The organism is Faecalispora jeddahensis, assembly GCF_000577335.1.
Lineage (GTDB): Bacteria > Bacillota > Clostridia > Oscillospirales > Acutalibacteraceae > Faecalispora > Faecalispora jeddahensis.
On record NZ_CBYL010000002.1, the window covers coordinates 57,672 to 168,525 of the forward strand.

At 54.5% G+C, this 110,854-nt stretch carries 102 protein-coding genes (1 of these 102 running past the window's edge); 47 read left to right on the forward strand and 55 right to left on the reverse strand.

Annotation, left to right across the window (positions count from 1 at the left end):
* Positions 1–463, forward strand: the final stretch of a protein-coding gene (locus TY09_RS01080) for a FecCD family ABC transporter permease (RefSeq protein WP_411918136.1). The gene continues 515 nt to the left of window position 1, outside the view; only the last 463 of its 978 coding nucleotides appear in the window; its start codon lies off the left edge, out of view; it ends in the stop codon at positions 461–463.
* Entirely contained in the window at positions 460–1,266 is an 807-nt protein-coding gene (locus TY09_RS01085) for an ABC transporter ATP-binding protein (RefSeq protein ID WP_009062556.1), read from the forward strand. Before TY09_RS01080 ends, TY09_RS01085 begins: the two co-directional genes overlap by 4 nt.
* Positions 1,267–1,417: 151 nt before the next feature.
* On the opposite strand, the gene TY09_RS01090 is transcribed toward TY09_RS01085, so the two are convergent.
* The 13 genes from TY09_RS01090 to TY09_RS01155 form a co-directional block, all read right to left on the reverse strand.
* Positions 1,418–2,734: a pyrimidine-nucleoside phosphorylase gene (locus TY09_RS01090; RefSeq protein WP_042430249.1), complete on the reverse strand. Its 1,317-nt coding sequence runs from the start codon at positions 2,732–2,734 to the stop codon at positions 1,418–1,420.
* Positions 2,735–2,877: 143 nt separating this feature from the next.
* Positions 2,878–3,366, reverse strand: a complete 489-nt coding sequence (locus TY09_RS01095) for a cytidine deaminase (protein ID WP_275051686.1) — start codon at positions 3,364–3,366, stop codon at positions 2,878–2,880.
* A 10-nt stretch (positions 3,367–3,376) separates the two neighbouring features.
* Positions 3,377–4,045, reverse strand: a complete 669-nt coding sequence (gene deoC / locus TY09_RS01100; protein ID WP_009062605.1) for a deoxyribose-phosphate aldolase — start codon at positions 4,043–4,045, stop codon at positions 3,377–3,379.
* Between the two features lie 15 nt (positions 4,046–4,060).
* Entirely contained in the window at positions 4,061–4,987 is a 927-nt protein-coding gene (locus tag TY09_RS01105) for an ABC transporter permease (protein WP_009062736.1), read from the reverse strand.
* Complete coding sequence (locus TY09_RS01110; RefSeq protein ID WP_009062659.1) at positions 4,977–6,104, reverse strand: ABC transporter permease; 1,128 nt, start codon at positions 6,102–6,104, stop codon at positions 4,977–4,979. The genes TY09_RS01105 and TY09_RS01110 overlap by 11 nt, the downstream gene beginning before the upstream one ends.
* Positions 6,088–7,629, reverse strand: a complete 1,542-nt coding sequence (locus TY09_RS01115; protein WP_042430252.1) for an ABC transporter ATP-binding protein — start codon at positions 7,627–7,629, stop codon at positions 6,088–6,090. Before TY09_RS01115 ends, TY09_RS01110 begins: the two co-directional genes overlap by 17 nt.
* Positions 7,630–7,717: 88 nt before the next feature.
* Positions 7,718–8,788: a BMP family lipoprotein gene (locus tag TY09_RS01120; RefSeq protein WP_042430255.1), complete on the reverse strand. Its 1,071-nt coding sequence runs from the start codon at positions 8,786–8,788 to the stop codon at positions 7,718–7,720.
* Between the two features lie 145 nt (positions 8,789–8,933).
* Positions 8,934–9,644: a purine-nucleoside phosphorylase gene (gene deoD, locus TY09_RS01125; RefSeq protein ID WP_042430258.1), complete on the reverse strand. Its 711-nt coding sequence runs from the start codon at positions 9,642–9,644 to the stop codon at positions 8,934–8,936.
* A gap of 16 nt (positions 9,645–9,660) precedes the next feature.
* Complete coding sequence (locus TY09_RS01130) at positions 9,661–10,830, reverse strand: phosphopentomutase (RefSeq protein WP_042430261.1); 1,170 nt, start codon at positions 10,828–10,830, stop codon at positions 9,661–9,663.
* Between the two features lie 3 nt (positions 10,831–10,833).
* Complete coding sequence (locus TY09_RS01135) at positions 10,834–11,835, reverse strand: LacI family DNA-binding transcriptional regulator (RefSeq protein ID WP_042430264.1); 1,002 nt, start codon at positions 11,833–11,835, stop codon at positions 10,834–10,836.
* 393 nt (positions 11,836–12,228) lie between these two features.
* On the reverse strand, positions 12,229–13,065 hold the full coding sequence (locus TY09_RS01145; protein ID WP_042430270.1) for a YjjW family glycine radical enzyme activase: 837 nt from the start codon (positions 13,063–13,065) through the stop codon (positions 12,229–12,231).
* The gene (locus TY09_RS01150; protein ID WP_042430273.1) at positions 13,062–14,567 is read right to left on the reverse strand and encodes a YjjI family glycine radical enzyme; all 1,506 of its coding nucleotides are present in this window, start codon (positions 14,565–14,567) and stop codon (positions 13,062–13,064) included. The genes TY09_RS01145 and TY09_RS01150 overlap by 4 nt, the downstream gene beginning before the upstream one ends.
* A 71-nt stretch (positions 14,568–14,638) precedes the next feature.
* Positions 14,639–15,346: a Crp/Fnr family transcriptional regulator gene (locus TY09_RS01155; RefSeq protein ID WP_009062493.1), complete on the reverse strand. Its 708-nt coding sequence runs from the start codon at positions 15,344–15,346 to the stop codon at positions 14,639–14,641.
* A 361-nt stretch (positions 15,347–15,707) separates the two neighbouring features.
* On the opposite strand from TY09_RS01155, the gene TY09_RS01160 reads away from it, so the two are divergent.
* Both TY09_RS01160 and TY09_RS01165 read left to right on the forward strand, forming a co-directional pair.
* Complete coding sequence (locus tag TY09_RS01160; RefSeq protein ID WP_074432600.1) at positions 15,708–16,832, forward strand: PfkB family carbohydrate kinase; 1,125 nt, start codon at positions 15,708–15,710, stop codon at positions 16,830–16,832.
* Positions 16,833–16,954: 122 nt separating this feature from the next.
* A complete protein-coding gene (locus TY09_RS01165) occupies positions 16,955–17,881 on the forward strand; it encodes a pseudouridine-5'-phosphate glycosidase (protein ID WP_042430275.1) in 927 nt (308 codons plus the stop codon).
* 334 nt (positions 17,882–18,215) lie between these two features.
* On the opposite strand, the gene TY09_RS01170 is transcribed toward TY09_RS01165, so the two are convergent.
* Positions 18,216–18,872: an HD-GYP domain-containing protein gene (locus tag TY09_RS01170; RefSeq protein ID WP_242841414.1), complete on the reverse strand. Its 657-nt coding sequence runs from the start codon at positions 18,870–18,872 to the stop codon at positions 18,216–18,218.
* A gap of 158 nt (positions 18,873–19,030) precedes the next feature.
* On the opposite strand from TY09_RS01170, the gene TY09_RS01175 reads away from it, so the two are divergent.
* The 6 genes from TY09_RS01175 (at position 19,031) to TY09_RS01200 (ending at position 25,026) form a co-directional block, all read left to right on the forward strand.
* Positions 19,031–19,381 carry a helix-turn-helix domain-containing protein gene (locus tag TY09_RS01175; protein WP_009062816.1) on the forward strand — a complete coding sequence of 117 codons (351 nt, stop codon included), beginning with the start codon at positions 19,031–19,033 and terminating at the stop codon, positions 19,379–19,381.
* Positions 19,382–19,797: 416 nt separating this feature from the next.
* Positions 19,798–20,892, forward strand: coding sequence for a class II glutamine amidotransferase (locus TY09_RS01180; protein WP_009062441.1), 1,095 nt, complete (start codon positions 19,798–19,800; stop codon positions 20,890–20,892).
* Positions 20,892–22,400: a glutamate synthase-related protein gene (locus TY09_RS01185; RefSeq protein ID WP_042430278.1), complete on the forward strand. Its 1,509-nt coding sequence runs from the start codon at positions 20,892–20,894 to the stop codon at positions 22,398–22,400. The genes TY09_RS01180 and TY09_RS01185 overlap by 1 nt, the downstream gene beginning before the upstream one ends.
* A gap of 93 nt (positions 22,401–22,493) precedes the next feature.
* Entirely contained in the window at positions 22,494–23,225 is a 732-nt protein-coding gene (locus TY09_RS01190; RefSeq protein ID WP_035316714.1) for a GltB/FmdC/FwdC-like GXGXG domain-containing protein, read from the forward strand.
* Between the two features lie 214 nt (positions 23,226–23,439).
* Positions 23,440–24,666, forward strand: a complete 1,227-nt coding sequence (locus TY09_RS01195; protein ID WP_042430281.1) for an ammonium transporter — start codon at positions 23,440–23,442, stop codon at positions 24,664–24,666.
* A 21-nt stretch (positions 24,667–24,687) separates the two neighbouring features.
* Complete coding sequence (locus tag TY09_RS01200) at positions 24,688–25,026, forward strand: P-II family nitrogen regulator (protein WP_009062560.1); 339 nt, start codon at positions 24,688–24,690, stop codon at positions 25,024–25,026.
* A gap of 149 nt (positions 25,027–25,175) precedes the next feature.
* On the opposite strand, the gene TY09_RS01205 is transcribed toward TY09_RS01200, so the two are convergent.
* The 6 genes from TY09_RS01205 to TY09_RS01230 all read right to left on the reverse strand — a co-directional run bounded on the left by TY09_RS01205 (position 25,176) and on the right by TY09_RS01230 (position 31,089).
* Positions 25,176–25,571: a (deoxy)nucleoside triphosphate pyrophosphohydrolase gene (locus TY09_RS01205; RefSeq protein WP_042430285.1), complete on the reverse strand. Its 396-nt coding sequence runs from the start codon at positions 25,569–25,571 to the stop codon at positions 25,176–25,178.
* Between the two features lie 267 nt (positions 25,572–25,838).
* The gene (locus TY09_RS01210; protein ID WP_042430289.1) at positions 25,839–27,404 is read right to left on the reverse strand and encodes an acyl CoA:acetate/3-ketoacid CoA transferase; all 1,566 of its coding nucleotides are present in this window, start codon (positions 27,402–27,404) and stop codon (positions 25,839–25,841) included.
* A gap of 12 nt (positions 27,405–27,416) precedes the next feature.
* Positions 27,417–28,538 (reverse strand): 2-hydroxyacyl-CoA dehydratase subunit D, encoded by a 1,122-nt coding sequence (locus TY09_RS01215; RefSeq protein WP_009062431.1) that lies wholly within the window; start codon positions 28,536–28,538, stop codon positions 27,417–27,419.
* Between the two features lie 17 nt (positions 28,539–28,555).
* Complete coding sequence (locus TY09_RS01220; RefSeq protein ID WP_009062724.1) at positions 28,556–29,836, reverse strand: 2-hydroxyacyl-CoA dehydratase subunit D; 1,281 nt, start codon at positions 29,834–29,836, stop codon at positions 28,556–28,558.
* Entirely contained in the window at positions 29,833–30,624 is a 792-nt protein-coding gene (locus TY09_RS01225; protein WP_009062472.1) for an acyl-CoA dehydratase activase, read from the reverse strand. Before TY09_RS01225 ends, TY09_RS01220 begins: the two co-directional genes overlap by 4 nt.
* A gap of 33 nt (positions 30,625–30,657) precedes the next feature.
* The gene (locus tag TY09_RS01230; RefSeq protein WP_009062713.1) at positions 30,658–31,089 is read right to left on the reverse strand and encodes a VOC family protein; all 432 of its coding nucleotides are present in this window, start codon (positions 31,087–31,089) and stop codon (positions 30,658–30,660) included.
* A 179-nt stretch (positions 31,090–31,268) separates the two neighbouring features.
* Between TY09_RS01230 and TY09_RS01235 the strand changes: the two genes are divergently transcribed.
* A complete protein-coding gene (locus TY09_RS01235) occupies positions 31,269–32,711 on the forward strand; it encodes a hypothetical protein (RefSeq protein WP_009062704.1) in 1,443 nt (480 codons plus the stop codon).
* A 304-nt stretch (positions 32,712–33,015) separates the two neighbouring features.
* A complete protein-coding gene (locus TY09_RS01240) occupies positions 33,016–33,492 on the forward strand; it encodes an SAM-dependent methyltransferase (protein WP_009062515.1) in 477 nt (158 codons plus the stop codon).
* 122 nt (positions 33,493–33,614) lie between these two features.
* Here the strand turns inward: TY09_RS01240 and TY09_RS01245 are convergent, their stop codons facing one another.
* The 14 genes from TY09_RS01245 to TY09_RS01310 form a co-directional block, all read right to left on the reverse strand.
* Complete coding sequence (locus tag TY09_RS01245; RefSeq protein WP_052335533.1) at positions 33,615–34,889, reverse strand: hypothetical protein; 1,275 nt, start codon at positions 34,887–34,889, stop codon at positions 33,615–33,617.
* A 91-nt stretch (positions 34,890–34,980) separates the two neighbouring features.
* A complete protein-coding gene (locus TY09_RS01250) occupies positions 34,981–35,205 on the reverse strand; it encodes an acyl-CoA carboxylase biotin carboxyl carrier protein subunit (RefSeq protein WP_009062785.1) in 225 nt (74 codons plus the stop codon).
* Between the two features lie 46 nt (positions 35,206–35,251).
* Entirely contained in the window at positions 35,252–36,031 is a 780-nt protein-coding gene (locus TY09_RS01255) for a putative hydro-lyase (RefSeq protein WP_009062453.1), read from the reverse strand.
* Positions 36,032–36,113: 82 nt separating this feature from the next.
* The gene (gene accC / locus TY09_RS01260) at positions 36,114–37,475 is read right to left on the reverse strand and encodes an acetyl-CoA carboxylase biotin carboxylase subunit (RefSeq protein WP_042430297.1); all 1,362 of its coding nucleotides are present in this window, start codon (positions 37,473–37,475) and stop codon (positions 36,114–36,116) included.
* Positions 37,476–37,508: 33 nt separating this feature from the next.
* Positions 37,509–38,876, reverse strand: a complete 1,368-nt coding sequence (locus tag TY09_RS01265; RefSeq protein ID WP_074432601.1) for a 5-oxoprolinase/urea amidolyase family protein — start codon at positions 38,874–38,876, stop codon at positions 37,509–37,511.
* A gap of 36 nt (positions 38,877–38,912) precedes the next feature.
* Positions 38,913–39,866, reverse strand: a complete 954-nt coding sequence (locus TY09_RS01270) for a 5-oxoprolinase subunit C family protein (RefSeq protein ID WP_042430299.1) — start codon at positions 39,864–39,866, stop codon at positions 38,913–38,915.
* A complete protein-coding gene (gene pxpB / locus TY09_RS01275) occupies positions 39,863–40,603 on the reverse strand; it encodes a 5-oxoprolinase subunit PxpB (RefSeq protein WP_009062543.1) in 741 nt (246 codons plus the stop codon). The genes TY09_RS01270 and pxpB overlap by 4 nt, the downstream gene beginning before the upstream one ends.
* Before the next feature lie 17 nt (positions 40,604–40,620).
* Positions 40,621–41,820, reverse strand: coding sequence for an NRAMP family divalent metal transporter (locus TY09_RS01280; protein WP_009062758.1), 1,200 nt, complete (start codon positions 41,818–41,820; stop codon positions 40,621–40,623).
* A 25-nt stretch (positions 41,821–41,845) separates the two neighbouring features.
* The gene (locus TY09_RS01285; protein ID WP_042430303.1) at positions 41,846–42,616 is read right to left on the reverse strand and encodes a LamB/YcsF family protein; all 771 of its coding nucleotides are present in this window, start codon (positions 42,614–42,616) and stop codon (positions 41,846–41,848) included.
* Positions 42,617–43,028: 412 nt separating this feature from the next.
* On the reverse strand, positions 43,029–44,390 hold the full coding sequence (locus TY09_RS01290; RefSeq protein ID WP_009062689.1) for a sigma-54-dependent transcriptional regulator: 1,362 nt from the start codon (positions 44,388–44,390) through the stop codon (positions 43,029–43,031).
* Between the two features lie 30 nt (positions 44,391–44,420).
* Positions 44,421–46,037 carry a sensor histidine kinase gene (locus tag TY09_RS01295; RefSeq protein WP_042430307.1) on the reverse strand — a complete coding sequence of 539 codons (1,617 nt, stop codon included), beginning with the start codon at positions 46,035–46,037 and terminating at the stop codon, positions 44,421–44,423.
* A complete protein-coding gene (locus tag TY09_RS01300) occupies positions 46,015–47,499 on the reverse strand; it encodes a sodium:solute symporter family protein (RefSeq protein ID WP_042430310.1) in 1,485 nt (494 codons plus the stop codon). The genes TY09_RS01295 and TY09_RS01300 overlap by 23 nt, the downstream gene beginning before the upstream one ends.
* Before the next feature lie 169 nt (positions 47,500–47,668).
* On the reverse strand, positions 47,669–48,583 hold the full coding sequence (locus TY09_RS01305) for an AEC family transporter (protein ID WP_042430313.1): 915 nt from the start codon (positions 48,581–48,583) through the stop codon (positions 47,669–47,671).
* Positions 48,584–48,635: 52 nt separating this feature from the next.
* The gene (locus tag TY09_RS01310; protein ID WP_009062462.1) at positions 48,636–48,818 is read right to left on the reverse strand and encodes a hypothetical protein; all 183 of its coding nucleotides are present in this window, start codon (positions 48,816–48,818) and stop codon (positions 48,636–48,638) included.
* Between the two features lie 214 nt (positions 48,819–49,032).
* Here TY09_RS01310 and TY09_RS01315 point away from each other — a divergent pair, with 214 nt between their 5' ends.
* Entirely contained in the window at positions 49,033–49,956 is a 924-nt protein-coding gene (locus TY09_RS01315) for a LysR family transcriptional regulator (protein ID WP_042430316.1), read from the forward strand.
* Positions 49,957–50,935: 979 nt separating this feature from the next.
* Here the strand turns inward: TY09_RS01315 and TY09_RS01320 are convergent.
* Positions 50,936–51,874, reverse strand: a complete 939-nt coding sequence (locus TY09_RS01320; RefSeq protein ID WP_042430319.1) for a LysR family transcriptional regulator — start codon at positions 51,872–51,874, stop codon at positions 50,936–50,938.
* Positions 51,875–52,008: 134 nt separating this feature from the next.
* Between TY09_RS01320 and TY09_RS01325 the strand changes: the two genes are divergently transcribed.
* The 10 genes from TY09_RS01325 (at position 52,009) to rpoN (ending at position 64,250) form a co-directional block, all read left to right on the forward strand.
* Complete coding sequence (locus TY09_RS01325) at positions 52,009–53,046, forward strand: uroporphyrinogen decarboxylase family protein (protein ID WP_042430322.1); 1,038 nt, start codon at positions 52,009–52,011, stop codon at positions 53,044–53,046.
* 40 nt (positions 53,047–53,086) lie between these two features.
* Entirely contained in the window at positions 53,087–54,274 is a 1,188-nt protein-coding gene (locus tag TY09_RS01330) for an amidohydrolase family protein (protein ID WP_042430325.1), read from the forward strand.
* A 40-nt stretch (positions 54,275–54,314) separates the two neighbouring features.
* Positions 54,315–55,466 carry a M20 family metallopeptidase gene (locus TY09_RS01335; protein ID WP_042430327.1) on the forward strand — a complete coding sequence of 384 codons (1,152 nt, stop codon included), beginning with the start codon at positions 54,315–54,317 and terminating at the stop codon, positions 55,464–55,466.
* Between the two features lie 84 nt (positions 55,467–55,550).
* Entirely contained in the window at positions 55,551–57,098 is a 1,548-nt protein-coding gene (locus TY09_RS01340) for an ABC transporter substrate-binding protein (protein ID WP_009062656.1), read from the forward strand.
* Positions 57,099–57,437: 339 nt separating this feature from the next.
* Positions 57,438–58,364: a nickel ABC transporter permease gene (gene nikB, locus TY09_RS01345; protein WP_009062541.1), complete on the forward strand. Its 927-nt coding sequence runs from the start codon at positions 57,438–57,440 to the stop codon at positions 58,362–58,364.
* A gap of 14 nt (positions 58,365–58,378) precedes the next feature.
* On the forward strand, positions 58,379–59,281 hold the full coding sequence (locus TY09_RS01350) for an ABC transporter permease (RefSeq protein WP_081759575.1): 903 nt from the start codon (positions 58,379–58,381) through the stop codon (positions 59,279–59,281).
* 12 nt (positions 59,282–59,293) lie between these two features.
* Positions 59,294–60,271 carry an ABC transporter ATP-binding protein gene (locus TY09_RS01355; RefSeq protein WP_042430329.1) on the forward strand — a complete coding sequence of 326 codons (978 nt, stop codon included), beginning with the start codon at positions 59,294–59,296 and terminating at the stop codon, positions 60,269–60,271.
* A 3-nt stretch (positions 60,272–60,274) separates the two neighbouring features.
* Positions 60,275–61,234, forward strand: coding sequence for an ABC transporter ATP-binding protein (locus TY09_RS01360; protein WP_009062748.1), 960 nt, complete (start codon positions 60,275–60,277; stop codon positions 61,232–61,234).
* A gap of 30 nt (positions 61,235–61,264) precedes the next feature.
* Positions 61,265–62,542: an L-cysteine desulfidase family protein gene (locus tag TY09_RS01365; RefSeq protein WP_042430332.1), complete on the forward strand. Its 1,278-nt coding sequence runs from the start codon at positions 61,265–61,267 to the stop codon at positions 62,540–62,542.
* 361 nt (positions 62,543–62,903) lie between these two features.
* Positions 62,904–64,250: an RNA polymerase factor sigma-54 gene (gene rpoN, locus TY09_RS01370; protein WP_042430334.1), complete on the forward strand. Its 1,347-nt coding sequence runs from the start codon at positions 62,904–62,906 to the stop codon at positions 64,248–64,250.
* Between the two features lie 184 nt (positions 64,251–64,434).
* On the opposite strand, the gene TY09_RS01375 is transcribed toward rpoN, so the two are convergent.
* Positions 64,435–65,769: an acetyl-CoA hydrolase/transferase family protein gene (locus tag TY09_RS01375; protein WP_042430338.1), complete on the reverse strand. Its 1,335-nt coding sequence runs from the start codon at positions 65,767–65,769 to the stop codon at positions 64,435–64,437.
* Between the two features lie 69 nt (positions 65,770–65,838).
* Complete coding sequence (locus TY09_RS01380; protein WP_042430345.1) at positions 65,839–67,038, reverse strand: MFS transporter; 1,200 nt, start codon at positions 67,036–67,038, stop codon at positions 65,839–65,841.
* Between the two features lie 340 nt (positions 67,039–67,378).
* Here TY09_RS01380 and TY09_RS01385 point away from each other — a divergent pair, with 340 nt between their 5' ends.
* Positions 67,379–68,266 carry a LysR family transcriptional regulator gene (locus tag TY09_RS01385; RefSeq protein WP_042430347.1) on the forward strand — a complete coding sequence of 296 codons (888 nt, stop codon included), beginning with the start codon at positions 67,379–67,381 and terminating at the stop codon, positions 68,264–68,266.
* Between the two features lie 281 nt (positions 68,267–68,547).
* On the opposite strand, the gene TY09_RS01390 is transcribed toward TY09_RS01385, so the two are convergent.
* A complete protein-coding gene (locus TY09_RS01390; protein ID WP_042430350.1) occupies positions 68,548–69,579 on the reverse strand; it encodes an aldo/keto reductase in 1,032 nt (343 codons plus the stop codon).
* Positions 69,580–69,905: 326 nt separating this feature from the next.
* On the opposite strand from TY09_RS01390, the gene TY09_RS01395 reads away from it, so the two are divergent.
* Complete coding sequence (locus tag TY09_RS01395) at positions 69,906–71,015, forward strand: glycerol dehydrogenase (RefSeq protein ID WP_009062610.1); 1,110 nt, start codon at positions 69,906–69,908, stop codon at positions 71,013–71,015.
* A 139-nt stretch (positions 71,016–71,154) separates the two neighbouring features.
* Entirely contained in the window at positions 71,155–71,499 is a 345-nt protein-coding gene (locus TY09_RS01400) for a DsrE family protein (RefSeq protein WP_009062467.1), read from the forward strand.
* Between the two features lie 84 nt (positions 71,500–71,583).
* On the opposite strand, the gene TY09_RS01405 is transcribed toward TY09_RS01400, so the two are convergent.
* Complete coding sequence (locus tag TY09_RS01405) at positions 71,584–72,021, reverse strand: DUF3842 family protein (RefSeq protein ID WP_194955937.1); 438 nt, start codon at positions 72,019–72,021, stop codon at positions 71,584–71,586.
* 489 nt (positions 72,022–72,510) lie between these two features.
* Here TY09_RS01405 and larB point away from each other — a divergent pair, with 489 nt between their 5' ends.
* The 6 genes from larB (at position 72,511) to TY09_RS01435 (ending at position 78,911) form a co-directional block, all read left to right on the forward strand.
* The gene (gene larB / locus TY09_RS01410) at positions 72,511–73,284 is read left to right on the forward strand and encodes a nickel pincer cofactor biosynthesis protein LarB (RefSeq protein ID WP_009062802.1); all 774 of its coding nucleotides are present in this window, start codon (positions 72,511–72,513) and stop codon (positions 73,282–73,284) included.
* A gap of 175 nt (positions 73,285–73,459) precedes the next feature.
* Positions 73,460–74,464 (forward strand): ABC transporter permease, encoded by a 1,005-nt coding sequence (locus tag TY09_RS01415; RefSeq protein ID WP_009062691.1) that lies wholly within the window; start codon positions 73,460–73,462, stop codon positions 74,462–74,464.
* Positions 74,452–75,357: an ABC transporter permease gene (locus TY09_RS01420; protein ID WP_009062779.1), complete on the forward strand. Its 906-nt coding sequence runs from the start codon at positions 74,452–74,454 to the stop codon at positions 75,355–75,357. The genes TY09_RS01415 and TY09_RS01420 overlap by 13 nt, the downstream gene beginning before the upstream one ends.
* 42 nt (positions 75,358–75,399) lie before the next feature.
* A complete protein-coding gene (locus TY09_RS01425) occupies positions 75,400–76,998 on the forward strand; it encodes an ABC transporter substrate-binding protein (protein WP_042430353.1) in 1,599 nt (532 codons plus the stop codon).
* Between the two features lie 15 nt (positions 76,999–77,013).
* On the forward strand, positions 77,014–78,030 hold the full coding sequence (locus TY09_RS01430; RefSeq protein ID WP_042430356.1) for an ABC transporter ATP-binding protein: 1,017 nt from the start codon (positions 77,014–77,016) through the stop codon (positions 78,028–78,030).
* Positions 78,027–78,911 carry an ATP-binding cassette domain-containing protein gene (locus tag TY09_RS01435; RefSeq protein WP_042430358.1) on the forward strand — a complete coding sequence of 295 codons (885 nt, stop codon included), beginning with the start codon at positions 78,027–78,029 and terminating at the stop codon, positions 78,909–78,911. The genes TY09_RS01430 and TY09_RS01435 overlap by 4 nt, the downstream gene beginning before the upstream one ends.
* Before the next feature lie 125 nt (positions 78,912–79,036).
* Here the strand turns inward: TY09_RS01435 and TY09_RS01440 are convergent, their stop codons facing one another.
* The 3 genes from TY09_RS01440 to TY09_RS01450 form a co-directional block, all read right to left on the reverse strand.
* Positions 79,037–80,416, reverse strand: coding sequence for a penicillin-binding transpeptidase domain-containing protein (locus tag TY09_RS01440; protein WP_042430360.1), 1,380 nt, complete (start codon positions 80,414–80,416; stop codon positions 79,037–79,039).
* Positions 80,413–82,101 carry an FtsW/RodA/SpoVE family cell cycle protein gene (locus tag TY09_RS01445; protein WP_042430363.1) on the reverse strand — a complete coding sequence of 563 codons (1,689 nt, stop codon included), beginning with the start codon at positions 82,099–82,101 and terminating at the stop codon, positions 80,413–80,415. The genes TY09_RS01440 and TY09_RS01445 overlap by 4 nt, the downstream gene beginning before the upstream one ends.
* Before the next feature lie 234 nt (positions 82,102–82,335).
* Entirely contained in the window at positions 82,336–82,761 is a 426-nt protein-coding gene (locus tag TY09_RS01450; RefSeq protein WP_009062479.1) for a PPC domain-containing DNA-binding protein, read from the reverse strand.
* Between the two features lie 170 nt (positions 82,762–82,931).
* Here TY09_RS01450 and TY09_RS18215 point away from each other — a divergent pair, with 170 nt between their 5' ends.
* From TY09_RS18215 to TY09_RS01500, 11 genes are all read left to right on the forward strand, one after another.
* Positions 82,932–83,090: a hypothetical protein gene (locus TY09_RS18215; protein WP_157037042.1), complete on the forward strand. Its 159-nt coding sequence runs from the start codon at positions 82,932–82,934 to the stop codon at positions 83,088–83,090.
* Positions 83,091–83,306: 216 nt separating this feature from the next.
* Complete coding sequence (locus TY09_RS01455; protein ID WP_009062772.1) at positions 83,307–84,728, forward strand: sigma-54 interaction domain-containing protein; 1,422 nt, start codon at positions 83,307–83,309, stop codon at positions 84,726–84,728.
* 482 nt (positions 84,729–85,210) lie between these two features.
* Positions 85,211–86,011, forward strand: a complete 801-nt coding sequence (locus TY09_RS01460; protein WP_009062608.1) for an N-acyl homoserine lactonase family protein — start codon at positions 85,211–85,213, stop codon at positions 86,009–86,011.
* 94 nt (positions 86,012–86,105) lie between these two features.
* Positions 86,106–87,554 carry a 4-hydroxyphenylacetate 3-hydroxylase family protein gene (locus TY09_RS01465; RefSeq protein WP_009062754.1) on the forward strand — a complete coding sequence of 483 codons (1,449 nt, stop codon included), beginning with the start codon at positions 86,106–86,108 and terminating at the stop codon, positions 87,552–87,554.
* Positions 87,555–87,642: 88 nt separating this feature from the next.
* Positions 87,643–87,957, forward strand: a complete 315-nt coding sequence (locus TY09_RS01470; protein ID WP_042430369.1) for a NifU family protein — start codon at positions 87,643–87,645, stop codon at positions 87,955–87,957.
* A gap of 1 nt (position 87,958) precedes the next feature.
* On the forward strand, positions 87,959–89,260 hold the full coding sequence (locus TY09_RS01475) for an acetyl-CoA hydrolase/transferase family protein (RefSeq protein ID WP_042430372.1): 1,302 nt from the start codon (positions 87,959–87,961) through the stop codon (positions 89,258–89,260).
* Positions 89,261–89,399: 139 nt separating this feature from the next.
* The gene (locus TY09_RS01480) at positions 89,400–89,633 is read left to right on the forward strand and encodes a hypothetical protein (protein ID WP_042430375.1); all 234 of its coding nucleotides are present in this window, start codon (positions 89,400–89,402) and stop codon (positions 89,631–89,633) included.
* Positions 89,634–89,635: 2 nt separating this feature from the next.
* Positions 89,636–91,057, forward strand: coding sequence for an AMP-binding protein (locus TY09_RS01485; RefSeq protein WP_042430378.1), 1,422 nt, complete (start codon positions 89,636–89,638; stop codon positions 91,055–91,057).
* A complete protein-coding gene (locus TY09_RS01490) occupies positions 91,054–92,136 on the forward strand; it encodes a LuxE/PaaK family acyltransferase (protein ID WP_009062449.1) in 1,083 nt (360 codons plus the stop codon). Before TY09_RS01485 ends, TY09_RS01490 begins: the two co-directional genes overlap by 4 nt.
* Positions 92,120–93,316: an acyl-CoA reductase gene (locus tag TY09_RS01495; protein ID WP_042430382.1), complete on the forward strand. Its 1,197-nt coding sequence runs from the start codon at positions 92,120–92,122 to the stop codon at positions 93,314–93,316. The genes TY09_RS01490 and TY09_RS01495 overlap by 17 nt, the downstream gene beginning before the upstream one ends.
* Before the next feature lie 21 nt (positions 93,317–93,337).
* Positions 93,338–93,733 (forward strand): MaoC family dehydratase, encoded by a 396-nt coding sequence (locus tag TY09_RS01500; protein ID WP_081759576.1) that lies wholly within the window; start codon positions 93,338–93,340, stop codon positions 93,731–93,733.
* An 83-nt stretch (positions 93,734–93,816) separates the two neighbouring features.
* Here TY09_RS01500 and TY09_RS01505 read toward each other — a convergent pair whose 3' ends face one another.
* The 5 genes from TY09_RS01505 to citD form a co-directional block, all read right to left on the reverse strand.
* Positions 93,817–94,119, reverse strand: coding sequence for a DUF6506 family protein (locus TY09_RS01505; protein ID WP_042430388.1), 303 nt, complete (start codon positions 94,117–94,119; stop codon positions 93,817–93,819).
* A 69-nt stretch (positions 94,120–94,188) separates the two neighbouring features.
* Positions 94,189–95,184: an aromatic acid exporter family protein gene (locus TY09_RS01510; RefSeq protein ID WP_052335534.1), complete on the reverse strand. Its 996-nt coding sequence runs from the start codon at positions 95,182–95,184 to the stop codon at positions 94,189–94,191.
* A 417-nt stretch (positions 95,185–95,601) separates the two neighbouring features.
* Positions 95,602–97,164, reverse strand: a complete 1,563-nt coding sequence (gene citF, locus TY09_RS01515) for a citrate lyase subunit alpha (RefSeq protein WP_042430393.1) — start codon at positions 97,162–97,164, stop codon at positions 95,602–95,604.
* A 25-nt stretch (positions 97,165–97,189) separates the two neighbouring features.
* Positions 97,190–98,101 carry an aldolase/citrate lyase family protein gene (locus TY09_RS01520; RefSeq protein WP_042430396.1) on the reverse strand — a complete coding sequence of 304 codons (912 nt, stop codon included), beginning with the start codon at positions 98,099–98,101 and terminating at the stop codon, positions 97,190–97,192.
* Entirely contained in the window at positions 98,098–98,400 is a 303-nt protein-coding gene (citD, locus tag TY09_RS01525; protein ID WP_042430399.1) for a citrate lyase acyl carrier protein, read from the reverse strand. The genes TY09_RS01520 and citD overlap by 4 nt, the downstream gene beginning before the upstream one ends.
* Before the next feature lie 336 nt (positions 98,401–98,736).
* Here citD and TY09_RS01530 point away from each other — a divergent pair, with 336 nt between their 5' ends.
* The 3 genes from TY09_RS01530 to citX are packed head-to-tail and all read left to right on the forward strand — an operon-like array spanning position 98,737 to position 101,188.
* The gene (locus tag TY09_RS01530; protein ID WP_042430402.1) at positions 98,737–99,594 is read left to right on the forward strand and encodes a LysR family transcriptional regulator; all 858 of its coding nucleotides are present in this window, start codon (positions 98,737–98,739) and stop codon (positions 99,592–99,594) included.
* A gap of 7 nt (positions 99,595–99,601) precedes the next feature.
* Positions 99,602–100,651 (forward strand): [citrate (pro-3S)-lyase] ligase, encoded by a 1,050-nt coding sequence (gene citC, locus TY09_RS01535; protein WP_042430405.1) that lies wholly within the window; start codon positions 99,602–99,604, stop codon positions 100,649–100,651.
* Between the two features lie 24 nt (positions 100,652–100,675).
* Positions 100,676–101,188 carry a citrate lyase holo-[acyl-carrier protein] synthase gene (gene citX / locus TY09_RS01540; RefSeq protein WP_042430407.1) on the forward strand — a complete coding sequence of 171 codons (513 nt, stop codon included), beginning with the start codon at positions 100,676–100,678 and terminating at the stop codon, positions 101,186–101,188.
* Positions 101,189–101,283: 95 nt separating this feature from the next.
* On the opposite strand, the gene TY09_RS01545 is transcribed toward citX, so the two are convergent.
* From TY09_RS01545 to TY09_RS01565, 5 genes are read right to left on the reverse strand one after another with little or no spacing between them, the layout of a single operon-like run.
* Positions 101,284–102,402, reverse strand: a complete 1,119-nt coding sequence (locus TY09_RS01545; RefSeq protein WP_042430410.1) for a metal ABC transporter permease — start codon at positions 102,400–102,402, stop codon at positions 101,284–101,286.
* Positions 102,386–103,309 carry a metal ABC transporter permease gene (locus TY09_RS01550; protein WP_042430413.1) on the reverse strand — a complete coding sequence of 308 codons (924 nt, stop codon included), beginning with the start codon at positions 103,307–103,309 and terminating at the stop codon, positions 102,386–102,388. The genes TY09_RS01545 and TY09_RS01550 overlap by 17 nt, the downstream gene beginning before the upstream one ends.
* A 1-nt stretch (position 103,310) precedes the next feature.
* A complete protein-coding gene (locus TY09_RS01555) occupies positions 103,311–104,063 on the reverse strand; it encodes a metal ABC transporter ATP-binding protein (protein ID WP_042430419.1) in 753 nt (250 codons plus the stop codon).
* A 14-nt stretch (positions 104,064–104,077) separates the two neighbouring features.
* Complete coding sequence (locus TY09_RS01560) at positions 104,078–105,028, reverse strand: metal ABC transporter solute-binding protein, Zn/Mn family (RefSeq protein ID WP_042430421.1); 951 nt, start codon at positions 105,026–105,028, stop codon at positions 104,078–104,080.
* Positions 105,029–105,055: 27 nt separating this feature from the next.
* The gene (locus tag TY09_RS01565; RefSeq protein WP_009062787.1) at positions 105,056–105,712 is read right to left on the reverse strand and encodes a metal-dependent transcriptional regulator; all 657 of its coding nucleotides are present in this window, start codon (positions 105,710–105,712) and stop codon (positions 105,056–105,058) included.
* 810 nt (positions 105,713–106,522) lie between these two features.
* Here TY09_RS01565 and TY09_RS01570 point away from each other — a divergent pair.
* A complete protein-coding gene (locus tag TY09_RS01570; RefSeq protein WP_042430423.1) occupies positions 106,523–107,899 on the forward strand; it encodes a PhoH family protein in 1,377 nt (458 codons plus the stop codon).
* A gap of 241 nt (positions 107,900–108,140) precedes the next feature.
* On the opposite strand, the gene TY09_RS01575 is transcribed toward TY09_RS01570, so the two are convergent.
* The 3 genes from TY09_RS01575 to TY09_RS18725 form a co-directional block, all read right to left on the reverse strand.
* The gene (locus TY09_RS01575) at positions 108,141–108,662 is read right to left on the reverse strand and encodes a chemotaxis protein CheW (protein ID WP_042430427.1); all 522 of its coding nucleotides are present in this window, start codon (positions 108,660–108,662) and stop codon (positions 108,141–108,143) included.
* Positions 108,659–110,374 carry a methyl-accepting chemotaxis protein gene (locus TY09_RS01580; RefSeq protein ID WP_042430431.1) on the reverse strand — a complete coding sequence of 572 codons (1,716 nt, stop codon included), beginning with the start codon at positions 110,372–110,374 and terminating at the stop codon, positions 108,659–108,661. Before TY09_RS01580 ends, TY09_RS01575 begins: the two co-directional genes overlap by 4 nt.
* 269 nt (positions 110,375–110,643) lie before the next feature.
* On the reverse strand, positions 110,644–110,854 hold a 211-nt coding region (locus TY09_RS18725; protein ID WP_207640405.1), incomplete at its 5' end, for a hypothetical protein.

A 110,854-nucleotide genomic window follows, 5' to 3' on the forward strand; every position in this document is an offset into this window, starting at 1 on the left:
CTACTGGCTGATGGGCAGTCTAACGGGAATCAGCTATTCCAGCCTGATGCTGGGGCTGCCGTTTATCCTTGTGGGAACGCTGGTCATCTTCTTTTTGCGCTGGCGGCTGAACATCATGGCGCTCAGCGACGACGAAGCCCGCTCTCTGGGCGTCAACGTCAAGCGAATCCGGCTGATGATCATGTTTGCCGCTACCTTTGTCACCGCGTCGTGTGTTTCCATGTGCGGGCAGGTGGGCTGGGTCGGGCTTCTTGTTCCGCACGTTGCCAGAATGCTGTTCGGCAGCAACAATAAAAATGTGGTGCCGGTCAGCATCAGCTTTGGCGCCATCTTTCTGGTGGTGATCGACACCCTGGCCCGCAGCGCCACCGCGGCCGAAATTCCGATTTCCATTTTGACCGCCGTCATCGGCGCTCCGTTCTTTATTGTTCTTTTGAGAAAGACGGGAGGAACTCAGCTATGACTTTTGAAGTAAAAAACGGCTGCTACCGTTACCCCGGTACAGAACGGCAGGTGCTGCAAAACATCTGCCTGCATGTGGAAAGCGGCAAGGTTCTGAGCATTCTCGGCTCAAACGGAGTGGGAAAAACCACTCTGCTGCGCTGCATGATGGGGATGCTGAAATGGAACAGCGGCGAGAGCCTGCTGGACGGTACCCCCCTGCGGCAAATACCGGAACGGGAGCTGTGGCAGAAAATCGCCTATGTTCCACAGGCGAAAACCTCCGTATTTTCTTACACGGCAAAAGAAATGGTCACACTGGGCCGGTCGGCCCATTTAAAAATGTTTGAGCTGCCAAGCGCAGAGGATGAAAAGCTGGCGCTCGCCTGCATGGAATCGATCGGCATTCTCGGCCTGAAAGACAAGCAGTGCAACGAAATGAGCGGCGGTGAACTGCAGATGGTGCTGATTGCCCGCGCCATGACCTCGAACCCTGCCATGCTGATTTTAGACGAGCCGGAATCGAACCTCGATTTTAAAAACCAGCTCACCGTTTTAAACTGCATTCAGGAGTTGTCGCGGCAGCGCGGGATTTCTGCCGTGATCAACACGCACTACCCCGATCACGCCCTGCAGATTGCAGACGACGCGCTGATTTTAAACCGCGACGGTACCTGCGTTTACGGGGAAAGCACCGAGGTCATCAGCGAAGAAAACCTGAACCGGGCCTTTTCGGTTCGGGTGTGCATCCGCAGCGTGGAGGTGGAGAACGAAGCCTTCCACTGTGTGATTCCCATCAGTTCAAGGTCTGCGGCCGCACAATGAAACCAAATATTCTAAACACAGCAAAAGGCTGAGAAACGAGATCTCGTTTCTCAGCCTTTTTTGCGCTGCCAGGTGCAAATGCAAATCATCTGATGATGAACTTGTCAAACACCTGCAGACCAGATTGATTTTTTACACGTGGCCGCCTCTGTTAATACCGCTCCACACCGTCGCGCGTAACGCGCGCGTAGATCAGCGGAATCTCTTCCGGCGCCCCGTCACGGATCGTGACGGCGCTTTCAAACAGACGCTCTGCCTGTGCACAGCGGGAGGGATCGGACGTGTAAAACACGGCGAGTGGCTCACCTTTTTGCACCTTGTCGCCCACCTTCTTTTTCAGGATGATTCCGGCACTGTAATCGATGGGGTCATCCTTCTTCTCGCGCCCGGCCCCAAGCTCTACAGAGGCAATTCCGCATTTCTCGGTATCCATGGCGTAGAACCAGCCGTCCTGCTGGGCGTAAACCTCGTGGCGCACCTTGGCCTGCTGGAATTTGCTGTTGTCGTCCAGAACAGCGATATCGCCGCCCTGCGCCGCCACCATCTCTTTCAGGCGCTCATAGGCCTCACCGTTATGAAGCTGCCCCTGTGCCATGCGCTTGCATTCCTCAATGCTGCCCTTGCCCGCAAGATACAGCATGTTGGCGGCCAGCTCAATGCAGATCGCCGTCAGGTCGGCGGGGCCGTGACCCTTCAGCGTATCGCACACCTCGCAGATTTCGAGCGAATTGCCGATAGCATTGCCGAGCGGGCGGCTCATGTCGGTGATCAGCGCGACCGTCCTGCGGCCGACATGCTCGCCGATGGAGACCATCGCTTCGGCCAGTCGGATGGAATCGTCCACCGTTTTCATGAACGCGCCGCTGCCCTCCTTGACATCCAGCAGGATGCAGTCGGAGCCCGCCGCAATCTTTTTGCTCATGATGCTCGAGGCGATCAGCGGGATGCTGTCTACCGTGGCGGTAACGTCGCGCAGGGCATACAGCTTTTTATCGGCGGGCACCAGATTGCCCGACTGACCGATCACGCTGACGCCGACCTTGCGGACGATATCGAAGAAGCGCTCACGGTCAAGGAAGGTCTGCATGCCGGGGATCGACTCCATTTTGTCGACCGTTCCCCCGGTATGCCCAAGGCCCCGTCCGCTCATTTTCGCAACCGGAACGCCGAGCGACGCCACGATCGGCGAGATGACCAGCGTGGTTTTATCCCCAACGCCGCCGGTGCTGTGCTTATCCACCTTGATGCCCGGGATGGAGGAGAGATCGACCGTATCGCCGGAATTCGCCATGCTCATCGTCAGCGTGGCCGTTTCCTCCTCGGTCATCCCTTTGAAATAAATAGCCATCAAAAGCGCGGAGGCCTGATAATCCGGAATATCGCCGGAAACATAGCCGCGGATGAAAAACTCGATCTCTTCCTTGGTCAGTTCCCCGCCGTCCCGCTTTTTCTCAATAATATCATACATTCTCACTGTGAGTCACCCTTTTCCAAATCGAATCGTCGGACTAATCGCTGCATCACTTTGAAAGTGGAGCAACGATATTGATGCTGATTTCTCACGAAATAGCAGAAAACACTTTTGTTTGCCTGTTTGATGGAAAATCCGTATTACCTGTCAAGGTCTTTGCCGCTGAAACCAAGCGGAAGCAGCTCTTTCAGCGTGTAAGACTGCCATTCCTCCGGGCTTTTCGCCAGAAGAATTCGGAAGGTATCCGGGTCGCAGAATTCCATCATCACCTGCCGGCATACGCCGCAGGGCGCGCAGTACTCGCTGATGGGCGCCCCGTGCTTCCCGCCGACAATCGCGATCGCAGCAAAGTCCCGCTCGCCGATGCTCACCGCCTTGAAAAAGGCCGTACGCTCCGCGCAGTTGCTGGGGGTATAGGCCGCATTTTCAATGTTACAGCCCTGGTACAGCTTCCCGTCGGCAGTCAGAAGCGCTGCGCCCACAGCAAACCCGGAGTACGGCACATAGGCCATTTCACGCGCTTCGATCGCCGCTTTCACCAGTTCTTTGTCGTTCATGTAAGGCTCCTTCTTTCTGCTGTGATGGCAAAGGGCGGATTGTGATCCGCCCTTTGCCTGCTGAAAAAACATTCAGACCGTACTAATACTGCCCGCTGGAATCTTCGTTTTTCAGGATCTGGATGATTCGGCTGGTTCCCAGTCTGGAAGCGCCGAGCGAAAGGAAGCGCTCCGCATCCTCCATGCTTGCGATTCCGCCGGCAGCCTTAATCCTGATGCCGGGGCCAACATGCTTTGCAAACAGCGCCACATCGTCAAAGGTTGCGCCGCCGGTGGAAAAACCGGTGGAGGTTTTGATAAAGTCCGCGCCGGAGCGTGTGACGACCTCGCACATCCGGATTTTTTCCTCCTCCGTCAGGAGGCAGGTTTCCACGATCACTTTCAGGATACGCCCGCCGCAGGCCTGTTTGATCTGTTTGATTTCTTCCGTGACCTGATCGTAAAGCCCATCCTTGACCCATCCGATATTGATGACCATATCGATTTCATCCGCACCGTTCTGAACGGCGTCCTGTGTTTCGAACACCTTTACCGCCCTGGTGGAGTAACCGTTCGGGAAGCCGATGACCGTGCAGACGCGCATAGCGTCGCCCACATATTCCTTGGCCTGTTTCACATAAGAAGCCGGAATGCAGACCGATGCCGTCTGATAATGCATCGCATCGTCGCAAAGCTCTTTGATCTGCTCCCATGTGGCCACCTGCTTGAGCAGGGTATGGTCTACCGTACCGACAATTTTAGCAAGTTCCATACGTTTCTCCTTCTGTCAGCGTTCGCCTTTTTCGTAGGGCACTCCGTCTGCCTTCGGGGCAACGGAACGACCGACGAAGAGGACCAGCACAATAATTGTTAATACATACGGCAGCATGGCCAGAATCTGGCTTGGGAGGGTCACGCTGCTGTCGCTGCCGCCAAGCACGACCGTAAGGGCCTGCGCGAGGCCGAACAGCATGCAAGCGCCGTACGCGCCATACGGTGTCCATTTGCCGAAGATCACCGCCGCCAGCGCAATAAAGCCCTGGCCACTGATGGCTGTCTGGTTAAACTGAGAGATAATCGCCAGCGTCATGGAAGCGCCGCCGAAGCCCGCCATCACGCCGGACATCAGAACGCAGAGATACCGCGTGCGGGTGACGTTGATTCCGAGGGTATCCGCCGCCGCCGGGTATTCACCGACCGAGCGGATGCGGAGACCCCATTTGGTTTTGTAAAGCACAAACCAGATGACTACCGTAGCAATCAGAGCGAGAAGAACGGTGACATCCACATTCAGGCTCTCTGCAGGTGTGCCATGAAACGCGTTTTCGCCGAACAGCTTCGGCAGCGTTTTTACGGGAGGCGTCATTGCCGCATTGTCAAACAGCAGGCGGCAGAAGAACAGCGCAAATCCAGGGCCGAGCAGGTTGATAGCAATACCGGAAATCGTCTGATCCGCATTGAAGGTAATGGACGCGATGGCGTGCAGCAGAGCAATCGCCGCGCCCGCTGCGCCTGCGGCCAGAAAGCCAAGCCAGGGGTTGCCGGTATAGTAGCTGACGGACGCCGCGGTCAGGGCACCCATCGTCATCATGCCCTCAATACCGATGTTGATCACGCCGGAACGCTCCGAAATCACGCCGCCCAGCGCGCCGAACACCAGAGGGGTGGAATACATCATCGTAATTCCAACCAAAAGCAAAATACTAGTTAGCATGTTCGGTACCCCTCTTTCCCAGTCTGTCTGCCAGAATCGGAACAATCCGAGTCAGGGCCACAAAGAATACAATCGTACCGATCATGATATTGATAATTTCGGTCGGTGCGCCAACCACCTGCTGAACGCTTTGCCCGCCATACAGCAGCCCGCCGAACAGCAAACCGGCAAACACACAGCCAACCGGAGAGGAACCGGCGATTAGGGCCACCGAAAGACCGTTGAAGCCGTTGTTTTCAAACGCAGCCAGCGTAGAGATGCCGTGCGGCGCCGTGCCCGTAATTGCAAGCGCACCCGCCAGGCCCGAAAGAGCACCGGCGATCAGCATGGCGTCGATGATGTTGCGGCTGACATTGATGCCGGAGAATTCCGCCGCGTCGCGGTTAAAGCCAACGGCGCGCAGCTCATACCCCTTTGTGGAACGGTACAGCAGAACCCAGATCACCGCGACCATCACGATCGCGATCAAAATCCCGAAATTCACGTCTGTGCGCACCAGCATATCGTACAGCCACTGGTGGGGTTTCAGCACTGCTATCCCCTCAGGGGAGGCTTTCCACTGCGGAAGCAGCATCGTGTAGCTCGACGCATTCACCGGCAGGCTGGCGGTGGAATTCGGCTTATGGTACGCCTCTGAATTCACGATAAAATTGCAAAGATACAGGCCGATCCAGTTCAGCATGATGCTGGTGATGACCTCGTGGATCCCGAACCTTGCTTTCAGCAGACCGACCATCCCGCCAAACAGAGCGCCGCCCAGCACACCGGCCAGCACAACGATCGGAATCTGGAACACCGGGGCCAGATCAAGCTTGACGCCCACAAGGACGGAAAACACGGTGCCTGCAATGTACTGCCCCTCGGCCCCAATATTGAACAGGCCCGTTTTATAGGCAAACGCCACAGAGAGGCCCGTCAGGATAATAGGCGTCGCCTTGATGATGACATTCGAAATGTACTTGGGCTTGGAGAAAATCCCGTTGAACAGGGCGCCGAACGCCTGTATGGGATTATATCCCGCCAGAATCAGAACAATCGCCGCTACCAGAAAGCCGAACAGCACGGCAATCAGCGTGGAGGTGATTGGTTTTTTCAGTATCTTAACCAGCGTTTTCATTCCGCTTGCCTCCCGCCATTAATAGTCCAACCGTGTTTTCGTCGGCTTCCTCCTGTGTAAAGGTGCCGGTAATCGCCCCGCCGTAAATCACGCAGACGGTATCGGCCACATTCAGGATTTCATCCAGCTCCAGCGAAACCAGCAGAATGCCCTTGCCCTTATCGCGCTCCTGTACCAGCATTTTGTGTACATACTCGATCGCGCCCACGTCGAGACCGCGGGTGGGCTGCACGGCGATCAGCAGATCAGGGTCGTTCGAGATTTCTCTTGCGATGATCACCTTTTGCTGGTTGCCGCCTGAAAGCCCGCGCGCCGGGTGCCCCTCGCAGTCGGCCGGGCGGATGTCGTAATCCTCCACAAGGCGCTTTGCAAAGGCTGTGATTTTATCCAGCAGCAGCATGCCGCGTCTGCTGAACTGACTGCTGCGGTATTTTTCAAGCACGGTGTTTTCCGCCACGGTGAACGGCATCACCAGTCCACGGCGCTGACGGTCTTCATGTATGGTTGAAATTTTATGTTCAATGACATTGCGCGGAGTCGTATTCTGGATTTCGGTTCCATTGATCCGAATGGTGCCGCTTTCCACCTTTGTCAGACAGGTAATTGCCTCTACCAGCTCTTTCTGACCGTTTCCGTCAACGCCGGCAATTCCGACAATCTCGCCTCTGCGCACGCGAAGCGAAAGGCTCTTGACCGCTTCGAGTCCGCGTTCGTCCTTTACTGTCAGATTTTCAATTTCAAAAACAACATCGCCAGGCTCGGCGGGTGTTTTGTCTACCACCAGCTTGACCTGGTGACCCACCATCTTTGTCGCAAGCTCTTCTTCGCTCACATCGTGAACCGGGAACGTATCAATATATTGGCCACGGCGAATGATCGTGCAGACATCGGATGATGATTGGATTTCTTTGAGCTTATGGGTAATGATGATGATGGTTTTTCCATTTTCAGCCAGACCGCGCATGATCTCGATCAGCTCGCCTATCTCCTGCGGGGTAAGAACCGCAGTCGGCTCGTCCAGAATCAGAATATCCGCGCCGCGGTACAGCGCCTTTAAAATTTCAACGCGCTGCTGCATTCCAACGGAAACATCTTCAATTTTTGCATCGGGGTCTACCTCAAGACCGTATTCCTCCACGATCTTCAGAACATCTTCGCGCGCTTTCTTCATGTCGAGAACACCGAACTGGCCGGTCACTTCTTTGCCGAGAATGATATTCTCCGTAACCGTAAAATTGTCTACCAGCATGAAATGCTGGTGCACCATTCCGATGCCGCGCGCAATGGCATCGTTCGGATTTTTGATGGCGACTTTCTCACCGTTTAAAAAGATTTCCCCGGCATCGGCCTGATACAGGCCGTAAAGCACATTCATCAGGGTACTTTTACCGGCGCCGTTCTCGCCCAAAATGGCGTGAATCGATCCTTTTTTGACATCCAGATGCACCTGATCCAAGGCGCAAAAGGAGCCGAATGTTTTCACAATACCGTGCATCTGTACTGCGTATTCCGGACTGATTTCCATAGTAAATCTCCCCTAACCTTCCGTTCCCTCTTTTACGGGGAAAGGCGCCCGAAGGCGCCCCTCCGTAAAAAAGTGCAGATGCAATCAATTATTTCAGGTTTTTAACAAAGGTATTGTAGTCTTTTTCACTTGCAGGGGGAACCAGCTTGCCGTCTTTGATCTGATCCTGCAGAGCCGCAGCGGCCTTGTAGGTCTCTTCGCCCATGAGCTTGTGCTCCTCGGGGATGCCGGCTGCTTCTTCCTTAACGCCCAGGCTGATGGTGGTGCCACCGGTTGCTTTGCCGTCCATGATCTCTTTGGAGACTTCTTCAACAGCCTTGTCAACCTTCTTCAGAGCGGAGGTCAGAACGTTGTTGGGAGCAAGGAAAGCCTGATCCTTATCAACGCCGATCGCGTATTTGTTTGCTTCCTTCGCAGCCTCGATCACGCCGGTGCCCACGTTGCCCGCGGCATGGAATACGATGTCGCATCCGCCGGAGAACATCTTGGAAGCGATGGCCTTACCCTTCGCGGAATCGACGAAGCTTTCGGCATACTGAGCAACTACCTCAACGGTTTTGCCCATCTCTTTTGCGCCGTAAGCAACGCCGGCCTTGTAGCCGTATTCAAACTGATCGATTACGTCGCTCTTTACGCCGCCCACAAAACCGACTTTATTGGTCTTGGTGGTTTTCGCCGCAATGTAGCCTACCAGGAAGGAGGGCTCCTGCGCGCGGAACACAACCGCAGTCAGGTTGGAGGGGGTCTCTTCGTATGCGTTGTCTACGATTGCAAACTGAACATCCGGGTTTGCTTTTGCCGCATTCAGGATCGCGTCGCCCATTGCAAAGCCAACGCCCCAAATCAGATTGTTTTCGTCATCGACAGCCTTATCCAGGTTTGTCGCATAGTCGGCTTCCTGCTTGGACTCTGCATAGCTGACGTCCGCGCCGTTGTCGGCCTTTAATTTCTGCAGGCCTTCCCAGGAAAGCTGGTTAAAGGACTGATCGTTGACACCGCCGGTATCTGTAACCATGGAAACCTTGAAGTCCGCTTTTGCCACGCTGGAAGTTTCGCCTGAGGACGCCGGTGCGGCGCTCGAGGTTGCTGCTCCGCTGGAGCAGGCTGTGGCAGACATCGCCATCGACGCTGCGAGTAAAAGTGCAAGAATCTTTTTCATACATTTTCCTCCTGATATTTTTTTGAATATGATATACCGCCGGAAAGCGGTATTTCTGGCTTTGAGGACGGGGAATGAGAATCTCCGGAAGCCGAACGCCGCCAAAACCGGCCGGGCGGTCAGCTTTAAAAACCAAACGGAACGATCAGGCAAGGGCGAGGGCAATCTCCATCATCTGGGTAAAGCCGGTCTGGCGCTCCTCGGCCGGTAGGGATTCCCCAGCCAACGGACGATCGGAAATGGTGAGCAGACAAAGAGCATTTTTCCCTGCGCGGGCCGCGTTCATGTAAAGCGCCGCGGCTTCCATTTCCACCGCAAGGACGCCCATTTTCTTCCATGCCGGGAGAGCATCTTCGTTGTCGTCATAGAAAGTATCGCTGGAAAGGACGTTGCCGACCTTCATCGGAATTCCCAGTTCTTCCGCCACCTTGACCGCGCGGCTCAAAAGACCGTAATCCGCAATCGGTGCATAGGTGCCGGGCAGACGGTACTGCTCTGCAAAGCTGGAATTGGTGCAGGCACCCATTCCGGCCACCACGTCGCGCAGCTGAACGGTGTCGGCCAAGCCGCCCGCCGAGCCGATGCGGATAATATTCTCTACTCCATAGAAGTTGAAAAGTTCGTAGGTGTAAATTCCAACAGAGGGCATGCCCATGCCGCCGCCCATCACAGAGACGGGGCGCCCCTTGTAGGTGCCGGTAAAACCGAGCATATTGCGAACGGTATTAAAGCAGGTGACGTTCTCCAGATAAGTTTCTGCAATAAATTTCGCGCGCAGCGGATCGCCCGGCATCAGAACCGTTTTGGCAATCTCGCCTTTCTTCGCGGCGTTATGGGGCGTTGGTACATTTGACATCTTTGTTCCCTCCGTATTAACGTAAAATTTCGTTCAGGCTGGATTTACCTGTAATACGCGGCTCTACTCCGAAATACTCCAGAATCGTCGCGCCGATATTGGCAAAGGTGGGACTGGTCCCAAGGTTTGCGCCGGCTTTGACCTGTTTGCCGGTAATCACCCACGGAATGTATTCTCTGGAATGGTCGGTCGACGGTGTGGAGGGATCACAGCCATGGTCGGCGGTGATCATCAGCAGATCATCATCGCGCAGGCCCGCCAGAAGTTCCGGCAGCTTCTCATCAAAATAGGCAAGCGCCTTTGCGTAGCCGTCCACATCGTTGCGGTGGCCGTACAGCATATCGAAATCGACCAGATTGATAAAGCACAGGCCGTTAAAGTCCTTTTGCAGGTATCCGAGCGTACGTTCAATTCCATCCGCGTTGTTTTTGGTGCCGATCGCCTCAGTAACGCCTTTCCCGACAAAAATGTCGTTGATCTTGCCCACGGCGATCACATCAAAGTCCTTCTCACTGAGCTGGTCAAGCATCGTCACGGCCGGCGGCTCCATCGAGAAATCGTGCCGGTTGGAGGTGCGCGTGAAGTTCGGGTACTCGCCGGTGAACGGGCGCGCAATCACCCTGCCCACACCGTGCTCGCCTTTGAGCATTTCCCTTGCGATTCTGCAGTAACGATACAGTTCCTCCGGCGGGACAATGGATTCGTGCGCCGCAATCTGGAACACGCTGTCTGCGGAGGTATAGACGATCAGCGCACCGGTCTCCACATGCTCTTTGCCGTAATCGCGGATGACATCCGTACCGGAATAGGCCTTGTTGCACAGTACGCGGCGGCCTGTTTTTTCCTCAAACTCACGGATGACCTCCTCCGGAAAGCCCTCCGGGTAGGTGGGCAGGGGCTTCGGGGAATAAATGCCCGAAATCTCCCAGTGGCCGATCGTGGTATCCTTACCCTTAGAAGCCTCCTGCAAGCGTCCGAAAGCGCCCGTGGGAGAGCTCTCCTTCGGCCAGCAGTCTACCCCATCGATATTAAAAAGGCCGAGCTTCTGCAGATTGGGCATATGAAAATATGGACTGGCCGCGCACGCGGCCAGCGTATTGCTGCCTTCATCGCCGTATTCCGCAGCGTCCGGCTCCTCACCGATGCCGCAGCTGTCCAGAACAATCAAAAACACCCGTTTATTCATAGGTCAAACTCCTTCTTTTCGTCTCGTTGTCTCCCGGATTTTCAAAGAAACCGGCAGCATATTTTCCCGCTGTTGGATCGTGCCATGCTCCGTCTGCTCCACGATGAGCTGTACGCACAGCCGGCCAATCTCTTCAATCGGCTGCGCCACCGTCGTCAGGGTCGGGATCATCAGGCGGCTCAAACCCACATCGTCGTAGCCCACAATCATCACGTCGTCCGGAACCTTGCGGTGCTGCTCATAAAGCACTTTATAGAGGGCGAACGCCACCAGATCGGTAGAGGCGAGAATCCCGTCCGTGTGGGGATACCGCTCGAACAGCTCCCGCGCACTTTGAACACCCTCGTCATAGCTGTATCTGCTGTTGACAAACAGCGGCTCGATCTGATGCTCCCTGCAGACATCCACATACCCCTGGTAACGCTGCTGACTGCTGGAATACTGAATCGGCCCGCGCATGAGAACCAGCTTTCTGCACCCGCAATCGATCAGGTGCTCTGTGGCGATCCGCGCACCGGTGTAATTGTCGGACTGAACGGAGGCCGCGTAAAAGGCATCCGCGCTTTTGTCCATCAGCACGATCGGGATCGGGCAGTTGCGGATTTCTTCCTCTAAATGCTCGTTGTTCGCGGTGATGATGATGCCGTCCGCATTCATGCCCATCAGCATCTTAATATACGATGCCTCTTTTTCCGGATTTTCATCCGAATTGCAGAGGATCATTTTATAGCCGCTGCGAAACGCTTCGTCTTCAATCGCCCGCCCGACCTCGCTGAGGAAAATGTTCAGAATACTCGGAACAATATAACCGATCAGCCGGGAGGATTTTTTGTAGAGAGAGCGCGCGATCTCGTTGGGATTAAACCCTGTTTTGCGGATGGCTTCTTCCACCCGCTTTGTTTTTTCCTCGCTCACTTTAGCCGTACCGTTGATCACGCGCGACACCGTTGCGTTGGAAACGCCGGCCATGCGGGCAATATCGCTGATATGAACCAAAATGCTCACCCAAAACCTTCTATGTATCAAAGTTTTGCTCCCCATACGGGAAGCGGCAGGCAATTATAAAACGCCCGCCCTGCCTGCAAAAACATGCTCGCTGGTACCACAAAGCTTGAAACCGGTTTCATTCAACGGCCTGAATGGTCTGTTTGTCTATATTATAAACCACTTCTGCCATTTCGTAAATTAATTTTATGAAATTTTATGGAAATTTTCTAAAAATGCAACTTAAAATGAAATTATGCAAAGAAAAAATTATTTTCAACGGATCGGGCCGGCCGGCCCGCCTTTTCGGGAGAACGGGCCGGGGCGCAATCGGAGGAAATTCATTTTTCGAAACGGGCCATCTGTGCCGAAGCACATTGATTTTACAGATAAGCGTAAAACAGCCACTTGCCGCTATTTTACAATGATATTGCGGAACCCGACGGAAGCGGCCAGCTCCGCGAGCTGCTTCATCCTCTCTGCAGACGGGGAGGAAAATGCCGCGAACGGGCCTTTCACGCCGTTATTCCGGAAGGAGATCAAAAGCAGGCGCGTATTGCCGGTCAGCGGGCCGAGCAGCTCCGCGGTGCCGCGAATCGCGTCCTCCGCGTCGACATGCCCCTCCACATTGACAATACGCACTTCCTCAAGCTTCCCGCAGGAGGATAGGAACAAGAGGTTTTCCTTGACGGCGGCGTTATCGCCGCCCGTGAGCGCCCGGAATACACCCGGCGACCACGCTTTTACATCCAGCATCACACCGTCGCAGACCTTCATCAGCTCCGGGTATTTCGAAAAGCGCACGGTGCCGTTGCTGTCCAGCAGGCAGGTAAGGCCCTTTGCTTTGGCCAGTATGAACAGCTCCTGCAAAAACTGGGGGTACAGCCCGCACTCACCGCCGGAAACGGTGATCCCGCGGATAAAAGGGATATTCTTTTCCACTTCCTTCATCACGGCAGGGGCATCCATCCAGCGGATTTTCGGGGATGCATGGTGTGGACACACCTCGATACACGTGTTGCAGGATACGCATTTGGATTCGTCCCACACCACGACTCCGTCCACCATAGAAAGCGCGCCCTCGGGACATCGCGGCACACAGACGCCGCAGTTGTTGCAGAGATTCTGCGTTTCGGGATTGTGGCAGTAACCGCACGCGATGTTGCATTTCTGCAAAAAGATGGAGGTGCGGCTGCCCGGGCCGTCGACTGTACTGAACGGAATGATCTGGTTGACAGGCACTTTTGTCATGCCATTCGAACCTTTCTTTCAGCAAGGTGATTTTTATCATAGTTTGGCGCGCCAAGCTGTGTGGTATTCTGCAGAACCGCTTCATGCTTTCTGTACTTTTCCATTTCGCTGCGCTTGACGAGGAATCCGGTAATGCGGATAAGATCGGTATCGGCGGAATAGAAGCTCATGTACTGAACGCCGAGGGAGAACGCGCCCTTCACCACATCCAGCAGCGCTGCCGGATTCTGGTGGACGTTGCTTGCGATCGGGAAAATATCGCCTACGCCCGCAGGGAAATAATGATGGAACTTCGAGCTGTGGCGCAGATGGTCGGCAAAGGAAACCGGCTCATCGCCGATCGGAATGCGCACACCGGACGTAATGCCCTGGTCACTGTCGAGCCCAACCTGCGCGTGCAGCAGGAACTGATCGCCGCAGACCGGAGAATACAGCGCCTTATACTGCGGTACAAGTTCGTTGATTCTGTTCATAATCCGCACGCCGAGGTCGTCGGCCTCCGGATCCTGCCCGTATTTCTTCCCCTGCTCACGCAGCAACGCGTTGACGCACTCCGCGAGACCGGTAACGCCGAACATGCCGAGGAAACGGTCTTTGGAGAGCAGCCCTTCCTTCACAAGGAAGTTTGACTCGAAGAAGCCGGATTCCTCCACAATAAAGCGGATTCGCTCGTTCATATAATCGGCAATCAGGCCAAGGCATTCCGGCAGCAGCTCATTCAGGAAATGCTCCTCGTTTTTCGCTTCCTTCACCAGCTCGGTGAGCGTGACGCGGGTGAGCGTGTATGCGCCGCCCTGCGTCGGCAGGATGTTGTAGCAGCTCGCTACGCCGTACTGGTCGCCGAATGGTACCCGGTTGGCCGCATGGTTGCAGATAGCCGGGTTCGAGCAGTCCAGCGAGCACTGGATCGCCTGCTCCATAAAGGAATCCGGCGTGATGGCCGGGTCGTATTTAATGGTAAAGTTGGGAACCGTATTTTTCAGCTCCGCTTCCACCTGCAGAATCAGGCGGCCCGCACGGGTATCCTCCGGCCCAAGATTGGCATGACAGAACGAGTCGGTGATGGTGCGGTCAAGATACGTGAGAAACAGACGCAGCTTTTCGCGAATTTCCTCATCTGTATGGCCGTCGAGGTACGGTTCCATCATCTTGTCGAGACTGCCCAGATATACTGGGAAGTTTGTAATGGACGGCACATGGCGATACAGGATCATCAGGGAGAAAATCAGTTCATCCAGCGTTTTGGGCGGACTCAGCTTTAAAAACTCGCTGCCCTGCTCAACAAATTTCTCGTAATCGGGCAGAATATAACGCGGGCGGTACGGTGCTCCCCCTTCAAACAGGTCGTTGATCGCGCCGGTTTCAAAAAAATGCTTTGTGCGCGGCGGAATGTTCAGCACATCCAGCGCATTCTCTGCACATTTGGCCAGACCCATCAGCTTCTGTTCATGGGTCAGCTCACGGGACGTAAGGGTTTGATAGGTGTTATCCAAATCAATCATGACAATTTCTCCTTTCCGATCTTCTGTGCGGAAACGGTGCGCGCAGGCGGTAGTCCGCTCTGCCGCAGGGATTATTTCAAAAGAAAAGATTCCATCTCTTTTTTCAGGGCTTCGTACTGGGCGGCGGTGATTTGCAGCTTTCCGTTTTTCACGCTCACCAGGTGCTTTGCCACCAGCCGTGAAACGGCCCGGTTCACCGTACGCACGCTGTTGCCGGTCGTTTCGGCAATCTCCATGCGCGTGTACGTCAGCCTTACGGATTCGGGCATATCCCCGCATTTTTCATACGCGCGGATCAAAAACTGGACGACCCTCCCGTCCGAATCGAGAAAATGCAGGCTGCGTTCATTGGCCGTCTGGTTGATATAGCTGTTCAGAATCCAGCGAACATGCAGGAAAAACAGCTCCTGATCGCAGCGCATCCACAGCAGATAGGCATCCACCGGGAAAGCAGCCAGCTTGCACGGGGTCACCGCGCGAACCTCGGCAATATAACGGGGAATTCCGCCGAGCACCTCATATTCCCCAAAAAACTCCGGCGCCGCGGCCTCGGTCAGGGTGTAGCGTGAAACGCCGGTCTGGTTGGTAACAACGGACACACGGCCTTTCATAAGGTAGTAGACCATATTGCTTGGATCGTCCTCATGAATGAGACTTTCGCCCGCCGAAAGGGTGATTGGGTACACCTGGCCGTCTGCCGGATATTTCGCCAGCATCTTGCGAAGTTCCTTGCGGAACGGTTCGCTTTCCGCTTCTAAATATTCACTGACCTTCACCATACACCCTCCCTTCTGAATTGTATTGTATATCAACAGAAGAGAGAAATAAAAGGACATGTGTCCTGTTTTGTGAAATATAGCATAATTTCTATTCGCATAAACCTATTTTGTGCACAATGACGGTAATCATGCTTTTTTCTGGAATTCCACATTTTGTTCTTGACAGTTTAGAGCTTGATTGCTAAACTAAATCTTGAAATCACGTAAGCATAAGATTACGTTAATAAACATTTGATTACAAAGCTTTATAATATTTGCGACAGCAAACTGCCGACGGCTGAGAGAACCTTGAAACTCGGAACGGGATACCCGCCGCTTGCGGATAGAACATTCTGATTCTCATGAAAAGGGAAGTGATAAGATGATAACAGAAAGAGAACGGCAGATTCTTCAATGGATTGAAAAGGACCCCACCATTTCACAGCAGGAGCTGGCGGATAAAGCGGGAATCTCACGTTCCTCCGTGGCGGTGCATATTTCGAACCTGATGAAAAAAGGGAGAATCCTCGGCAAGAGCTACATTCTGCAAAAAACGCCGTATGTCGTTGTGATCGGCGGTGCGAATATCGATATTGCCGGAAAGCCCTTTGCCCTTCTGGTGCAGAAAGACTCGAACCCCGGGCGGGTATCGCTTTCCCCCGGCGGTGTGGGACGAAACATCGCGCAGAACCTCGCCATGTTCGACGTAGAGGTAAAGCTCATCACCGCGCTGGGCGAGGACGCCTATGCGGCAGAGCTGGCGGGAAGCTGCCGAAGCGCGGGCATCGACATTACTGAATCGCTGACCGTGCCGGGCGGGTCGACCTCCACATACGTGTTCATCACAAACGAACACGGCGATATGGAGCTTGCTATCTCTGACATGCAGATTTACGACAACCTGACCCCGCAGTACCTGGAACGCCGTGCCGATTTGATCAGCAACGCAGCCCTGTGTGTGATCGATACCAACCTGACCGCCGAGACGATCCGCTATATTGCCGAAACCTTTCATGTGCCGCTGTTCTGCGACCCGGTTTCCACCGCAAAGGCGGGGAAACTCTCCGGCCTGCTGGGAAAAATCCACACGCTCAAGCCGAACCTTCTCGAGGCCGAGCTGCTCAGCGGCGTGAAAATTCACGATGAACATTCGCTGGAGCAGGCAGCGAACGCACTTTTGCAAACCGGCCTTTCGCAGGTATTTATCTCGATGGGGCAAAACGGCGTGTACTGCGCAAACCACGAGCAGCATGTCACTGTTCCCCCGTACCAGAGTGAGATCGTTAACACCACGGGCGCCGGAGACAGCATGATGGCCGCGGTTGTGTGGGGCTGGCTGCAGAACTTCCCGATGGAAGACTGCGCCCGCGCCGGAATGGCCGCCGCATCCATCTGCATTGAAAGCACGGCCACCATCAGCCCGCAGATGAGCAGTGAAAACGTACTTCACAAAATGAAACATAGAGAAACAACGCTCCCGCAAAGTGATACCGCCAATTTGCTTTAAAAAAGGCCTTTTACGAACACAGCGGTTCCTTCCCCGCCGCAGGCGGAGGATCAACCGACGGCCCTTTTTTCAAGTGAAATGAGTATCCATAAGCCGGAAGCACCGCTGAAAGGAGTATTATCATGAATCAACTGAAACAATATCTCGAAATTTCTCCCGAGGTCAAAGAGGCTCTTGCAGCCAATAAGCCGGTCGTCGCGCTGGAATCTACAATCATTTCTCACGGCATGCCTTATCCCCAGAATGTAGAAACCGCTCTGAAGGTGGAGCAGATTATCCGTGAGAACGGCGCTGTTCCGGCGACCATCGCGGTGATCGGCGGCAAGCTGCGCGCCGGTCTCTCCAAAGAAGAGATCGACTACCTTGGCAAAAAGGGACTGGATGTAACCAAGGCGAGCCGCAGGGACCTGCCGGTACTGGCTGCCCGCGGCGAGGATGGAGCGACCACCGTTGCGGCTACAATGATCGTCGCCGCTCTGGCGGGAATTTCTGTATTTGCTACCGGCGGCATCGGCGGCGTTCACCGCGGAGCCGAAACCACCATGGATATTTCCGCCGACCTGGAAGAGCTGGCCGTCACCCCGGTGATGGTGGTTTGCGCCGGTGCAAAATCCATCCTCGACCTCGGCCTGACGATGGAATACCTGGAGACAAAAGGCGTATCCGTTCTCGGCTACCAGACAGAGGAGCTGCCCGCGTTCTATACCCGCAAAAGCGGCTTCAAAGTTGATTACCGCGTAGATACCCCGGCAGAGCTGGCCAGCATTTTCCAGGCCAAGGAAGATTTGAACCTGAAGGGCGGCCTGCTCGTCACCAACCCCATCCCCGAAGAATTTGCCATGGATCACGACTATATTGCAAAGTCCATCGACGAAGCCTGCGAGGAAGCGCATAAGCTTGGTATCAAAGGAAAGGACACCACCCCCTACCTGCTGGATAAAATCCAGAAGATCACGGGAGGCAAGAGCCTGGATGCCAACATTCATCTGGTATACAACAACGCCGCGCTCGGCGCGAAGGTTGCCTGCGAGCTTTGCAAGCTGAAGTAAAGCCATATCATATATAGAAAGGCCGAGAGATGCTCAAACATCTCTCGGCCTTTTTGTTTGGCGCTCTCCATTTTTTGCTCTGGATTGGCATAAATGCGGAGAATCAGTCCTGGCCCGAACTATTTCTCTCAGCAATTCCATGTGTCTCATACTAAAAACATAAAAAACTGCTCAGAATTGCTCTGAGCAGTTTTTTATGTTCTGGAGGACGGGCCTAATCCGACCAGAAACTTCAGGGGTCTTCGTTTATGATTTAAAAATAAAGAAAGAATACGTGCGGGCGCTTGTAAAGCATGTTAGTTACAACAAACTCAAAGGTAAAATATTCCTCTCTTTATTCAGTATTGCTTTGAACAAGCTGCATCTGCGCCCAAACCGCTTTCAGAATCAAATCTTTATTTTGCAGGAACAAATCCGAAAGGACGGGATCAAACTGAGTGTTTGCGCACCTTGCAATCTCGCAGAACGCTTCGTCCGCAGGCCGCTTATGACGATACGGCCGCCCGCTGATAATGGCATCAAAGGCGTCGCAGATGGAAGTCACCCGGGCGACAATGGGAATATCCCTCCCCTTGATCCCAAATGGATACCCCCGGCCATCCCACCGTTCATGGTGGCCCAGCGCCGCTTCTATCGCCAAGCGGAAGAACCGTTCATCCTGAAAGCTGTTGGGATTCATCTGCAGGGATTCCAGAATGTCCTTCCCATAAATCGGATGCTGCTGTACAATCAATATCTCTTCCGGCAGCAGTTTGTCCGGTTTTTCCAAAATGGAATTTTCTATCCAGAGCTTGCCAATATCGTGGAAAAAGGCGGCTCGTCCAAACATCAGGCAGTCTTCTAGGCCCACTTCCGGGTGCCGGTTGGACGCGATCCCAAAGCAAAACACCCTGGTATACAGCTCTACACGGCTCATGTGTGTAAACAGACTATGGGGCATTATTTGAAGTATATGGTCAAGGGTCAGGTGAGATCCCGGCAAATCATTCATTTTTGTCATCTCCACAATCAAGTTTACCGTTACCGCCAGAGAATAATAGTTTTTAGTTATTAAACTATTTGGTCTAACTGCCTTTTTAGACCATTATAGCACGGTCAAACTGCACATACAATACAAGTAACAAATATTATTTTGGAGGGAAAGAGATTATGGTGGACTACCTTGATATTGGGAAGCGGATTCGTAAAACTCGAACCGCAAAAGGCATTACGCAAGAGAAATTAGCCGAACTCATTTCCACCGGTACAACTCACGTCAGCCATATTGAAACGGGCAATACCATCCCCAGCCTCAAAACCTTTATTGCGATTGTAAATGCGCTGGAAGTTTCACCGGATGAACTGCTCTGCGGAAACATTGACCATTCGGCTTACGTGTTCCAAAATGAAATTTCCAAAATCACCGCCGACTGCTCCCCAAAAGAAATTCGTGTGATTGCGGAAACGATCACAAGCATGAAAACCTCTATGCGAAAAGTGTTTGGCGAACCCAAAAAGTAAACGGAGCGGCACAGAAAAGAAGGCCCCTATACCAAGAGGCCTTCTTTTTTTGCATTTTAAGGATTCTTTCCCTGCGCCGGCAGTATTGTGAACATATAAAAAAGAAAATCAGCCGGTTCTTTTAGTATTCCATCATACGGAATCTATTTCACCATACTGCAACTACAAGGAGAAGGCTCGTCCCCTCAATGCATTTAAACTGTTTCAATCCTTCATAAAATACACAATAATTATTTAAAAATTCAAAAAAATTCAAATCCAATCACGAATATGAATTATAAAATCAAAAATATTTCATTTCCACCTTGACAAGTAAAATTTTATGGAATATGATGGGGGTGCTTCATTTTGCAGGATTTTAATTCGAATCATGCAAAATCAGAAAGATCGCTTTACAAGTCAGGGAGGTTGGTAACATGTTGAAAGAGGGCCAAATCCGGATTCCATCCGGATGTGCGATTTCCGGAATTTTTTCACGGAACGGAAGAAGGCTCGGCGGAGAAAAAATCATTGATTCCATTGAAACGATGCGTGTGCGCAGCAACGGCCTGGGCGGCGGCTTTGCGGCCTATGGGATTTACCCCGAACACAAGGAATGCTACGCGCTCCATGTATTTTATGATAATGAAACAGCGAAAGAAGAAGCCGAAAAGCTTCTGTTAAAATATTTTGAAATTTCCGTATCGGAAAAGATCCCGACACGGCCGATACCGCAGATCACCGACGCGCCGATCATCTGGCGCTATTTTGCAGTTCCTGCCCCCCACTTCCTTCAAGACAAGGAGCTGGAGGAGAAGGAACTCGTGGTGGAATGCGTCTTTAAAATCAATGCCGATATTGCAGGAGCGTATGTGTTTTCCTGCGGGAAGAATATGGGTGTGTTCAAAGCGGTCGGGTACCCCGAGGATGTGGGCCGCTACTATCGACTGGAGGAATACGAGGGCTATTCCTGGACAGCTCACGGGCGTTACCCCACAAACACACCCGGCTGGTGGGGCGGGGCTCATCCGTTCGCGCTGCTGGATTACACGATCGTACATAACGGTGAAATCTCGAGTTACGACGCCAACCGGCGCTTTATCGAAATGTACGGCTACAAATGCGCTCTGCTGACCGACACGGAGGTCATTACTTATATGATCGACTACCTGCACCGGCGCAAGCAGCTCACCCTGCCGGAGGTAGCCGACGTGATCGCCGCCCCCTTCTGGGAAGAGATCGACCGCATGCCGGAGGACCGCAGGCGCTACTACACCTATCTGCGCAATATCTTCTCGGACCTGCTGATTACCGGCCCTTTTTCGATTCTGCTGGGCTTTGAGGGCGGGATCATGGCCCTGAACGACCGCCTGAAGCTCCGCTCGCTTGTGGCGGCGGAAAAAGACGATATGGTTTACATCGCCAGCGAGGAATGCGCCATTCGCGCCATTGAGCCGAATTTAGACCATATTTTTGCTCCCAAATACGGCGAGCCGGTGATCTACACACTGAACAAGGAGGCGCAGCTGTGATGTCTATGGATTTTTTATATCCTGATTATACGGTCGTACGCGATAAGGACTTGTGCACCAACTGTCAAATCTGCGTAAAGCAATGCGGGCTGGGCGTACATACCTACGACGCGAAAACCAAGACCATGAGGGCCGACAGTACCAAGTGCATCAACTGTCAGCGGTGCGTGGCATTCTGTCCCACGCTGGCCCTGAAGGTCGTCAAGTCCGACAACACCTACAAGCTCAACGACAACTGGACTTCCTCCGCCATCAACGAGGTGATCCAGCAGGCGGGTTCAGGCGGCATGCTGCTCTCCTCCATGGGCAATCCCCGCAGCTACCCCATTTACTGGGATAAGATACTGATCAACGCCTCTCAGGTGACAAACCCCTCGATCGATCCGCTGAGAGAGCCGATGGAGACCCGCACCTTTCTCGGCAAAAAGCCGAGCAAGATGGAGCGTGACGAGCAGGGCCGCCTGAAATTTGAGAAGGCTCCGCCGCACCTGGCGCTGAAGGTTCCGATTCTGTTCGCGGGCATGAGCTACGGCGCGGTCAGTTACAACGTTCACCAGAGTCTGGCGCGGGCCGCCGAGCAGCTTGGCACCTATTACAACACCGGCGAGGGCGGTCTGCACCAGGACCTTTACAAATATGGGAAAAACACCATCGTTCAGGTGGCGTCCGGGCGCTTCGGCGTTCACAAGGCTTATCTCGACGCCGGGGCCGCGATAGAGATCAAGATCGGCCAGGGTGCAAAACCGGGCATCGGCGGACATCTGCCGGGCTACAAAGTGGGCAGCGAGGTTTCAAAAACCCGCATGATCCCCGAAGGCAGCGACGCGATTTCCCCTGCCCCCCACCACGACATCTATTCCATTGAGGATTTGCGCCAATTGGTCTATTCGCTGAAAGAAGCGACCGCCTATACCAAGCCGATCATCGTCAAGATCGCCGCCGTTCACAACGTGGCGGCCATCGCGAGCGGCATCGCCCGCAGCGGCGCGGACATCATCGCCATCGATGGGTTCCGCGCAGGCACCGGCGCCGCTCCCACCCGCATCCGCGACAATGTGGGCATCCCCATCGAGCTGGCAGTGGCCGCGGTGGACGACCGCCTGCGGGAGGAGCAGATCCGCAACAACATTTCTTTGGTGGTCTCTGGCGGTATCCGCAATTCCGCCGACGTGCTCAAGGCCATCGCACTGGGCGCGGACGCGGTTTACATCGCGACCCCCGCGCTGATCGCGCTGGGCTGCCACATGTGCCGCAGCTGCCAGACCGGCAAATGCAATTGGGGCATCACCACCCAGCGCCCGGACCTGGTGGAACGCCTGGACCCCGACGATGGAACCCGCCGGCTGGTGAATCTGGTATCCGCCTGGCAGCACGAGATCATGGAAATGATGGGCGGCATGGGTATCAACTCCATCGAAGCGCTCAAGGGCAACCGCCTGATGCTCCGCGGAATCGGACTGAACCAAAAAGAGCTCGACATTCTTGGCATCAAACACGCCGGGGAATAGCAGTCCATTCCCCTGAAAACAGACCCTGATAGAAGCGATCATCCGCTTTTGAAACAGTATGACAAAAACACAATTTTACAGGAGGTGCTGGTTATGAGAATCAACGCAACGAACAATTTGAATTTCCGGGTGCTCAACGAGCAAATCAGAAACACGGAAGACAAAAACGTGATTATCGACAACTGCCTGGGGCAACGATTCATCGGCAGCGGCATGGGGCAACGGAAGCTGACCATCAACGGCACGCCCGGAAATGCCCTTGGCGCTTACCTGAACGGCGCCGACATTGAGGTAAACGGCAACGCCCAAGACGCCACCGGCGACACGATGAACAACGGCAGCATCGTGATCCACGGAAACTGCGGCGACGCGACCGGCTACGGCATGCGCGGCGGTGAAATCTATATCAAAGGAAACGTCGGTTTTCGGGCCGGTATTCATATGAAGGCTTATCAGGAAAACAGCCCTGTCATGGTGGTCGGCGGCAAAGCCGGAAGCTTTTTGGGCGAGTACCAGGCGGGCGGCACCATCATTGTGCTGGGCCTGAACGAAGAGGAGCAAGCCCCGGTGGGCGCACAATGCTGCACCGGAATGCACGGCGGCTGCATTTTCCTGCGCTGTGATTCCCTGCCGGAGGATCTCCCCGCTCAGGTTGTCTCCAGAAAAGCGACGAAATATGATCTGGATCACATTGACGGATACCTGAAAAGCTTTTGCGAGCATTTCAGCGTAGAGAAGGAGCAAATCCTGGAGAAGCCTTTCTATGTTCTGGAGCCGAACACAAACAACCCCTACCGCTCCATTTACACCACTTATCTGTCGTAAGCAAACGCCCTTTTCTATTCACGATTCCAATACAATTCTATATCAGGCGTTTCTGGCGATGATGTCAGCCCCACCCTTCTGTGCCACCGGCTCAGCAGGCAGGGCTGATTTTCTTTTCCAAAAATAAATAAATGACAATGGGGTCAGCGATACTGTGCGGCGGTGCAGTTAATTGCTGGCCCCATTTCTATCAGAAAAGGAGAGTTCTACTTTTATGAATAGTGCGGATGTATTATGGGTTCTGGTATCTTCGGTGCTCGTTTTTATCATGACCCCGGGGCTGGCTTTTTTTTACGGCGGCCTTGCCAAACGAAAAAACATGGTCAACACCATCATGTCCTCGGTTGTTTTGATGGGAATCGCAGCTCTGCTGTGGTTTGCGGTCGGATTTTCTCTTTCCTTTAGCGGAAGCGGAAGTATTATTGGCGATGCCAACTGGTTCTTCCTGAACTTTCCTTTGTCCGATTCCACTCTTGCGCCAAATACGATGGCTTTCGCGTTCTTCCAGATGATGTTTGCCATTCTGACCCCTGCACTGATTACCGGCGCGATCGTGGAACGAATGAAGTTCTCTTCCCTCGTGATTTTTGTCACACTTTGGTCGCTTCTTGTCTACTACCCCATGGCCCACATGGTTTGGGGCGGCGGATTTCTGTTTGATATTGGCTCTGTTGATTTTGCGGGCGGCAACGTGGTTCACATCAGCTCCGGCGTCAGCGCTCTGGTGCTGGCTATGGTACTGGGGAAACGGAATCACTACGGCAAAGCGACCTACCACCCCCACAATGTTCCATTTGTTCTCTTGGGCGCTGCACTGCTGTGGTTCGGCTGGTTCGGCTTTAACGGCGGCAGCGCACTGGCTATGAATGAGCTGGCGATTCACGCCATGATGACGACGAATCTGGCTGCGGCCTGCTCCATGCTTTCCTGGCTGTTGATCGACAAGCTCAAAAACGGAAAGCCCACTCTGGTAGGCGCTTCTACCGGCGCGGTGATCGGCCTTGTTGCCATTACCCCCGGGGCCGGTTTCGTGCCGATCTGGGCATCGGTTATTATCGGCCTTTTGGCCAGTCCCATCAGTTACTTCTTTATCACGGTCGTCAAGGCAAAGTTTGGCTACGACGATGCGCTGGATGTATTCGGCTGCCATGGTGTCGGCGGCATTTGGGGCGGCATTGCAACAGGCCTGTTCACTCTTAAGTCCATTAACCCCGCGGCCGCCTGGGATGGACTTCTCTTTGGCGACGCGAACCTCTTCCTGCGCCAGCTGGGCGCAATCGGCGTCACGATCTGCGTGGCTGTTGTAGGCACGCTCATTGCGGTGGGAATCGCCTCTGCACTGACCAAGGGGATCCGGGTTTCTAAGAAAGAAGAAGATATGGGTCTGGATCACTGCGAACACGGTGAGATCGCTTACCCCGCATTCGACGGTATGGACTGATTAAGAAAGGATGGGCCATTTATGAAAAAAATCGAAGCCTATATTCGTCCCGAAAAGCTGGAAGATGTCAAAGAGGCTCTGAATAAGCAAAAGGTAACCGGAATGTCCGTGACACAAACCATGGGATTCGGTACCCAAAAGGGATGGAAGGAAATTGTGCGCGGCACAGAGGTAGACTACAACTTCCTCCATAAAATCAAGCTTGAAATCGTCGCTGAGGATGACCGGATCTCTGCTATTGCCGACAGCATTGTGGAATCTGCCTATACGGGCGAATTCGGAGACGGTAAAATCTTTGTATATGACGTGCAGGATGCGATCCGCATCCGCACCAAAGAGCGCGGCTCTGCTGCAATCTAATCAATTTTGCCTCCTACAACAATTTCCAATAACAGCAAAGAAGGGTGCTCCCAATGGCACCCTTCTTTGCTGTTATCATTTATACGTTTTTTCTATTCCAGTAGAGAAAAAATCAAGCACACTTCCTTTCGCTTTTAAAACGGCTCCGCTCAAGAGATGCTTTTACTGGATTGGATGATCTTCTCCAGTATTGCCACATCCGCCGGGCAGAACTCGTACTGCGGGATTTCTCCGGGCGTGATCCAGCGGATATCGTTGTGCTCCAGCTTCTGCGGTGTTCCCGACGAAATCACAGCGTGGAACAAAGTTAAATGTACCGTAAGATCGGGATATTCGTGCGTCACCTCGCAGAACACGCTGCCGACCTGCACCGTAATCCCCAGCTCCTCGCGGCATTCCCGAACCAGAGCCTGCTCTTTTGCTTCCGCCGGCTCAACCTTTCCCCCAACAAACTCCCACAGCAGCGGCCGGGCCTTGCTGTCCGGGCGCTGGCAGATTAGGAACCGGTTCTCGTCCCAGATCAGGGCGGCGACCACCTCTGTCATTGCTTTTCTCTCCCTCCTGATTTTATCCTTCTCTTGCTTCATTTTCGCTTATCATTCTCCATTTGTCAATGTGAAGCGCTGCACATATCCTGCGTGCACCGCAAATCAAACTGCTGCAGGCAGTTCAAAAGAGCATCGGCATTCCGATGCGAGGGCGGGGTTGCAGCCGCCAAGACGCCGGAATGCCGATGCTCTTTTCAGGTAACAAGCGAATGAACACAACACCAATGAGAAAGTTGTATGTGAACGGGAATCAGAATACGGCCCTTAGGCCATACCCATCATTCCCTCGTCGAAGATACGGGAATCCATCAGCGGAATTTCTCCGTTGATTTTGTCCAGAATCGGTGAGAATTCCATCTGCTGTAAAATTTGGGTCCCAAGGTCAATGCCCGGCGCGATTTCAATCAGATGCAGGCCGTCCTCCCTCAGCTCCAAGACACAGCGCTCGGTGATATACCGGACATGCTGCCCGTTTTTGATTGCCATATCGCCGCTGAAGGTCACTTCTTCTACTTTCTTGAGGAATTTCTTCTGCTTTCCCTCCTGCTCAATATGTACCTTTCCATCGGCGATGCGAACCTTTAAGCCGCCGGCGGTAAAGGTACCGCAAAAGCATACTCTGCCCGTGTTTTGAGAAATGTCTATAAATCCGCCGCAGCCGGCAATTTTGGGGCCGAACCGGCTCACGTTGATATTGCCCTTCTCATCACATTCCGCCAGCCCCAGAAAAGCCAAATCCAGACCGCCGCCGTCGTAGAAGTCGAACTGATAGCCCTGATCCAGCACCGCTTCCGCATTTTGCGACGAGCCAAACCGAGGCCCGCCCTGCGGAATTCCGCCGATCAAGCCGCTCTCCACCGTAAGAGTCATTCGATCGCCGATGCCCTCCTCCGCGGCGGCAGCCGCCACATATTCCGGCGCGCCAACGCCCAGATTCACCACGTCCCCGGGCTTTAGCTCCAGCATTCCCCGGCGGCCGATGATTTTCTTGGCGCTCATGGGGAAGGAAGCGGAGGCGGCGATATTGGCCAGAACACGGCGTTCGCCGCAGATGGACGGATCGTAGCTGCAGCCCAGACACTGTTCGTGATCATCGGCTGCGGCAACTACCACATAGTCCACATAAATGCGCGGTATTTTGATCATTCGGGGGTCTAACGTACCGGCTGCCACGATCGCCTCAACCTGCACCACCACAATTCCGCCGCTGTTTTTCACTGCCTGCGCCACGGAAGTCGCCTCTAAAGTGGCGACCTCCTTTTCCAGTGACACATTGCCGGTTTCATCGGCGTAGGTACCCCGCAGAAAAGCAACTTGGATGGGAAAGGACGGATAGAAAAGATATTCCCTGCCCTTAATGCGGATCAGCTCCACCATATCCTCCGTGGTGATCTCATTCAGCTTCCCGCCGCCGTTGCGCGGGTCCACAAAAGTGCCAAGCCCCACTTGCGTAATGGTGCCGGGCTTCTTTCCCGCAATGTCGCGGAACAGGTGACACAGCGCGCCCTGGGGAAGGTTATAGGCCTCGAACTCATTGCGAAGGGCCATTTCCCCCAGGCTGGGAACGGTGGCCCAATGAGCGGCGACAAACCGCTTGAGCAGTCCTTTGTGCGCGTAGTGCTCGCCGCCGCAGCCCTTTTTGTTCCCTTGAGAGCTGGCGTAAATATAGGTCAGGCTCTTCGGATGCCCGGTATTCAAGAAGCGCTTTTCCACCGCTTTGTTGAGCGCCTCCGGAATACAGCTGGAGACAAAACCGCTGGTGGTCAAGGTGTCGCCGTCCTGCAGAAGGTTCGCCGCTTCTTCGGCAGTAATGATTTTGACCTTCTCCATATCACCGCCTCCTTACAGAATTTCTGCGAAGCTTTGCAGGCGGGTTCGCGCCTGCTCGAAAGCAGTGGCTTCCTGATCCACCTCAATCATCAGGTGAAGAATATCGGCCTCTTCAAACTGCCGCCGATAGATGGGGTAATCCCATTCTTCCGGGTCACAGAACTTCATCATTGCCACCACCACGGCATCCGCACCGTTTTTGTGTACCATATCCACCAGCATGGGGCCGCGCCTTTTCTTCGTGTCGACAGCCAGTGAACACCCGTACATATTCTGCCAAACGCGGGCCAGACGGTACAGCGGAGCTTCGTTCCCTTCCGGTACATCCACGCGGATCTGACGCGATTCCTGCGCAAGATCATCCGCCGCAACGGCCAGCTTCAATTGATCAAAAATTTCCAGCAGACCGTCGGGCTCCGCCAGAATACCGGTCAGGATGATTTTCCTGCCGTCCCATGGCTGCGGTTCTATCGCCTTCAAAGCATCGATCAGGGAACGCACCATGGCCGTATGACGGGATTTTTCTACAAACATCCGCGATTTGAACACCGCGTGACGGTCAACGGCGGAGATCAATTGGGGATACTGGGCCGCCAACTGAGAAAACTCGCGCATGACAGCCCGGTTTTCATTATAGATATGGATGGAATTTTCTAAGGCGGCATTGGTGATCTGCACGCCGGTGATCTTCTCCAGTTTTTCTTTCAGGATGAGATATTCCTGTTCCAGAAAACGATTGGCGGACTCCAGCCCTCTGTTTTGCGGGTGGGTAAAGACCAGTACCGGGGATTTCCCCTTCCACTTCTGGCTCATACACTTGAGGGTATCGCACGGGACAGAGAAAACGACGGCAGCCAGGTCGTCATAAGCGCCCTCACACTCCAGCTCCATCACCTGCTGCATAATGGAACAGGCAAACGCCGGCAGGTATGCACGTGCCTTGGTGACGGGGCGGTTCGCTCCCCAAAGCCCCATCGGCAAATAGCCCGTGGCGTGAACCAGTTCCTCCGGGGAATAAAGGGGCATGATGCCGATGGCGCCCTTCCCGGTTTCAGCCTGATAGTCCTCCATCATTTTGCGGGGATTGGCGGCAATGTCCCGAAACTGCTTTAATACTGTATTTATCTTTTGCATGCTGTTTTCTCCTCTCCTTATTCCGCATCTGCCGCAGAAGACCGCTTCTTCATCATCTCACCCAGCGTCTGCACACGGGTATCGTACTGGGCGGGGGCAAAATTCTGCGGATCGGTCTGATCGCCGTCGAAGCTGGCGTAAGGAAGACCATTTTTCTCATAGATCAGTTCCGCGGTTTCCACATTGAGGAAGCTCATCAGCTTACAGCTTCGGTTCAGGTGATAGAGCACCCCGTCGCTCTGGCTCTTTTCCATAATTCCCAAAAGAACATTGACCTTGTTTTCCAGGCACGTATTGATGTATGTGCGCGTATAGGCTTCGGCCATGGAATGCAGCGATTCATCCTCGGCGTCGTAAGTTAAATCCCACATATTGGGGTAGGCGGAGCCCGTCATAATGGTTCCCATGTTTTTCAGGGATTTAAAGGTGTGCCCCAAATAAGGCCATACCGCAATGCCTTCCCATGTAATGCGGTTCTGTTCCGCTCCCTTAAAGGCGTATTCGCCTTTTTTGTATTTCTCCTCCAGCTCATCCGCAAACTTGCGGAAAGTGATTTCGGCATAATCCCGGCTGCGCGCGCAAACGACCAGCGCCATGTAATTGAAAAGGTCGAAGCCGTTGAGCGGAGAGGGCTTAAACCGGCTCATCGAGGCGATCCGGTTCCACTGAGCAATGGAGCGCTGCGTCTGCTGGCGGACTGCGTGGAATTTCTCATAGTCAAAAGGACGCCCGCAGATCACCTCCAGCTGAGAAATGGCGTTGCGGAACTGGTCGGCGATATACTCCTTGGAATACTCGGGAACGGGCATGGTATGATTGTAGGGAACATCGATCACGATACAGGGAATGTTCAGCTCCGCGGCCAGATTCTCGTACCATTTGAGCAATGTATTACAGATGTTGTTGCAGGTAATCACCAGGTCTGGCAGCGGAACACGGGCAGCCGGGGAGTTGGCCAGCGCCTCCGGGGTTTTGCCGGTGACGGCTTCTTCCTTGAGCAGCTTCATGTAGCCCATGTTGACCCGGCCGTAGGAACAGCAGTCCACGGAATAGCCGTCGCGGTCGGCTACCTCCAGCATATCCAGCGAGCCTTTTCGCGCGCCGATGCCGGCGGCATGTGTTTCCGGGTACACCATTGCAATATCCATGGCCACGCACATCTCTGGCGGAGCCACAGAGGCCGACCAACAGACCAGTTTTCCATTGGCTTTGGCCTGTCGGGCCTCCTCATCCAGCTTAGCCTGATAGTAGGCCAGCAGTTCTTTTGCAGTCATTTGGCTGATTGCTTTTTCACTCATGCTGATTTCCCCTTTCGTTTTGCTTCTTCATAAGCCAGGCGGGCGGCTCCCAGCGCACCGGTGAGTTGGGGGCTGCGCGCAATCGCAAGCCTTTCGCCAAGCTCCGTTTGAATCGCGTCGGCAACGCCTCTGTTCAGCGCTACTCCGCCGCACAATACTACCTCGTTTTCAATGTCAACCCGCTGCGCCAGCGCGCAGGCCTTTGCCGCCACACTGTGGTGGACGCCGGCGATAATATCTTCTTTCGATCTGCCCTGGGACAGAAGAGAGATCACCTCCGACTCTGCAAATACGGTGCAGGTGCTGCTTACCGAAGCCGGATGCTTGGAACGGAAATGATACTCTGCCATTTCCCCCAGCTTCACCTCCAGCACACGGGACATCACTTCCAGAAACCGCCCCGTTCCTGCGGCACACTTGTCATTCATGTAAAATTGATGGATGTTGCCCTGGCTGTCTAATGAAATCGCCTTGACATCCTGGCCCCCAATGTCAATGATGGTTCGCGCCGCGGGATTCTGAAAAAACACCCCTTTGGCATGGCACGAAATTTCACTCATTTGCAGATCGGCAACCGCCAGCAGCGATCGGCCGTATCCGGTGGAAAGGATGAAAGTCATATCTGCCGGCGAGAGACCGCTTTGCTCCTGAATCTGAGCCAGCAGCCGTTTGGGGCCGCTGGTACCGGTGCCGGCTGAAACGACGGCGGCGGCAGCCACCTTGACGCCGTCCTGCAGAACTACCGCCTTGGAGGAAGAAGAACCGATATCGATGCCCATCGTATACATGCGGCAGCTTTCCCCTTTCCCTATTCCATCGGCTTACCGGCTTTTGTTTGCTTCTGCACCGCGATCAATGGGGGCTACCGTTTGAACCAGTTCAATCAGAATGCCCTCCGAATACCGCGGCCGCAGGAAATTGACAATGATGTCTGAGGTGCCTTCCACCGCCTCCGGCTCCAGCATCTCCAGGCCCTTGCCGCGCAGCTCCTGACTGGCGGCTTCCACATCCTCTACCTCAAAGGCAATGTGGGCAATGCCTCCCTTTCCGTTATTGAATTTGGTCAGCACTCCTTCGTGGGGAATGATGAATTCAATCGGGCTTTCCATCATCGGCCCATATTTGGTGAAGATCAGATCGGCGTGATAGCTTTTGACATACCCGCGGTAGTCCACCTCCAGCCCCAGCAGATCGATCAGGTGTTCCGCCTGCTCTACCGTAGGCAAAACGACCCCCACATGATGCATGCGCATTGGTTTCAAATCGCTCATCCTTCCTATCGTTTGTTGATTAATTTTGTGTATATTGTATCATCGCCGTTGCCTTTTAAAAATGAAATGCAATGGATTTATTTTGAATGAAATTGCATTCCATTTGAAACTATTTGCTATTTATGGTATTCTAAACAGGAATTAATTTGGGAGGAATGACGATGACGGACTATGGAATCATGCTGCGGCGTTTCATCGATTTTACTGGAAGTAAGCTCTATGCTGTCGCCGACGAAATAGGATACGATGTCTCGTACGTCAGTAAGTGGTGCAACAAGGACCTTCTTCCTGCGCCCAAAACAGCAGCCACGGTGAATAAGATTTTGGTTTGTTTTTTTGCCACCAGCATTCAGCAGGACGGGCGTGAGAATGAATTTTTCACTGCGTTCCCGGGCTGCGAATCCGGGCATACGGTAGAGCAGCACATCTGTACCCTGTTGACAAAGGCTTATGAAGCGTCTGCCCACACAAAGACAACCTCCGCCTCTTCCAAAATCGAGCTGCTGACTCATCGCAATCAGATGCTGAGCTCTTTACAGGAATTTGCCCGTCATCGCCTTACGGCGGGAGGCGAGGTATTCTGCAGCATCGATTTGCTCACGCTGCTGAAAAGCCGGGACTTTACCGTGCTGGATCAACTGGCAGGTGACATGGAACTTCATTTTCACGCCGCACTGAATATGGAGCGCTTTCAGAAAGACCCGATGAAAAACCTGGGCCTCCTTTACGGCTTTTTGACCCGTTATCCCACGTTTTACCTCACGCTTTATGATGGCTCCGGACTGGAGGGGGAAGGGATGATCGCGGCAAAAAACGGCGGTGCGCTTATGGCGGCGCTGAGCCCAAAAGGGGAGCTGGACGCTCTTTTGGTGCTGGAGCCCGGTGAAAACGCCAACCAGCTTTATAGGACGGTAATGGCCCGCTTAAAGGAGTGTCCCCTGCTGCTTTCGCCCGCCACGCCGGAAAGCATGAACAACAACGGTTACCGAACCGATTTTTACAGTCGGGATCAATACAAGTTTTTTTCTCCCTATGGATTTGAATTTCTTCTTCCGGAGTCCATCTGCAGTAAACTCATTCAGGCAGGGGAGGCCGACGCGCCGAACCCCGCTCTTTCCAAGTTCATCCGGAGACTTTTTATCACTTGGGAAGAAGTTTTTGAAAAGAGCCATATCGATTTTTACCTGCTGAAATCCTCTGTTCTTCGGTATCTGGAATCCGGTGATCTTTTATTTGCTGATATCATGTATCAAATGTCCCCTTCGGAACGGCTGGAACATCTGGAAAATGTAAAGAAGCAGGTCATGCACAACCCTGAAATCCGTTTTATCGTTCTGGATGACGACACGTTCTCCCCCAGCTTTGCCCCTACCTTTTCCGTATACATCAATCCCCAAAAACTATTTCTCAAAAATCCCGCCGCTTACCAAACAAAGAAAGGGCCGCTGTTTTATACGGTGCAGAACGAAACGCTGCTTCAGGCCGCCAGCCAATACCTGGATTCCACTTTGAGTCATTCGTCCTGTAAGGTGTATGATTCCAAAAGTCTGGAAGAACTGGAGAACCGCTATGGCGGCATGCTCTACCGTATGCTGACGCTCTGAATCGAAATCGAAGCGAACCGGGCCGCAAGGAATCCGCACTGCTGTTTTCTGCAAAGATTCCCGGCAACTATGATTTTTAAGAGAAACCTCCCGGCGATCCGGGAGGTTTTGCATTAAAAAAACACCTGACCCCATTTATTTGTGGGGTCAGGTGTTTTTTATGAAAGGAGGCTTTCTTGAACGGCAAAGTCATCCATTCCACAACAAATGATGTGTTTTTATAAAAAACGCTTGTAGTGTTCATACACTTTGTTATACTGAAAATACGGTACCGTAAAAATCAAATCAGATGAGGAGATTCTTTATGGAATTATTGACAGTAAAACAAATCGGGATCGCCCGCACAGACGAACATCGCTTTTGGATTGAACTGAATCCGGAGTACAGAGAGGCCATGACCGGGCTGAAGGGCTTTGAGTATCTGAATATTTTCTGGTGGTTCGACCGCTGCGACAACTCTGAAAGCAGATCGGTATTGACGGAGGAGCAGCCTTATTCTAAGGGGCCGGCGCTACTGGGAACCTTTGCCACGCGCTCACCAGAGCGCCCGAACCCCATTGCGCTTACCTGCGCGCAGGTAACGTATCTGCAGATGGAAAAAGGGATCATCGGCCTTGCCTATTTCGACGCGCTGGATCAAAGCCCGATTCTGGACATCAAGCCCTATACACCCAGCCTGGACCGCGTGGAGCACCCGGGCGTTCCGGCCTGGTGCGCTCACTGGCCCAAAAATGTGGAAACCAGCGGGGAGTTTGACTGGTCCGCTGAATTCAATTTCTAAGAAGACGGCCTTGACCCCAAGAACAATGGAATAGAAATGATTCCACAATCTAGTTAAGTTCGGTTGAAAACCGTCTTACTAACAGCAAAAGGCCCGCGGAAATTCCGCGGGCCTTTTCGGGCTTATTTTTGCACCGGAAGATACATGATACGAGCACTGATATTACTTGAGGCTCTTCCTGTCGCCAGATCGGCATACCAGAAAAAGAGACCGGGCCATGTTTTCTGGCACCACCGCCCGCCGAACATCGAGCTCTGCCATCCATCGAACGTATTGTTCTGCTTGAAGTAGTCGCCCACTGGGCCTTCCTCCGTACCTTTCACCTCTGAGGTCAGGAACATAAAATCACATTCCTCGCTGTACGCAAACGCGGAAGTAAAGCCATTCTCTTTGCAAAGGGTGAAGCCGGTGTTGCGGTAGGGCGCACCCTTATAGTCGTCCTGGTACTCCCCGTCGCTCCACCAAACGGCATTGATTCCGCTGCATTCAAAGTTGAGACCGTCGACCAGCTTCCAGATATTGCCCCACAGGTTTTCCTCCCCGCGGTATGTAACCGAGGAAAAACCGTCGTCAGGGCCGCCGGAGCCGGAGGTATTCCCAAGGTGCGATGTCTGCCCGGTTTTTTCCGCTCCGTTTCCGCCTTCGCCGACCTCTTTGTTCACCACGCCTTTTCCGATTTCCTTTTTCGAGTCGAAGCTTGCGTATTCCACCAGCATCAGCAATTCGGTGGCGTTGAGCGACAGAAAATCAATGAGCTGCCAGCCATCCCCGCGATTGGCGGTCAAAACGCGTGCGTTCGCGCGGTTCAGCATCTGGCCGTTCGCGCCGCTGACCGGCTTTGTGCCCGCAATGGAGGACAACGTTAGCGTTGAGCCTGGGTTGGCAGTAAAAACACTCTCATCCTCGTAATAATAAGTTGCCTTTTCCTTGTCGTAGATACTGGCTTCATAAGCGCTGGAGTATATGAAGTCGTATTCAACGCCGCGCCGCAAAAAGCTTGGGTACACCCGAAAGCCCGGCTGCGCATCCTCGCTGACCCACCAGCGGGCCCTGCGAATGTGATGCCCTTGACCGCCCTCAATCGGCTCTAAAGCAACGGGCTCCACTTTGTAGTAAAACTTGGGCTGTTCCACCATTACCTGAACGGGAGTCCCTGCCGGGTAGGTTTTTCCGTCTTTAACAATTGGAGTATGCAGTGTGCCGGATTCTGAATACCCCTCGTCGCCATAGTAGGCGACGACCGTGCCGTCGTCGGTCAGGTTGCAGCGCTTTCTTCCGCCATACATGCGCACGGCATCAAAATCAGCCCCCGGTGTTTTTCCCGCGGAAGCCCCCAGACGCTGCGCCGTACCTGTGATAAAATCAAAGTCCACACCATATGCGGTATTATTTTTCATAAAAATCATTGCCTCCATTTTATGTTATTTGTTTATGCAAAGGCCCTGCGGGAGCGCCGCAGGGCCTTTACAGTTAGCAGAATCGAAACGGTTACCGAATGGTGAGGAGAACGTCACCGGCACCGACGGAATTATTTTTCTCAACGTGGATCTTTTCCACAACGCCGCCCGCGGGAGCAAGCAGCTCGTTTTCCATCTTCATAACCTCCAGCAAAACAACCGGCTGACCGGCTGTTATGCTGTCACCCTCGTGGACCATGATATCCAAAATTTTTCCGGGATACTCTGCCTTCATCATTGTTGCTTCTGCACTCATTGTCAAAACTCCTTTTTAGTTCAAAATTTTATTATGTTTGATACTGTTACAATTGAGAATTTTTCATATCGGTAATGAACATATGTCCCGGCGCATGTGTGATTACAAACGGAGGCTTTACATTCATAACCACCGCCTGCGGGGTAACACCGCAGGCCCAAAAAACCGGAACCTCGCCCTCTTTGATGGTGACCGGGTCGCCAAAATCAGGATGATGGATGTCGCGGATTCCAATGTATTCGGGGTCCCCAATATGGATCGGTGTGCCATGCACCTGCGGCATCCGCTCGGTCACCGTAACGGCTTTTACCACCTTTTCGTGGGGGATCGGCCGCATACTGACCACAACAGGCCCGCTGAAAATGCCTGCCGGGCGGCATGGGATATTCGTAATATACATAGGTACATTGCAGTTTTCCGTAATGTGCCGTACCTCTATCCCCTCTTCGATCATCGGCGCTTCAAAACTGAAACTGCACCCCAGCAGAAAGCTGACCAAATCATCGCGCCAGAAGGAGGAAACATCCTCATACTCTCCCTGCATCACTCCATCGCGGTAGACCCGATATTTGGGGATATCTCTGGCAATATCGCTCCCTTTTGCCGTAATGGAAAACTCACGTGAACCGACATCGCTGACCTCCAGAACAGGGCAGGGTTTTGGATTGCGCTGCGTAAACAGCAGAAAATCGTATGCAAACTCCCTGGGCAGCACAACCAGATTCCCCTGTGCATACCCGGCACACATTCCGCTGGTGGGAGAGGTGATTTTCCCCTCCCGGATCATTTGACGGACTACTTTGGGTTCCTGATGAAACAAATTCATAACGATCCTCCTTCATCTGTCTGGGAATGAGCGAAAAAAACAATCTCTGCAAAACGACGATGATCCTCCACCCCAGGAGGCTCTACACAAGCGCGGCGATGCTTTCTTCCGATTCCAGCGTGCAGATATCGTACTGCGCGCTTTGGAACGCTTCGCTTTGCAGCAACCGCATTTGAAATGCCGCGTTGGTATCCACACCGGATACCGAAAACTCCCGGATGGCCTGCCTCATTTTCGCCGCGGCCTGCTCCCGGGTAGGCGCATGGGCAATCAGCTTGACGAGCAGGTTATCGTAGTAGGGCGGAATGGAGTAGCCCTCATACACCGCGGTATCGAGCCGGATTCCGCTGCCGCCCGGCAGGCGCAGATTCGTCAGCGTGCCCACGGAAGGGGCAAAGTTCTTTTCGGGAGTTTCCGCATTGATGCGGCACTCGATCGCGTGTCCTCTGGCGAGCAGATCACTCTGCCCGAAGGTCAACCTTTCCCCACGGGCCACACGAATCTGCCATTCCACCAAATCCACGCCCCACACCAGCTCCGTGATAGGATGCTCCACCTGAATACGGGTGTTCATCTCCATAAAATAGAAGCTGCCGTCGTGATCGAGAAGGAATTCCACTGTCCCCACACCTGTGTAGCCCACCTGCCGGGCAACACGAACAGCGGCTTCCCCCATTTTTCTGCGAACCTCGTCCGTAAGGGCCGTGCTGGGGGAAGGGCATTCCTCCAGCACCTTTTGGTGCCGCCGCTGCAAAGAGCAGTCGCGCTCCCCCAGATACACCATGTTGCCGAATGAATCCGCCAGAATCTGAACCTCAACATGGCGGGGATTCAGCAGCTTTTTTTCCAGATAAACATCTCCGCACCCGAAAAACCGCAGCGCTTCTTCCCGGGTGACGGCCAGAGCCTCCGGCAGCTGGCCCACACAATCCACCTGCCGAATCCCCCGCCCGCCGCCACCGGCGCACGCCTTGATCAAAACCGGGAACCCCATGCTCTGCGCACATACCTCGGCTTCCTTTTGCTCCCGCACCACGCCTGGGGAGCCGGGAATCGTCGGCACGCCCGCGGCCGCAGCCGCGCGCTTGGCGTTGGCTTTGTCACCCATTTTGCGGATCACTTTGGCCTTCGGGCCGATAAAGCAGATTCCCTGCTCTTCGCACCGTTCGGCGAATTCCGCATTTTCACTCAGAAAGCCTACGCCGGGATGCACCGCATCGGCCCCGGTTATCTTGCACGCAGACAGAATCGCATCCATATTCAAATAGCTTTTCGCCGACGGGGCCGGTCCCACACAAACCGACCTGTCTGCAAGCTGAACATGCAGGGCGTTTTTGTCGGCCTGGGAGCATATCGCCACCGTACCAAGCCCCAGCTCTGTGCATGCACGAAGAATTCGTACCGCGATTTCACCCCGGTTCGCGATCAACACCTTTTCGAACATTGTTATCCCTCGCCACGCTGCCCAAAACAGCTCTTATTTCATCCGCAGAACCGGCTGACCGAATTCTACCGCCTGCTCGTTTTGCGCCATGATTTCCGTAATGACGCCGTCGCGCTCGCTGACGATCTCATTCATGATCTTCATGGATTCGATCACAAACAGCGGGTCGCCTTTTTTCACGGCTGTTCCAACCTGAACAAACGGCGGCTGATCCGGCGCGGCGGACGCATAAAACATTCCGACCAGCGGCGAGATCACCACGCTGTCCTGCGCAGACTCTCGGCAGTCCTCCTGAGGGGTTGCGGCGGTCTCCGTCCCGCCGCTTTTCTCGGGACTGCTTTTTTCCAGATACAGCTCGCCCTGCTGATTGGACAGGCGCAGCACGCCGATCCGGCTGTTCTGAAACTCCTGCATCAGCCGCATGACGTCGTTTACAGACAGCTGCATTTGTGCATCCTGCACCGGCAGCATGCTTTCTTTGAAATTCTCTATTTTTTCCCGATATGCCAACAACTCTTCCTGCGCCTCCTCCACACTGACTGCACGAAAACGGATGGTGTCCCCGGGCCGGGCCTGCGCTAAAAGGGGCAGATCCGCCGTTATGACCGCCGCGATTTTCGTATACCCTCCGGTTGTCTGCCGGTCGGCCATCATAATGATCGGCTGGCCGCCGGCGGGCACCTGAACCGCGCCCATCACAATACCGTCGGAGATAATATCCGCCCCCGCGCTCTGCTCGATCTGCGGCCCCTCCAGCCGGTACCCCATGCGGTCGCTGACGGGAGTTACCGTATAGTCGCCGCTGAGGAATGTCCGGATTCCTTGTGAGGTAAACGCATCCTCCTGCGGCCCCAGAACCACACGCAGGGAAACCTGCACCGGAAAATCAGGCACCAGCTCTGTGCGTGCCGCAAGCGCGGCAGTATTTGCGCTCTCCGCGAGCGGCAGCTCATCCCCCGTGTGCAAAGGCCGCCCGTGCAGACCGCCGACCTGCGCCTTGCAGCAGGTGGATTTGCTCCCCAGATCACCGGGAACGGCAATTCCGCCCGCAAAGGCAATGTACAGCCGGCAGCCCCGGCGCATCGGCGCAAAGGAGAGAACATCCCCCGCTTCCGCCAAGACCGACTGCCACATGGGAAAGGCGTGCCCATTGATCTTCATTTCCGCCTCGCCGCCGGTCACCGCGATCAGGCAGCGATCCTGAAACCGCAGGCTGGGGCCGATCAGCGTCGCCTCCAGCACCGCTTCATCAGGCGCATTGCCCACCAGCAGGTTTGCCGCCCGAAAGCTATAATCATCCATCACCCCGGCAGGGGAGATTCCCGATTCCAGAAAACCGAACCGGCCCGCATCCTGCACCGTGGTGAAAAGCCCCGGGGAAAGTACGACTGCGCTGTTCATGCTTTGTCCCTCCTTCCCGCACTGCGGGGGAATCCGTCAGCCGTTTACCGGTCGGCGGGTTCTGGCAAATGCCTGGAGGCGCTCATGGAATTCATGCAGAAGCTGCTGTGCTTCTTCTACGCTGACCCGTTCGAAGCGGATTTTGGTACCGGCCTGCGCCTGCGCCAGCAGGGGCAGGTCTGCCGTTACCACGGTGGCGATTTTGGTATATCCGCCGGTGGTCTGCCGGTCTGCCATCAGTATGATGGGCTGGCCGCTGCTGGGTACCTGAACCGCACCCATCACGATGCCGTCAGACACAATATCCGCTCCCGCCTTATGGGTGATCTCCTCCCCCTCCAGGCGGTATCCCATCCGGTCGTTCGCCGGGGTGACAAGGTACTCGGTATTCAGAAAGCTGGCGATGCCCTCTTCGGTAAACAAGTCCTCCTGCGGCCCAAGCACAGCCCGCAGAGTGATCTGTGTGGGGAATTTCGGAATCCATTCCTCACTGGCGGCCCACAGCTTTGCTTCCCCAGACGGCGCTTTCAGCGGCACCACATCATCCCGTTTCAGCATGCGTCCCTCAAATCCACCCATCTGCGCCTTCAGGTTGGTGGATTTACTGCCCATGATGACCGGAACATCCAGCCCACCGGCAAACGCGATATAGGCGCGGCACCCGCCCTGAATTCCGGAAAACGACAGGCGGTCGCCCTCCCCCACCGGGATGGTCTGCCACATGGGAACCGGCTGGTCGTTGAGCTTCGGCTGCATCATGGCGCCGGTCACTGCGATCCGCGTGCTGCACTGAAATTCCAGCACCGGCCCCATCAGGGTTACTTCCAGCACCGCTTCCTCCTGCGGGTTATCCACCAGAAGGTTGGCGGCGCGGTGACTGTAGCTGTCCATTACGCCGGACACCGAAATGCCCGACTGCAAAAATCCGAACCGGCCCGCATCCTGAACAGTGGTCAGGGCGCCCGGTGAAATCACTTTTACTGCGTTCATTCTTTCGCCTCCTTTTTGGGGTACAGGCGATACTGGTACCTGCCCTGCGCCACCTGCTGTTCGATCTCGCCGTATTCCTTTTCGCTGACGGGAACAAATTTCAGGTAATCCCCGGTGCGGTACAAAATGGGAGGATTGCGCTGCGGATCGTACAGCAGAATCGGCGTGCGGCCGATGAGCTGCCAGCCGCCGGGGCTGGCCAGTGGGTAAATGCCCGTCTGCTGCCCGGCAATTCCGACCGAGCCGCTGTTGATTTTGGTTCGCGGCGTTTTCAGGCGCGGCGTTGCGATGCGCTCATCCATTCCGCCCAGATAAGGAAAGCCCGGGGCAAAGCCCAGCATGTAAATCAAATACTCGCGCGAGGAGTGAATCTGGATCACCTCGTCGCGGCTCAGCCCGCTGTGCTGGCATACAAAATCCAGATCGGGGCCGCAGTCCCCGCCGTAAAGCGTGGGGATCTCCATCACGTTGGGCTTTGGCAGCTCCATTTTTTCAAGGCTGCCTTCCAGCTTCTGCAGGGTTTGCAGCATTTCGCGGTACGGCACGGTCAGCGGATCGTACTGAACCAGCAGAGAGCGGTAAGTAGGGGTCAAAGACACGATCCCCGGAAGCGCGGCCTTTTCAATCGCCAGATACATCCCGCGAACCCGTTCGTTAATCTGCGGGGAGATTTCGTTGCCGAACTCAACGACCAGCGCCGAGTCCCCCGCGATGAGATATTTCGTCTGCGAATACATAAAATTCCTCCTGACGATTAAAATAAGCTGCCCATTCCGACGATTGCAAAGTACGCGAACAAAATCGCCGAAACAATGCCGGTCACGGTGAGCCAGATGGGGTGGTGATACTCCTCACCCACGATGTCTTTCCGGTATGCAGCGACCAGACTGATCACCAGAGCCAGCGGCAGCACAAGCGCGTTGAGCGCGCCCGCGACGATCAGCAGTGTAGCCGGCTTGCCAAGCAGCAGCATGACCAGAGTGGCGCAGGTGATAAAAGCAATCGTCACGGCCTTATTGTGATTGGATACCGTCTTGCTCAGCGATTTGACAAAGGAAAGCGAGGTATACGACGCGCCGATAATCGAGGTGATCCCGGCGAAGAACAGCAGTAGGCCGAAAACGCGGTAGCAGATTTCTCCGCCGCCCTGCAAAAAGGCATCGGCCGCAGGGTTCGTGGGGTCGAGCGAAACGCCTTTGACTACCACACCGAAAACCAGCATAAACAGGAAGAAGCGACTGAAAGCCGCGATCCCCAGGCCGCCGCAAGCGCTCTTTACGATTCTCTTCTCGTTTTCCTTGCCCACAACGCCGCCGTCGATCAAACGGTGCGCGCCGGCAAAGGTGATATAGCCGCCCACCGTACCGCCCACCAGAGTGAGAATGGAGGGGAACAGCGCCGGGACTCCTGTGCTGGGCGCAAAGGTCTCTTTCAGCGCCATGCCCACAGGGGGCTGAACGACAATCATGACTCCTAAAATGATGAGGATCTTCAGGATGCTGAGGATCTTTGCGATATTATCCACCGCGCCCTGCGCGTTTTTCACGGAAAATACGATCACCGCGATGACGCCTGCCGTAACATACCCGGCCCGCAGATCGAGTCCCATCATGGCGTTCAGGCCGAGGGCCGCGCCGCCGACATTGCCGATGTTGAAAATCAGGCCGCCCACGAATACGAAGATGGCCAGAAAATATCCCAGGCCCGGCAGCAGCTTGTTCGCCACATCCTGCGCGCGCATATTCGCCACGCACAGAACTCGCCACACGTTGATCTGCACGATAAGGGACAGAAGCAGCGAAGCGATGATGACGAAGCCGAAGCTGCCGTGAAAATCATTGGTAAATTTTGCAGTCTGTGTCAGAAAGCCCGGCCCCATCGCCGAGGCCGCCATCAAAAATACGCCGCCGATGGCCTGACTGCGTTTGGTTTTGGTTTTGGTTTCACCGTCCATTAACAAATCCTCCTAAACCCTGTTATCATTCTGTGCAGGCCCGCAGATCGGCAATCTCAATTCCCTCTTTGGTCAGGCTCTCGCGAATATGTTTTACAAACTCAACTGCCTCGGCATTGTCGCCATGTACGCAGATCGACTGTGGTTTGAGCGAAATCTGCTCGCCGGTGATCGCCGTCACCACATTGTCCTTGGCCATGCTGATGATGCGCCGCACACACTCATCCACATCGTGGATCACCGCACCGGGGGTTCCTCTGGCGACCAGACTGCCGTCCGCATTGTAGGCGCGGTCCGCAAATACCTCGCTGGCACAGGTCAGGCCCACCTGCTGTGCGGCTTCGAGCATTTTGCTGCCGGAAAGGCCCAAAAAGATCAGCTTGGGGTCTACCTCGTAAACCGCTTCTGCCAGCGCCATTGCCAGCTTCATGTCTTTGGCGGCCATATTGTACAGCGCGCCGTGCGGCTTTACGTGGGCAAGCGGCACTCCGCTCGAAACGCAGAACGCGTTCAGCGCGCCGATCTGGTATTTCATGTAAGCCTTGGCCTCTGCGGGGGTGATGTTCATGTTGCGGCGGCCGAAGCCCATCAGGTCAGGGAAGCCGGGGTGTGCCCCGATGCTGACGCCTTTTTCTTTCGCCAGGCGCACCGTATGCTCCATCACGCAGGGGTCACCCGCATGGAAACCGCACCCGACGTTTGCGGAGGAAATATACGCGATGACCTCTTCGTCACGGCCGATGGTATAGGCGCCGAAGCTTTCTCCCAAATCGCAGTTCAAATCAATTCTGCTCATTTTTCTTGCTCCTTTTTTCAAAATTTTATGTAATTAAGACATCTGCCGCTGAAATGTTATAGCAATAAGCGTGCCAACCTGTTGTTTCGCGTATTTTTCTGTATTTTGCTGCAAATCCATTTCTTTTTTCGCATAGAAAATAAAAAAGACCGTGCGAATTCGCACGGTCGACCTGTTCAGTTTCGCACAATGTGCGATTTTGAACTATTGTTATTCATTGACTTAGAAAAATTGAATAGAAACGCAAAGATTGCTTCTCCTGCCGCAGGCAGGAGAAGCAATCAATCGTTTTTTAAAAGTGAAATGACTGCATACTCACTTCATCTGATCACGGACTTTCGGTTTCTTCCCTCACCTGCGGCAAAGGAAGAAACCGATTTTCTTTGATGCCGCTCTTTTTCGTAAATTGGCTCTATTGCTCCAGCCGGCGGCGCAGAGAAAACCGGCTGTACCCCAAAAGCTTTGCCGCCTGAGAATAATTGTCCCCAGTCAGCCGGAGCGCTTTATCGATATAGGCCATTTCGAGCCGCTCCAGCTCTTTCTGCAAATCGATCGGGCTGCTCAAATCCTGCATGGGCCAGAGCTCCCCGCTCTGCGGCACAGATACCTGTGGAGCGCCGCTTTCCTCCAGCAGCTGGCCGGTATGCTCCAGCACATCGCCGTCGCAGAACAGCACAGCGCGCTCGAGCACGTTGCGAAGCTCACGCACATTCCCTTTCCAGGAATACTCCTTGAGCTTCTGCATAAAGGCGGGCGAAATCTGCCGGATGTTTTTGCCGAGCTTCTGGTTGAAAAAATCCAGATAGTATTGGCACAGCGGCTCGATATCCTGCGGCCGCTCGCGCAGGGGCGCCAGATAAAGCTGCACGACGTTCAGCCGGAAAAACAGATCGGCCCGAAACGTTTTTTCTTCAATGGCCTGTTCCAGCGGGCGGTTTGTGGCGGCGATCACCCGCACATTTACCTCTACGTCGCTCAGCCCGCCCACCCGGCGGAATTTGCGATCCTCCAGAAAAGTGAGCAGCTTGGCCTGCATCGGGAGCGGCATATCTCCGATTTCATCCAGGAACACCGTTCCCTCGTTCGCCAGCTCAAACAGGCCTTTTTTTCGGGCCAGCGCCCCGGTAAACGCGCCCTTCTCGTGCCCGAACAGCTCGCTTTCAAACAGGCTTTCCGGCACGGCGCTACAATTGATTTTCACCAGCGGAAAATTCCGGCGCGCACTTTTCTGGTGAATCTGCGCCACCACCACACCTTTACCGCTGCCGGTTTCGCCGCGCACGAGAAGGTCTACGTTGTCTTTGGCGCTGAGCAGCTCCACCTGCCTTTTGATCTGCTGCATCTGCGGACTGACCCCGATCAGATCGGGCGGCCCGCCGGAAGAAAGCAGCTCCAGCTTGCGGCGGCTTTTCAGCTGATCGAGCGCGCGGCGGATGACGATATCTATAGCGTCGATATCAAACGGCTTCTGCACATAATCGTAGGCCCCGCGCCGAATGGCCTGCACCGCCTGCGAAATGGAGCTGTACGCCGTAATGATGATGATCTGAATATCCTCATCCAGCTTTTTGATGGTTTCGATATATTCCATACCCAGCACGTTCCCGAGCCGGTTGTCCAGCATCACTACATCGGGCTTGAACTCCTCCGCCAGCCGAAGGCCCTCCTCGATGGTCTCGGCCTCCTGCGTCAGGTACCCCAGGTCTGTCAGGCCTTCCCGCAGCGAAATGCGGATGAGGTACTCGTCATCAATAATCAGTATTTTACTTTGCATCGGTTCGTTTCCTTTCTTCCGCACTCCGCTCTAACGGCGGAAGGTGATCCTTGCTTTTGTCCCCTGCCCTGGCGCGCTCTTGATCTGAAAGGCGGCGTCATTTTGCCGCAGAAGCTGCGACACGATCGAAAGACCCATCCCTCCGTCGCGGTTTCCCTCGCCCAGGTGCTCCGCCGCTATCCCCGGCCCGTCGTCGATGATCCACAGGCAGACGCAGTCCTCCTGCACACCGGCCTTCATCAGAATCTCTCCTCCGCTTTTCATCGCCTTGATACTGTTGTTGATCAGGTTGATCAGCACCTGCTTCATGGCGCTTTTATCCGCATACAAAAGGACGTCCTTCGGCGCCTCGCACCGCAGACTGATATGGCTGTTTTCCGCGATTTTGGAATACAGCAGCAGGATTTCTTCAAACAGCTCGTCCACGGGGATCAGATCTTTTTTTAGCTCCCGTTTCCGGCTCAGGCTGCACAGATTCTCTACCAGAAGGTTGATGCGGTCCACCTCGCCGACGATGGTTTCGCATAGAACGCGGTCGTTATCCTGCGTCAAATGGCGCTCCACCACCTGCACCCCCACGCGGATTCCCGCCAGCGGATTGCGGATTTCGTGCGCAAGCTCCGCGGCCAGCTTCCCCGTATAGATCAGCTTTTCATCCTGCACCGCCTGCTCCTCCATCATTTTGCGGTAGGTGATATCGTCCACCGTGCAGAGCACACCCCAAGATTTCTGGTTTTCATCCATCAGCCGCCACACGCCGAGCTCCACATCCAGCCGATGATTTTCTTCGTCCGTCAGCTGGATCGGATCGTAAAATACTTTTTGGTTTTCGAGGCATTCCTCCAACAGGGCCGACAGCGGTTTTCCCTCATGCCGGTACTCGGTTTTGGCCAGCAGATTTTGTGCTCGACTGTTGCTCAGCAGGATATTCTGATCCTGATCGTAAGCGATGACGGCCAACGGCAGGCTTTCCACGATCGTCTGGTTCAGGTTCTTTTCCCGGCGCAGATCGGCCGTATAGCGCTGAAGATTCCGCAGCATTCCCTGGAATACGCGCGCCAGCTGGCCCAGCTCGTCGCCGCGGTTGGTAAATTCCACATCTACGTCCCACGGCTCCTGCGGCTGCTCGCTGACAGTGCGGCAGGCGTAGCTCAGCCGCCGGATGGGCGTTGAAATGTTGTCGGCAATCAAAATACTGGCCTGAAGCACCAGAATCAGCTGAGCAATGATCGCCAGAACAGTATACTTCTGCTCATGCAGCAGCTCTGTCGTGAACACCTGCTGGTCGACTGTGTACGATATCTTCCAGCCAAGCTGGTTATCACTGCTGGAATACAAAACCTCGCCCGTTCCGGCTGGGGTTCCGCCGATATAGGTGCCGTCCTGGTCTTCAATCAGGATGTGAAACTGTGGGATCTCCCTGTATTTTTCCCGCAGCTGCTGCACCTCACCCATCCGCACGGAATAATCGATATCGAATTCAATCAGGGAAATGTTGTTCTCCGCCAGATTCCGTTCTTTCGCCAGCTTTGTGCTTCGGCTCGTGTCGTACAAAATCACGCCGAACATTACGGTAGAGATGATCCCCAGCAGAAGGAACGGGATCAATATTTTTCGCTCAATATCAAAGATCGGCCTGCGGCGCATCGGCGGCTCCCTCCTTCCAGGTCAGACGGGACGTGAGGAAAAATCCCAGCGAGGACAAAATCGTTCCCGGGAACGCCGGATGAACCGGCAGAATCTGACTGTAGTACAGCGGGTAAAACACCGCGATCGCCAGGAGCCCGACCAAAAGCGCCGCCCAGGCGCCCTGACGTGTCGCCTTCGGGTATAAAAACGCGCCATAAAGGGCTGGAAAAAAGATCACGCCGAAAATCCCCCAGATGTCGCCGCCGTAAGACAGCAGGCTGGCCGGAGGGTGTGTGGAAAACAGCAGCGACAAGGTGCCGCCGATCAGCACCCCAAGGCGCGTCAGCAGAATCGTCGTGTACTCCCGCGGCGGCCTCGGGCACAGGGGACGGATCACATCGTAGGCAAACGAAGTGGAAAACAGCAGAAGCTGTGAATTTGCGACGGAAACGCACGCCCCCAGAATCGCAAACAGGAACAGTGTATTGAGGGGCGTGAACAGACGGTCGTTCAGAACGTACACCACCACGTCGTCCGCGTTCGTAACAGCGGCCAGCGACGGGAACAGCACGCGCATCCCCAGCCCGATCGTCAGAAGGGCAAAATAGAAAACAGCCAGGTAGCACAGCGCGCTGCGCACGGTGTTGCGGGCGGCACGCTTGTCCTTTGCGGAAAGCATGCGGATCATATACTGGGGATTGCTGGCCAGACCCAGCCCCCACCCAAAAAACATGGTGGTGCTCATGCGCGGGGTAAACTTCTCCCCGTCGAACAAGCGGAACAGATCGCCCGGCTGGTTGACCGAAACGCTGCCGCCGTGCGCGTAGCCGGAAACCTCCCCCGCCTTCTGGAACAACTCGGAAAAGCCCCCGGCCTGCCCCACCACCAGCAGATACACCGAAGCGGTGCCCACTGTCAGCAAAAGGATATGCGCCACATCGATCCGCGTCACCGCGCGGTACCCTCCAAAGGTGGAGTACAGGATGAACAGATAGATCATCAGCGTCGCCACGTTGTAGGGGATATTGAACAGACCGGACGCCACCAGGCCGAAACCCTTGATGTGGATAATGATATACAGCGTATAGGTCACCATCATGACCAGCGCAAATAAAATCTGAAGCCATTTGGAGCCGTATTTTTTGCCGATCAGCTCGGGAATGGTCAGCACATCGTAATCATACAGGCGGCCGCTGATCATCTGCAGCAGAAAGGCCCCGAAAAACCAGGGCACCACCGAATACAGCAGCGGAGCCAGCCCGCTTTCAAACACGTTCCCCGTAAAGCCAAGGATCGTCGCGGCGGAAATCCATGTTCCGATAAAAGTCAGTGTGCTGCGGAACAGGCTCAGCTGCCGGTTCCCCAGGTAAAAGTGCCGCAGGGTATTCTGCTGCTGCGTTCTGCTTTTCCCCACGATCAACAGAACGATGGAGTACAGGGCAAAACACCCCAGATAAAGAATCTCCTTATCAAAATTCACCGCTTTCGTCTCCTTTGCTTTTGATTGGAAGCTCTGCTGAAAGGTCCGGATTCTCAACTTAGAAATCAATAGACGCTTTTTATATTAGCATATTGTCCAAAAAAAGCAACGCAGGTCTTTTGATATTGTTCTGGAAAACAAAAGCAGTTTTGAGGTGAAACCGTTCCGCTCAGCCAATGATATAGCACCAGATCGGAATCGTCACCATAGAAAGCAGCGTGGTCAGCACAACACATTTGGTCGCAAAAGGGGCGTCGCTGTTGTACCGTGCGGCAAAAATCGCCGCCGTCGCGCCCGCGGGCATTCCCGTCATAATCACGCCGACACCGGTTGCGGTAGGGTCCAGCCCAAACAGCAAACCAAGACCAAACGCAATCAGCGGCAGAAGAATCAGGCGAAGCACGCTGAACCAGAGCGTGGTTTTGTTGACGATGGTCTTTCCATTGACATCCGCCAATATTGTACCGATGATGAACATGGTGATAGCGGAGTTGCAGTTCCCGATAGTTTGAATGGAGGAAACAAGAAGAACGGGAAGCTGAATCTGTGTCACCATCAGAAACATTCCGATATAGATCGCCACAAGGCACGGGTGCGTCAGAATATTGCGGATGACTTTTTTCGGGTCTGTGGAACCCGCGACGAAATAAGATGTTCCGGCCGACCACATGACGACCCGCATCGGAATCAGGAAAACCGACGCGTACAGCAGCCCCAGACTGCCGTAAACGCCCTCGGCGATCGGGTTCCCCAGAAAGCCGCCGTTTGAAACGATAGTGCAGTATTGCAGCACCTTTTTCTGCTGCTCGTGATAGCCATTAAACAAAAATCGATTTAAAAAAACGCACAGCAGCTGGATCAGGATACCGACAGCCAGCAGCACGCTGCACGCTTTGAGCACGGAGATGTCAAAGGCGATCAGACACGATTTGATGATATTGCAGGGGATGATGATGCTTACGCACAGGTCTGTCAGGCATTTTTTGCCGGGCTCGTCGATGATTCCGCGGCGTTTGAGCACGACGCCGGCCAGAATCATCACAAACAAGGTTCCCTGCAAATTGAACAGATCGATTACTCTCATATGTATTCACAGCCTCTCTTTCCAAAAGCGAATGAGAAAAACGCTGATTGATTCATTTGGGGAGCACAAGCTCCTGTATAGAGGAGAGCAGCCTCTTCAGGCGGTCATTTTCATTTTGCAGCTGGCGGCAGAACACATTTAACTCTTCCACCTGCCTGCGCAGCCCCTGTACCTCTGAATTTTCAGCGGGGAAGCTGAACTCTTGTTTTTTCTGTTTCGAAAAGAACCGCTTCATTCTGTAATCTCCCTTCCGATTATCTCCATTCTCTGTCCCTGTTAGAAAGATAAATTTTCAACTCTTCCGTCTGCAAGGGCAGAGGAAGAATCAGGGCTTTCAAGCGCTTTTACTGTATTATTTAAGTATAGAAGAAAAACGCCTTATTGTATAACTGTTATTTTTGATATATGATACAGTGTAAATACTGTAATTTTGAAAAGGAGGGCGGCCGTTGAACTTTTTGAGCATGACTTATTTTACAACGACAGCCAGAGAACAGAGCTTTACCAAAGCCGCCGAACAGCTGCATATCACCCAGCAGACGCTGAGCGCCCACATCGCTGCGGTGGAACGCGAGCTGGGGTGCCAGCTGTTCATTCGCCACAGCCCATTGGAGCTGACCTACGCCGGAGAAGTCTTTTTGCAGTACGCTTTGGATTTTCAGCGGAAGTACCGTTCTATGGAGCAGGAGTTCAGCGATATCTCTCACAACCAGAAAGGAGTTCTGCGCGTGGGAATCGCCTATACTCGGGGCCGCACTATTTTGCCGGAGCTGATCACCGAATACCAGAAAATTTACCCCCAGATCACCGTGCAGGTAATGGAAGCCAAAAACGACGTATTACAGCAAAACCTGCTCAAGGCCGAAATCGATCTCGCGATTGCCAACTTTCCTGATCAGATTCCGGGGGTAGAGCTGATGGATTTTTATGAGGAAGAGGTCGTCCTGCTGATTGCGGAATCGCTTCTGCGCAGGCTTTTCGGAGCGAAAACCGACGCTGCGATCCAAACAATTCAGGCCCAACAAAATCTGTCTGTTCTTTGCGACTGTCCCTTCCTGTTCAACAGCCGGGAGGACATCGCCGGAAAAATCGGCCACCATCTGATCGCGCAGGCAGATTTTATCCCCACCGTAAAGGCGCAGGCCGGGAACATCGAAACACTTCTCGATCTGTGCGTCAGAGGCGTAGGCGCCTGCTTCTGCCCTGAAAAATTAGTCCGCACCGCCCTTTCCGAAGAAGAGATTTCCGGCCTGAAAGTCTTTCACTTCAGTGAGTCCACACGGTATCAGATTCGATTCGGGTGGCTGGGGCAGGCGTACCGCTGGAGCACGATCTCAAGCTTTATAGAGCTGGCTGTCCGATTGATCCGGTAAAAGCACTGCAAACGGAACTATTTTATTTTCAGTGGCGTTTCTGTATTCAGAAAGCATTGGAAGGCGGGCCAACCGCCCCCAAAGTTGCCAAGGGGAAAGCATTTGTTTTTATTACACTCGCACAAAAAAAACCGGTTCACTTTCCAAAACGCAAATTTTGACACGAAACACCGCGGTATACAAACCGATCTACAGAATTTTACTTGTGCTATACAAGCAAAATCCAGTTTTATCTCTTCGACCTGGTGTGATAAAATGAAGACAAATACAGGGCAGTCCCTCCAATAGGAAATACAAACGGCAAGCAAAGAAGTTGGCTGAATCAGTCACTGCTTTGTTTGCCGTTTTCATTTTCGCCTGAAAACACAGGTCGGCCTTGTGTTTTTCGCAATTGCTGCCGGCAGCTGCCTCGCTTTGATATTAAAAGGTATGCGGCAACTCTTTTCCAATGGATACCAATTTTTTATTTTTCAAAAGCAAAATGGAATCATCATTTTTTGCTTTACGCCTGAAAGCGGCAGAAAGGGTTCCTTGACATCATTTCAAAAACGTAGTACCGTATTAAATAGTAAATTCATATATGATTAGAATGAATAAAGCTTTCAGGTCAAACCGACTCCAAAAATCTTTCTTTTTTCCATTTGGGACAGCTGCCGCCTCTCCTCTAAAGAAAAGCAGAACAGCAGCTTTCCGCGCAAAATTCTCATTCATTCTGGATGACAGCCCTTGTTCAGCCCGGAACCCTAATTTTCCTCCGCCATTTTTGTTTTAAGAGAAAACGCCGGAAATCACAAGCATATCACTGTGGATATCAAGGTAAAAACTGCTTGAATTCCCTGTGGTGTTTGCTAGAATGGGACTCATAAATTGGAAATTTATCCAATTTGCCAACGTTGTACAGTCTGGATCAAAAAAAGCGGCAGACAAAGGCGTTGGCTGAACCAGCGATCTCTTTGTCTGCCGCTCTGTGATTTGTCTGTTAAAAAACGTGTTGACCAAGCTTCGCTTTCGCAATGGAAATAAACTGCTGCATAGAGCGTGACACGACCGCACGGTCCAAATAGCAGATAGCCAGACTGCGGCGGGTGTCCCTTTCATTGATGGGATAAATCCCTAACGGCTCTTCTGCGGAGGACTGCCGCGTCAGGTCCTGCAGCATTCCCGTCGGCGACAGGGTAATTCCCATGCCGGCGCGGCAAAAGGCGATGGCCGTCTCCAGAAAATCTGTTTCCGTTACGATACGGGGAGTGATCTGGTGGCGGCGGAACAGCTCGTTGCAGGAATCGCGCACACTGCCCGATCGCGGAAGGATAAAGGGACACTCTTTCAGCAGCTCGATCTCCGCAGAGCGGGAAAGTGCAAGCGCAACCTCCTGCGCGTTCTCGTGGAACATGTTTTCCAGAGAAACCATTGGCGCATAAATGCTGATGGTTTCCTCCAGCACCGGCACAGCCACCGTATTGTTCGGGTATGGCGGACGGGTCATGATCATATCGACCTTGTGCTTCTGCAGCAGCTCGCTTAAATCCGAGAAATTTCTCTCGTAAAGCTCCAGCTTTACATAGGAACACTTTTTCATCAGATCCGGAAAGATTTGCGGCAGCAGGGTTCGGGCATAGGAGGACGCGATTCCGATGCGCAGGTTCTGGCATTCTCCTTCAGAGAAATTCCACATTTCCTGTTCCAGCTGGCGGTGCAGAAACAAAAGTTCATCCGTGCGCTGATACAGCTGTTCCCCGGCTGCCGTCAGCGTGAGCGGGCGTGTTCGCTCGAACAGGATGACCCCCAGATCCGCTTCCATCTGCGCAATGTGGGCACTCAGGGTCTGCTGCGAAATGTAAAGCTGCTTTGCCGCAGAAGAAAAACTGCGGGAATCGGCAACCACCATGAAATAGCGAAGCTGCAAAAAGCTGATCACAGTGCTCCCTCCCCTTTTTTGTTGTATTTTAACATAATCCCGGCACGTTTGACAACCCAAAGCCGCCGCCCGGGCTGACGGCATGAGTTATTGAATGCAGATAAAATTTTGGAGAAAGAAAGGTTGTTTGACCAATGGCTTGGACGAAACGCGATCGTTTTCGGGCTGTGATGAATGGGGAGCTGGCCGACCGTGTGCCGGTTACAGCATACCGCCACCACACAGAATTTGAACACAGCGGGCCGCGCGTAATGGCGGATAAGCTGCTCGAGTTCCAGCGGGAATATGACTGGGACGTGATGAAGATTAACCCCCGTGCCGTTTACTATTACGAGGCGTGGGGAAATGAGTATGATTATGACCACTACAACGATGTGGTTCCCACACGCACAAAAACACTGATTCACGATTACCGTGACCTGGAAAAAGTTTCGGTGCTGCCGGGGGATCAGGGAGTTTTTGCGGAACAGCTGGACATGTGCAGAATGATCGTACAAGACAGCGGCGGCGACGTTCCCATTATCCAGTCGGCGTTTACGCCGATCGGCATTCTTCTGAACCTGTGCGGCATGCGCAGCGTCGGGCGCTACCGCCCCTCCCCCAGAGAGGAAAGCCCGCTGATCGATCTGTGCGTTGACCACCCCGATGAAGTAAAGCACGCACTGAAGAACATAGCCGAAACGATGGCCGACTACTGCTCGAAGCTGCTCACCACCGGAATTGACGGTGTATTTTACGCGTGCCTCGGTATGGCGCGCAGCGGCTACTTTACATTGGAAGAGTGGAAGGAGTTTGTCGAACCATATGATCTGATGGTTCTGGAGGCCCTGAAGGGTTCTCAGGTGATCATTCACACCTGCGGCATTTACGGCAACCCCGAGCGCTTTACCTCGTGGCCGATCAACATGATCCACTGGGCCTCCAGTGCGGTCGGCTGCCCGCCCATTTGGGGAAGCAAAGCGTGGCTGAACGGAAAAATTGCGATGGGCGGCGTGGATGAGCGTCCCTTTGGCCAGAACAAGGCCGAAGAGATCGGTCGGCTTGCCCGCACTACTCTGCAGAAGATGCAGAACGAACCGTTCCTGCTGGCTCCGGACTGTTCTGTTTCTGTGCATACACAGGACGACGAGCTGCACGCATTCCGCGCCAGCGTAGAAGAATCTCTGCGCTAAGCGGCGCACAGCAAAGTAAAAGAGAGGATTGTGATTTAAGATGACCTATCTTCACGCCAGCAGAGCAATCACCGGCGACGGAAAAACCGTCCTGATCCCCGCATGGGTTGGCTTTGACGGAAAATTCATCACCTATGTGGATTCCCAAAAGCCCCTGGACGCCACACCGGAAAACACCCGGGAATTTGACGAATCCATCACCCTGACCCCTGGCCTGATGAATATACACGACCACATCAGCCGCAAATCGCTGCGCTTCCCGGCACCCGGCAAAACCTTCGGCGAATGTGCGACCAAGCTGATGAGCAATGATCTGCCCTATCTGATTCTGCACAGCTATGTCAATATGCTGAGTTACCTGAAAGACGAGGGCATCACCTATGTGCGCGACCAGGGCCTGACCGGCTACACCTGCATCAACCTGCGGCAGGCCATCGAAGAGGGGCTTGTCATGGGGCCGTATATCAGCAGCTGCGGCATGTCCATCAGCATCACCGGCGGGCACTGTTATCGCCAGAGCATAGAGTGCGACGGCCCCGACGCCGTACGCCGCGCCGTGCGCATTCAGTGCAATAAGGGCGCCGATGTCATCAAATTCATGGGCAGCGGCGGGCTGGAGCATTTTCCGCAGGAGGACCCGAGCATCCCGCAGTTCACGCTCGAAGAGCTCCGCGCCGGTACTGACGCCGCGCACGATCTGGGCCGCGACTGTGCGATTCACGCCTATTCCAACGAGGGAATCCGCCGCGCGGTGCTTGCCGGAATCGATCATATTGAGCACGGCTGCATGATGACAGAAGACCTGATCGAAGAAATGGCCAAGCGCGGCACCCACCTGAACCCAACCATGACGGGAATCCGCGGCGCAGCCAAGGCAGGCCCCAATGCAAAATACTGGGATATGCTGCAGGAGCGCGTGTTCAGCAAACAGGAACAGGGCATGCGCTGGGCAAAGGCAGCCGGCATTCTCATCGGCGCAGGCACCGATACTGCCGGAACACTCCGTGACGAGATCGCCATGATCGCAGACACGCTCGGCGAGGGCCCGGTAGAGGCGATCGGCCGCGCGACCGGCACAAACGCAATCATTGCGAAGCGCGACGACATGGGACTTTTGGAGGTCGGGCGTCTCGCGAACATCGCGGCATTCGATGGCGACCTGACGAAGAGTCTGGACGGTCTCGCCCGCGTGGTGCAGACCTGGAAGGACGGAACCCCCTGCAAATAACAGTACCATTCACAATGCCGGAGAGGATGAAGCAACAGCAATGATGCGGGAAGATCTGATCAAACGGGCCGAACAGCGGGTTGACGAGCTGGCCCCGGAAATACTCTCAGTCAGCCATACTATTTTTGAAAATCCGGAACTGGCGTTTCAGGAATTCCAGTCCGCGGAGCTTCTGGAGAACACCGTAAAGGCACATGGCTTTACGGCAGTCCGCGGAACCGGAGAGCTGCAAACGGCCATCCGCGCGGAGCACAAGCCGCGGAGCGACGCTTTGAACATTGGGTTCATCTCAGAATTCGACGCCCTGCCGAACGGCCATGCGTGCGGACACAACCTGATCGCAGCCTCCGGCGTTTGGGCGGCCATCGTATTCGACGAGCTGGTGCGCCAATGCGATCTGCCCGCCAACAGCATCTTCCTCGGCACCCCCGCGGAAGAAGGCGGGGGCGGCAAAATCAAGATGCTCGACGCCGGGATGTTCGACGGCATCGACTACGCCATGATGATCCACCCCTGCGACTCCACCATGGTGGAGGACTGGTCGCTGGCCGGGCAGACGATCACCTTCCGCTATCACGGGCGCAGCGCGCATTGTGCCGCCAGTCCGTGGCTCGGTGCAAACGCGCTGGCCGCCGCGACAGAAACGGTGAACATGGTCAACGCCTGGCGCAGCCAGTTCCGCGATTACAGCCGGGTTTTCCCCAATATTACGCACGGCGGAGAAGCCACCAATGTGATACCGGACTTTGCCGAACTAAAGTATAATGTACGCAGCGACGACGTCATGTATCATCAGAAGCTGGTCGCTATTGTGGAAAATTGCGCCGAGTGCGCCGCAAAAGCGTTTGGCGTAACGGTGGAAAGCGAAAAAACCTTTGCCTACGAGCCGGTTTGCAACGATAGAACGCTCGAAAAGCACATGGCGGCCGCATTTACGCACCTGGGCGAAACCGTCATCCCGCGCTACCGCGACCACGGAATCGGCAGTACGGATATGGGCAACGTTACCCAGCGTCTGCCGGCGATTCATGGGCATCTGTTCCTGGCAAAGGAGAACACGCACACCACCGCGTTCCGGGAGGCCGCGGGCAGCGCGCCGGGGGATACATATGTGGTCAAGGCAGTCAAGGCCATGGTGCTCACCGCGATCGGCCTGATCACCGACCAGCAGGTTCTGAACAGTATGCAGTAGTCCCGAAATATCCCCATCCATCCTGTTTGCCGACGCTGTGCGGCAGCATGTGATATGAGCAAGAAAAGAAAAAGGAGAAATGTTATGAAACGGATTTTAGCGATGCTCTTGACCTTTGCGATGCTCCTTGGTGCCACCGCTTGCGGCAGCTCTTCCGCCGCAAGCGGTGCGTCCGGCGCGGCAGCCGCATCGGAATCCAGCAAGGGAAAAACAGATCTGGTCATTGCGACGGCCGCCGAGGCGGTCACACTCGATCCCCAGGACGGCTGGGACGGCAACTCCCTGTACATTATGCGCCAGCTGTACAACGGCCTTGTCAAGCTGAACGACAAAATGGAAATCGTGGGCGATCTGGCGGAAAGCTGGGAATTCACCTCCGATACTTCGGTCACCTTCAAGCTCAAGCACGGCGTGAAGTTCCACAACGGCGATGAAATGAAGGCCAGCGACGTCGTCTACAGCATTGAGCGCGCCCAGAAGAGTGCAAAGGTAAAGACCTTTACCGCCAACATTGCCTCTGTGACAGCGGACGACGACTACACCGTCACCATCAAGACGAATATTCCCTATGCCCCGCTGATGTCCAACCTGTGTCACACCGCCAACTCTATTGTAAGCCAGAAAGCGGCGGAAGCAGCGGGCGATAAGTTTTCCGCTTCCCCGGTTGGCACCGGCCCGTTCAAGTTTGTAAAATGGGATTCCGGCGACAAGATCGTTCTGGAGAAAAACGCGGATTATTTCGCCGGAACGGTAAAGCCCACTTCTCTCACCTTTAAGCTGATGAGCGAAGGCTCGGCCCGCACCATCGCGCTGGAGACCGGCGAGGTTGACCTGAACCTGACCGTAGCGGCCTCCGATGCAAAGAGGATCAGCGAGGAAGACAGCGTAAAGCTTGTTACGAGCATGAGTCCCAAGATTGAATATGTTTCGATGAATCAGAAAGAAAAGCCTTTTGACAACGCGCTCGTCCGTCAGGCCATCAACTACGCAATCGACCGCAAATCGCTCAACACAGTCGCAACCGCCGGCTACGGCGAGGTAACCGACTCCGTAATGAACAAGCAGATCAGCGGTTACACCGACGATGTCGCCCATTATGACTACAACCCGGAAAAAGCGAAAGAGCTGCTCAAGCAGGCCGGCTACGAAAACGGCTTTGAAACCACCATCCTGGTTTCCGGCGATACCCGCAATACGGAGGCTCAGCTGATTCAGGCGAATCTGGCCGAGGTAGGAATCAACGTCACCATCAACACGGCGGAATCCACCGCGATGCTCGAGCAGATCAACAATGGCGGCTACAAGATGTTTATCATGAGCTACAATAACACCACCGGCGACCCCGACACCAGCCTGTACATGCTCTTTAATTCCAAGGTTCCCGCTTCCTCGGGCAATCGTTCGTTTACCAACATTCCCGAAGTGGATCAGAAGCTGGAGGCTGCCCGTGTGGAAACAAACGCCGACGCCAGAATGAAAATTTACGCGGAGCTGCAGAAAACACTGACCGAACAGGCCGTCTGGGTTCCCCTGTACTGCGTGCCGAACCTTGTCGGCATCCGCGGCGATCTTTCGGGTTACACTCCACATCCGCTGGGCAACGACGTGTTTGATCAGCTTTCCTATGAGTAAGGGCTTTCCCCCTGAGAAGTCCTGTTCGAAATAGCAAGAGTCCGAGTGGGGCGCTGCTGCAAGTCCTCTTGCCGGCAGCGCCTGCTTGGGAATCGGGCGCTGTGCTGTGATATAGTCAATGAACTTGAAAACCGTCTGGTTTTCAAGTTGCGGGGGAATTCCCCGCAACGCACCTTCAGGTGCTCATTGACTATGAACGGCAGCAAACCGCCAGCTATGCTGGCGCCGCACGGTTCCCCATGCGCTTCAAAACGGTCTTGTTTTGAAGTTTGTTAAGTATACAAAACCAACCCGAATCAGTACACACCTGTGGATTCAAAACAAAAGTGAGGGAGTGCCGTGCATAAGTATATCTTCAAGCGCATCCTGATGATGATTCCCGTTGTCATCGGCGTATCGCTTTTGGTTTTCATGGTTTTAAAGATGACGCCGGGTGACCCCGCGCGTGTTGTGGCCGGGTCGGAAGCGGACGAAGCGACCGTCGCGCAGATCCGGGAGGAGCTGGGGCTGAATAAGCCGGTATTGCAGCAGTATGTGGATTACATGGCCGGCATGCTGCACGGCGATATGGGCAACAGCTACACCACCGGCAAGCCTGTATTTTCAGAAATTCTCTCCCGCATGCCCACCACCTTTATCCTGGCGTTTGCCGGTGTTCTGGTGGCCGTGCTGATCGGGATTCCGCTGGGGATCATCTCGGCGACAAAGCAGTATTCCATACTGGACAACATCAGTACCCTGCTGGCTTTGACCGGCGTTGCCATGCCGAACTTCTGGCTGGGTCTGATGCTGATTCTGGTATTCGCGCTGCAGCTTGGCTGGCTGCCCAGCGGCGGCGTCACCTCGTGGCAGGGCTACATTCTGCCCGCCGTCACTTTGGGCGTGGGCGCAACGGCAAACTTTATGCGCACCACGCGCTCGAGTATGCTGGAGGTCATCCGTCAGGATTACATCCGCACGGTACGCGCCAAGGGCGCGAATGAAAAGCGGGTCATTCTGCGCCACGCCCTGCGCAACGCGCTGATTCCCGTCATCACGGTGATCGGCCTGCAGATCGGCACGCTGCTGGGCGGCGCGGTGGTCAACGAAACCGTATTTTCGCTGCCGGGCGTCGGCATGCTGATGATCAATTCCATTAACAAAAAGGATGAGCCGGTTGTGCTGGGGTGTCTGATCACCTTTGCCGTCGTGTTCAGTCTGGTGAATTTGTTCGTTGATATTCTGTACGCGTACATCGATCCCCGGATCAAATCCCAGTACCGCTGAAAGGAGGGCTAAGTATGAAAGATTCCACTGCCGCGGCAACTATGGGAAAAGAGCAGTCCAAAAAGCGCAAGCGCAGCCAGATGACGGAAATCTGGCGCAGAATGCGCCGCAACAGGCTGGCGATGTTCGGCCTTGTCATTGTTTCGATTTTGATTATTGTTGCAATCTTCGCAAACCAAATTGCCGATTACAACACCGTGGCCATCAAACAGAACGTCGTCGAGCGCCTGCAGGGGCCCAGCGCCGAGCATTGGGCCGGAACCGACGAATTCGGCCGCGACATCTTCGCCCGCCTGGTGCACGGTGCCCGAATCAGCCTTCTGGTCGGCGTGGTCGCCGTTTGCATCGCACTGGTTACGGGCGGAATCCTCGGGGCAATCGCCGGTTATTTCGGCGGCACGGTTGACAACGTCATCATGCGCATTATGGATATTTTCCTGTCGATCCCGATTCTGCTGCTGGCTATTATGATCGTGGCCGCACTGGGCTCGAGCATGCTGAACCTGATGATCGCCATCGGCCTTGCCAGCATGCCGACCTTCGCCCGGATCGTGCGCGCCTCTGTTCTGAGCGTGAAGGATCAGGAATTTGTGGAGGCTGCAAGAGCGATCGGCGCCAAAAACAATCACATCATTCTCCGCCACATTATGCCGAACTGTCTTTCCCCCATCATTGTTCAGGCAACGCTGCGCGTGGCGACCGCGATTCTTTCCACCGCTTCGCTGAGCTTTATTTCGCTCGGTATTCAGGCCCCCGCCCCCGAATGGGGCGCCATGCTGGCCAGCGGACGCGCCTACATCCGCGACGCGCCCCACATCGTCATCATCCCCGGCCTTCTGATCATGATCACGATCCTGTCGCTGAACCTTCTGGGCGACGGCCTGCGCGACGCACTGGATCCGAAGCTCAAACGTTAAAGAGGTATTGCCATGAACAATCACAACACATTACTGGACATCCAGAACCTGAGCGTTGAGTTCCGCACCGACGACGGCGTCGTAAAGGCAGTCAATGACATGAGTCTGCAGATTGAGCGCGGCAAAACGCTTGGCCTGGTCGGCGAAACCGGCGCCGGAAAAACAACGACCGCGCTTTCTATTCTGCGCCTGATTCCGGACCCGCCCGGCGTGATCACCGGCGGAAGCATCACGCTTGACGGAGAGGACATTCTTGCCGCGAGCAAGCACCAGCTGGAGAAAATGCGCGGCAGCCTTGTCAGCATGATCTTTCAGGACCCCATGACCAGCCTGAATCCCGTGCTGCCTGTGGGCGAACAGATTGCGGAGGTTTACATTCTGCATGAGCGCATCAACAAGCAGGAGGCCGCGAAAAAAGCGGGCGAAATGCTGGAGCTGGTCGGCATTCCCGCTTCGCGCGGACGCGATTATCCCCACCAGTTTTCAGGCGGGATGAAGCAGAGAGTCGTCATTGCGATGGCGCTGGCCTGCAACCCGAAGCTGTTGATTGCAGACGAGCCCACCACGGCGCTGGATGTGACCATTCAGGCCCAGGTGCTGAAGCTGATGAAGGAACTGAAATCAAAATATGACATGTCGATGCTGATGATCACGCATGACCTGGGTATTGTGGCCGAGGTATGCGACGAGGTTTCCGTCATGTATGCCGGCCGGGTGGTGGAACACGGCACGCTGGAGGATATTTACGAGCATACGGCGCACCCCTATACAGAAGGGCTGTTTCATTCGATCCCGAATATCGATGCCCGCGCCCACCGTTTGATCCCGATCCCCGGCCTGATGCCCGACCCGACCGATCTGCCGCCCGGGTGTCCCTTTGCCCCCCGCTGCAGCTACGCGGTAGAGGAATGCAGCAAAGCGCTGCCCACCAGAATACAGCTGAGCGACACGCATTCTGTTTCGTGCATTCTGCGCCAAAAGGAGGAATAAAGCATGGCAGAAGAACATCCGATTCTTGAGGTGCGCAACCTGAAGAAGTACTTTAAAACTCCCAAGGGAATGCTACATGCGGTGGACGATGTCTCCTTCAGCATACAGCGCGGGAAAACGCTCGGCATTGTGGGCGAAAGCGGCTGCGGAAAATCCACCACCGGGCGCACCATTCTGCGGCTGCTCGAACCCACCTCTGGCGAGGTGCTTTTCGAGGGCCGCGACATACTGGGGCTGAGCAAAGACGAAATGCGCCAGATGCGTCAGAAGATGCAGATCATCTTTCAGGACCCCTACTCCTCGCTGAACCCGCGCATGACGATCAGCGATATCATCGCGGAACCGCTCCGGCTGCACAAGCTCTGTTCCGGCTCGGCAGACTGCGAGAAGCGAGTGGAGCGCATCATGGAAACCGTCGGCCTGGCGGAGCGCCTGATCAACAGCTATCCGCATGAGCTGGACGGCGGCCGCCGGCAGCGCGTCGGCATTGCCCGCGCGCTTGTGCTGCAGCCCAGCTTCATCGTCTGCGACGAGCCGGTTTCGGCACTGGATGTTTCCATTCAGGCGCAGATTCTGAACCTGATGCAGGATTTGCAGGAGCAGCTGCACCTGACGTATATTTTCATCACCCATAACCTTTCGGTCGTCAACCACCTGGCAGATGAAATTGCGGTGATGTATCTGGGTCAGGTAGTGGAAAAAGCGCCTGCGGTCGAGCTGTTCGAGCATCCGCAGCATCCTTACACCAAAGCGCTGCTGTCGGCCATCCCGGTACCAAGCCTGAAAAAGCGTACCGAAATGCAGCCGCTGACAGGGGAAATCTCTTCCCCCATCAACCCGCCGCAGACATGCCGCTTTGCCCCCCGCTGCCCTTATGCCTGCGACCGCTGCGCCGAAGGCGTGCCAGAACTCAGACATTTGGGCGGCGAACATTACGTGGCCTGCTGTTTATGCCAGCAGTGACCCGTGCACCACTGGAAAAGAGGGATGCATATGGATCAGAAATTATACCAAAATCACCTTGCCATTCTGAAAAGCGAGCTGATTGTCGCACTGGGCTGTACCGAACCGATCGCCATTGCCTTTGCCGCGGCCAAGGCCCGGGAAACGCTTGGCCAAATGCCGGAGCACTGTGTCGTTCGGTGCAGCGGAAACATCATTAAGAATGTAAAGGGCGTCGTCGTGCCGAAGTCGCAGGGAATGCGCGGCATGGATGCCGCCGCGGCCCTCGGTATTGTGGGCGGCGATGCTTCGCAGGAGCTGGCCGTTCTGGAAAGCGTGAAGGATGAGGATGTGGAGACCGTGCGCCGCCTGCTGGCACAGGACTTTTGCACCTGCGAGCTGGCAGAAGGCGTGGAGAACCTTTATATCCTCATCTCGGTGAGCGCGGAAGGCCGCAGCGCAGAGGTCGAGATCAAAGACTACCACAATAATATTACAAAGGTGGTAAAGGACGGCGCTGTGCTATACTCCAAGGACGAGCAGAGCGAGACTGAGAATGTAAAAAAGGGCGACAAGACTCTTTTAAACCTGAAGAATATCCTCGAATTCGCGGATTGTGTTCGGATGGAGGATATTGAAGAAACGATCGGTCGACAGATCGCTTATAACACCGCCATTTCGGAAGAAGGCCTGAAAGACCCGTGGGGGGCTCAGGTAGGCCGTACGCTCGTGGAAAACAGCCGCGAAGAAGACATTAAGGTGATTGCCGCAGCCGCGGCCGCTGCTGGAAGCGACGCCCGCATGAGCGGCTGTTCCCTGCCGGTGGTGATCAACAGCGGCAGCGGAAATCAGGGGATTACGATCACGATGCCCGTTGTGGCTTACGCCAGGCGATACCAAATTCCAAAAGAAAAAATGTACGCCGCCCTGTGCGTTGCGAATCTTGTCAGCATTCATCAGAAAAAGTATATCGGCAGCCTCTCTGCCTACTGCGGTGCGGTGAGCGCCGCAGCCGGGGCGGCCTGCGGAATCGCCTATATGAATGGCGCCGGCTACGATGAAATCAGCCAGACCATCACCAACACGATCTGTACCGCAGGCGGCATTGTCTGTGACGGGGCAAAATCCAGCTGCGCGGCAAAAATCGCAGCGTCCGTCACGGCGGCGCTCACGGGGTGGCAAATGGCCAGCAAGCAGCGCGTGTTCCAGCCGGGAGAAGGATTGGTGGAAGAAAACGTGGAGGACACGATCGCCAATGTTGGCCGGATGGGACGGGAAGGAATGCGCTCCACAGATGTAGAGATTCTGAACATGATGCTTGGCAACTGATTTTGCCCTTGCGCCTACAACAGTAAAAGCAGCATCCGAAAAAAAGACCGGCATTCAAACAAAATTGTTGCCTGCTCCGCATAAACATTTATAAAAGCAATCAACGGCAGGGACCTTTGCAACTGGATTCTCTGCCGCTTTCTTCTGTTTGTCAAACGCATTTATTCCATACTCGCCCTGCAAAATACAGCGATAATTTTTTTTTGCAAACGCTTTTTCCCTCTAAAAACAGCCAGATGGTAACTTTTTACTTTATAAACCCATTTGACTTCCGGCCAAACTACTGTATAATAAAAATTGCAAAAATAATTGTAGATTTGGTGATTTTTTGTCGTATTAAGACAGAAAGGGGGATCGATGTATGGACTTTGGCAATGAGCTTACGCTGGAACAGCGGCAGATTCTTTCTCAAAAGCAGCTGCAGTCATTACAGATACTGGCCTGCAACAATCAGGAGCTTGACGATCTGCTGGCAAATGAGTACGCGGAAAATCCAATGCTGGAGCATACCGGCTCCCAGCGGGACGATTTTTTCACCAATATCGATACGCTGTACGAGACCAGCTCGTCCTTCCCGCAGGGCACACCCTACGGAGAGGAAGAGGAGGAACCGCGCAGAAACGATATTCCCTCCGAGCCTGTCGATGTGTTGAAAAAAGAGCTTTTGATGCAGTTGAGCCGCGACCGCTATTCCGCCGAGGAATGGCGATTGTTTCCCCTGCTGATCGACTGTCTTGACGACTCCGGCTTTTTCCCGTGGGATACGGGTGAAATCGCGCTTCTGGCCCGCTGTCCCGAATCGATGGTACAGCGCTGTCTGCAGGCATTAAAGCAGCTGGAGCCGATCGGCATCTTCTCAAAGGATCTTTCGGAATGTCTGCTGAGGCAGCTTGAACATCAGGGCTGTGAGGACCCGATTTTGCTGACGATCGTGCGCGAGCATCTTCCGGATATTTTAAAGGGACAGATCAGCAATGTGTCGCGCTCTTTGCATTTGAGCACCGCCGCCGTACGCAAGTACCTGCTGCAGATCGGCAAGCTGAATCCCCGCCCCATTATGAACGCGCAGGAAACACAGACGGAATACATTGTCCCCGATATTCTGGTCAAGCGCAAGAATGACGAGTGGGAAATTGCCATCAACGACAAATGGATGGGTCGGTATCAGCTGAATCAGTACTATATTCGCATGATGAAAAGCTCTGCCGACAGCGAGCTGAACGCTTATTTTCGGAATCATCTGGAACGGGCGCGCTTTCTGCTTCGCTGTGTGGAGCAGCGCCGCACAACGATTCTGAATATCACCAAAGAGATCATCGCCCGGCAGCAGCCCTATTTTCTGAATCAGGGCGGGCTGACCTCTATGACGATGCAGCAGGTGGCCGAAGCGCTGCAGATTCACCCGTCGACCGTCAGCCGTGCCATCCGCGGAAAATACCTGCAATTCCAGTACGGCTCCGTGCGGATGAAGGACTTGTTCGTCACGGGCGGCAGCGAGCAGAAAAAGGCCGGAGGGCCTTCTCTGGACGCCGTTCGGGAACAGATTCGGGATTTGATCGCAGAAGAGGACAAATCCGCGCCTTACAGCGACCTTTCTCTGGTCGCCGAGCTGGAAAAACGGGGAATCCATATTTCCCGCAGAACAATTGCAAAATACCGGGGGGAAATGGGCATCCCCAACTCCGATCAGCGCCGGTATTTCGGCTGATTGCAGCGGTACACGGAGCCCTTTGGGGAACAGGCTTTGCCCGCCTGGGCCGCCCGTTCCTCCTTCACAGCCGCACACCGTATCGTTACCGTCAAAAAAACTCCCGCGCCTGGCGGGAGTTTTTTTTTGTTGTTTGCGCCTGCTCCACACTCATCGGGCGCAGGGGAAGCGTTTCTGGCAGGAATCACCAGATCCCGTTGATTTCGGCCTGTCGGCGCAGCTCCTCGCGAAAATCGGGGTGCGCAATGTTGATCAGTGCTTCCGCGCGCCGTCTCACGTTCAATCCCCGCAGCCAGGCAATGCCGTATTCGGTCACCACATAGTCCGTGTCGTTGCGGGAGGTGGTGACAACCGCGCCCTCATGCAGAAACGGCACAATCTTGGAATGAAGTTCCTTTTTGCCGTCGGCGTCTGTTGTGGTATAGGTGGAATGCATGGCGATAATCGACTTGCCCCCGGGGGACATCTGGGCCCCCTGCACTGTTTCCGACTGCCCGCCCGTACCCGACCACTGGGTATGCCCAACGGTTTCGGAGGCGCACTGGCCGGTGAGGTCGACCTCCAGCGTGGCGTTTATGGAAACGAACCGGTTGTTTCTGCCAATGGTATACGGGTCGTTGGTGAAGGTGCAGGATTTGAACAGAACGGAAGGATTATTGTCGATGTAGTCGTACAGCCGCTGGCTGCCCATTGTGAAAGAGCAGACCGAGTATCCGTTAAGCAAACCCTTCTGCGAATTGTCTACCGCTCCGCACTCAATCAGATCCACCATTGTTTCCGTAAACATCTCGGTATGAATGCCCAAATGGCGCTTTGTCTTCAGCTCCGCCGCCACCGCATTGGGAATATTGCCGATGCCGAGCTGAATCGTGGAACCGTCCTCTATCAAAGAGGCGATCTGCCTGCCGATCGCGGCGTCCGTCTCGGTGTAGGGGGCAAGCTGGGCGATGGGGATGGGCCGGTCGGACTCTACGACCGCCGCCACTTCGGAAATGTGAACCTGGGTGTCGCCAAAAGTGCGCGGAAAATGGGGGTTCACCTCAACAATGGCGAGCGCCCCTTTGTTGATGAGGTCACGCTCGTAAATGGCGCTGACGGAAAGCGACATGTAGCCGTGCTGATCCATGGGGGATACGGTAGCCAGCACAACCGGCCGGCGGCCCTCGAAGGCAATGCGGTCAAGGGTTTTACGCAGAATGGAGGTAGAGCTCTGCGGCATGTGGCTCACCAGCTTTTTCTTTTGCGCGTCGCGCAGGCCGGCGCTGAAAAACCAGCCGTTATGTGACAGAATCCCCTGCAGTTCAGGGTCTTTGAACGCCTCGTAATATTTCAGGGGCAGGCATGTATTCAGAATGGTATCCTTCACGCCGGTTTCTTTCAGGTGCTGCAGGTTTTCGAGGAGGGCCTGGGGCTCACCGGCCGCCTGAGCGGAGAACATATAGTCGCCGTCCCGGATCAGCTCCAGTGCCTGATTGGCGGTCATCTTCTTTTCACGGTACAGTTGCTCGAATGCTTTCATAAGATAACTCCTTTCGGGCGGCGGACTGCGCAGTCACTCCCCGCAGCCGTCGCCGCCAGATAAATGCTTTTATTTTTTAGACGCACGGCCGGTTTCCGGCAGAAGGAACGAGCCGAGGAAGAAGGTTGCGCTCATCACCAGCGCGATGGTCAGTCCGGCGGAATAGCCGGATTTGTCGATCACGACGCCGATCAGATAATAGACCACCGATTCAATGATATAGGACAGCGCCCAGAACAGGCCCATAATGGTGGTCAGCTTGGCGGGGGTCATGTTCGGCAGCTCCTGCGGAATCATCACCAGAGAGGTGATCGGCAGGAACATAAACACACCGATGGCAAACGCGGCTACCATAGAGAGCGTGCCGTTGTCGGTATGGAACATCAGCACGCCGAACAGGGTCATGGCCAGGCCGCTCCAGCGGATTACGGGCAGGCGCCTGAAAAATACCCTGGCCAGCAGAATCGCCAGAATGGAGCCGGCTACGCCGCCGAACGCCACAAGCGTGCTAAGCGTTTTGGAGTTGATTGCGGTTGTGCCGGAGATGGGAAAAATATTGAGCAGTACAATATAAAAGGTGAGCAGCCCGGAATAGGTGAGCGGAAAGAACCAATTGAACTTGTCCTTCAGCGCATCCCCCGCCGTGTACTTTTCGGCCACGGTGCCGGAAGAACGGTTCAGCTCAAAATCCTGCCCCACGGCGGGCCACGCAAGGAACAGCACGCCGCTGACCGCCGCGAAAAACGCCATGCTGTACTGCCAGGTTTCCAGCCAGCGGATGACCGGGCCGACGATCAGCATTGCGATGATTCCGCCTACGTTGTATGCCACACCGTTGAGTGCATTTACGGTCGGGCGCTTTTCAGGGGCAAAATAGTGGATGACCACCGGGCTGAAATACACCACATACAGCGCGCCGCCAAAGCCCATGAAAAAGCGGCCCAAAACAAAGATCCAATACTGCGGCGCCAGCACCGCCAGCACGCTGCCGGCGACGATGAGCCCGGAGCCCAGCCCGATCGCCTTTTTGGGGAACAGCTTGATCAGAATGCCGGCGGCCATAAAGTTGCCGACGATTTTTGCAATGGTAATGGCGTTGGAGATAAACGTTGCCGAAGCAAATGTCTTCAGCTTAAAATAATCCATGATCTGCGGCGTAAGCGTACTGCCGGCGATCCAGTTGACCGCAAAAAACGCATATGTAAAAAACATAATCGTTTCAATCAGTACGGCCCTGCCTGAAGAGATTTTTATCCTTTGCTCTTCCATAAAGGATTCCCCTTTCGATTGTGTGCAGACACACAAGCTGTGAAATTGTGTTACCCTCCTGCTTCGGCCAAAGCATTTTCCGCCGTTATCATAGCATGGGGGATGAGAAAAGAGAAATACATGTTTTTCATACCGCCATGAAACCGATTCATGCAACTATACATTTTCAGGTGTTTCTTGTGCAAAAGAACTATGAATTCCCACAAAAACGTCCTTTGGAGCGCAGGTTGGCAGCCGGCAGCGCTTTTTGTTCCCTAACCGAAAAAAGAATGGGATTGAAGCTGAACATTTTTACGGTATAATAGAGGCAGAGACCGATGAGTGAGGAGGAGATTCCCCAATGACTATGATCCAGCTGGCCTATTATGTCGAAGTGGTAAAGCAGCATCATTTTACAAAGGCGGCCGAAAAGCTTTTTGTCAGCCAATCTACTTTGAGCAAAGCCATTCGTGCATTGGAGAAGGAGTTTCAGGTAGAATTCATCAATCGCCGCACAAAAGACCTGCAGATCACAGAGGACGGCCTGGTATTTTACGAGTACGCAACCAAACTGCTGGAGTATTACCACACGCAGACGCAGGAGCTGTACCGGCACCTGCACTGCGCGAACAGCACGCTGACGCTGGGCCTTCCCCCCACGGCCGGGCTCATCTACTTTTCTTCCCTGCTGTATCAATTTCGGGAAGCCTATCCGGAAACCGATTTGAAGATTACGGAAATCACCTCCAAAGCGGTGCGCGACCTTGTGGACGAGGGATCGCTTGATCTGGGGGTGGTGATCGAGCCGTTTTCAGACAGCAAGTTCTTCCGCCAAACCGTTTATTCTTCGGAAGCCGTGCTGCTGGTTTCAAAGCAGCACCCGCTCGCCGCAAGGCGGTGTGTGGAGTTCCGGGAGCTGGAGCCGGAGCGTTTTCTCATGGTCACGCCGGATTATATGTATCACGACCTTGTGCTGGAGCGCTGCAAGACCGCGGGCTTTACCCCGAACATTGTTTTTGAAAGCTCCCAGTGGGATTTGCTGCTGGAAATGGTCGCAAACGATCAGGGCATCAGCATTTTGCCAAAGCCCCTTGTCGATAAGGTTTACAGCGACCGCGTACATCAGCTTCACCTGAAAAACCCGGAGTTTCCCTGGGCGCTCTCTGTCATTTACCGCACGAACAAATTTCTCACCGTTCCCATGCAGCGCTTTTTGAAGCTGTGCGGAAAAGCGCAGTGGCCCTCATAAAGGCCTGAAATCGCCCTTTGGAACCGCACCGCGCATGACCCGTGCCGGTATTCCCCCGCGGTAAACGCGGCCGCAGCACGCTCCGCTTCCCCAACCGTAAAAGAGCATCGATCGCCGCGGCAAAAATCGCCGGTGCAAAGTTCACCTGCCGAAAAACAGTACAAAAATGCGCCTTGATCCGTGTTCTGCCAGATCAAGGCGCATTCTCTTGTTTGTCGTGATGCGGTTGCTGTGCAATTTGCAACCGCAAATTTGTTTTGCGGTAAGTGATGGATGGGTGATCAGCAGCCGGCAGCCTTTCTCTTTTCCAGAAAATCTTCGTAATCCCGCAGGTTTTCTTCCAGCAGAGCCGGAGTATCCAGTTCATAGGGACAATGGCTGCGACAGCGGTTGCAGTGGATGCAGCTGTGAATGCGGGCCATCTTCCGCTGGTTCTCTTCATTGAGGTAAACCGAAAGCGGCGCGCGGCGAATCAGCAGCGACATTCTGGCGCAGGTTGGAATCTCAATTCCCTGTGGGCACGGCATGCAGTAGCCGCACCCGCGGCAGAAGTCCCCGGCCAGCTCTCTGCGGTCCTTTTCAATCACCGCAGAGAGTTCTTCATTCAAAACCGGAGGGGTATCAATATAAGAAAGAAATTCGTCCAGCTCCGATTCCTTCTGCACGCCCCAGATCGGCAGCACGTTGTCAAACTGCGCCAGAAACGCATAGGCTGCGGCGGAATTCGTAATCAGTCCGCCGGACAGCCCCTTCATCGCGATAAAGCCCATCCGGTGCTCCCGACACAGCCGCACCAGCTCCATGTCCTTTTCTGAGGAAAGGTAGCTGAACGGAAATTGCAGCGTTTCATAAAGGCCCGACTCAATCGCCTCGTGCGCCACGGAAAGCCGGTGGTTCGTAATGCCGATGTGGCGGATCAGCCCTTTCTCCCTGGCCTCGAGCATCGCTTCGTACAGCCCGCTGCCGTCACCGGGCCTGGGACAGAAGGCGGGATTGTGGAACTGGTACAAATCCAGATATTCCGTATTCAGATCATGCAGGCTGGCCCGCAGCTGATCCCAGAAATCCTGCGCCCGTTGACACATGGTCTTGGACGAAATAAAAACCTGCTCCCGAACATCGTGGAGCGCGCAGCCGATCTTCTCCTCGCTGTCTGTATAAAAACGGGCGGTATCGAAAAAACGAATCCCGTGGTCATACGCCTTTCGGAGCAAATGAACGGCTTCCTCTTTTGAAATGCGCTGGATCGGCAGGGCCCCGAATCCGTTTTTATTCACAGTGATTCCCGTTTTCCCCAGTGTGACAACATCCATGCTCAAACCTCCTGTCTGCTTTGCGGTCTTTGAAAAAGCCTCTTATCCTACAAGGGCAGATCCTGCTTTCAATGCTCTCTCAGGCACCCAAAGCTTTGCTTTGGCTTGTGCCGTGAGGTTATTATAACATACAACCCAGCAACAAATCAGCAAAAGCCTACCTGAACTGATAAACAAGTATGTTTTCATTTCGCGCCTTTTATTTGGTGATTATTCATATTTTTCGGTCCGTTTCCTTTGATATTGACATTCATTACTGACCAGAGTAAAATAATGGAAAACAGATTGATATTTTTCTGGCAAACTAAAATAAAGGAGGCTTTTTTATGGCAAATATTATCGGCAGCCCGGAACGTTACATTCAGGGCAGAGGAGTTCTGAAAGAGCTATGCAAGCACGTGGAACGCGTCGGTAAGGCACCTTTTATTCTGGTGAGCGCATCCGGGAAAAAGCGCGTGGAAGCACCGATTGCGGAAAGTGCAAAAGAACAGAACACCCCGCTGACCTATGAAGTATTTGGCGGAGAATGCTGCCGCACCGAGATCAACCGTTTGATCAAGGCCTATGAGGATTCGGGCAGTGACGTGATCGTCGGCATCGGCGGCGGCAAAATTCACGACACGGCCAAGGCGGTTGCTCATTATACCAACTCGCCGGTTGTGATCGTTCCCACGATTGCCGCAACAGACGCTCCCTGCAGCGCGCTGTCTGTTATCTACACAGACGACGGCGTGTTCGAGGAATATCTGTTCCTGCCGAAAAGCCCCAACATTGTGCTGGTCGATATTGATATTATCAGCAAGGCGCCCGCAAGACTGCTGGTCTCCGGCATGGGTGACGCTTTGGCTACTTATTTCGAGGCCCGTGCCTGCAAACAATCCGACAGTCCGAACTTCCTTGGTGGAAAATACACCGTTACCTCCATGGCGATTGCGCGGCTGTGTTATGATACACTGCTGGCCGACGGCCTGAAGGCTCTCCTCTCTGTCAAGGCCGGCTCCTGCAGCAAGGCGCTGGAAAACACCGTGGAAGCAAACACCTACCTTTCCGGTATCGGGTTTGAAAGCTGCGGTATCGCCGCTGCCCACGCGATTCACAACGGCTTTACCGCGATCGAAGAAACCCATCATTATTACCACGGCGAAAAGGTCGCGATCGGCACGCTTTCTCAGCTGGTGCTGGAAAACGCAAGCAAAGCGGAGCTGGACGAGGTTTACGGCTTCTGCCTGGATGTCGGCCTGCCCACCACGCTGTCTGACCTTGGAATTCAGGAAGTCAACCGCGAGCAGCTGATGAAGGTAGCCGAGCTGGCCTGCGCGCCAAACGATACCATGGGCAACATGCCGTTTGCCGTCACCCCGCAGATGGTATGCGACGCCATCATCGGCGCGGACGCACTCGGCCGTTATTACAAGGAACTGCGCGCAAAAGCGTAACAGCAGCCTGTGAATCAATGGAGGAAAGGCAGATGTATCATCCAGTGCGTCTGCCTTTTTCGCTTTATCCTGTATCAGGCGAAAGCAGTGTCATTCCGCGGCGAACGGCACTTGTGTTTTAGTGGAAGGGGGAAATCCAATGAATGTCAACGTTGTTTTTCACATTGATGAATCCGCCAAATGGGAGCTGGTACTCCGGAACGCCTCTCATCTGATCCAAATGGTGGACACACCGGATTCTGATATCAGGATTGTGGCCAATTCGGAGGCGGTGCGCGAGCTGGTTCCCCAGTCCGCGGGCTCCGCCCTGCCGATGATGCAGAAGCTTGCGGAGCAGGGGGTTCATTTTGCAGCGTGCAACAACTCTTTAAACAGCTTCGGCATTCGCCCGCAGGAGCTTGTTCCGTTTGCCGAGGTGGTACCCGCCGGTGTTCTGGAGCTGGCCCTGCGCCAGCGGGAAGGCTACGCCTATCTGAAGCCCTGATGTTCGCTTCGCTGATTTGAAAGGGGCAGGGACAGTCCTATCGGTTAGATAGACCTGTCCCTGCCCCTTTTGCTTTTAACCCTCTTACAGTCCCTCCAGAGCCCGAATTTCTTCTTCAAAAATCTGTGCGGCTGCCTCAAGGTAGAATTTGATGCTCTGGTTTGTTCCGTCCGCCAGCCTGATGTTGCACTGGCGGGAGGGAATCACAATTTTCACCGCGTCGCTCGCGCCGATCGCCTCCGCCATTTTAGGCGTTAATTCCCCAAGCAGACCGTTCGGCATCAAAATCCCGATCGGCCCGGCGAGAATGTGCATTTTTGCAGCGTTGAACGCGACCGCATTCTCCCCTGTCGCTCCGTCATTCGCGCCGCCTTTGATCATGTTCGCGGTAGCCACAGCATTGGTGCCCAACGCAATGATGGCAATGTCCGGACGAACCTGTTTAAAGCGCTCGATCAAAGCTTTCCCGATGCCGCCGCCCTGTCCGTCCACAACAGCCACCTGTATCCGTCCATGTTTCATCGCTTTCCCTATCCTGCCTCAGCATTTGCTGTAAATTCGGCTTTTTCAAGCCCGGAATTTCTTCTCAACCTTACCTTAAACAGTTCTGCTCCATTTGTCAATCTTTTCAGGAAAATTCTTTGAATCATCTAAGGCCATCAATTCACTTGAAAATGGCCTGATGCACGTACAGCGATTTCTCTCTTCTCCTACAGCGGGGACGAAATTAAAAATTTTTTCAAAGCGGCATTCCTAATCATGCGCATCGCTACTTGACCACAAGGCAAAAAAATTGATATAATAACAATATTCTATAAAATCATACTGGGGCCTGGAAGACCCCTCACGGACTCTGAAGAGCCTGTGTATTTTCCCATAGCGCAAAAACAAATCACGCCGTGTTGAGATTCATCCTACGCGGTATGCGTGAAATTTTACTGAAGTATCGTACCTGAAGGTATGCCTTTTTTAGGGCATACCCTTTTTATTGGCAAATGAGGAGGACCCTTTATGGATACAGAAAGAGATGTTCTATCTCTGCTGAATCATGTGGCCGACGGAACCATTCCGCCAGAGGACGCTTTGCTTCAGCTCAAACTTTCGCCCTTTGAGGATTTGGGCTATGCCAAGGTGGACCATCACCGCGGCCTGCGCCAGGGAGTGCCGGAAGTGATCTACGGGCAATCAAAAACGCCGGAGCAGATCACCGGAATTCTGGGGGCTCTTCGGTCGCGCGGCTGCAAAAACATCCTTGTCACCCGTATCACACAGGAAACGGCGGATTTGATTGCGAAAGACGCGGAAATCACCTACGAGCCTTTGGCAAAACTGGCGATTGCGTTCCCGGAAGAGACAGAGAAGCACGGTTCCATTGTGGTGGCCACCGGCGGTACAAGCGACATGGGCGTAGCGGAAGAAGCCGCCCTTACCGCAGAGGCTCTGGGGAACTCCGTGACGCGGGTTTACGATGTGGGGGTGGCCGGACTGCACCGGCTGCTCAGCAACTTAAAGCCCTTGATGACCGCCCGGGTGGTGATTGCCGTCGCGGGCATGGAGGGAGCCCTTGCAAGCGTGATCGGCGGGCTGGTCGACTGTCCGGTGATCGCCGTGCCGACCAGCGTCGGATATGGGGCAAGCTTCGGGGGAGTTGCGGCGCTGTTATCCATGCTGAACTCCTGTGCCTCCGGCGTGAGCGTGGTCAACATCGACAACGGATTTGGCGCCGGGTATCTGGCCAGCCAAATCAATCATATGGGGGAACCAGCACGCAGAAGCGTGCCTTGAACCTCGGAAATAACATGACTGTATATTTCGGAATGTGTGACCAAGAGGGTCGCTATTACGCCAGCAGGCGTTTTGGCGGCTCTTCTTTTTACCCACAAAAACCTGTTTGAACGCCTGGTCTTTCAAACACTGGAATAAACGTGGTATTGAAAAAGAGAAGCGAGGAGCATTTTGAATGCCGGAAAACGATCATCTGTCCTTCCTGAAAAAAATCCTGCTGCGGCTGCTCGGCTTTGCGCTGACGATGCTGATTCTCTCGGTTGTGGCATTCTGCTTTGCAAGATGTGCACCGGGTGATCCGCTGCAGTCCTTTTACGGCGACGCGGTGGAATCGATGACCTCGGAGGAGCTGATAACTGCCCGTACCCGTTTGGGGCTGGACGCGCCCCTTACCACCCAGTATGTCCGGTGGATCGGGAACGCTTTTCAGGGGGATTTCGGCCTGTCTCTGAAATATAAAAAACCTGCGATGGACGTTGTTTCCCCGCTGATCGGCAACACGCTGATTCTGGGGTTAACCTCCTATCTGCTGGTGTTTCTTCTTGCCACCCTGCTGGCGGTGGCCTGCGCCCTGCATGAGGACTCTTTTGCCGATCGCCTGATCTGTAAGATCGGAACGGCAATTTACTATCTCCCCTCTTTCTGGCTCGGCGTTGTTCTGATCCTGATCTTCAGCATTCACCTGAAATGGTTCCCCAGCAGCGGCGCTTACGACATCGGCAGGGCCAGGGACATTCTGAACCGCCTCCGGCACATGGTTTTGCCCCTCGTGGTCATGATTGTCAGCCATCTTTGGTACTACGCCTATATGATCCGGGGCAAGCTGCTGGACGAGCTTCGGCAGGACTACGTTCTTCTGGCAAAGGGCAAGGGTCTGACGAATCGGCAGATTGTATGGAAGCACTGCCTGCGCAACGTGGCCCCTACGATTGTCAGCATCATGGCCATCTCGATTCCCCATGTTCTGAGCGGTACTTATATTGCAGAGGCGGTGTTCAATTACCCTGGAATCGGCGCGCTCTCGATTGAAAGCGCAAAATATCACGATTACAATCTGCTGATGCTTCTGGTGCTGATCACCGGCGCCCTGGTGATTCTGAGCAGCATGGCGGCGCAGACGGTCAACGAGGTCATTGATCCCCGCATGAAAGAAACGGGGGTGTCCGCGTGGCAGAGATAAACGATCCTCGATTCCGGGTGGTCGGCCCCGGCTGGAAGGAGCACCAGCCTGTCATTCAAAAGCCGACGCTGCGAAAACGTCTGAAGGGCAAGCCGATTCCGGCGCTGATTCTGCTGCTTCTGATTGTAGCGGGCTGTGTATTCTCCGGCAGACTGGCAAATCACGACCCCGCCGGATTCTATTTACAGCACCTGAATCAAGCGCCGAATTCCGAATTTTACTTTGGAACCGATTCTCTAGGGCGCGACATTTACTCCATGATCTGGTACGGCGGCAGGATATCCCTTTCCATCGGCCTGATGAGCATGGCGATCATCTGCATCATCGGCATCCCTTACGGGTGCATCAGCGGGTTGGCGAACACGAGGGTGGACGCGATCATGATGCGGATTGCGGAAATGGCAAGCAGCATCCCGAATCTTCTGACTGTTCTTTTGCTTGTATCCGTGATTGGAAAGCAGAACACCTTTACCCTCTCCTTCATTATCGGAATCACAGGGTGGTTCCCGCTGGCCCGTATCGTACGCAGCGAGGTGCGCCAAATCCGCAGCAGCGAGTATGTTCTGGCCGCACGCTGCATGGGCATCAGCTTCCCTAATATCATGACGCGCCATCTGATCCCGAACTTTGTTTCTTCCATCCTGTTTGTCGTGATCTCCAGCATCAGCTCAAGCATGTCGATGGAATCGACCCTCAGCTTTCTCGGGCTTGGGCTGCCGGTGGATGTCATTTCGTGGGGCAGTATGCTCTCACTTGCCAACCGGGCGCTGCTGCTGGATACCTGGTGGGTCATCATTATCCCCGGCGTTTTTCTGCTCGTTACATTGAACTGCATTACCAGTCTGGGGAACTTCTACCGCAAGGAAACCAACAAAAAGCACAGCAACCTGTGATCCATCGGGATTTCCTATGTTACGATTTGAGGAGGAAAAGAAATGATAGGCAAAAAAGCAATAAAAGGATTCTCTCTGCTTCTCGCTTTCTGTCTGCTGTTCTCTCTGGCAGCCTGCACCGGCTCGGACAGTCAGACGGGCGGCTCCGCTTCTGCCGCCGGGGAGTCGGAGGACCTCTCCAACACGCTGGTATACGCGGGGGAATCGGAAAGCACCATCAACCCTGTTCTGAATAATCACGACGAGCTGCCCGACCTGATATTCTCGGGACTGATGAAATATGACGGCAGCGGTACGCCGGTCTGTGATCTGGCGGAACGCTACGATTACGACGATGCAACCCTCACCTACACCTTTCGTCTGCGCAGCGGAGTCAAGTGGCACGACGGCAAGGAGTTCACGGCGGACGACGTGGTTTACACGTATGATCTTCTGACCAAGGACAAATCTCTGTCCTCCACCATCACGAGCAACTATGAGGACATTGTCAGCGCAGCGGCGCCAGACAAATCCACCGTTGTCATCCGGCTCGGCAAATACAACGCTGCCATGCTCGATTACTTTACCATTGGGATTCTCCCGAAGCACCTGACCGAAGGGCAGGACATCAACACCATGGCCTTTAATCAGGCCCCCGTCGGCACAGGGCGATACCGATTCGTGAAATGGGATACCGCCGGCGGCAGAATCATTTTGGAACGAAACAGCGCTTATTACGGCAAGGTGCCGAACATTGAGCGCGTGATCTATAAAACCGTTGCTGTCGAAAGCACCAAGGCCACCATGCTGCAGTCCGGCGAGGCAGATTTGGCCTGGCTGAACGCCAAATACGCCGACACCTTTCGCGGAAAGGACGGCTATCAAAACATTGATTTCAAGACCGCCGACTACCGCGGCATCTCGATGGATTTCGGCACAAAATTCTGGCAGGAAAATGGCGACTCGATCGGCGTGCTGAACTACGCCATCGATAAAGAAGCGATTGTAAAAAGCGTGCTGGCCGGGCGCGGCCTTGCCGCGTACAGCCCGATTCAGCTGAATCGCCTCGGCGGCAGCACCGCGGCAGATATTTACCCATATAACCTGAATCAATTCGCACAGCAGATGGCAAAGCTGGGCTGGGCAAAGGGCAGCGACGGCATCTATGAGCGCCGCGGCGAAAAATTCCACTTTACCATTCAGGTGCGCGATTATGAGGAAGAACGCGTGGATATTGCCAACCTGTGCGCCAGCCAGCTCAAAGCCGCCGGTGTGGACATGGAGGTTGTGCTCGTGACAAAATTCGACTGGAAGGCCGGCTACAACGGCTTTTTGTCCGGCTACGCGGCACAGTTTGACCCCGATATGTTCTACAAAAACTACGTGACCGGAGCAAGCGACAACACAATGAAGTACTCTAACGCCCGTGTGGATCAACTGCTGTCTGAGGGCCGCCACACAAAGGATGAGTCCAAAAGAAAACAGATTTATCAGGAATTTGAGGATGTCTACGCGCAGCAGCCCGGCGTGGTTCTGGTTGCGTTTCTGGACGGCTGCTACGTCAGCATCAAGGGCCTTGATGGGCTCGACACCACGCGGCTTCTGGGACACCATGCAGTCGGCGTGCTGTGGAACATCGAGGAATGGACACTGAGTAAATAAACGAAGAGGTTGCCAATGGGAACGGTACTGGAAGTGACAGATTATTCCCTCAGCTTTGACACGCCGGAGGGAGAAATACAAGCAGTCAGAAATGTCGGGTTTGCGCTGGAGGAAGGGGAAATTCTCGCGGTCGTCGGGGAATCGGGCTGCGGGAAAACCGTGCTGTGTAAATCGCTGCTGAGGCTCCTGCCGAAAAACGCGGTGGTAAAAAGCGGGCAGGTTACGCTTTGCGGCGAAGACATCACCGCGTATTCAGAGCGCCGCATGCGCTCCCTGCGGGGAAAACAGATTTCGATGGTGTTTCAGGACCCCATGACAACGCTGAACCCCACGATCCCGATTGGCAAGCAAATCACCGAAGCGATTTTAAAGCATGAAAAAATCGGGAAACAAGCCGCCAAAGCGCAGGCTCTGGAGCTTTTAAGACGGATGGAAATCGATCACCCGGAGGAACGCTTCGAGATGCAGCCGCACCTGCTTTCCGGCGGAATGCGCCAGCGGTGCGTTCTGGCGATTGCTTTGGCCTCCCGCCCGAAGGTTTTGGTGGCGGACGAACCGACTACCGCACTGGATGTGACGGTGCAGACCAAAATACTCGATTTGATTTTGTCCACCTGCAAAGAATCCGGAATCGCGGTGCTGTTTATCTCTCATGACCTGAACGTGGTCGCTAGAATCGCAGACCGGGTCGCCGTGATGTACGCCGGGAAGATCGTTGAAATCGGCACGGCCGAAGAGATTTTCTACGACCCGCGCCACCCTTATACCTGGGGGCTGCTGGGGGCGCAGCCCGCGCTGGCGGTACAGACAAAGCAATTACATAGCATTCCGGGCATACCCCCCTCCCTGCTGAATCCACCGGCGGGCGACCTGTTTGCACCGCGCAACGAACACGCGCTGGCAATTGATTATGAAGAAATGCCGCCCCTGTTCCAGATCACGCCGACGCATTTCGCGGCCACCTGGCTGCTGCACCCCAACGCCCCGAGCATCGAACCGCCCGCTTTTCTGAAAAGGGGGCCGCGGCGATGAATGAGGAAACGCTTCTGGAAGTCCGGAATGTAAAGCAGTATTTTCCGATCAGCAAGCGCCTGACGATCCGCGCGGTCGACGACATCAGCTTTCAGATCAAGCGGGGAGAAATTTTTGGCCTGGTGGGCGAAAGCGGCTCCGGCAAATCCACGGTGGCCCGCTCTGTGATGGGGCTGTACCGTCTCACCGGCGGAGAAATCTGGTTTCAGGGAGAGAAAATATCGGACCCGAAGATTTACCGGAAGAACCGCCGGTACATCCAGAAAAACATGCAGATCATCTTTCAGGATTCCGCCGCCGCGCTGAACCCCAGAATGACCGTACGGAACAGTATTGCCGAGCTGCTGCAGGCCTGCGGCCTTTGCCCCGGCCGCGAACTAGATATTCGGATTAATGAGCTGCTTCGGCAAGTTGGACTTGACGAGAGCTTTCGCGGAAAATACCCTGACGAGATTTCGGGCGGACAGCGCCAGCGCGTGGCGATTGCACGAGCCATCAGCACAAATCCGCAGCTGCTGGTTGCGGATGAACCGGCCGCCTCACTCGACGTATCGATTCAGGCGCAGATTCTCACGCTGTTTCAGCAGCTTCAGCGGGAGTACGGGTTTGCGTTCCTGCTCATTTCGCACGATCTTTCCGTCATCCGCCTGCTCAGCAATACGATCGCTGTGATGCGGGAGGGCCGTCTGCTGGAACTGGCTGAAACCGAAGAGCTGTTCGAACATCCGCTGCATCCTTACACCAAAACCCTGCTCTCCGCCGTTCCGGCCGCAGACCCTATTTCTGAGCGGAGCCGCCGGGTTCTGGAGTTTGACCCGGCCTGTATTCCGAAATCGGGTACCTTGCAGGAAGTGCTGCCCGGGCATTTTGTTTTTGGCTGAGAAAAGTCTCGCGCTTTCCTTCACGCACACCGAAAAATCAAATACAAAAAAAGAACCGCAGATCATTGGTCTGCGGTTCTTTCTTAATAAAAAATGATTTTTGAAGGGTGTAAAGCAATACTCCTTTATAGGCCCAGCTTTTTCGCCTGCGTCATAATCGCCTTGGCGATCGGCCCGGCGGAGGTGCGCCCGTAGTTGCCCTCTTCCACTACAACGGCGAAAGCGTAGGGCGTTGTGGGATCGGACGAAAAACCGATCATCCAGCCGTTCGGCTTCTTGCCTCCGCCAACCTCGGCGGTACCGGTTTTGGCGCATACGCTCATGCCGGGGAACATGTCGTCGCCATAGTCGCTCGTCACGTTGTTGCGCATCAGCTGCTCGAGCGTCTGGGCGGTTGTGGGCTTGACAAGCTGGGTACCCAGCTCCGTTTTTCCCTGCTGCTGCACAATCCCCAGACTATTTTTGATCTGCTTGATGAAATAAGGCTGCACCGGCGTTCCGTCGTTTGCGATGGCGCCCATCAGCAGCATCATGTGATAAGGGTTCGTCATGTCGGTATGCTGTCCAATGCCCGACCAGGCCAGCGCCTGCTTCTCTGCCCCTTTGACGTCATACTTGCTTTTCGAGGTATCGATCCCGTCAACAGAAAAGCTGCGGTTAAAGCCCATGGTGTTGGCTTCGGCGGTCATTTTCTCTTCGCCAAGCTCCACGGCGAGCTGCGCAAACGCCACGTTGCAGGATTTTGCCAGCGCCTGCTTGATATTAATCGTGCCATGAACGCCGTCGCAGGTGATCTTATTGCCGTTGATTGTCGTGCTGCCCTTGCAGGTAAAGGTTTTGGTATCCCAATCCGAAAGGGTTTCGATCGCGGCGGCCGTCGTCACGATCTTGAAGATGGAGCCGGGCGTATAGCTTGCGGAAAGCACCTTGTTCAGGTATGCTCCCTCATATTTGGAATTCGTGTCGATATCCTTCGGCACATTGGCGGGATCAAAATCGGGCGTGCTGACCATCACCAGCATTTCACCCGTTTTGTAGTTGTACATTGCCACAGCGCCGCGGCGGCCGTCGAGCTTATTATACGCGAGTTTGGAAAGCTCGCTGGAAAGTGTCAGCGTAATGTCGCTGCCCTGCTTTTTGCCCGTGGGTGAGGTCAGCCCCGTGATGGGGTTGTACCCGCCGATCTCTGAACGGTAGCGGTATTGAACCCCGGTAGAGATATAGCCGTTCGTATCCCCCACGGCATGCAGCATCGCGCGGCGGATCGTTTCATCGCTGCTATATACTCGCTTGCCGTTCTCGCTTTTCGCCAGCACCACACCGCTGCGGTCCAGTACATCTCCGGCAGTGGTCAGCTGACTGTCGCCCGAAGCATATTTATTGAACGGCTGCATCGCCCACGCGCCGCCGTCCTTGACAAATCCAAACAAAAATACACCCAGCCCCACAAAGAAGCCCAGAATCATCAAATAGAGGATACCGGCTCTGCCTCCGGTTGTTTTCATGTGCTTTTCCTCCTTGCGGCATACGTTCGTTCATCCGACGCTTTCATAAACGCCAGCAGCCCCCACACAGACACCATGCTCGAGCCGCCCGCGCTGAGGAACGGCAGCGTGACGCCGGTCAGCGGAAGAACGTCTGTCGCGCCGAAAATGTTCAGCGCCGCCTGAAACAGCAGCATGCCCGCTGCCGAGCAGGCCGCGATGGAATAAAAGGTGGAACGGCTGCGCGTTGCGTCGAGCTTGGTGTAAAGCGCAAGCATCACAATACAAAGTGTGACGACCACTGCCAGAACCATCCCGAGCTCCTCGCAGATCATGCCGAACATCAGATCGCTGGTGCCGGCAAATACATTTTTCAAATAGCCTTCTCCCATTCCCGCGCCGAACAGACCGCCGCTCGCGGTATAAGAAAGCACGCGGGTCTGCTGGTAGCCGGTACCGTCCGAATATTCCCACACATGCCGCCACGCAGCGAAGCGGTCTGCAATATAGGGCTTGAACTGCAAGATCATGAACGCGCCCAAAGCAGCGGCCGAGCAGGCCAGAATCACCGTTCTGAGGCTGCCGGAACGCATGAATGAAATCAGAAGAAACGTGATGAAGAAGATGGAAGCCGTACCGAAATCCTTCATTAAAAACAGAGAACCGATGCAGATTCCTGAAAACACCAGGAATTCGGTCAGGTTCTTGGCAGTCTGCAGCCGGTCAAGCGTAGAAGCACCGGCAAACACAAATGCAATCTTGATAAATTCCGACGGCTGAACCGTTATCGGCCCAAGGTTGATCCAGTTCTTCGCCCCGTGAGACGCCACGCCGAACGCCAGGTTTACGGCAAACAGCGCCACCGCGAACAGGCCGATCGCAATACGCCACTTGGTCACGCGGTCCAGATCGCCCATAAAGGAAATCAGCATGCAGAACAGGATGATCCCGCCCGCCATTGCGGCCAGCTGCGTATAGGCCAGCTTTACATCCGCACCGGCAAGCAGCATAATTCCGATTCCGCTCAGCAGAAAGCCGATGGTTTCGAGCTCAAAGCTGACATGATTTCGTACCCGCATAAAGTAGTAGTACAAACCCCATTCCAGAACCGTCAGCGCGCCAAACGGGATCAGCGGCTGCCAGGCGAACGCCTCTCCGCCAAAGCAGAGCTGCGCCGCCAGAAAAATCTGGATCAGGAACACCATGCTCATCAAGCCGAGAGGCGACGGCAGGCGGCGATTCGACTGGAACAGCGTGCGCTTCTTTTTAAAGTCGCCCTCATTTGTCCGTTTGAGCATCAGGGCGGTCGAGCCCATGGCGATCACATCCCCCGGCATCACAGACAGGGTCGGCGCCGCTTTTGTTCCGTTGACAAACGTTCCCGCCTTGGAATTCGTATCTGTAATCAGCCAGCCGGCTTCCCGGCGCATCAGCACAGCGTGGTCGCGGCTGGCGGTATTGTCCGGCAGCACAATGTCGCAGCTGCGGCTGCGGCCCATCGAATTTTCCCAATACAGCACCGGGATTTTGACATGCGTCGTCATTTCTTCGAGCAGAATGACCGGATCTTCTCGCCGGCGGCCGCGGCGAAGCGACACAAAGCAGCGCCACAGCACCACCAGAGACAGCACCGGTATCAGCACCCGCAATGCAAACAGGATGACAGTCAGCGCGGTCCCCAAAAACTCCATGATCTGGGCCAGCAAGCGAATCCCCCTTTCTTTATTCCAATACGCCTGTCCCCTTTTGCCAGATGACCGGAAAACAGAGAAAAAGCGCTCTATCATCTAAAAAAACAGTGTGAGGTTATTATGCCACAGGCTGATCCATTTTCAGTCCATTGAGATGGATGAAATATGGAAGCCGGCGACATAAAAAATCTCCTGATGGGTACCTGCCTTTTGTACCTGCCAGAAGATTTTGCATGAATCGCTCAAAAGTCAGCGGTGAAAATCAAACAGATTCAATCCTACTTTTTCGCTGAAGCTTCTGTCCACCCTGCCGTCGATTATGCGGATGACCAGTTCGCAGGTAGCGCTGACAACCGCCCGGTTCAGATGGCCGCCCACTACGTTGCCGTCTTCTCCTCCGGCGCTCATGTGCAGATGGCAGTAAAACTCATCTTTCATGGTGTTGATCGTTCCCGTGAGCGATACGATCTCATAATAGCCGTTAAACTCGTTTGCTTTATATTCCTTTTCGGCTGTTTTGAAAACGCCTACCGTAAAGCTGTTAACGGCGCCCAACCCGCTGACGGATGCCAGCTTGATTTCTTCTTTCAAAGCAATTTCCCGAATCGACGCCAGGATTTCCTCACCCGGATCGATTCTGGCTATGATCGAATCTTTGAATCTTTTATATTCCATTTGTGCTCTATCCTTTCACAATGTTGATCCACGGGATGCCGCGCGGGCAGTTCTGCCGCACGGTTCCGTGCTTCCCCGGCCGCCCGTCGATCTTCTTTCTTCTTGTGCCGCAAGGTTCCAAACCGGCAGTATATTGATCATTATTATACTGCGAAAGCAAGGGAAAGTAAATGAACAAAGCTTTTACAAAAGATAACGGTTTTGAAAGAAATGAGGATAAAACGGGTGACGGATCAAGTTCCAGCACAATGGTAGAAATTGCTCCCTACTCCACCCGCGGCGCATACATGCCAAATATGGATTTGATTTTACAGAAATTTTTGTTATAATGGCCACAAGCGGCTATTATCATGCCAATTGGTAAAATAATACCCCAACGGCGCTCTGCGCCTGTGGTATCATATCCACAGTGAATTCTGTCAGCATCACAGAGTATAGCGCAGAAAAGCCATGCCGATGCAAAACAGACAAACTACACCACGGGAGAATCCGGCCCGATCAGCCGCGTCGGAGAAACATCCCGTCTGTCTGACAAAGGAGGACGTATGCAGCGAAATCCTGTGCATGTGCACAAAACGACAAACTTCCCGGATGCCATGAACACGACCGATGCCTTGATCGCCATTCTGGAAAGCTCCTTTGACGGGATTTACATCACCGACGGACAGGCCAATACCATCTGGATCAACCATTCTTATCAAGTGATTTCGGGTCTGAACGAAAAGGATGTAATCGGTAAAAACATGACCGAGCTGGAGAAATACGGGATTATCTCGCGCTCCGCTTCCCTGATGGCCCTCAAAAGCAGAAACACCATCACCATCGATCAGACTTTCCGTACCGGAAAACGCGCCATCGTCACCAGCACTCCCGTTTTCGACGAGCAAAACGAGATCATCATGGTGGTTACCAACGTGCGCGATATTTCGGAGCTGTACAATCTGAAAGAACAGCTGGCGCAAAAGCAGGAGCAGGCCCAGCGCTACGAAGGAGAAATCGAGGTCATCCGCAAGCAGCTGATGCAGACCAGCGACATGGTGGTGGCCGACGCAAAAATGCTGAACCTGCTGCGCATGGTAGGGCGGGCTGCCCTGCTGGACACGCCGGTTCTGCTGCTTGGGGAAACCGGCGTCGGCAAAGAGATGGTCGCCTCTTACCTACATAAGAAAAGCCCCCGAAGAGACGGGCCGTTCATCAAGGTGAACTGCGGCGCCATACCGGAGGCTCTGGCCGAAAGCGAGCTGTTCGGCTACGAGCGCGGCGCTTTCACCGGTGCCAACAGAGAAGGAAAAGCCGGCCTGTTTGAGATCGCCGACAAGGGCACCATCTTCCTCGACGAGGTGGGCGAGCTGCCGGCCAGCCTGCAGGTAAAGCTGCTGCGCGTTCTGCAGGAGCAGGAGATCGTGCGCGTGGGCACCGGCAAGCCGATCAAGGTGGATGTGCGGGTCGTGGCCGCCACCAACCGCGACATGGAGAGCATGGTCAAAAGCGGCAGACTGCGGGAGGACCTGTACTACCGGCTGAATGTGTTCCCGGTCCACATTCCCCCGCTGCGCGAGCGGCAGGACGATATTCCAAAGCTGGCACAAAACATGCTGGAAACCCTGAATAAAAAATATAACCAGAATAAATCTCTTACGCAAAGCGCCTTCATCAGCCTTTTGGAATACAGCTGGCCTGGCAATGTGCGCGAGCTGAAAAACGTTATGGAGCGTTCCTTCATCATCAGCGACGCGGACGAAATCGACAGCGCGCATCTGATGCTGCAAAACGCGCGGCTCTGTCCAGACCCCGGCGACAGCAGCGAGGACTTCGATTTGAAGGCGTATCTTGAAAAAATTGAAAAAGAGTATATCGATAAAGCATACGAAAACAAAAAAAATGTTCGTTCAGCCGCGCAAAGCCTTCGCATGGATCCGGCTACCTATGTGCGCAAGCGCCAGAAATACAATGTAAAACTAAAATAGAACGAATTTCAGAACGTCGGTTTTCTCCCACGTTTTTGCGGAAGAGAAAATCAATAACTTTTTTCGAAGTCTGTTGTTGCCATATCAAAAATAAAACAGAGCCCGATTCCGGTTCTGACATACAAAACCAGCGCCGACACAAGCTCCGCTTCTGTTGGCGCTGGTTTGTTTCATATCAGCATCGGTGTTTCAAAAATAAAACAACAACACGTGATCCATTATGTCGAATTCATAAAAAAATAGTAAATTCACTCAATTTACTATGCCGTTTTCCAATATTCATTCCGGTTCGGAATTTAAGTTCTCTTCTATTCTCAAAATTCAATTGACGAAAGTCCAAAAAAGACCGATCTAAAATTGTCGGATTCGTAGAATCGGCAAATCAACGCACACGAATCATCACATATGGCACGGAACTTGCTCTAACTCTTTTACAACAGGCTTTCCACAAGAGCCAACTCAAATTATAAGGAGGAACCAAAATGAAACTGTACATCCTGAACACCGGTTATCTGGAGACAGACAAAAACAATGTAGTCGCCTGTTCCACCATCGGAACCTACAGCCAGCCGCAGGTCACCAACAAATGGATTAAACTGCCCGTCATGGCTTTTCTGATCGATACCGGAGACGGATACATCCTCTATGACACCGGCAGCAACCCGGAGGCCATGAACGGCTACTGGCCCAAGAATCTGCAGGAAGTGTACCCCCTCTACCAGAAAGAGGAAGAGCGCCTCGAAAATCAGCTTGCTCTGGTCGGCGTAAAGCCCGAGGACATCAAGACGGTCGTCGTTTCTCACATGCACCTTGACCATGCCGGCAACCTGCATCTGTTCCCCCATGCAGACGTGTATGTACCGAAGGCAGACTTCCTCAATGCGCAGGCACAGGTACACCTGAATCCGGACCCGACCACGCACGGCGGCTATGTCAAGGGTGATATGGACGTTTCCGTAAAGCAGTATCACCTGATCGACAGCGACTTCGAGCTGGTTCCCGGTGTGGACGTTGTCAACCTGCCCGGCCATACTCCCGGACTGCTCGGCCTTGTGGTACATATGGAGAACAGCACCTTCATTCTGCCGCAGGACGCCGTATACACCTCCGAGATTTACGGCCCGCCCGCCAAAATGTCCGGCCTGCTGTACGACAGCCTGGCGCACTTCCAGTCTGTTCAGAAGGTCCACGATTTAGAAGAAAAATACAACGGCAAGGTGGTCTTTGCCCACGATTATGAGTTCTTCCAGACCCTAAAGACCGCCCCGCACTACTACGACTGACGCACACGCCAGCCATTTCACATTTTGAATCAATTTGAATCATTCACAGAAGGAATCCATTCGGCCCATTATCTCAGAAAGAAGGAATTTCACCATGGCACTTATGACCGGAGAACAATATATCGAAAGCATCCGCAAGCTGAATCTGCAGATTTACATGTTCGGCGAGAAAATTGAGAGCCCGGTAGATCACCCGATTCTGCGCCCGTCGCTGAATTCGGTCCGCATGACCTATGATCTGGCGCAGGACCCCCAGTACGAGGATTTGATGACCGCTACCTCTGCGATCACTGGGAACAAGATCAACCGCTTCTGTCATATCCACCACAGCACACAGGATCTGGTAAACAAGGTGAAAATGCAGCGTCTGCTCGGCCAGAAAACCGCTTCCTGTTTTCAGCGCTGTGTAGGCATGGACGCGTTCAACGCGCTCTATTCCACCACCTTTGAGACCGACCAGCAGTACAAAACCAATTATTTTGAGAACTTCAAAAAGTTTGCGATCGCCACCGAAGAGAACGACTGGACGGTAGATGGCGCGATGACCGACCCCAAGGGCGACCGTTCGCTGGCCCCCCACGCACAGCCTGACGCCGACATGTACCTGCATGTGGTGGAGCGCCGCCCCGACGGCATTATTGTGCGCGGCGCAAAAGCACACCAGACCGGTATCATCAACTCCCACGAAGTGATCGTCATGCCCACCATCGCGATGGGCCCAGACGACAAGGATTATGCCGTTTCGTTTGCCGTACCGACCGACGCCGAGGGCATTTTCATGATTATCGGCCGCCAGAGCTGCGACACCCGCAAGCTGGAAGGCAGCGAGATGGACGTGGGCAACAGCGAGTTCGGCGGCGTAGAGGCTCTGGTGGTATTCGACAACGTGTTTGTTCCGAACGACCGCATTTTCCTCAACGGCGAAGTCGAGTTTGCCGGAATGCTGGTAGAGCGCTTTGCCGGTTACCACAGACAGAGCTACGGCGGCTGTAAGGTCGGCGTGGGCGACGTTCTGATCGGCGCGGCTGCGCTGGCTGCCGAGTACAACGGCGTAGAGCGCGCTTCCGCCGTGAAGGATAAGCTGATCGAGATGGTGCACCTGAACGAAACCCTGTTTGCCTGCGGCATCGCGTGCTCTTCGGAGGGCAAGCCCACCCCGTCCGGCAACTACCTGATCGATCTGCTGCTCGCCAACGTCTGTAAGCAGAACGTGACCCGCTTCCCCTATGAAATTGTGCGGCTGGCCGAGGATATCGCCGGCGGCCTGATGGTGACCGCTCCGTCTGAAAAAGACCTGCGCGACCCAGTGGTAGGCCCCTATGTGGACAAATACCTGCGCGGCGTCAACGCGGTTTCCACCGAGAATCGTCTGCGCGTTCTGCGCCTGATCGAAAATATGTCTCTCGGCACGGCGGCTGTCGGCTACCGCACCGAATCCATGCATGGCGCGGGTTCCCCGCAGGCGCAGCGCATCATGATCGCCCGCCAGGGCAATATCAGCGCGAAAAAGAAGCTGGCCAAGGCCATCGCGCATATCGACTAATCTGCTTGTGTTTTCCGGTTTTGTACCCGCCGCCCGTGCTACCCCCCGGGCGGCGGGGAATCGGAATCAACCAATCGAGGTGTTTTTCATGACCCAACTGACTGAAATCGAACGCCTGCTGGAAGAACAGGTTCGTCCGCAGCTTGCCCTGCACCAGGGGAACCTCAGCATCATCAGCCTGACGGACGACGTGCTGACCATTCGCCTCCTGGGCGCCTGTGCCAACTGCCCGTCCGCTTCCCTGACCACCGAGGAGCTGATCGCCTCCGCCGTGCAAAGCCGTTTCCCGCAGATCCGGCACGTCGTGCTCGACACCGGCGTCAGCGATTCTCTTTTACGGCAGGCGCGGGAGTTTCTGACCAGCCGGCATACCGGCACAAAAAATCAACAAGGAGTGACGTAATATGTCCTGGCAGGAGTTTTATCAGCAAAAGCGGATGACGGCAGAGCAGGCCGTTTCTCATATCAAATCCGGCAACCGCGTGGTCGTGGCTCACGCCACCGGTGAACCCAGCGCACTGATCGACGCGATGGTAAAAAACGCCGACGCTTACCGCAATGTGGAGATTGTTCACATGGTGGCAATGGGCAAAGGCGAATACTGCCTGCCCGAATACGCGGAGAACTTCCGCCACAACAGTCTGTTTTTAGGGGCGTCCACCAGAGACGCCATCGCGAAAGGGCGCGGGGATTTCACCCCGGTATATTTCTCGCAGATTCCCGACCTTCTGCGCGAAGAGCTGCATCCCAATGTGGCGCTGCTTCACCTTTCCCCGCCGGATGAACATGGCTACTGCAGCTACGGCGTTTCGGTGGACTATACAAAGCCCGCCGCAGAAATCGCGGACCTGCGCATCGCCCAGATCAACCCCAACATGCCCCGCACCCTCGGCGACAGCTTCATCCACGTGAGCGAGCTGGACTGCATCGTAGAGGTGGATGACCCCATCATTGAGCTGGGGCAGGCAAAAATTGGAGAAACCGAGTGCGCCATCGGGGAGCACTGCGCCTCGCTCATTCAGGACGGAGACTGTTTGCAGCTTGGCATCGGCGCGATTCCCGACGCGGTTCTGCTGTTCCTCAAGGAAAAGAAAGACCTGGGAATTCATTCCGAAATGTTCTCGGACGGCGTGGTCGAGCTGGTGGAAGCTGGCGTGATCACCAACCGCCGCAAGACCCTGCACAAGGGCCAATGCGTCGTCACCTTCCTGATGGGCAGCAAGCGCCTGTACGATTATGTCAACAACAATCCGTCTGTCGCAATGTATCCGGTGGATTATGTCAACAATCCCGCTGTCATCGCGAAAAATGACAGTCTGGTTTCCATCAACTCCTGCATTCAGGTTGACCTGATGGGCCAGGTCGTTTCCGACAGCATCGGCCCGCGGCAGTTTTCCGGCGTGGGCGGCCAGGTCGATTTCGTGCGCGGCGCAAACCTGAGCCGCGGCGGCAAGAGTATTATGGCCATGCCGTCATCCTTAGTAAAAAAGGACGGCACGCGCGTTTCCAAAATCGCGGTGCAAATCGATGCGGGCGCGGCGGTGACCACCTCCCGCTACGACGTGAATTATATCGTCACGGAATTCGGCGTTGCCAAGCTGAAGGGCAAAACCCTGCGCGACCGCGCGAAGGCACTCATCGAAATCGCTCACCCGGATTTCCGGGATGAGCTGATGGAAGAATTCCATCGCCGTTTCGGAGTATAACATCTTTCAACGATACACTCTCCCACACCAAAGGCACCGGAGAGGCTCCGGCCTCTCCGGTGCGCTTTCTACAATAATACGCAGGCCGCCGAAAAAGGCGGCAGGCACCACTTGCCACTCTCTGGAGGAAATTGACACCATGACTCATTTGGAACAATACAATCAGATATTTATGAAGCTGTTCGGCGTTGCGGAGGAAGACCTCCCCTCACTGATTTATCTGCGCGGCAACTGGGATTCCCTGCAGCATATCGAGATGATCACCATGATGGAGGACACCTTCAATATTTCCATCAACTCCACCGACGTCATCCTGTTTAACAGCTATGAAAAAGGAAAAGAGATTTTGAGGAAATACGACGTGGAGGTCTGACCATGTTTTTTCCATTGGAACAGCATCCGCCGGAGCAGCCCGCGCTGGTGGAACCAAACGGAGCCGTGCTGACCTATTCTCAGCTCGCGGCTGCCGTAAACCATGTGGCGGAATGGCCGGTGCAGCGCACTTTGATCTTCTGCCTGACCAGCAGCACCATCGGCTTTACTGCAGGATATGTGGGCTTTTTGTCCACGCAAGCGGTGCCCCTGCTTCTGGACAGCGAGCTGACCCCGGAGCTTCTAAGCCGCCTGATTACACTGTACCGCCCCAGCTTTTTGTGGGTTCCGCAGAAAAAATCCGGCGCGTTTTCCAAATACACGCCGGTACAGACACTGTATGATTACACCCTGCTGCAAACGGACTGTACCGACTGCCCGCAGCTGCACCCGGAGCTCTCGCTGCTGCTGACCACCTCTGGCTCAACAGGCAGCCCCAAGCTGGTGCGCCAGAGCGCACGCAATCTTCTTTCCAACGCCGAGGCAATCGCGCAGTATCTGGAGCTCAACTCCACCTCTGAGCGCCCGATCCTGACCTTGCCGCTGCATTACACCTTTGGCCTTTCGATTCTGCACAGCCACCTGCTGACAGGCGGGACCGTGCTGCTGAGCGAGTACAGTGTGATCCAGCAGGAGTTTTGGGATTATTTTGAGCGCGAAAAAGCCACCAGCATCAGCGGGGTACCCATGACCTACACCCTGCTGGAGCGCGCCGGATTCTTTGAGCGCGAGCTGCCGAGCCTGCGGTATTTTACACAGGCCGGGGGCAAGCTGCCGCACCGGATGCACCAGCGCTGTGCCGAATTTGCCCGGGAACGCGGGCTGCGTTTTTACGCGATGTACGGCCAGACAGAGGCCACCGCCCGCATGAGCTACCTGCCCTGGCGGCTGGCAGAAGAAAAATGCGGCACCATCGGAATTGCCATACCGGGCGGGGTCTTCCGCCTAGTTGGCGACAGCGGGGAGGAAATCACGGAGCCGTACCGGGAGGGCGAGCTGGTGTATGAGGGGCCGAACGTGACCCTCGGCTATGCGCAGGGCCCGGTCGATCTGGCGCGGGGCGATGATTTCGGCGGCATGCTGTTTACCGGCGACCTCGCCATGCGGGATACGGACGGCTGCTATACCGTTACCGGGCGCAAGAAGCGGATGGTAAAGCTGTTCGGCAGCCGCGTAAGCCTGGACGAATGCGAGCGCCTGCTGCGTGAGCAGTTCGGCGGCGCGGATTTCGCGTGCCTGGGGCGCGACGATCATATCGATCTGTTCGTCACCGAGTCCTCGGATTGCACCGCGCAGAACGCGCTTACTTATCTGTCTGAAACCCTTCGTTTTCCCGTGTGGGCCTTTGGCGCACATCCCATCGCGGAAATTCCCAGAAACGAGGCCGGGAAAATCCAATACCCGCGCCTGGAGGAGCTGCTATGACAAAGGATGTTGCACATCTGCTGGAAATACCGCCGTTTTCTCTGCCGCAGTCGGCAAAGGAGGCCTTGTTCTTCCCCGCGGCACTGGAGCTGACCCGTTACCACAGCGCCCACTGTGAGCCGTATGCCAATATTCTGCGCGCGCTGGAATTTGACCCCGAAACGATCCACAGCACGCAGGAGCTGCCCTTTCTCCCCAGCGGCCTGTTCAAATCCATGCGGCTGAGCAGCGTTCCCTCCGAGCAGGAATACGCCCGCTCCCTTACCTCCTCCGGTACCACAGGAAGCCAGACCGTTCATGTGGAGCTGGACCGGGAGACCTCCGCCGACCAGCAGCGCGCACTGGCGCACATTGCTGCAGATTTCATCGGCGGAGCGCGCCTGCCGATGCTGATTCTCGATCAGCCGTCCATCCTTGCTTATGGCAGCGGGCTTTCCGCACGGGCCGCCGGAATCCTGGGCTTTTCTATTTTTGCCCGGCGGCGCGTGTTTGCCCTGCGGGAGGATTTAACGCTTGATCTGCCGGCCATCCGCGCGTTTCTGGAGCAGGCAAACGGCGGGCCGTTTCTTTTGTTCGGCTTCACCTTTATGGTGTGGAAATATTTTTGCCAGGCGCTGCGCGACTCTGCGGAACATCTGGATTTTTCGGGCGGAATCCTCATTCACGGGGGCGGCTGGAAGAAGCTTCTCGATCAGGCCGTGCCGCCGGAGGAATTCCAGCGCGCCCTGAATGAGTGCTGCGGGCTGCATCGCATTTACAATTATTACGGTATGGCAGAGCAGGCCGGTTCCGTCTTTTTTCAATGCGAGGCTGGGCGCTTTCATGCCAGCGAGCTTTCCGAGGTATTCGTGCGCAGGGCGGAGGATTTCTCCCTGTGCGAGCCGAGAGAAGCGGGTATTCTGCAGGTTCTTTCTCTGCTGCCGCGCTCTTACCCCGGCCACAGTCTGCTAACGGAGGACGAGGGCGTTTTTCTGGGTGTGGATGACTGCCCCTGCGGCAGGCTGGGGAAAAACTTTCTGGTCAGCGGCCGCCTGCAGCAGGCGCAGCTCAGGGGGTGCAGCGATGTCTACGCAGGATAAGAAATTTGTACTGCTCACTGGGGAGCTGTCTTCTTTAGAGCAGGATATGCCGCCTTTCTCCATTTTTGAGGAGCAGGTGCTTCAGTTCCTGAACGCATTGAGCATCAGGCTGCGCCGAAACCCCGAAGCACACCCCTTTCCCGACCTTTCCGCCTTCGCGTTCTGGTGCCGGGGCAGCCATCTCCGGCAGCTCGCAAAGGGTCAGAATACGGAGAGCCTGTGCTTCGGCCGCGGGCTGGCGTTTCATGTGTGCCCCGGCAACGTTCCGCTGAACTTTGCGTACTCGCTGGCGGCGGGTTTGCTGGCAGGGTGCGCCTGCGCGGTTCGCCTTTCCTCACGTGATTTTCCGCAGGCAAGGCTGCTGTGCCGTGAAATGGACGCACTGCTGCACGCTGAATTTCGAGGACTTCTGCCCTATATCACCTGTTTTCAGTGCGAACACGGTCACCCGGTTCTGGCGCGGCTGTCGGAACGCTGCGGCGTGCGCGTTCTGTGGGGCGGCGACGAGGCGATCCGGCAAATCCGGCAGCTGCCGCTTTCTCCGCGTGCGGTGGAGTTTTCCTTTGCCAGCCGCTATTCCGTGTGCGTCATCGACGCAGGGGCATTCCTGAGCGACCCGAACCCGGAGCAGCTTTCGGAACGCTTTTATTCGGACGCTTACTTTGCCGGACAATGGGCCTGCACCTCTCCCCGCGCTCTGCTTTGGCTGGGGGAGAACACACAAGTTGAAGCGGCCCAAAAAATTTTGTGGCAAGAGGTGGAACGCCTGTGCCAAAACCGGGCGGATTTTCTGCCGGTTCACGCGGTCAAAAAGCGGGAGCATTTCTGCCGGATGGCGGCCCAAAACCCGGAAGTCCGCCTGTGCGCGCAAAGCAACCATGCCGTGCGGGTGCTGACGCCACGCCTGACTCCGGAGCTGCTGGAGCTTTGGACCGGCGACGGCTTGTTTCTGGAAACCCATGCACAGACACTCGATGCGCTGCTCCCCATCTTAGGGGAACGCTGCCAGACGCTTTGCTATTATGGAATCGAAACGGCAGAGCTGCGGGAATTTCTGCGTCGTGCACGTCCCGCGGGAGTTGACCGTGTCGTTCCGCTTGGCAGCAGCATGCAGTTTTCTCTGGTATGGGACGGAATCGATTTGATCCGTGCTATGAGCCGCAGCGTTGAATTTTCCTAGCAGTAACCGAAAGGAAACAATATGATGACACCTTTATCCATTGGGGATTGTGCAGAGCGCACCAGAAGCTTTTCACCGCAGGACCTTGAGGACTACATGCGGCTGACAGGCGATCAGAATCCCCTGCACACCTTGGAATCAGGGGAAAGCCGTTTCGGCGCGCCCATCGTTCACGGCATGCTGCTGGCCGGGATGATCTCTGCGCTGATCGGCACACAGCTCCCCGGGCCGGGCTCCGTTTATGTCAGTCAGGAGCTTCGTTTCATCCGCCCGGTATTCTGCGGCGACACTGTCACCGCCGCCTGCCGGGTCGCGCAGATTTACCCGGAAAACGGGCAGGTGCGCCTGCGGGTACAGATCCGCAACCAGAAACAGGAGCTCGTTCTTTCCGGCTACGCGGTGGTTCTGCCGCCCTGAAGACATAGAAAATGAAATGAAACAGAAAGAACTCCCTCGCCAAAAACGAGGGAGTTCTTTCTGTTTCATTCAGAGATTAAATATCAGCCTTTTGCGAAAAAGCGGGCGAACAGCTCATCCTGCTCTGGCAGGTGCGTTACAAAGCCGATCGCAATTTTCCCATGCGTCAGCGCAATCAGCTCTTTGGCTTTTTCCTCGCCGAACGCGCCGCAAAGCTCCACGGCCCCGAAGCCCTCCTGCTCCAGCTCCGTCAGCTTCTGGCGTGCCTGCTCGTAGTTGTTCACCGTAAAAATACTGGTGATCTGTTTTTCCGTTTCAAAATGGGCCTGGTGCTGTTCCGGCGTATAGTGTCCTCCCATCAAAACAAATGCGAATTTCTTTTTCATAGTAATATCTCCTATCTAAATTCATTTTATTTTTCTCTCAATTCAGGCCGTCGCTCAACGGCAAAGCAATTATGATTCGTTCCAGTAACGCGCTCTCTGTTCCGGGGTCAGCGACTGGGCAAAGGTGCTTTTCAGCAGCAGAAAATGCTCCAGCTCATTAAAAATGTGCAGCAGGGCGGCGCGGTCTTCAAATTCCTCGCGGGTACGGGGCAGCTCGCTGGCGCGGAATTCCGCTCGAATTTTGTTCGCGTCGTCAAGCAGCGCCGCCGCGTTGTTCGATTCCCCAAAGGTAGAAGAAATCCTGCGCAGAAATACGGCAATCTGCTCCGCCTGGGACGGCGCTCCGTTGAGCCGGAGAAGGCCGATCTGAATGCGCTGAAGAACCAGAAACTGGTTGGTACGCATGTCGATGTATTCCCGGTAATAATTCAGGTCGAGGGTCAGCGCATTGTCGGCAGCTCGGTTTGCCTGCGCACGCGCCTGCTCCAGCAGACGCTCCAGCTCCGAAAATTTTGGGAGATGGGAAACCGTATGGCCCTGAATCGCATCCGCAATCTGATCCAGCACCCGGCAGATCGCAGAATCGATCTCCCCCTGCGCCTCGCGGATGGCATGGAGCCCGACCGGTAAAAACAGGTTCAACAGAATACCGATGCCCGCGCCGATCACAAGGAGCAGAAGCTCGTTGCCGATCAGCCCGAGCGCCATGGAGCGCTCTACCCAATAATGGGTGACCAGCACCGAACACATGGCAATATCCGCAGCGGCGGAAAACGTATGGCACAGCGTAACAAACGCCAGCAGATAAATACCAAGGGCCGCAACCGTATAGCCCAGCAGCTGAAAGCTGAAAAACGCAATGGCCGTCGCCGCCAGAAAAATCGGGATACGGCGCCCCGCGGTGATCAGCGTTTCCCGCTTCGTTTCCTGCAGACTGAGCAGCGTAATGATGCCTGCCGCCGTGGGGTATTGCAGCCCCAGCGCAAGTGCCAAGGCAATGGCGGCACAGGCCCCTGCCGCCGCCTTTACCGCCTTGATTCCTGCAGATTTGAGCAAAGTCTTCAAACGCATCCCCCTTCGCAAGCCGGAGGCGGCCTGCGGTACTCTGTGCCGCGCTCCCAATCTTTGACTTTATTATATTGGGTTATCCTCACAATTTCAACTCTGAGCAGTAGCAACAGGAAATTTCCCGCATATTATAGACAAAATACAGCCGCCAATCGGACAAGCACTAGGTAATGGCTCCCCATAAAGTTCGTGGAACTGCAGGCGTATTCCGAAACAGCCGCACCCTGAGAAACGGCAGACAGTAAAAAAGTGCATGGAACCGCTTTTCAGCGGCCAATCCATGCACTTTTTATCATGATTCAGAGGATTCTTCCCGCCTCGCTCTGGCGGTTTCTTTGCATTGGTTCGCCGAAATGGCGTAAATCCGTTCCGGCCGCAGGCAGGGGAAACCCTGTCGACACCGCCAATCACGAATCATCCATCCAGTTGAAGCGGCCTGATCTTGCGGACGACATCCAGCAGTGTGCCGTCTCTCGCTTCCACAACGGCAACAACCTGATCTTCCCACTCCAGCGCATCAGGAGTTCCCACCAGGCTGTAAGCTTTGTCGCGCAGCCATTCAATCGTCACGTGTTCGATACCGGCGGCATCCAGGCATTGTGCCAAATCGTTGCGCAGGGGGTTGACCGCGATACCGTAATCCGTCACCAGAATATCCACGCAGTCGCCGGGCGTGGTGACTGTTACCACCTCGTCGCACACAGTTGCCATGCGTCCGCGGGTCAGTGGTGTGACGATGATGCAGCACTTGCTGCCCGCAGCCGTATCCGGGTGGCCGCCCGGCGCACCGCGCAGGATTCCGTCGGAACCGGTGATGACGTTCACGTTAAAATCGACGTCGATCTCGAGAGCGGACAGAACCACAAAATCCAGCTGATTGACATAAGCGCCCTTGTTGGCCGGATTCGCGTACTCGCTCATGCTGATTTCGTGATGCTTTGGATGTTCGGCCAGGTGCTTGATGGCGCCCATGTCGAAATCCTGCGTATCCAGAATCGCCCCGACAAGGCCCTTGTCCAGCAACTGGCATACTGCGCTTGTCACCCCGCCCAGAGCGAAGCTCATTTTGATCCCTTTTTCCACCATGCGTTTCTCAATAAAACGGTTGACCGCCAAAGATGGGCCGCCCGCGCCGGTCTGGAATGAAAAACCGTCTGTAAAATACGGGGTCGCGGCGATCACTTCGGCCGCATGCTCCGCCATCATCAGCTCGCGCGGGTTCTCCGTGACGCGGGCTTCTTTGGTGGCGATTTTCGTCGCGTCGCCAATGCTGTCTACCACACACACGCAGTCCACATTTTCGGCAGAAATGGAGGACGGCCGGTTGGGGAAGTCCACCAGCGTATCGGTGATGATAACGGTATGGTCGGCGTAGTGGGAATCGTGAATGGCAAACCCCATCGAGCCGCAATTGTTTTTGCCGCCCACCCCCTTGGCGTTGCCCCAGCAGTCTGAGGTGGAAGCGGCCAAAAAGGCGATGTCGATATGCACTTCTCCAGCCTCGACCGCGCGGGGACGTCCTCCGTGGCTGCGGATAATGGCGGGGGTCGCGAGTTTTCCGGCGGAGATCACTTCGCCGATCCGCCCGCGGACGCCGGAGGTCTGAATGCCGATGACCTTCCCCTGCTCAATATAATCCGCAATCAGGTCCTGAGCGTTGCCAAGAGATGTCGCCGCGATGGTGATATCCTTCAGGCCCATCTCCTCCACCAGAACTTTGGCGACCATGCTGGCCACATAGTCTCCCTCTCGAAATTCGGAATGAAACGAAACGGTCATTCCGTCGTGCGCGCCGCAGCGCTCGCATGCCTTTCTGATACTGCTGCACAGCTTGCTGCTCTGCGGCTTTACATACCGGCGGGTTTTGGGGGAATCTCTTTTGATGTATTTGCCGTCCATATAATATTTTCCCTGATAGACCTCTTTGCCGTCTTTCAGGAGTTCTTCGGGGATTTCCCGATTTACTGCGTTTTTCATACTGTATCGCTTCCTCCTCGATTCGTTATAAATCACCTTTGTAAACGCCGCACGCTTTCGCAAGAGCGATCACTCTTCTGGCGTCTTCAAAGAAAGGAATATCCACCATTTTTCCGTCTACGGTGTAGACTCCCACGCCGGATTCCGCCTGCTCGTTAAAGGAGCGAACCAGCTTTTCCGCGTAAGCGATCTCTTTGGGAGTGGGCGCAAAGGTCTCGTGTACAAAACGAATCTGCTTCGGGTTGATCACGCTCTTGCCGTCGAAGCCCATCTTGCGGTTCTGAATGACCTCGGCCTGAAAGCCCTCCGTGTCGTCCAGATACGGGAACATCGTGTCAAAGCACTGCACACCCGCAGCCCGCGCGGCCAGCAGCATCTGCCCTCTGGCGGACAGCATTTCAATGCCGCCCTCTTCGATTTGAACGTGCATGCTCTTGCGGAAGTCGCCGCCCGAAATGGCGCAGCCGAACATGCGGTCCGACGCGGTGACGATCTCGTAGGCGTTCAGAATCCCTTTCGGGCTCTCCAGCGCGGCCATCAAAAGGGTTCTTCCCTCTTCGACCCCGAATTCTCTTTCCGCTGCCAGCACGTGTTCCTCCACGGTCAGAACATCCTGCGCGCTTTCACATTTGGCAATGCGGATGCCGTCTGCCCCGCCGGCCACCACACAGCGGATATCCTCCTGCCAGTGGGGCGTATCGAGGCCGTTGATGCGCACGATCACCTCGGTATCCCCGTAATCGACATTCTGCAGGGCCTGGTACAGCGAAAACCGGGCGGCGTCCTTTTGATTTTCGGCTACGGCGTCCTCCAAATCCAGAATAATGCTGTCCGCCCCATAAATGTAGGCGTCTTTGATCAGGCCGGGCTTCTGCGCGTTCATAAACATCATGGTTCTGCGCAGGCGGAATTTTTGCGGTTTCGGACGCTTGATCATCTGACCACACCTCCCCACGGGATATTTTTCTCGGAAGCGCCGCAGCTGCGGAACACCGCACATTCCACGCGCGCCTTGAGGGTGCACTCCAACGCACCTTTATCGTTCACGGTGATTTTGCCGTTCTTTACGCCAAGATGTTCCAGTGTTTCTAAAACGGTCGCCTTGATCTGGCGGCCATACTGATTCATCACGCTGCTTTCAATCGACAGCTGGATCCCGTCTGTAAACGGCTCCACCACAATCTGTGCATCGCTGGATTCCAGCGTTCCGGCGATGGCCGGCTTCTGAATTTCCATTCATTCCAACTCCTTTATGTATTTTCAGTTGAACAATTCCAATTGGGAAACGATTTTTTCTTTCTTCTTTATTTAACAGCAATCAGAACGAAATGTAAAAGTCCTCTTTTGCCTCGATTTCCATGCAAATTCAGAATACATCAATTTGTTTACAAATTGCCGAAGCCTTGTATAATAAGCTTAGCAACACTTCTGTAATTCCGCACGGAGCCGCTTTTCGTGGAATACTCTTTGAGGATTCGGCAAAGCGCAAGGATTCTGATTCAGAATGGAATCCTTACGAGATCGATTCCGAATGCATTCTATTACACATCAACACTTTTGGGGAGGATCAGAATGGACGAACGTGATTTTGAGCTGCTGGCCACTTTGAAAGAAACCCGGAACATCACTCACGCAGCAGATCTGCTGTATGTGACGCAGTCCTCCCTTTCCAAACGGATCAGCGCGATCGAGCAGGAGCTGGGCGTCACCCTGATCCTGCGCTCGCGCCAGGGCATCCATTTTACGCCGGAGGGCGAAGAGGTGCTGCGGCGCACCGCAGAGGCCGCGCACCAGCTCAGGCTGATGCGGGAAACCATCGACGCAAGCAGGGGCTATGTATGCGGCACTCTGAACGCGGGCATTTCCATCAATTACGCCCTGTACTGCCTGCCGGACATTCTGGCCGACTATCAGACAAGGTATCCTCACGTTATCACACACATTCAGACCGATTATAGCCGAAATCTATATACCCGGCTGCTCAGCGGTGCGATCGACGTCGCGATCCTGCGCGGCGAATACGAATGGACCGGAAGTAAAATTTTGCTGGGCCGCGAAAACATCTGCGCGATCTGCCCCGGCAGGGAGCAGATCCTGCCGCTTCATCAGCTCCCGTATATCGGTAGAAAGACTGACCGTATGTTTGAACGCGAGATGGCGCAGTGGATGCGCGAGCAGCATTTTCAACCGGAACGGCAGGGCATCTACGCAGATAACATCACCACCTGCGTGGAGCTGGTATCCCGAGGGCTTGGGTGGTCTATTGTTCCGGAAATCTGCCTAAAAAACTTTACCGGCTCGGTTTTTCCGCTTTCCTTTCAAAACGGGGAGCCGTTTGTCCGCTCCACATACCTGATGTATTATGACACCGTGGTTGCTCTTCCCCAGGTCAAAGCTTTTATCGACACGGTGAAAAAACAGAGAGGATAATCAGAACATGAGAATCGACTATACCATTTCGCGCATCTACGCAAGCGACATCAAGGGCAACCGGCTGGTAGACGCGCTTTTGCAGGCGGAGGGAATCAGCCGCGACCAGAACCTGGACTACACCTGCGGAATCTTTGATGCAAACGGCAGCCTGATCGCAACCGGCAGCTGCTTTGGGAACACCCTTCGCTGCCTGGCGGTAGACAGCGCCCACCAGGGCGAGGGGCTGATGAATGCAGTCGTGACCCACCTGACCGAAATTCAATTCGCCCGCGGGAACACCCGCCTGTTTTTGTACACCAAATGCAGCTCCGCCAAGTTTTTTCAAGATTTGGGATTCTATGAAATCGCCCGGGTTACAGATCGCGTCGTTTTTATGGAGAATCAGCGCACCGGATTTTCAGATTACCTGAAAAACCTTGGCACGCAGAAAAAGAGCGGACAAAAAGCGGCCGCTTTGGTTGTCAATGCAAACCCGTTTACATTAGGGCATTTGTACCTAGTGGAGAAGGCCGCCGCGGAAAACGAGGTGCTGCACCTGTTCATTGTCAGCGAGGACGTCAGTTTGGTACCCTTCTCTGTCAGAAAGCGCTTGGTTATGGAGGGAACCGCCCATTTGAAAAACATCTGTTACCACGACAGCGGGCCGTACATTATCAGCAACGCCACCTTTCCGAGCTATTTTCTGAAGGACGCCGAAACGGTCATTCACAGCCACGCTCTGCTCGATCTGACGATCTTTATCAAAATTGCGGAGGTGCTTGGCATCACCCGCCGCTATGTCGGGGAGGAGCCGACCAGTCAGGTGACGGCAATTTACAACCGCACCATGCAGGAAGAACTCCCAAAGGCCGGGATTGAATGCCTTGTGATTCCGCGAAAGGAATCACAAGGCAAACCCATCAGCGCCTCAACCGTGCGCCAGGCCATCAAAGAGGGGAACCTTTCCGCCGTGCGGTCTCTGGTACCCGAAAGCACCTACCGCTTTTTCCTGAGCGAAGAAGCCGCCCCTATTATTCAAAAAATCAAAGCCGCTGACCATGTGATCCATTATTGACCATTCAGAGAAAGAAGGGATGTTATGCTTTTGGGGCAAGAGGTTTCGTTGGAGCAAATGCTGGACTGCCGGGAACAGCGCGCCGCCATTCAGGCCCGGTACCAATCAAAACACCATCTGCCGGTGCTCTCTTTCTGCCTGAATATCCCGGGGCCGATCAAGACCTCTCCCGAAATTCAAAGGCTGTTTTTTGATGGTCAAAAAGAAATCGCCGCCGTGCTGCAAAGCATAGATTGTATCACTCTGGAAGAGACAGAAATCCACGAGCCGACCGGGGACGAATGGATTTTGTGTATCCGGCAGGACGCAGAGCTGCTAAAAGAGCGGACTTCTGCCATTGAAGAGCAGCACCCGTTGGGCCGCCTGTTCGACATTGATATCATCGGGACAGATGGGCAAAAGCTCTCGCGGGGAAGCGCGCGCAAATGCCTGATCTGCGGCGCGGATGTATGGGAATGTGCCCGGGCCCGAAAACATACGGTAGAAGAAATGCAGCAAAAAATTGAGCACATGCTTACACAGTATTTTGCGCGCTGATGTGCTCCGCCCCAGAACCACCAAAAAGAAGAAAAGGCAGGGAAACAAAATGTTTCCCTGCCTTTTCTTCTTTAGTTAAACCGAATGATAAAACCTTATCTGGAAAATAAGGTATTGTAGTTGCGGATGCTGGTCTGGCGGCCTTCGTCCGTCAGTCTGGCCAGACCGTCGAGCAGGCGGATATTCCCTTCGCGCTCCAGCGACCGCATGATCTTCGCCGTAAATTCCGGAGTCCAGCGCAGATGTACCTGTATCGTGTCAACCCCCGCTTCCGCCGCTTCTTCCTCGCTGTTTTCGTGGTTGGAGAGGTGAAAAAGCAGCGTCGCCTTGGCAAACTCGATCTTCTGATTGCTCCGTCTGCGCAGGGCACTGATCAGGCCCCTGTGAGGGGCAAAAATAAACACGAGCAGAAACACCAGGCCCGTTACCACAGCCATGCTCCCCGCAATCGAAACATCCAGCAAAGCCGCCAGCTGATAGCCGAGAACCCCGTTGACCGCGCCGATCGCGCCGCTGAGCAGCAGCATGCGTTTCAAATCGTCCGTCAGCAGATAAGCCGTTACCGGGGGGCCGATCATAAACGCAACAACCAGCACCGAGCCTACCGCCTGAAACGCGCCTACCGTAGTCAAAGAGACCAGCGTCATCAGGCCATAATGAACCAGAGCCGGAGAGAAGCCCACTACGGCGGCCAGCATGGAATCAAACGTGGCCAGCTTCAGTTCCTTGAAGAACAGAGTGATCACCGCCAGATTGATCAGCAGCAGAACTCCCGTTGTGTAAATTGCTTTTGCACCGATATCCACACCGCCTACGATCATGCGGTCAAAGGGGGCAAAGGCCAGTTCCCCCAAAAGCACGGAATCGGTATCCAGATGCACCGACCCGGCATAGCGCGTAATTAGGATAATGGCGATGGAAAAGAGCAGCGGGAACACGACCCCGATCGCGGCGTCCTCGGCCAGCAGCCGGGTGCGGCTCAGCAGCTCCGTCAGCCATACGGTCACGACGCCCATCAGCGCCGCGCCCAGAATCAGAAACGGTGAGGACAGATCGTGCGTGACAAAGAAGGCCAGCACAATCCCCAGCAGAATCGTATGTGTGATGGAGTCGGACATCATCGACATTTTTCGAAGCACCAGAAAGGTTCCCGGGAGCGCGCAGGCCACCGCAACGATCACGGCGATGATTTGGATTTCAAGTTGCGGAGCCATTCGGCACACCCCCTTCCAGCTTGTAAAGAATCCTGTTTTTCCTGCGGCGGTACAGCCGGTGCAGAATTCCCCGGCCAGGCGCAAACAGAACGCTGACCACGACAATGATGCTGACGCATACCACAATGGCCGGGCCGGTGGGCAGCTTGGGAACCAGCGAGCTGACGGCCGTTCCCGCAACGCTGGATACAGCGCCGAACAGCGCGGAAAGCGTCACCATCACCCACAGCCGGTTGGTCCACTGGCGGGCCGCCACGGCGGGAGTGATCAACATCGCGCTCATCAGGATGACGCCCACCGTCTGCAATCCGATGATGATGGCCAACACAATCATAAACGACAGCAGTAGATTGAGCTTTTTCGGGGAAAATCCAATGCTCTGCGCAAAATCGCTGTCAAAGGTGACCAGCTTGAATTCCTTCCAGAACAGCAGAACCAGAGCAAGCAGAACGAGCCCGCAGATCATCATTAATTCAATGTCTCTTTGCAGCAGCGTAGACGCCTGCCCGAAAATAAAGCGTTTGAGCCCGGCCTGATTGGAGTTGGGAATCTTCTGCACATAGGTGAGCAGAATCAGCCCCAGCCCGAAGAACACGGACATAACCAGCGCCAGAGCGCTGTCGAATTTCACGCGGGTATGCCGCACGATGCTGATAATCAACAAGGTAGCCAGCAGACCCGAAACGAGCGCGCCCAGCAAAAGCACCTCTGTGTTTTTACTGCCCAGCAGGACAAACGCCATCACGACGCCGGGCAGCGAGGAGTGAGACACGCCGTCCCCCAGCAGGCTTTGCTTGCGCAGTACGGCAAAGCTCCCCAGCACCCCGCTGATCAGCCCCAGAAGTGTGGAGCCCAGCGCCACGGTCTGAAAGGTATAGTCTTGAAATAAAGCAAGAATGCTGCTCATGTTATCCCACGCTCCTTAAAAGCGTGCCGGAGCTGTGGTAGGTCTTTTTCAGGTTTTCTTCGTGGAACACCTCTTCCACCGGCCCGCTGGCAACCACGCGCAGATTAATCAGGGTCACCCAGTCAAAATAATCCGGCACGGTCTGTAAATCGTGGTGAACCACCACAACGGTTTTTTCCTGTTCCTTCAGCTCTTTCAGCAGGGTCACAATGGCCCGCTCCGTTTGGGCGTCCACCCCCTTGAAGGGTTCATCCATAAAGTAGACCTCGGCCTCCTGCGCCAAGGCCCGGGCAAGGAACACCCGCTGCTGCTGGCCGCCCGAAAGCTGGCTGATCTGGCGGGAGGAGTATTCCTCCATCCCCACCTTGGCCAGCATCTGCCGGGACAGCTCCACATCCGCTTTGCGGGGACGGCGGATCCAGCCGAGCTTTCCGTAGCAGCCCATCAGCACCACATCCAGCACCGTGGCCGGAAAATCCCAGTCTACGCTGCCGCTCTGCGGAACATAGCCGATCCGGTTTTTCAGCGTCCGCACATCGCTGTCCCCATCCAAAAAGCGGACCGCGCCGGTCACGGGCTTCAAAAGCCCCAGCATGGCTTTGATCAAAGTTGTTTTCCCCGCCCCGTTCGGGCCAACGACCGCCATCAGCTTTCCCTTGGGGATTTTCAGGTCGATGTCCCACAAAACGGGCTTGGCGTCGTAAGCCACGGTGAGATCCTCAACCTCTACCGCGTAGCTGCGCTGCGTTTTCATTTTGCTCCCTCCCGTCATTTTAAGGCATCCACAATGGTGTCAATATTGGCTTTCACCGTGAGGATGTACGTATTTGCTCCCGAAGCCACATCCCCCAGCGAATCGGAATACAGCTGGCCGCCGATGGCAACATCAAAGCCCTTTGCCTTGACCGCCGCCTGCAGCGCCTCAATCGTTTTGCGCGGGACAGAGGACTCCACAAAGACGGCCTTGATCTTCCGTTCCACAATAAAATTGGCAAGCTCGCTGACATCCGCCGTGCCGGCCTCAGAATCGGTGCTGATGCCCTGCAGGCCGCGCACCTCAAATCCATAGGCCTTGCCAAAGTACTGGAACGCGTCGTGCGCCGTAACCAGAACACGCTGTGCCTGCGGCAGCTCGGCTGCCCTACTGCGGATATAGGCATCCGTTTCGTCCAGCTCTTTCAGGTAAGCCTCCAGATTGGCCTGATAATCGGCTTTGCCCTCGGGATCAGCCTGCGCCAGCCCCTCCGCCACTGTTTTTGCGGCATCCTCCCACAAAGAAACATCGAACCAGATATGCGGGTCGTGCACCGAGCTGTCGTCTTCCCACGCAAGCAGCTTCGATTCGTCCAGACCCTTCTCGATGCAAATGACGGTAAGGCCCTGCTGCCCGGACAGACTTTCAAAAATTTCGCCCATCTTGCCCTCCAGATGCAGGCCGTTGTATACGACCACATCCGCTTTCTGCATCAGCGAAACGTCACCCGCACTGGCCTGATACAAATGCGGATCGATACCGGGCCCCATCAGGCCCTCCACCGCAACACGATCTCTTCCGATGATAGAGGACAGATCGGAAAGCATGGTGGTGGTGGCAACGACATTCAGCTGATTCTTTTCCGGATTTGCAGAATTCGTGTTCGCCGCGGGAGCAGAGCATCCCGTCAGCAAAAGCGCGCAACTGAAAAATGCCGCCAGAAGCCCTCTCCATTTTTGATTCATAAGAAACCTCCTAAATTATATTTGGTGTTATAGCCGTGCTGTCTCGTCAACGTAGATGTGACAGGCGGCTTTATAACTGATCTGAACCTGTTCCCCCTCCAGATCAAGCGTTAAGGGGCCTTCATAAGCCCCGGCCTCCACAATCCGGACAGCGCTCCCAATGGTGATACCGCTGGCCTGTAAATAGTCCAGCAGCTCTTTTTCCTCCGTTACCCGGCGGATGTGAGAGATTTGCCCGATGGGAAGCAGATTGAGCGGCTGCAGCGGGGTCAGATCGACCTGCCCATCAGGGTGGGGGATCGCGCTGCCGTGGGGACAGTACGCGGGGTAATTGAGGAACTGATCCAGCCGGGCCGTCAGACGCGAGGGGGTAATGTGCTCCAAAAGCTCGGCATCTTCATGCGCCTCGCTCCAGGAATACCCCAGATGACGCATCAGGAACACTTCCCAAAGCCGGTGCCCGCGCACAAGTGTAATGGCAATGCGCATTCCCGCGTCTGTCAGGCGGGAACCCTTATAGGGCTCATAATGGATCAGGCCTTCCCGCTTCAATTTTCCCAGCATCTCTGTGACAGAAGCCGGGGCAATCTGCAGGGATTCCGCGATTTGTTTATTACTTACCTGCTCTTCCATACCGCCGAGCTTGTAAATCTCTTTTAAATAATCTTCCTTATTGGGTGTCATAGCCATATCCTCCTGCTTTTTCGATTCTGAAGCTTTTCAAATTTTATCTATCCGCCAACGCTTTAAAAACGTCCCGTAAACCGTTAGTCGCGGGAAAGTAATTTTCCCTAAACTAATTTATGAAGAAGACCTGAAAGTGTTACAGGTTTTGGGGACTCGAGTGTGTTTGGGGTCTGATGGACGATCTGAAAGCGTTTTTTCGAGTATGCATTCCTTTAATTTAGGCAAACCTAAAATTTATTATATTATATACCTAAACATTTGAAAATGCAATAGACTCAGTAAACGCTGGAAGTGCAGATTTTAAAAAGCACTGAAACAGAATGGGTTCCTTTCTCCAAAGGCAGGCCACTCCTTGAGGGACATTTGCCCTTTTCCCCTATCGTTGGAAAAGTCTGCAAAACAGATCACCGATGCGGAAAAGCTTTCCTTTGATAATTTCTAATCTGGCAATAACCTTCTCTGAACAAAATAAGCGTATCCTTACCATAAGAGGCGATGAGAATGACAAAAGCCCGGAGCGAACGTCTGATAAAAGAAAACAGGCACGCAAACCGGCCTGTTTCGATCAAGCGGCAAGGAATAGAAACGCCGGGTCCTTTCCTGAATCTGCGGGAGAGGCAATTTTCGCCCTGCAAACGTGCGGACAATCTGAATCCTTTCCATTTCTCTGTTTTTGCGGCCAATTGCACGCCAAAGCGGCACCACATAGCTTGATGTGGTGCCGCTTTGTTTTGATAAAAACCAAAAGCTTTTCTCCTGAATCTCTCATCCGTTTTGTAACACAAAATGACTATTTGGAGGTAACCTATGCAGCAGAAGAATGGAGCCAGAAAAAATTATATTCTCGACACAAATGTATTACTGCACGACCCGGGATGCATCTGCAATTTTAAAGGGAATAATGTGATCCTGCCCATGGTGGTTCTGGAAGAGCTTGATTCCCTGAAATCCCGCGAAGGCCTGTGCGGCTGCCAGGCGCGGCAGGCGGTGCGGGAACTTTCCAAAATCGTGGAGGGAAGATCGCAGCAGAGCATTCAGGCGGGAATCCCATTTGAAAAAAACATTCTGTTCCGGGTGGAACCGAACGGTTATCATAATATGCCGGAATACGCCGATGAGCTGGATTTGAAGAAAAACGACAACCGCATTCTTCTCACCACGCTCAGCATTCAGAAAAAAGAACCAGAAACAACAACCATCCTTGTATCCAAAGATATCTGCATGCGCCTGAAAGCGGAGGTTCTCGGCCTGAAATCGGAGGATTACGAAACCGACCGGGTCATTCTCGACGATTTGTATCAAGGCCATACGAACACGGTCTTTTCCTCCAAAGAAATCGATAAGCTGTATGAATCCGGATTGAAGTGCCCCAAAAAGCTTTCGCTTTGCCCGAATCAGTTTGTACTGATCCACGCCAGGGATAACCCGGAGCACACGGCAGTCGCCCGTTTCGACGGGGAAAAGCTCGTTCCCCTGCGGTATGAAAACCGGATGGCCTGGGGACTGACCCCCCTCAATCTGGAGCAGAAAATGGCCTTTGAGCTCATGATGGATGATACCGTAAAGTTCGTCTCCATAACAGGCGGAGCAGGCTCTGGAAAGACCATTCTTGCAACGGCCGTCGCGCTGGAAAAGGTGGTGGAGCAGCGCGCTTACCGAAAAATCGTGTTTGTCCGTCCGGTTGTCCCGGCGGGGGACGACATCGGCTTCCTCCCCGGAAACGAAGAGGAAAAGCTCCGACCGTGGATGGGGAGCTTTTATGACGCCATCGAAAACCTGATGTACCGCGAACGAAGCCGCAAGCCCAGAAAGAATTGCGCGGAGGACAATGTAACGGTAGATTCTTTGATCGAGCATTTTAAAAACACCGGCGTCATCGATATGAAAACCTTCACTTATATGCGGGGAAGAACCCTGTCCGACGCGATCGTGATTGTGGATGAGGCACAGGAAACCACCCCGCACATCGCAAAGCTGATGCTGACCCGGGCGGGCCAGAACTCCAAGTTTATTTTTATCGGCGACCCTACCGACAACCAGATCGACAATTCGTTGGTCGATTCCCGTTCCAACGGCCTGGTTTACCTTGTGGAACGGCTGAAAAACTCGAACCTGACCGGTCACATCACACTGAGCGAGGTAGAGCGAAGCCCGCTTGCCAAGCTGGCCGAGTGCACTCTCTGAAAATCCCCTTGCCGTATCAATTTCTGCTTTTGATGAAAGGCCAGACTTGATAGAGCCTGCCTGCAAAGCCGATTGCCCAAATCTCATACAAAAAAACCTGAGCACAGCCCGGAAAAGCTGTGATCAGGTTTTTTATATGATTGAAGCTTCTCAATGCCGATGGACAGTAACACCCACCAGCGCCATACCACTTTTAGAAATTTTGGGCTGCTGTCAGCTGGCCCACAGCACTTCGTTCTTGCTATTCCTGTGCGGGTTTCGCCAAGGCCTCGGCTTCTTCCTCGCCAAGGATTCTTCCGGGGTGAACCAGCAGGACAATTTTATCCTTTTTGTCCTCCGCCGCTCCCAGCCGGGCAATCCCGGTCAGATAGGTCTCTACTGTTTCTTTCTTCATTTGGGGCGGCGGAGAAATCCGCTCCGGCAGGATGTCGGTGACCTCATCCACCTCGTCTACAATCAGGCCAAAATCGCGGCCGGATACGCGGGTAATGATGATGCAGGTTCGGTCTGTGTACTCCGCTTCCCTTTTCCCGAACCGAAGGCGCACATCGATGACGGGAATGATCTGCCCGCGCAGGCTGATGACCCCTTTGGCGTAGTCCGGCTGATCCGGCAGCTCGGTGATCTCCTGTATTCCCACGATCTGCACCACCTGTGCGATGGGCATACCAAACAGCTGATGCTCGATCCAGAAGGTCAGGTACCGTTTTTTGATCTCCTCATCCTCCTGGTGCGGCGAATCCAATCGTTCCTGCACTTTCATATCAACAGCTCCTTTTCGCGTGGGAGCGCCCATTCACGGCCGCCCGCCAGCTTGAACCTGGAAACCTCGCTCTGGAGGGCCTGCGCCTGAGCGGCCAACTCTTCACTGGAGGCGGAGCTCTCTTCTGCTGTGGCGGCGTTGGTCTGTATCACAGCCGATACCTGCGAAAGCCCCTGATTGATCTGTTCGATGGCCGCCGCCTGCTCCGAAGAGGCGGACTCGATCTCGCGCACCGCATGATCCACCATCTGCGCTTTTTCCGAAACAGTTACCAACAGCTTCAGCGTTTCATCGGCAAGCCGTTCTCCCTCAGATACAGTCAATACAGATTTCTGAATCAGTTCAGAGGTCTGCTTGGCAGCTTCCGCGGATTTTGCGGCCAGATTGCGCACTTCGTCAGCGACTACCGCAAAGCCCTTTCCGGCGCTTCCGGCCCGGGCTGCTTCCACCGCGGCGTTCAGCGCAAGGATATTAGTTTGGAACGCGATGTCTTCCACCAGCTTGCTGATTCTGGAAATCTCCTGTGAAGACGTTCCGATTTCCCGCATTGCGGTATTCAGATTCTGCATATGCTTATTGCTTTCCGTAACTCCCTTGCCGGCCTGTTCCACATAGTCCATCGCTTTTCTGACGCTGACAGCATTCTGTTCTGCCTGCTGCACGACGCTTACTGCGGAGGCATTGAGCTCTTCCACCGTGGCCGCCTGTTCTGTGGCGCCGGAGGACAGTGCCTGCGCACCGGCGGATACCTGTTCCGACCCTGTATTGACCTGCTCCGCCGCCACACTGATCGTTTTCAGGGTGGCGCTGAGGTCGTCCTCGATTTTCTGCAGAGAAAGCCCCAGCACATCCACGTTCGAGCGCAGGGGGACCTGCTGGGTAAAATCGCCGTTGCTGATCAGCTCGGCAACCTGTACCTGTTTGCGGATTCCCTCCAGCATCCTGGTAAATTCCGCCGCCAGCGCGCCGGTTTCGTCTTTGGAATCGACATCGCTCAGGTCGATATCCACCCGGCCAAGTGCGATCTGTCCGGCAGCGTCTGAAACGCGCCCGATGGGCTTGCTGATGCTGTCGGAAATCCGGCGCCCTAAGAAAATTGCGGCAACCGCGCCAATCACATTCACGGCGGCCAGAATCGCGATCAGCAGCATGGCTGTGGAGCCATTGGAATCACTGGTCTGCTTTGCTTCCGCCATCCGGTTGTCCACCAGTTTTTCAAGATTATTGTAGATGGTGTCCATTTCATTTGAAATGCTCACAATCGCATTCATGGCTCCATCCCTATCCCCCGATTTTGAGCTTGCAAAGGATTTTTCCAGAGCTGGAATATACGTGTTTTCAATCAGTTTGGTGGTTTCTTCGTACAGCGCGATGGAATCGGGACGGTATATGGTTTGCCTGTACGCCTGCATGGCGGTATCGTAATCTTTTTTCTCCTGCAAATATTTTTGATAATATTCGTCTACCTTTTGCGGATCGCCTGCGTAGATCATTCCGCCGCGAACCTCTGTGCGCACCAGCAAAAGGCTGCTGGAAGCTTCGTAAATTTCTTTAATGGGGGCGGTCTGCTCCTCATACAAATAGACATCCATATTATGCATTTGAACCAGGCCGAAAGCGCCTATAACTCCTACGACGATCATACCGAATACCAAGCTGAGAAACCCCGTGAGCAGCTTGCGTGAAATGCTAAAATCTTTGAATCTCTTCATAACCCTGAAACCCTCCTGTATTGTGTTTTCTCCGGATTTCCATGACACTTTTCTGTTCTTCGGATGCGACCCCGTTTTAAGATATTCCCATGAATGAAATCCGGATCCGCATCCTCTTCCAGCGAAGCTTTTGCCGGTTTTCACCAACCTCCTCCCATAAAGCGTTGGTCCTGCCGGGAAGGCTCCTCGCCGGAATGGGAGCTTTCTTTCGCAGTGGCCGCATGAATCCGCACACCCGAGTCAGTCGCTCATTGGTCTTTTACGTGCTGTCAATCAGTTTTTCTGCCACAGCAGAGTCCTCGGGCCAGGATGATCTCTTCTATGCCGCGTGAAGATTCCTTCTTCGACGCAGGAAACATCTTCTTTTCTTGCTGTTTCACAATATGTATCTCAGAGATCTCTCCCAAATTGACTTTGAATAAATTTTTGAATCTTTGACCGTTGCAGAGGATATAATAGAATAAATTGGCTGCTCTGCAG

Coding starts and splice junctions, on each gene's coding strand:
- TY09_RS01415 (WP_009062691.1), top strand. CDS start 73,460: ATGCCGGAAAACGATCATCTGTCCTTCCTGAAAAAAATCCTGCTGCGG.
- TY09_RS01560 (WP_042430421.1), bottom strand. CDS start 105,028: ATGAATCAAAAATGGAGAGGGCTTCTGGCGGCATTTTTCAGTTGCGCG.
- TY09_RS01160 (WP_074432600.1), top strand. CDS start 15,708: ATGATAACAGAAAGAGAACGGCAGATTCTTCAATGGATTGAAAAGGAC.
- TY09_RS01200 (WP_009062560.1), top strand. CDS start 24,688: ATGAAAAAAATCGAAGCCTATATTCGTCCCGAAAAGCTGGAAGATGTC.
- TY09_RS01250 (WP_009062785.1), bottom strand. CDS start 35,205: ATGAGTGCAGAAGCAACAATGATGAAGGCAGAGTATCCCGGAAAAATT.
- TY09_RS01215 (WP_009062431.1), bottom strand. CDS start 28,538: ATGCAAAAGATAAATACAGTATTAAAGCAGTTTCGGGACATTGCCGCC.
- rpoN (WP_042430334.1), top strand. CDS start 62,904: ATGGACTTTGGCAATGAGCTTACGCTGGAACAGCGGCAGATTCTTTCT.
- TY09_RS01430 (WP_042430356.1), top strand. CDS start 77,014: ATGGGAACGGTACTGGAAGTGACAGATTATTCCCTCAGCTTTGACACG.
- citC (WP_042430405.1), top strand. CDS start 99,602: ATGAGAATCGACTATACCATTTCGCGCATCTACGCAAGCGACATCAAG.
- TY09_RS01205 (WP_042430285.1), bottom strand. CDS start 25,571: ATGACAGAGGTGGTCGCCGCCCTGATCTGGGACGAGAACCGGTTCCTA.
- deoD (WP_042430258.1), bottom strand. CDS start 9,644: ATGTCAAATGTACCAACGCCCCATAACGCCGCGAAGAAAGGCGAGATT.
- TY09_RS01350 (WP_081759575.1), top strand. CDS start 58,379: ATGAAAGATTCCACTGCCGCGGCAACTATGGGAAAAGAGCAGTCCAAA.
- TY09_RS01195 (WP_042430281.1), top strand. CDS start 23,440: ATGAATAGTGCGGATGTATTATGGGTTCTGGTATCTTCGGTGCTCGTT.
- TY09_RS01120 (WP_042430255.1), bottom strand. CDS start 8,788: ATGAAAAAGATTCTTGCACTTTTACTCGCAGCGTCGATGGCGATGTCT.
- TY09_RS01285 (WP_042430303.1), bottom strand. CDS start 42,616: ATGAGCAGAATTGATTTGAACTGCGATTTGGGAGAAAGCTTCGGCGCC.
- TY09_RS01475 (WP_042430372.1), top strand. CDS start 87,959: ATGTCCTGGCAGGAGTTTTATCAGCAAAAGCGGATGACGGCAGAGCAG.
- TY09_RS01150 (WP_042430273.1), bottom strand. CDS start 14,567: ATGATTGATTTGGATAACACCTATCAAACCCTTACGTCCCGTGAGCTG.
- larB (WP_009062802.1), top strand. CDS start 72,511: ATGGATACAGAAAGAGATGTTCTATCTCTGCTGAATCATGTGGCCGAC.
- TY09_RS01290 (WP_009062689.1), bottom strand. CDS start 44,390: ATGCAAAGTAAAATACTGATTATTGATGACGAGTACCTCATCCGCATT.
- TY09_RS01325 (WP_042430322.1), top strand. CDS start 52,009: ATGGCTTGGACGAAACGCGATCGTTTTCGGGCTGTGATGAATGGGGAG.
- TY09_RS01235 (WP_009062704.1), top strand. CDS start 31,269: ATGACGGACTATGGAATCATGCTGCGGCGTTTCATCGATTTTACTGGA.
- TY09_RS01155 (WP_009062493.1), bottom strand. CDS start 15,346: ATGGTGAAGGTCAGTGAATATTTAGAAGCGGAAAGCGAACCGTTCCGC.
- TY09_RS01165 (WP_042430275.1), top strand. CDS start 16,955: ATGAATCAACTGAAACAATATCTCGAAATTTCTCCCGAGGTCAAAGAG.
- TY09_RS01395 (WP_009062610.1), top strand. CDS start 69,906: ATGGCAAATATTATCGGCAGCCCGGAACGTTACATTCAGGGCAGAGGA.
- TY09_RS01495 (WP_042430382.1), top strand. CDS start 92,120: ATGTCTACGCAGGATAAGAAATTTGTACTGCTCACTGGGGAGCTGTCT.
- TY09_RS01105 (WP_009062736.1), bottom strand. CDS start 4,987: ATGCTAACTAGTATTTTGCTTTTGGTTGGAATTACGATGATGTATTCC.
- TY09_RS01425 (WP_042430353.1), top strand. CDS start 75,400: ATGATAGGCAAAAAAGCAATAAAAGGATTCTCTCTGCTTCTCGCTTTC.
- accC (WP_042430297.1), bottom strand. CDS start 37,475: ATGTTCGAAAAGGTGTTGATCGCGAACCGGGGTGAAATCGCGGTACGA.
- TY09_RS01110 (WP_009062659.1), bottom strand. CDS start 6,104: ATGAAAACGCTGGTTAAGATACTGAAAAAACCAATCACCTCCACGCTG.
- citD (WP_042430399.1), bottom strand. CDS start 98,400: ATGGAAATTCAGAAGCCGGCCATCGCCGGAACGCTGGAATCCAGCGAT.
- TY09_RS01485 (WP_042430378.1), top strand. CDS start 89,636: ATGTTTTTTCCATTGGAACAGCATCCGCCGGAGCAGCCCGCGCTGGTG.
- TY09_RS01500 (WP_081759576.1), top strand. CDS start 93,338: ATGATGACACCTTTATCCATTGGGGATTGTGCAGAGCGCACCAGAAGC.
- TY09_RS01330 (WP_042430325.1), top strand. CDS start 53,087: ATGACCTATCTTCACGCCAGCAGAGCAATCACCGGCGACGGAAAAACC.
- TY09_RS01220 (WP_009062724.1), bottom strand. CDS start 29,836: ATGAGTGAAAAAGCAATCAGCCAAATGACTGCAAAAGAACTGCTGGCC.
- TY09_RS01245 (WP_052335533.1), bottom strand. CDS start 34,889: ATGAAAAATAATACCGCATATGGTGTGGACTTTGATTTTATCACAGGT.
- TY09_RS01405 (WP_194955937.1), bottom strand. CDS start 72,021: ATGAAACATGGACGGATACAGGTGGCTGTTGTGGACGGACAGGGCGGC.
- TY09_RS01365 (WP_042430332.1), top strand. CDS start 61,265: ATGGATCAGAAATTATACCAAAATCACCTTGCCATTCTGAAAAGCGAG.
- TY09_RS01210 (WP_042430289.1), bottom strand. CDS start 27,404: ATGGAGAAGGTCAAAATCATTACTGCCGAAGAAGCGGCGAACCTTCTG.
- TY09_RS01565 (WP_009062787.1), bottom strand. CDS start 105,712: ATGACACCCAATAAGGAAGATTATTTAAAAGAGATTTACAAGCTCGGC.
- TY09_RS01170 (WP_242841414.1), bottom strand. CDS start 18,872: ATGAATGATTTGCCGGGATCTCACCTGACCCTTGACCATATACTTCAA.
- TY09_RS01270 (WP_042430299.1), bottom strand. CDS start 39,866: ATGAACGCAGTAAAAGTGATTTCACCGGGCGCCCTGACCACTGTTCAG.
- TY09_RS01355 (WP_042430329.1), top strand. CDS start 59,294: ATGAACAATCACAACACATTACTGGACATCCAGAACCTGAGCGTTGAG.
- TY09_RS01480 (WP_042430375.1), top strand. CDS start 89,400: ATGACTCATTTGGAACAATACAATCAGATATTTATGAAGCTGTTCGGC.
- TY09_RS01530 (WP_042430402.1), top strand. CDS start 98,737: ATGGACGAACGTGATTTTGAGCTGCTGGCCACTTTGAAAGAAACCCGG.
- TY09_RS01175 (WP_009062816.1), top strand. CDS start 19,031: ATGGTGGACTACCTTGATATTGGGAAGCGGATTCGTAAAACTCGAACC.
- TY09_RS01505 (WP_042430388.1), bottom strand. CDS start 94,119: ATGAAAAAGAAATTCGCATTTGTTTTGATGGGAGGACACTATACGCCG.
- TY09_RS01460 (WP_009062608.1), top strand. CDS start 85,211: ATGAAACTGTACATCCTGAACACCGGTTATCTGGAGACAGACAAAAAC.
- TY09_RS01310 (WP_009062462.1), bottom strand. CDS start 48,818: ATGAAGCGGTTCTTTTCGAAACAGAAAAAACAAGAGTTCAGCTTCCCC.
- TY09_RS01400 (WP_009062467.1), top strand. CDS start 71,155: ATGAATGTCAACGTTGTTTTTCACATTGATGAATCCGCCAAATGGGAG.
- TY09_RS01295 (WP_042430307.1), bottom strand. CDS start 46,037: ATGCGCCGCAGGCCGATCTTTGATATTGAGCGAAAAATATTGATCCCG.
- citX (WP_042430407.1), top strand. CDS start 100,676: ATGCTTTTGGGGCAAGAGGTTTCGTTGGAGCAAATGCTGGACTGCCGG.
- TY09_RS01520 (WP_042430396.1), bottom strand. CDS start 98,101: ATGATCAAGCGTCCGAAACCGCAAAAATTCCGCCTGCGCAGAACCATG.
- TY09_RS01225 (WP_009062472.1), bottom strand. CDS start 30,624: ATGTATACGATGGGCATCGATATCGGTTCTTCTTCCTCCAAGGCGGTA.
- TY09_RS01180 (WP_009062441.1), top strand. CDS start 19,798: ATGTTGAAAGAGGGCCAAATCCGGATTCCATCCGGATGTGCGATTTCC.
- TY09_RS01305 (WP_042430313.1), bottom strand. CDS start 48,583: ATGAGAGTAATCGATCTGTTCAATTTGCAGGGAACCTTGTTTGTGATG.
- TY09_RS01580 (WP_042430431.1), bottom strand. CDS start 110,374: ATGAAGAGATTCAAAGATTTTAGCATTTCACGCAAGCTGCTCACGGGG.
- TY09_RS01390 (WP_042430350.1), bottom strand. CDS start 69,579: ATGGATGTTGTCACACTGGGGAAAACGGGAATCACTGTGAATAAAAAC.
- TY09_RS01555 (WP_042430419.1), bottom strand. CDS start 104,063: ATGAAAACGCAGCGCAGCTACGCGGTAGAGGTTGAGGATCTCACCGTG.
- deoC (WP_009062605.1), bottom strand. CDS start 4,045: ATGGAACTTGCTAAAATTGTCGGTACGGTAGACCATACCCTGCTCAAG.
- TY09_RS01570 (WP_042430423.1), top strand. CDS start 106,523: ATGCAGCAGAAGAATGGAGCCAGAAAAAATTATATTCTCGACACAAAT.
- TY09_RS01090 (WP_042430249.1), bottom strand. CDS start 2,734: ATGTATGATATTATTGAGAAAAAGCGGGACGGCGGGGAACTGACCAAG.
- TY09_RS01450 (WP_009062479.1), bottom strand. CDS start 82,761: ATGGAATATAAAAGATTCAAAGATTCGATCATAGCCAGAATCGATCCG.
- TY09_RS01490 (WP_009062449.1), top strand. CDS start 91,054: ATGACAAAGGATGTTGCACATCTGCTGGAAATACCGCCGTTTTCTCTG.
- TY09_RS01240 (WP_009062515.1), top strand. CDS start 33,016: ATGGAATTATTGACAGTAAAACAAATCGGGATCGCCCGCACAGACGAA.
- TY09_RS01435 (WP_042430358.1), top strand. CDS start 78,027: ATGAATGAGGAAACGCTTCTGGAAGTCCGGAATGTAAAGCAGTATTTT.
- TY09_RS01145 (WP_042430270.1), bottom strand. CDS start 13,065: ATGACAAAAGTGCCTGTCAACCAGATCATTCCGTTCAGTACAGTCGAC.
- TY09_RS01085 (WP_009062556.1), top strand. CDS start 460: ATGACTTTTGAAGTAAAAAACGGCTGCTACCGTTACCCCGGTACAGAA.
- TY09_RS01280 (WP_009062758.1), bottom strand. CDS start 41,820: ATGGACGGTGAAACCAAAACCAAAACCAAACGCAGTCAGGCCATCGGC.
- TY09_RS01545 (WP_042430410.1), bottom strand. CDS start 102,402: ATGGCTCCGCAACTTGAAATCCAAATCATCGCCGTGATCGTTGCGGTG.
- TY09_RS01095 (WP_275051686.1), bottom strand. CDS start 3,366: ATGTTTTTTCAGCAGGCAAAGGGCGGATCACAATCCGCCCTTTGCCAT.
- TY09_RS01455 (WP_009062772.1), top strand. CDS start 83,307: ATGCAGCGAAATCCTGTGCATGTGCACAAAACGACAAACTTCCCGGAT.
- TY09_RS01130 (WP_042430261.1), bottom strand. CDS start 10,830: ATGAATAAACGGGTGTTTTTGATTGTTCTGGACAGCTGCGGCATCGGT.
- TY09_RS01335 (WP_042430327.1), top strand. CDS start 54,315: ATGATGCGGGAAGATCTGATCAAACGGGCCGAACAGCGGGTTGACGAG.
- TY09_RS01360 (WP_009062748.1), top strand. CDS start 60,275: ATGGCAGAAGAACATCCGATTCTTGAGGTGCGCAACCTGAAGAAGTAC.
- citF (WP_042430393.1), bottom strand. CDS start 97,164: ATGAAAAACGCAGTAAATCGGGAAATCCCCGAAGAACTCCTGAAAGAC.
- TY09_RS01465 (WP_009062754.1), top strand. CDS start 86,106: ATGGCACTTATGACCGGAGAACAATATATCGAAAGCATCCGCAAGCTG.
- TY09_RS01550 (WP_042430413.1), bottom strand. CDS start 103,309: ATGAGCAGCATTCTTGCTTTATTTCAAGACTATACCTTTCAGACCGTG.
- TY09_RS01385 (WP_042430347.1), top strand. CDS start 67,379: ATGACTATGATCCAGCTGGCCTATTATGTCGAAGTGGTAAAGCAGCAT.
- pxpB (WP_009062543.1), bottom strand. CDS start 40,603: ATGTATTCGCAGACGAAATATCTCATCGCGGGGGACTCGGCGCTGGTC.
- TY09_RS01265 (WP_074432601.1), bottom strand. CDS start 38,876: ATGAACAGCGCAGTCGTACTTTCCCCGGGGCTTTTCACCACGGTGCAG.
- TY09_RS01470 (WP_042430369.1), top strand. CDS start 87,643: ATGACCCAACTGACTGAAATCGAACGCCTGCTGGAAGAACAGGTTCGT.
- TY09_RS01230 (WP_009062713.1), bottom strand. CDS start 31,089: ATGCGCATGCATCATGTGGGGGTCGTTTTGCCTACGGTAGAGCAGGCG.
- TY09_RS01440 (WP_042430360.1), bottom strand. CDS start 80,416: ATGAAAACAACCGGAGGCAGAGCCGGTATCCTCTATTTGATGATTCTG.
- TY09_RS01115 (WP_042430252.1), bottom strand. CDS start 7,629: ATGGAAATCAGTCCGGAATACGCAGTACAGATGCACGGTATTGTGAAA.
- TY09_RS18215 (WP_157037042.1), top strand. CDS start 82,932: ATGAACAAAGCTTTTACAAAAGATAACGGTTTTGAAAGAAATGAGGAT.
- TY09_RS01575 (WP_042430427.1), bottom strand. CDS start 108,662: ATGAAAGTGCAGGAACGATTGGATTCGCCGCACCAGGAGGATGAGGAG.
- TY09_RS01185 (WP_042430278.1), top strand. CDS start 20,892: ATGTCTATGGATTTTTTATATCCTGATTATACGGTCGTACGCGATAAG.
- TY09_RS01255 (WP_009062453.1), bottom strand. CDS start 36,031: ATGAATTTGTTTCATCAGGAACCCAAAGTAGTCCGTCAAATGATCCGG.
- TY09_RS01380 (WP_042430345.1), bottom strand. CDS start 67,038: ATGGAAGAGCAAAGGATAAAAATCTCTTCAGGCAGGGCCGTACTGATT.
- TY09_RS01340 (WP_009062656.1), top strand. CDS start 55,551: ATGAAACGGATTTTAGCGATGCTCTTGACCTTTGCGATGCTCCTTGGT.
- TY09_RS01375 (WP_042430338.1), bottom strand. CDS start 65,769: ATGAAAGCATTCGAGCAACTGTACCGTGAAAAGAAGATGACCGCCAAT.
- TY09_RS01190 (WP_035316714.1), top strand. CDS start 22,494: ATGAGAATCAACGCAACGAACAATTTGAATTTCCGGGTGCTCAACGAG.